Origin of the sequence: Pseudomonas sp. CFBP 13711, from assembly GCF_014842265.1 — a bacterium.
Lineage (GTDB): Bacteria > Pseudomonadota > Gammaproteobacteria > Pseudomonadales > Pseudomonadaceae > Aquipseudomonas.
On sequence record NZ_JACYVI010000014.1, the window covers coordinates 57672 to 170787 of the forward strand.

Sequence of the window (113116 nt, forward strand, 5' to 3'; positions counted from 1 at the left end):
ATGCCGGACCGGTACCGCGACGATTTCCGTCAGGGCCTGCAATACGTTATTTCGGTTCAGGGCTATGAATGGGGGCTGGCGGTGCATCAGGTCAGCCGCTCGTTGCGCCTGGACCCCAATGAAATCAAATGGCGCACCCATCGTGGTCAGCGACCCTGGCTTGCCGGGACGGTGATCGAGCACATGTGTGCGCTGCTGGACGTTTCCGAGCTGGCCGAGCTGATTGCCAGTGGCGCGGTCAAGCAGATGAAGACGCATCAATAAACATCATCAGATCAACACAGGCCGGCGTACGAAACGTCGACCGCACGGCACAACACGCAAGGGGTTAGGGGTATGAAGAAGTCGTCAGCACAGGGTTCCGAAGATCCGATTCTGCAATGGGTCACCTTCCGCCTGGACAACGAGTCGTATGGCATCAACGTGATGCAGGTTCAGGAAGTGCTGCGCTACACCGAGATCGCTCCGGTGCCGGGCGCGCCAAGCTACGTGCTGGGGATCATCAACCTGCGCGGTAACGTCGTCACTGTCATCGACACCCGTCAGCGCTTTGGTCTGCCGCCGGTTGAAGTCAGCGACAACACGCGTATCGTGATCATCGAGGCCGACAAGCAAGTGGTCGGGATCCTGGTCGATAGCGTGGCTGAAGTGGTTTACCTGCGTCAGTCGGAAGTCGAAACCGCGCCGAACGTGGGCAACGACGAATCCGCCAAGTTCATCCAGGGCGTCTGCAACAAGAACGGCGAACTGCTGATCCTTGTGGAACTGGACAAAATGATGTCCGAGGAAGAGTGGTCCGAGCTGGAGAACATCTGATTGATTCTCGATGTGGCGGTTATTTTTCTGGCGGTGTTGTGGGTCGTGAGCGTCGTGATGTTCATGGCCCACACCAAGCGCCTGCGCACCCTGGCCACGCAGCAGCTGGAGGCGGATTCGCTGCGTGACCAGCGCATCCGCGAGCTGGCCCGGCGCCTGGAAAATTACCAGAGCGGAACGGTGAGAATGGGCGAGGAACTGCACGAGTTGCGTTCCATCATCGCGCTGTTGCCGGACAAGATCACTGCCCTCGAGCAGCGCGATCCCTCGACCCTGTCCTTCGCCCAGGCCGCCCGCCTGGTCGGCATGGGCGCCAGCATCGACGAACTCACCCAGTCCTGCGGCCTGACCCAGGCCGAAGCGCAGTTGATGACCAAGGTGCATGGTCATAATCGGTAGGTGAGGGGGCTGTCGTCGCTGCTTCGCGTGCACGCTCAGTCCCACCCACCATGACGACACCGCGGAATTATCTGCCGATACATGAACTGTAGGAGTGAGCTTGCTCGCGAACAGGGTCTTTCAACCGCTGCATTTTTAGCGGATGTACCGGCCTCTTCGTGAGCAAGGTGGAGCGCCACCCCGGTCACTCCAACAGGTCCTGCAACAACCGGAAATCCCGAGCCGAATCACCCTCCGGTGGGAGTCGAGCTTGCTCGCGAAGGCTTACTTTCAGCCCCCTAGAAAGTGGCTGAATGTCCCGGCCTCTTCGAGAGCAAGGTGGAGCGCCACCCCGGTCACTCCCACAGGTCCTGCAACAACCGGAAATCCCGAGCCGAATCACCCTCCCGTGGGAGTCGAGCTTGCTCGCGAAGGCTTACTTTCAGCCCCCGAGGCAGTGGCTGAATGCCCCGGCCTCTTCGTGAGCAAGGTGGAGCGCCACCCCGGTCACTCCCACAGGCCCTGCAACAACCGGAAATCCCGAGCTGAATCACCCTCCCGTGGGAGTCGAGCTTGCTCGCGAAGACTTACTTTCAGTCCCCGAGAAAGTGGCTGAATGTCCCGGCCTCTTCGTGAGCAAGCTCACTCCCACAGGTCCTGCAACAACCGGAAATCCCGAGCTGAATCACCCTCCCGTGGGAGTCGAGCTTGCTCGCGAAGACTTACTTTCAGCCCCAGCGAAAGTGGCTGAATGTACCGGCCTCTTCGTTAGCAAGCTCACTCCCACAGGTCCTGCAACAACCGGAAATCCCGAGCTGAATCACCCTCCCGTGGGAGTCGAGCTTGCTCGCGAAGGCGTACTTTCAGTCCCCGAGAAAGCGGCTGAATGTACCGGCCTCTTCGTGAGCAAGCTCACTCCCACCGGTCCTGCAACAAGCGGAAATCCCGAGCCGAATCACCCTCCCGTGGGAGTCGAGCTTGCTCGCGAAGACTTACTTTCAGCCCCAGAGAAAGTGGCTGAATGTACCGGCCTCTTCGTGAGCAAGCTCACTCCCACAGGTCCTCCTACAACCGAAGATTTCGAGCCGAGCCACCCTCCCGTGGGAGTCGAGCTTACTCGCGAAGGCTTACTTTCAGCCCCCGAGGCAGTGGCTGAATGCCCCGGCCTCTTCGTGAGCAAGCTCACTCCCACAGGTCTTGCAACAACCGGCGATTTTGAGTCAGCCCACCGTCATGTGGGAGCGAGCTTGCTCGCGAATTGGACTTTTCAACCGCTGCATTTTTAGCGGATGTCCCGGCCTCTTCGTGAGCAAGCTCACTCCCACAGGGGCAGTGTTAGCCGAGCGACCGCGTGGCGTCGGCCGCGGGCGGGCCTCCACTCAACGCGGTGTGATATCCCGCTCCACCGGCCCGGCATTCGGGTCGAAGCCCACCGGAAACTTGCCTTTCAGGTGCCAGGCAAACGCGATGATTTCGGCGATGGTCAGGTACAGCTCCTGGGGGATGCTGTCGCCCAATTCCAGGCGGGCGAACATTTTTACCAGTTCGGCGTTTTCGTAGATCGGCACCTTGTACTCCCGGGCGATCGCCAGAATGGCTTCCGCCAGGCTGTCATCGCCCTTGGCCGTCAGCGTCGGGGCCTGGTGGCCGTCGTAGCTCAGGGCAATGGCCTGACGCGGGGTCTGTTCGGGTTTGCTCATCAGGCGTTCTCGTCGATCCAGCGTTGTTCGAGCACGGTCCGTGGCCCTTGGGGCGGCACGCCACGGTTGCACTCCAGTTCCTTGACGTTCAGACCGCACGCCACCAACCGCGCACGCAGATTATCCAGCTCGCTGGAAATCAACTCGGCGCTGCCTTCGCGTTCCGCCCACAACTGGCTGGCGATGCTGCCGGCAATCAGTTGCGCCTGCACTTGCAACGGGCCGAGGGGCTCCAGATCAAACGCCAGCTCCAACCGCCAGAGCTTTTCTCGCTCCTTGGCTTCCTGCACTGGCGTGTCGGAATGCTCGTCGCGCTCAGGCGTTTCCTCGCGCTGAACCTTGACTTGCAACGGCACGATGTCGTGGGCGTTGCGCATAGGAATCTCCAGCTGCCACGTGGTCACCTGGGTGCCGTCGGCATTGGTGCGGGTCTGCTCCAGGCCGCCCAGTTGATGGCTCTGCAGGCGCGAAATCGCCCCTGCCGCCAGCTTCAACAGCATCTCCAGGTCGTCCTTGCTCTCCGGATGGCCGAGGGTGCGCGGTGGTAATGGAAAGTTGATCGTATCGCTCGGCGGCGCCACCAGCCCCAGGGTGCCGAAAGCGCTGCGCAACACGCTGGGCATGGCCCGCGCCAGGGTATTGCCGGCGGCAGCAGCGTCATAACTGACGTTGCCCGGCAGCCCCGGCAGGAGTTGTGTGACCAGCCGCAGCAGATTGGCTTTCATGTCCGGCACCAGCGTCGGGTTCTGCCCGGCGAGCAAGCGTGACTCCATGAACAGCCCGCTGGCATTCAGCGCCTGGGCGACGCCCTTGGCGGTGGTCATCTGCGGAATGTCCGGCAGATCGGCCAGCAGTTGCTCGATGCTGGCCCGCAGCGACGGCGAAAGATCGTCGCCATCGGCAGCCGGCGGCGGCATGTTTTGCAACGCCGTGATCAGGCCCTGCAGCGAGCCCTGACGGCTTTGCTGCGTCGACAGCTGCTGCGCCAGGGCCAGTTCGTCCAGACGATTGGGCAGGGCGACGAAATTCAGCGCCTGACTGTTCTGCACCTGGGCGCTGAGCAGACTGCCGACCCGCAACGGCTGCGGGCTGTCGACGGTCAGGCTGGTGCCGGCCAGGGCTGTGTTAAGGAGTATGACGATGGAACGGTAATTGGCTGGCTGCGCGCTGGCTGAGGATTGCCCGAGGGATTGCCCCGCCAACTGCGCGACATTCTGCGCCGCGACTTGCGTGGTCAGCACTTTGCCTTGCAGCAGCGTGCCAGCGGGCAGTTGCCGCGTGTCGATGCTGGTGAGGCTGTTGGTGACGGCTTTCTGCAGGTCCAGCACGCTGATGGTCAGCGTGTCGGCGGAACCCTGGGCGACGTTGACGCTGGTGCCGGGCGTCAGCGGCAGCGAACTGCTGACGGGGAGGGTGGTTTGCCGGCCGTTGTCCATGGTCAGTTTGAGCAACAGCTGAAAGTCCTGCCCCAGTTGCTTGAGACTCACCACTTCAGCGCTGGCCACCTGACCCGAGGTCAACAGCCCTTCGCGCGGCTCCATCAGCTTGAGCACTTCGCCCGCCGGTACGCCTGCGCGCAGCAAGGCCGTGGCCGCTGCTACTGGAGAAAGATTGGGTATATCGCCTGTCATCAGATCCCGACTCGGTAAATTTGCGCTCTGAGTGGCGGGGCCGGGTATGTATAATCCGGCACCGACTGCGTCGGCGGTCCACCGTTAAGCTGCATCAGTATAACGGCCGTCATGATCCCGACTTGAACCGCCGTGCCGCTGCCACCGAAAAGAAGGTCCCCATGCCGATCCCCGTTCTTGAAGCCGTGGCGCTGACTTGCGAGCGTGACTGGCGCCTGCTGTTCGAGCATCTCGAATTGCGGTTGAGCGCGGGTGATATGGTGCAGATCAGCGGCCCCAACGGCAGCGGCAAGACCAGCCTGCTGCGCCTGTTGTGCGGGCTGATGCAGCCCACCGCCGGCAGCGTGCTGCTGGACGGCAAACCCCTCGCCAGTCAACGCGCTGAACTGACTCGCCACCTGCTGTGGATCGGCCACGCTGCCGGCATCAAAGATTTACTCACCCCCCTGGAAAACCTCGCCTGGCTCTGCGCGCTGCACACGCCCGTGGACGCCGCCGACATCTGGCGCGCCCTCGAAGCGGTCGGCCTGCGCGGCTTTGAAGACGTGCCGTGTCACACCCTGTCGGCCGGCCAGCGCCGCCGCGTCGCACTGGCCCGCCTGTATTTGCCCGGCCCCGGCCTGTGGATGCTCGACGAACCCTTCACCGCGCTGGACAAACAGGGCGTCGCGCAACTCGAAGCGCACCTAACGGCTCACTGTGAAAACGGCGGCGCCGTGGTGCTGACCACGCACCACACGCTGAGCCGCACACCCGCAGGTTATCGCGATCTGGACCTGGGGCAGTGGGCGGCATGAGTCAGGTGTTTACCCTGCTGATCGCCCGGGAAGCGCGCCTGCTGTTTCGGCGCCCGGCCGAGCTGCTTAACCCGCTGGTGTTCTTCGCCATCGTCATCGCGCTGTTTCCCCTGGCCGTCGGCCCTGACACGCAACTGCTGCAGCGCCTGTCGCCAGGGTTGGTGTGGGTGGCCGCGCTGTTGTCCGTGCTGCTGTCGCTGGACGGCCTGTTCCGCAGCGATTTCGAAGACGGCTCCCTCGAACAGTGGGTGCTGTCGTCGCAGCCGCTGGAGCTGCTGGTGCTGGCCAAAGTGCTGGCGCACTGGGCGTTTTCCGGGCTGGCGCTGGTGTTGCTGTCGCCGCTGCTGGCGCTGATGCTGGGCCTGCCCACTGCGTGTTTGCCGGTGTTGCTGCTGTCGCTGCTGCTGGGCACGCCGGTGCTGAGCCTGCTCGGCGCGGTGGGTGCGGCCTTGACCGTAGGGCTCAAGCGCGGCGGTTTGCTGCTGGCGTTGTTGATTCTGCCGCTGTACATCCCGGTGCTGATTCTCGGTAGCGGCGCCCTCCAGGCTGCACTTGAGGGCATGCCCGCGACCGGTTATCTGCTTTGGCTTGGCAGCCTGACGGCACTGGCGGTAACCCTGACGCCCTTTGCAATTGCCGCTGGTTTGAAGATCAGCGTTGGCGAATAATCGCACCCTGACCGAGCGGACAGTTTTTCCGTCGGCAGGTCCCGGACGCTTCAGCCATAAGAAGCGCCTTGCCCTGACAGCGCCTCTGGCTGAGACGCACTGTGATAACAAGCACCGTGATGAAAGCACCGTGATGAAAAGGCAGCGAGATGAACACAAGCGCCAAGGCTAAAGGCGGCATGAGTTGGGCCTGGTTCCACAAACTCGGTTCGCCCAAATGGTTTTACGGCATCAGCGGCCGTCTGCTGCCGTGGCTGAGCATCGCTGCGGCGCTGTTGATCGCCATCGGCGTGGTCTGGGGCCTGGCGTTCGCGCCCCCTGACTACCAGCAAGGCAACAGCTTTCGCATCATTTATATCCACGTGCCAGCGGCGATGCTGGCTCAGTCCTGCTACGTGATGATGGCCGTGTGCGGCGTGGTGGGGCTGGTCTGGAAGATGAAGATGGCCGATGTCGCCCTGCAATGCGCAGCGCCCATCGGTGCGTGGATGACCGCCCTGGCGCTGGTCACCGGCGCGATCTGGGGCAAGCCGACGTGGGGCTCGTGGTGGGTCTGGGATGCGCGGCTGACGTCGATGCTTATTTTGCTGTTTCTGTATTTCGGCCTGATCGCGCTGGGCAACGCCATCACCAACCGCGACAGCGCCGCCAAGGCCTGCGCCGTGCTGGCCATTGTTGGCGTGATCAACATCCCGATTATCAAGTATTCGGTGGAATGGTGGAGCACCCTGCACCAGGGCGCGACCTTCAGCCTGACGGAAAAGCCGGCCATGCCCGCTGAAATGTGGCTGCCGCTGCTGTTCACCGTGCTCGGGTTTTACTGCTTCTTCGGCGCGGTGCTGCTCATGCGTATGCGCCTGGAAGTGCTCAAGCGCGAGGCCAGGGCCGGTTGGGTCAAGGAGGTATTGATGAAGCACCTTGGCCACCCAGCGCCTCCGAGCAACGGAGCCGAACGATGAGCTTCGAGTCTTTCAGCGATTTTCTCGCCATGGGCAAGCACGGGCTTTACGTCTGGTCGGCCTATGGCATCTGTTTCACCGTGCTGGCGATCAACGTCCTGGCACCGGTTGTCGCGCGTCGGCGTTACCTGCAACAAGAGGCGCGTCGTCTGCGCCGGGAGAGCATCACGTGAATCCGCTGCGAAAAAAGCGCCTGTTGATCATCGTGGCGATCCTCGCCGGGGTCGGCATCGCGGTCAGCCTTGCACTCAGCGCGCTGAAGGAAAACATCAACCTGTTCTACACCCCGACCCAGATCGCCGACGGCGAAGCGCCCCGTGACACACGGATTCGCGCCGGTGGCATGGTCGTCCAGGGTTCGCTGCAGCGCTCGTCGGATTCGCTGGATGTCACCTTTGCCGTCACCGATTTCAACAAGTCGGTGCCCATCACCTATCGCGGCATCCTGCCGGACCTGTTCCGTGAAGGGCAGGGCATCGTCGCCCTCGGCAAACTCAATGCTGACGGTGTGGTCGTTGCCGATGAAGTGCTGGCCAAACACGACGAAAAATACATGCCGCCCGAAGTCGCGAAAGCGCTGAAAGACAGCGGCCAGCCCGCGCCCGCCGCCACGCCCGCCGCTCTCCCGGACAAACAGGGGTAAACGATGATTCCCGAACTCGGCCATCTGGCCATGATTTTGGCCCTGTGCTTCGCCCTCGTGCAGGCCATCGTGCCGCTGCTGGGCGCCTGGCGCGGCGACCGTCTGTGGATGAGCCTCGCCCAGCCCGCCGCGTGGGGGCAGTTTGCCTTTCTGGTGTTTGCCTTCGGCTGCCTGACCCATTCGTTCATGGTCGACGACTTTTCCGTGGCCTATGTCGCCGAAAACTCCAACAGCGCGTTGCCCTGGTACTACAAATTCAGCGCCGTCTGGGGCGCACACGAAGGGTCGTTGCTGCTCTGGGCGCTGATCCTCGGCGGCTGGACCTTCGCTGTGTCGATCTTTTCCCGACAGTTGCCCCAGGTCATGCTCGCCCGCGTGTTGGCGGTGATGGGGATGATCAGCGTCGGCTTTCTGTTGTTTCTGATCCTCACCTCCAACCCGTTCAGCCGCATCCTGCCGCAGATTCCCCAGGACGGGCGCGACCTCAACCCGCTGCTGCAGGACATCGGCCTGATCGTCCACCCGCCGATGCTCTACATGGGTTACGTCGGTTTTTCCGTGGCATTCGCCTTTGCCATCGCCGCCTTGCTCGGCGGTCGCCTTGATGCGGCGTGGGCGCGCTGGTCGCGGCCGTGGACCATCGTCGCCTGGGCCTTCCTCGGCATCGGCATCACCCTCGGCTCGTGGTGGGCCTATTACGAGCTCGGCTGGGGCGGCTGGTGGTTCTGGGACCCGGTGGAAAACGCCTCGTTCATGCCGTGGCTGGTGGGCACTGCGCTGATTCACTCGCTGGCGGTCACCGAAAAGCGCGGCGTGTTCAAGAGCTGGACCGTGCTGCTGGCCATCGCGGCGTTTTCACTGAGCCTGCTCGGCACCTTCCTCGTGCGCTCGGGCGTGCTGACGTCCGTGCACGCTTTTGCCTCCGACCCGGCCCGTGGCGTCTTCATCCTGATCTTCCTGTTGATGGTGGTCGGCGGCTCACTGACCCTGTTCGCCATCCGCGCGCCGGTGGTGAAAAGCCACGTCGGCTTCGGCCTGTGGTCGCGGGAAACCTTGCTGCTGGGCAATAACCTGGTGCTGGTGGTGGCGGCGTCGATGATTCTGCTCGGCACGCTGTACCCGCTGGTGCTGGATGCGTTGAGCGGGGCGAAGATGTCGGTCGGCCCTCCGTATTTCAATGCGTTGTTCGTGCCGCTGATGGGCTTGCTCATGGCAGTCATGGCCGTGGGCGTGCTGGTGCGCTGGAAGGACACGCCGGTCAAGTGGCTGTTGAGCATGCTCGCGCCGGTATTGGTCGGCAGCGCGGTGCTGGCAGTGATCGCCGGTTTTGCCATGGCCGACTTCCACTGGGCGGTGCTTGCCACCTGCCTGCTCGCGGCCTGGGTGTTGCTGGCCGGGGTGCGCGACCTGTTCGACAAGACGCGGCACAAAGGCCTGCTCAAAGGCATGCGCTCACTGACCCGCAGTTACTGGGGCATGCAAGTGGCGCACCTCGGCATCGCGGTGCTGGCCCTGGGCGTGGTGTTGTCCAGCCAGAACAGTGCCGAACGTGACCTGCGCATGGCACCCGGCGAGTCGGTGGAGCTGGGTGGCTATATGTTCGTGTTCGAGGGCGCCCAGCATTACCAGGGCCCGAATTTCACCTCCGACCGCGGAACCCTTCGCGTGCTGAAAGACGGCCAGGAAATCACTGTGCTGCACCCGGAAAAGCGCCTGTACACCGTGCAGCGTTCGATGATGACCGAGGCCGGCATCGACGCCGGTTTCACTCGCGATCTGTACGTGGCGCTGGGCGAACCGCTGGAAAACGGCGCGTGGGCGGTGCGTGTCCACGTCAAGCCGTTCGTGCGCTGGATCTGGTTTGGCGGGCTGATTACCGCACTGGGCGGGTTGCTGGCGGCGCTGGACAAACGTTATCGCGTCAAAGTCCGCGCGAGAGTGCGTGACGCACTGGGCATGACGGGAGCGGCGGTATGAAGCGCTGGATGTTGCTGCTGCCGCTGGTGTTGTTTCTCGGCATGGCGGGGTTGCTGTACCGCGGCTTGTACCTGGATCCGTCGGAATTGCCGTCGGCGCTGATCGGCAAGCCATTCCCTGAATTCAGCTTGCCTGCGGTGCAGGACGGCAAGCCGCTGAGCCGCGCCGACCTGCTGGGCAAACCGGCGCTGGTCAATGTCTGGGGCACCTGGTGCGTGGCCTGCCGCGACGAGCATCCGGTGCTGACCAAACTCGCGCAGCAGGGCGTGGTGATTTATGGGGTCAATTACAAGGATGTGAATGCCGATGCGCAGAAGTGGCTCAAGGATTTTCACGATCCGTATCAGCTGAACATCAATGATGAAGCCGGCAGCCTGGGTTTGAACCTGGGTGTGTATGGCGCGCCGGAGACTTTTTTGATCGATGCCAAGGGCGTCATTCGCTACAAGCATGTGGGCGTGATTGACGAGACCGTGTGGCGTGAAAAGCTGGCGGGCCAGTATCAGGCGCTGGTGGATGAGGGCAAGCAATGACCTTGCTTGATGACAAGGCTGTTATGCCAGACTCCATTTCCCCCGACGATGACGTCCATGTGGGAGCCGAGCTTGCTCGCGAATGCGTAGGTTCAGGCGCAGGAGATGTAGCGGCTTTAAGGGCCTCTTCGCGAGCAAGCTCGCTCCCACAGGGTTTGCGCGGTGTGCCTGCTGACGGCGATGGAGCTTTTGTGGGAGCGACCGGGGTGGCGATCCACCTTGCTCGCGAAGGCGTAAGTTCAGCCCATGGAGATGTGTCGAATGTTAGGACCTCTTCGCGAGCAAGCTCGCTCCCACAGGGGATTGGGGGTGTGTCTGCTGGCTTGCTGCTGAAGGGAGTGCGGCGGCTGGCGGCTGCTGCGGTATTGGCATTGGGCTTTGCAGGTGTGGCCCAGGCAGCGATTGATGCCTACACCTTCAAGGACGACGCCGAGCGTGCGCGCTATTCCGAGCTGACCCGCGAGCTGCGCTGCCCGAAATGCCAGAATCAGGACATCGCCGATTCCAATGCGCCCATCGCCGCCGACCTGCGCAAAGAGATCTACCGCATGCTCGGCGAAGGCCAGAGCAATCAGCAGATCATCGATTTCATGGTCGATCGCTACGGCGAGTTCGTGCGTTACAAGCCCGAGCTCAATGCCCACACCTGGCTGCTCTGGTTCGGTCCGGCCGGGCTGCTGTTGGGTGGCGCGGTGTTGATTGGCGTGATCGTCGTGCGCCGTCGTCGCTCAATCCGCGAAGACGCCGATGTGCTTTCCGACGAGGAGCGTCAGCGCCTCGCCCACTTGCTGGATAAAAACCGCGAATGATCGATTTCTGGATGGCCGCCGGCCTGTTGTTGCTGGTGGCCCTGAGTTTCCTGCTGATCCCCGTGGTGCGCGGCCGTCGCGCACAGACGGAGGAGGATCGCACCGCCCTCAACGTCGCCTTGTACCAGGAACGCATCGCCGAGCTGCAAGCGCAGCAGGAGGAGGGCGTGCTCTCGGCGGCGCAACTGGACGGTGGTCGTGCCGAGGCTGCGCGTGAATTGCTCGCTGACACCGAAGGCGTGGGTGCCGAACGCGTGTCGCGCCTGGGCAAGCCGCTGCCGCTGCTGGCGGCGATTCTGGTCCCGGTCTTGGCGTTGGGGCTGTATCTGCATTTCGGCGCGTCGGACAAGGTCGAGCTGACCCGGGAGTTCTCACAGCCACCGGGTTCGCTGGCGCAGATGACCGAGCGTCTGGAGCGTGCGGTCAAGGCACAACCGGATTCCGCCGAGAGCGCGTACTTTCTGGCGCGCACCTACATGGCCCAGGATCGCCCGGCCGATGCCGCCCGGATGTTCGAGCGCGCGGCCAAGCTGGCGGGGCGTCAGCCGCAGCTGCTGGGTCAGTGGGCCCAGGCGCTGTATTTCGCTGGCAACAAAACCTGGACGCCGCAGATTCAAGGGATCGCCGAAGAAGCGTTGAAGCTCGACCCCAGGGAAGTCACCAGCCTGGGCCTGATGGGCATCAACGCCTTCGAGAGCCAGCAGTTCGATCAGGCGGTGAGTTACTGGACGCGCTTGCTGGCGGTTTTGCCGCCGGACGATCCGTCCCGTGGGGCGCTGGAAGGCGGGATCAAACGGGCCAGCGACAAGGTCGTGCAAAGCGGGGGCACGCTGGAAAACACCCAGCCGGTGGCGGTTCAGGGCGCACGTCTGAAGGTGCGCGTCACGCTGTCGGAAGCGTTGAAAGCCAAGGTTCAGCCGGGCGACACGGTGTTTGTGTTTGCCCGTGCGGTGTCAGGCCCGCCGGCGCCGCTGGCGGTCAAGCGCGTGACCGTGGCCGACTTGCCGGTGGAGGTCGAGCTGACGGACGCCGACGCGATGATGCCGCAGCTGAAACTGTCGAACTTCGCCGAAGTCCAACTGGTGGCCCGGGTGTCCCGCGCCGGTCAGCCCACGGCGGGGGAATGGATCGGTCGCAGCCAGCCGTTGCCGAGCAACGTGACGGCGCTGCAGGCCCTGACCATCGACAGCCCCGATCAGTAACCCCGTTCACGCAGCGAGTAGAGAGCCCTTATGTATCGCGTCGCCCGTTTTGCCTTGTTGAGTCTGGTGGTGGGATTGACCGCAGCCTGTGCGGTGCAGCATCCGGGGCCACAGAGTTCCGAGCCGATTCCGACCATCCCCGGCCCGTCGCCGACGCCGCAGCCCGGCACCCCGCGCACGGCGCCAGAGACGCCGCCGTCTACGCCGATCCCGGCGCCGGGCCCGAAAACTTCTTCGCACTTCGCCCCGCCGCCCGGTGGCAACAGTCACTGGGATGCGCGCCTGGGTGTGCATGTGCTGGATAACGTGCCGAATACGTTCTATCGCCAGCGCACCTATTACCGCTGGAACAACGGCTGGACCTGGTCGACTTCGCCCAACGGGCCTTGGCAGGAGACCGATGCCAGCGGCGTGCCGCCGGGGTTGAGCAAGCAGTTCGGGAATTAAGGCCTGGTTCGGCGAGATCAAGATCAAGAGCGTCTGCCTAAGGGCAGACATTTCGCCTTCGGCGAGTTACTTGGAAAAGCACCCCAAGTAACCAAGGGTGCTTGCTCCTGGTTTGGCCCTTCGTTCCTCAGGGTTCCTTCACTCCGGTCCCGCTCCGTGGGCCCGCGCCGAACGGGCATCCATGCCCTGACGGCGCTCTCGCCGCATCCATGCGGCTCGGCCCACTGCGCGCGACCTCCGTTCAGCCTGCACCCAAGTCGCGATTTGTGGTGTTTGGGCTTTTTGCGTATGAAGATCAAAAGCAGATCAAGAGCTTCCTGGCTGAAGCCGGTCCTACAGTCGCGGTCGCCGCCACTTTTTCTGATTGTTCCCACGCTCCGCGTGGTAACGCCGCCTCGGACGCTCTGCGTCCCGCAGACGACGCGCCTTGAGTCCGGGGGAGTGACGCGGAGCGTCACGGGATGCATTCCCACGCGGAGCGGGGGAACGATCAACAGTCGTAGTGACCGCGCACACTTGTAGGACCGGCTTCAGCCGGGAAGCTGTTGATCTTGATCTTCAAACACATAACGCCCAGACGACACCCATCGCGACTTGGGTGCAGGCTGAACGCAGGTTTTGCGCAGTGGGCCGAGCCGCATGGATGCGGCGAGAGCGCCGTCAGGACATGGATGTCCGTTCGGCGCGGGCCCACGGAGCAAGACCGGAGTGAAGGAACCCTGACGAAGGAAGGGCCCAACCGAGAGCAGGCACCCTTGGTTACTTGGGGTGCTTTTCCAAGTAACTCGCCGAAGGCGAAACCCGAGGCCGTTAGGCCGACGCCCTTGATCTTTCTAAGCCACGCCGTAGGTCTAAAACCGCGTTTTATTTGGCCGGGTAGATCTGATCAAACACCCCACCGTCATTGAAGTGGGTCTTTTGCACGGTGCGCCAGTCGCCGAAGGTTTTTTCCACTGACAGGAAGTCCACTTTCGGGAAGCGGTCGGTGTATTTGGCCAGCACTGCGGGGTCCCGTGGACGCAGGTAGTTGGCGGCCGCGATTTCCTGGCCTTCCGGCGACCACAGGTATTTCAGGTATTCCTCGGCCACGGCGCGGGTGCCTTTCTTGTCGACCACTTTGTCCACGACGCTGACGGGCGGTTCGGCTTCGGCGGAGACGCTCGGGTAGACCACTTCGAACTGATCACGACCAAACTCGCGGGCGATCATTTCCGCCTCGTTTTCGAAAGTCACCAGCACGTCGCCGATGTGGTTGGTCATGAACGTGGTGGTCGCGCCACGGCCGCCGGTGTCGAGCACCGGCACGTGGCTGAACAGCTCGCCGACGAACTTCTTCGCCGCTGCTTCATCGCCGCCGTTTTTCAGCGTGTAGCCCCAGGCCGAGAGGTAGGTGTAGCGGCCATTGCCCGAGGTTTTCGGGTTGGGCACCACGACTTCAACGCCATCCTTGACCAGGTCCGGCCAGTCCTTCAGCGCCTTCGGGTTGCCCTTGCGCACGATGAACACCGTGGCCGAGGTGAACGGCGCGCTGTTGTTCGGCAGGCGGGTGACCCAGTCCTTCGGCACCAGCTCGCCGTTGTCGGCCAGCGCATTGATGTCAGTGGCCATGTTCATGGTGATGACATCGGCAGGCAAGCCATCGATCACCGACCGCGCCTGCTTGCTCGACCCGCCGAAGGACATCTGAATCGCCGCCGTTTCCTTGTGCTCGGCTTCCCAGTGCTTCCGGAACGCGGCGTTGTAGTCCTTGTAGAAGTCGCGCATCACGTCATACGACACGTTCAGCAGCGACGGCGCGGCGGCCTGTGCAGCGCTGCCCAGAGCCAGTCCTGCGGCGAGCAGGGAAGCGGCGAGGATCTTTTTCACTGTGGATTCCTTGTGGCGTTGAGCAGGGGGGCGTTTAGTGATTCGCTCTTGGAAGAGCCGTTGTTATAACCAGGCAAGATGGCCAATGGCTGGCGACTATAACCAAAGTCCCCAGCGGCTCAATAGATCAAAAACTCATGTGCTTATGTCCCGTTGCGCATCCGCGGGTGCGGCCATCGCGCCGAGCTTGGGAAACAGCGCATTGCCGCAGCGCGAACAGAACGCCGCGTTGGGTTCATGGGCGTTCTTGGCGCACACCGGGCAGTCGTGCTGCAGCTGATCGCCGCGCATGGCGTTGGCCAGTTCGGCGGTGAATATCCCGGTGGGCACGGCGATGATCGAGTAACCGGTGATCATCACCAGCGACGACAGGATTTGCCCGATCGGCGTCTTCGGCACAATGTCGCCAAAGCCCACCGTGGTCAGGGTGACGATTGCCCAATAGATGCCCTTGGGAATGCTGGTGAAGCCGTGCTCCGGCCCTTCGACGACGTACATCAGCGTGCCGAACACCGTCACCAGCGTCGACACGGTGGCGAGAAACACAATGATCTTCTGCTTGCTGCCACGCAGGGCGGCGAGCAGGTAGTTGGCCTGTTTCAGATAAGGGCTGAGCTTGAGCACGCGGAAGATCCGCAGCATGCGCACCACGCGCACGATCAGCAGGTACTGCGCGTCGCTGTAATAGATCGCCAGGATGCCCGGCACGATCGCCAGCAAATCGATCAGGCCGTAGAAGCTGAAGGCGTACTTGAGGGGCTTGGGCGAGCAGTACAGGCGCAGCAGGTACTCGACCGCGAAGATGAAGGTGAAGGTCCACTCGATCCAGGCCAGGGGGGCGGCGTAGTTGCGGTGAACGGCCTCGATGCTGTCGATGATCGCCACGAGCAGGCTGCAGAGAATGAGCACCAGCAGGATCTTGTCGAAGCGTCGGCCGGGTTTGGTGTCACTTTGAAAAATGATGATGCGTAGCTGTTCGCGCCAGCTGATGTTGCTGTCCATGGAGTCGTTCCGCGTGCAAGGTCGGCAGAGCGTGGGACAAAGCGCTCAGGAGCGCAACCTGTCATCACCGATAGCCTGACGCAGCAGCCGGGCGCTGGCCTGCACCAGCCAGCAGGCCAGAATGAACGGGGCGGTGAGCGTCGCCAGCCCCATGGCTGCAAACCCCGGCTGCAACAGAATCGACAGCGCAATGGCGCTCGCCGGTAACCAGGGTTTGTGCCGCGCCTGACTGAAGGCCAGCCCGGCCAGCGCCGGGTTGTAGCCGCACAGAGCGGGCAGTGGCAAGTCAGGCTGCGACTGCCACAGCACGAAGGTGACGCCGCTGAGGCAACCGACAAAGGCCCAGAGCGCGGCGCGCCGATTGGCGATCAGCAGCCCGACACCGATCATCACCCCGGCCAGCGGATGATCGAGCAGAAAGACCTGCCCGAAACCCAGGGGCAGCGCGTGGATCGGGTTCAGGTCTGCGATAGCCGCTTGCATCGGTTCGACAAACATCAACAACAGCCAGCCAAACAGCACGAAGGGCGCGGTGTAGGCGTTCAGGCAGGACGCCCGCGGCGTTCGCTCCAGCCAGGCGTGCATGAGCATCGCGCTCAGCCCGCCGCAGGCAATGGTCAGCAGCGGCACCAGTGGCGACCATTCGACCTGAGAGCCGATCAACAGCCCGAGCAAAATGCCGTTGTAGCTATAAAGCCCGTCCTGGCGCCTGCTTTTCGGGTAGCCGCGCCGTTGCGCCGTGAGCAAACCCGCGACGGCCCCCAGCAGCGCGTCGCCCAGGGAGGAGGGCGCGCTGATCAGAATCGCCAACAGACAGAAAACCCCGCACAGAGGGCTGCGTTGCAGCAGCACCTGACTGAAACCGTTGAGCAGGGCTTCGGCCCAGTCAGGGCAATGGTGGGGAGATGGGCGAGGAGGGCCGGCATGTCTGTATTCAATAATTGTATTTATTGTATACATAATGGCTTGAGGTACATAGTTCAGCAAGGCTGTAAGCGAGCTACATTCTCTCATCGCCACTCCAGCTGACACACCGTATATTTCTGTAGGACCGGCTTCAGCCGGGAAAGCCTCAGGCGTCACACCGCAAAATTGAGGGTGCCCAGGCCGGCCCCTTCCCGGCTAAAGCCAGTCCTACGGAAACACCGCGTACCCCTGTGGGACCGGCTTTAGCCGGGAAAGCGCCAGGCGTCACACCGCAAAATTGATGGCGTCAAAACGGGCCTCTTCCCGGCTAAAGCCAGTCCTACGGAAACACCGCGTACCCCTGTGGGACCGGCTTCAGCCGGGAAAGCCTCAGGCGTCACACCGCAAAATTGAGGGTGCCCAGGCTGGCCTCTTCCCGGCTGAAGCCGGTCCCACTAACACACCGCGTACCCCTGTGGGACCGGCTTTAGCCGGGAAAGCGTCAGGCGTCACACCGCAAAATTGAGGGTGCCCAGGCGGGCCCCTTCCCGGCTAAAGCCAGTCCTACGGAAACACCGCGTACCTCTGTGGGACCGGCTTTAGCCGGGAAAGCGTCAGTCGTTACACCGCAAATCTTATGGGGCTCAATCTGGTTGTTACACCCGAAACTGCCGCAACAACCCATTCAGCTGTTCACTCAACCCCTTGAGCTGATTGCTCGCCGCGCTGGACTGTTCGGCCGCCACCGCCGTGCTCTGGGACAACTGCGCCGCCTGGGTGACGTTCTGGTTGATGTCTTCCACCACGTGGGATTGCTCAAGGGTCGCACTGGCGATGGAGGCGTTCAGGCCGTTGAGGTTGCGCAGCGCCTGGCTGATCGACGTCAGGCTCTGGCCGGCCAGGTTGGCCTGCTCGATAGTCAGCTGCGAAGAACGACTGCTGTCGGCGATCACTTTCACCGCCGCATCCGAATGGGCTTGCAGGCGCTCGATCATCGCCTGGATTTCCGCCGTGGATTTCTGCGTGCGCTGGGCCAGCAGGCGGACTTCGTCTGCGACGACGGCGAAGCCACGGCCCTGATCACCGGCGCGGGCGGCTTCGATGGCGGCGTTGAGCGCAAGCAGGTTGGTCTGCTCGGCAATCGAACTGATCACCTCCAGCACGCCGCCGATCTGCGTGCTTTCGCTGGCCAGCGTGCGAATCACTTCCACGGCCTGATCGATGGTGCCGGACAGGTGCCCGATCTGCTTCAGGCTGCTGTCGATGTTGGCCTGACCCTGCTGCGCCTGGGATTCGGCGTTGCGCATCTCGCTGGCGGCGTGCTCGGCGTTTTTTGCCACGTCCTGCACGCCATAAGTGACCTCATTGACCGCCGTGGCCACCTGCTCCATCTGCAGCGACTGCTGCTGGCTGCGTTCCTGAGCCTGAATGGCGTTGCTGCCCAGCTCACTCGACGCCTGACCCAGGCCGACCGCAGACGACTGCAGCTCACTGACCACCCGCCGCAGCTTGGCGGTGAACGCATTGAAGTGCCGGGCCAGTTGCGTGACTTCGTCGTTGCCCTGGGTTTCCAGAGTGCGGGTCAGGTCGCTTTCGCCGCTGGCGATATTGGCCATCGCCTCGACAGTGGCCTTGAGCGGGCCGGCGATGCTGCGCGCGATGAGAATCAACAGCAGCGCCATGACCAGAATGATGCCGGCACTGATCGACAGCGCCTTGACCACCTGCTTGTAGAACTCGGCCTGCACGTCATCGATGTAAACGCCCGAGCCGATGATCCAGCCCCACGGCGCGAACAGCGAGATGTACGAGGTCTTGCCGACCGCATCAGTGGCGCCGGGCTTGGGCCACCGGTAGTTGACCATACCCCCGCCTTTGGCCTTGGCCAGGGTGACCATCTCGTTGAAGACCTGAAAGCCGTCCGGGTCTTTGATGCCGGACAGGTCCTGGCCTACCAGCTTGGGATTGGCCGGGTGCATGATCATCACCGGGCGCAGGTCGTTGATCCAGAAATAGTCGGTCTGGTTGTAGCGCAGCCCGCGAATGGCATCCATCGCCTGCTGCTGGGCCTGTTCGCGGCTCAGGGTGCCGGCGGTTTCCAGGCCATGGTAGTAATCGAGCAGGCCGCTGGCGGTCTGCACCACGTGCATGGTCTTGACGGTTTTGGCTTCGTACAGATCGTCGTGGATCTGTTTGAGCATCGCCGCCGCCAGCGTGAACAGCATCACCACGGCGACGATGAGAATCAGCCACAAGCGCCGGCTGATCGAAAGATTGCGCATATTCATGATCGTCACTCCGCTTCTTTATTCTTCTTGTTCGGCCAGGCCGCTCTATAACCGCTTGCACGACAGCCCATTGACCCGCATCCCTCAACGGAGGGAAGCCATGGTGTCATTAAGCATCTCGGCCTCACCGGTATAAACCTGAGTGTGGGCGCAGGTTACTGACACAGGTATAGCCAAAGGCTTACACGACCTGAGGAACTTGGCTCTAGGTTGAAACACATCGTCGCGGTACATTGGATCCATCAACTGCAGCAACGGACCGCTGCAGGATCAAGGACGATCGACCGTTGCCAGGCATTGGCGGCCAACAGGAAGTTGGACGGTGTTGCACAAACCCGCTTCGGCGGGTTTTTTATTGCCTGCGATTCCGTAAAGTCCCGTTTGTACGGTTTCATTTCCAGAATCTGCACATCGTTTCGACCAAATGTTGATTCCCAATGGAATTTCCGGCGCTCGCGCCGCTCACAGTACGGACTACACCCGAGTCCAGGACAGGGCCGGCCGGGCAGGCATGGGAAATAATTATTGTGGATGTGGCGCAAATGGCAGCAGACGTACCAAACATGGGACTCATTCTGGTGGTTGAGGACGAGGAGATCATTCGCGAGTTCGTTTGCGAAATCCTCGAGGATGAAGGCTTTACCACCCATGCGCTGGAGACTGCAGACGAGGCGGCGAAGTACCTCGAAAGCAACTCGGGCGACGTGGCGCTCCTCCTGACCGATATCCTCATGCCGGGCACCTTGAACGGTGCGGACCTTGCGAACCTGTCGAGCAACAAGTATCCGCAGATCCCGATCCTGATCATGTCAGGTCACGAGACACCCGAGAGCTCGGGTGTCGTACATCCAGTCGTGTTCATCCGCAAGCCCTGGAGCTTCGGCCAGCTCTTGCAAGGTGTGAACAGGGCCTTGGGCTACGACAAGGAAGAAAGCCAGTGACCTTCAGCGGTCCGGCTCACACCCTTTGAGCACTAGGCGGATGATGGTCTGGGCGGCCGCTTCGTAATCAGCGTCGTCCAGGGTCGCTTTACCCGTCACCGTGGAAATCTGCCAGTCGAAATCGGCGTAGGTCTGGGTCGCGGCCCAGATGCTGAACATCAGATGATGGGGGTCGATCGGGGCGATCAGGCCGTCATCGATCCAGCCCTGAATACATTCGATGTTATGCCGGGCCTGTCCATTCAGTTGCTCAACCTGCTCGGGCGTCAAATGCGGCGCGCCGTGCATGATCTCGCTGGCGAACACCTTTGAAGCGAAGGGCAGCTCGCGGGAGATGCGGATCTTCGAGCGGATGTAGCTCGTCAGCACTTCAGCCGGCACACCCTCGCGATTGAACGGCGTCGACGCCTGCATGATCGGCTCGATGATGCTTTCGAGCACCTCGCGATACAGGTTGTCCTTGGACTTGAAGTAGTAATAGACGTTGGGCTTGGGCACACCCGCCTTGGCGGCGATGTCGCTGGTCTTGCTGGCGGCGAATCCCTTGTCGGCAAATTCTTCGCTGGCTGCGCGCAGGATCAGTTCTTTGTTGCGCTCGCGGATGCTGCTCATAAACCGGTATGTCCTTGCCTGCTCGGCGGTGGCGAATGTTAGCACCGGCCTCGCAGCAGGCTCAACATTGCCTCGGCTGCGCAACAACATCCCCTTTGTCCACCGGCTTTGTCACTGGCGCGACCGCGCGCCAATGCTATTGTGTGGCGGGTTGTACCGGGAGCAGTAGCGGAATGGCAGCAACTAAACTGGCGCCTTATCAAGGCTGAACGCGTATTCGGTGGCGAGGTGTCGGCAGCATGAACAGCCCATTGTTTTCCAGCGTCGTTGCGTATGCCCAGCATTGCGAGCGTCAGCTGGTGGAAATCCTGCACCGCCGGCCGACGCTCGACCGGCAGCAGGTCATGACCTGGGTCGACGAGCAGAGTCATGCGATGAAAGACCGTGATCCCCTCGACCTGCTGCGCTCGCTGAACGCGAGGGTGCGAGCGGGCAAGCCGCTGCCGTGGGAAGGGCATTCCTGAGGGGGGGACCCTGGCCGCGTTTGCCTGAGCCCGTTGAACCTCAGCCTGTGTAGCGAGGGTTGAAGTGCTTCGGTCCCAGGCAAGCGCGCCTTACTTCGGTGGAGCGTGTCCTTACTTGTCGCTGATTACCGCATAGGCCGGCGCGGGCTTGCGGTTGTAATACATGGCGGCGCCCACCAGCAGCACCAGAATGCCCAGCAGTACCATCGACGAACCCACCGTCCCGAAGTCCAGGCCGCCTTTTTCATGGGGTTTGGTCAGCACGTCGCCCAACGTCGCCCCGAACGGACGAGTCAGCACGAAGGCGATCCAGAACAACGCCACCGAAGACAACCGGGTGGTGTAGTGAAGCACCACGACCACGGCAATCGCCGAGCCGATCAGCAACGCCCCGCCCATGAAACCCAATCCCGAGTCATCCGCCAGGAAGTCGCCCAGCGCCGTGCCCAGGGTGTTCGAGAACAGGATCGCGAACCAGTAGAACAGCTCGGCTTTCAGCGTGGTGACGCGGCTGACTGACAACGACCGTTCGCTCCAGTACCAGGCCGAGAATATAGCCAGCAGGATAGCCACCAGAATGGCCGAACCCGCCGCATACCCGAGGCCCAGCGTACGGTCCATGAAGTCGGACATGGTGGTGCCCGCGGTGCTGGTGGAAAGAATCACCAACCAGTACAGCGCCGGGTTATAGCGTTTGGAGGCCAGTTGCGTGATGAGCGTGACGACAAACACGCTGATCAAGATAAGGGAGCTGATCAGATAGCCAACGTCGAGGGTCATCGACAGCAAGTCGCCTGCTGTTTCGCCTAACGTGGTGGCACAGATTTTCATGACCCAGAACGCGAGCGTAATCTGCGGAAGTTTGTTCATTGTGATTACCGGGTGGTTCAGACAGGGAGGTTCGAGTGTCTGCCCGACAGTGGCCGACGGTGCCTATCTTCCCGGAGCGGAAGTTAAAAATCGGTCACATGAAAATGAAAAACGCATTAATTGCCCGGAGCGCAAGGCCCCAGGCATTCTGCAGTGGACGCCTGATGGCAACGGCCTGCGAAGGCGCTTGCCAGCACCGTCCCGAAGCGATCAGAAGAACACTTTCACCAGCAAACTCGCGGTGTTCTGGTCCGTGTCGAAAGAGCGCGTGTCGTTGATCCCGTACTTGTTGCTCCAGTAGTCGTACTCGACGCCTACGTACAACTGCCGGTCCGGAAGATTGAGCGCCTTGCCCAGGTCGTATTTGATCTGCGGGTTGAAGTGCAGGTTGGAGTGGTAATCGCCTTTGCTGTTGGACTGTTTGTTGTCCACGACCCAGTCCATGAAACCGTCGATAAGAATGTCGGACTTGCCCACCGGGATGGTGTAGGACCAGACCGGCGTGATCTGCCAGGCGCCGTAACCGGCGCGGTGGCCGTCGTTGTAACGCTTGTAGAAGTTCAGCTGGAAGTAATCGAAGCCGGGGATCTTCAAATCAAAACCCGGGCCGATGAGATACGACTCGACATCGCCTTCGCCAAACTCGTAAGTGGTTGCCAGCAACACGTCGGTGACAGGGCCGAACTCGAATTTCTGATCGAAGATCTTGCCCATCGACAGGCGCGGGGAAATCTCCCCGTACGTCGAGGCGTTACCCAGGCTGCCGTCTTTCTTGCCGTTGTAGTTGATGTAATCGAGGAAGACGAAGTTATCGCCGTATTTCCAGCCATCGGCATGTTCGTAGGTGAACGTCTGCTGGTTTTCAGGGTTCACGGCGAAGTTCTTGCCGTAGAGGTAAGTCAGGCTGTTGCTCTGCCACTGCAGCAGATCACCCGACATGGCCGGCGCGGCGGCAAGCAGGCTACTTGCGGCCATCAGGCTGGAAAGCGTGCGGTTCATGTAAATACTCCCTTGGATTGACGTCGTGGTTTTTTGCGAACTGACGCTCTGTTATGGCGCCTTGGTTTTAATCGATTAAGTTGTCTGTTTGGTCAGCTTCGAGTTGATAGCAAGAGCTGAGCCAACACCTTGAAAAAAGACGAAAAAGCCCCGCCGGCTGTTCAAAGAACAGTCGATTGGTCGATTTATCGATGCCGTTTGGAAGATGCACGGGCTGATCGGAGAGTTGTCCGGTCAGTCAGGTTAGTTGCAGTGTTGTTATTGGACTGAATTCGAGCGGCGGCGGAGGATACTGACTCGCGCGGTCGTGCTCAAGTGCTCTGTGACAGAGCACTCCCGTCGAAAACAGGGCAACCCCTCAGTGTGAATGCAGCGGTCCGGCCATCGCCGCGCGCTCGGCACCGCCGATGACATTGAACAGCAGGTTCAGCAACACCGCGCTCAATGTCGCCATGGCGATGCCGCTGTGGGTGATCGGCCCCATCCATTGCGGCAGCTGGCTGAAGAACTCCGGTCGCACCACGGGTATCAGGCCCATGCCGATGCTCACCGCGACCAGCAGCTGGTTGCGCCGGTCGGAGATGTCCGCTTCCTGGAGGATCTTGATCCCGGTGGCGGCGACCATGCCGAACATCGCGATGGCCGCGCCGCCCAGTACGGCAGGCGGGATCGAGGCCACCAGATACGCCGCTTTCGGCAATAGGCTGAGGACGATGAGGAACCCGCCCGCGACGATGGTCACCGAGCGGCAGCGCACGCCGGTCATCTGCACCAGGCCGATGTTCTGCGCAAACGAGGAATGGGTGAAGGTGTTGAGAAAGCCCGCGAGAAACGAGGCTGCCGCGTCGCACAGCAACCCCCGGCGCAACATACCCGGCGTGACTTCGCGGTCGGTGATCTTGCCCAGCGCGAGAAACATCCCCGTCGATTCGACAAAAATGATCACCACCACCAGGCACATCGACAGGATCGGCGCGAGGCTGAATTGCGGCAGGCCGAAGTGCAGGGGCGTGACCACCTTCAGCCATTCGGCCTGACCCAGACCACTGAGGTCGACCATGCCGATGAAGCCGGAGAGGATGTAACCCAGGCCCATGCCGATCAGCACCGAGATGTTGACCCAGAACCCGCGCATGAAGCGGTTGATCAGCAGGATGGTCAGCAACACCAGCGCGGCGACACCGAGGTAGACCGGGTCGCCGAAGCTCACCGCCTTGCTGCCGCCGCCGGCCCAGTTGACCGCCACCGGGAACAGCGACAGGCCGATGGAAGTGATCACGGTGCCGGTCACCAGCGGCGGGAAGAAGCGCACGATTTTCGACATGAACGGCGCGATCAGAATGCCGAAGAAGCCCGCTGCGATGGTCGCGCCGAAGATGCCCGGCAGGCCGACGCCACTCATCCCGGCCATCGCCACCATGCTGCCGACGGCGGCGAAGCTGGCGCCCATCATGATCGGCATGCGAATCCCCAGCGGACCGATGCCCAGGGATTGCACCACCGTGGCGATACCGGCGACCAGCAGGTCGGCGTTGATCAGAAAGGCGATTTCTTCCCGGGAAAGCCCGGCGGCCTGGCCGATGATCAGCGGCACCGCAACGGCACCGCCGTACATCAACAGGACGTGTTGCAGGCCCACCAGAATCAGTTGCAGCAATGGCAGGGGCTGTCGTGGCGGCGCGTCAGGAATGCGCGCGTGAGTTGACTCGGACATGCAACACCTCATTGTTTTTATTTTTTGGTTGGAGCGGATGGAGCGGATGGAGCGGTTAGCGACAAGCTTCAAGCGGCAAGCCTCAAGCCAAAGCCGATCGCGTACTGCTTCTGACTTGTGGCTTGCCGCTTGAAGCTTGCAGCTGACTTCAGTTCGTCTGCGCCCCCTTATCAATCCATTGCCCCAGCAGGTCACGTTCCTGTTGGGTCATCTGGGTGATGTTGCCCAGCGGCATGATCTGCGCGGTCACCGCCTGGGCCTGAATGCGCGGGGCCAGTTGCTGGATCTGTTGCGGCGTATCGAACATGATCCCGGCCGGCGCACTGCTGAACAGCGGGCTGGTGGGTTTGGCAGAGTGGCAGACGGTGCAGCGTTCCTGAATCACGCTGTGGACCTTCTCGAAATCCACGCCGCCGCTGCTGGCTTGCGCCGGTTGGGCTGCTGCCTCTGCGCCAGGTGCCGGGGCGGCTGCAGGGGCTGGCGCTGGTGCGACGTCAGGCTTCGCCTCGTCGGCGCGATGGCCACCGATGGCCGTGCCCGGCAGTGGCTGATACTGGATTTTCTCCGCCACGTCCGGGCCGCGAGACATTTGCGCGGGGCCGGTGACGTAGGCCAGGCACATCATTCCCAGTGCCCCGACCGGCAAGGCCCAGGCGTATTTGTGGCTGTTGTGACGGGTGTTGAAGAAGTGACGGACGAGCACCGCACACACCGCGATCCCCGCCAGAATCAGCCAGTTGTACTGACTGCCGTAGGTGCTCGGGAAGTGGTTGCTGATCATGATGAACAGCACCGGCAGGGTGAAGTAGTTGTTGTGCCGTGAACGCAGCAGGCCTTTGGCCGGCAGCGACGGGTCCGGCGTGCGGTTTTCGGTGATGGCGGCGACCAGCGCGCGCTGGGCCGGCATGATGATGCGCAGCACGTTGCCGACCATGATCGTGCCGATGATTGCACCCGTGTGCAGGTAAGCCGCCCGTCCGCTGAACACCTGGCTGAAGCCGAAGCAGGCCGCGATGATCAGCACGAACAGCACCAGGCCCAGCAGGGCAGGGCGCTTGCCCAGGGGCGAATCGCAGAGGATGTCGTAGATCGTCCAGCTGGCGATCAATGAGCCCACGGCGATGGCGATGCCTGCGCCGCCGCTCAGCGTGCTGCCGGGTGCCAGCAGGTAAAGGGTGGGGTTGGAATAGAACACGATGCACAGCAGCGCGATGCCGGACATCCAGGTCCAGTAGGCTTCCCATTTGAACCAGTGCAGGTCGTCCGGCATGGTCGGCGGGGCCAGTTTGTACTTTTCCAGGTGGTAGATACCGCCGCCGTGAATCGCCCATAGGTCGCCCGACAGACCGTCACGGGGGTTGGCGCGGTTGAGGTTGTTCTCCAGCCAGACAAAATAAAAGGACGCGCCGATCCAGGCGATCCCGACGATCATGTGAATCCAGCGCACGCCCAGATTCAGCCATTCCATCAGATGTGCAGCCACAGTCTTTACCCTTTGCCTTCCACCGCTTAACGGGTGGTCAGACCCTTCTTATAGTTGGGGATCGAGAACCATCTTCTGACTCTCTTCGAAGAAATGCTCATCGCAGTTATTGCCACTGCCACTGCGATCAACCACCAGGAAGTCATCCCGCTTTTCGATCGTCAGCACCGGGTGGTGCCAGACGCCGCGATGGTAATTAACACCCTGCCTGCCATTGGTGATGAAGGCGCGGGTCAACTCGGGTTCAGGTGCATCGCCAAGTGGCGCGACCACGACCAGAAAAGGATGGCCGAGCAGCGGAATGAAGGCCTGGCTGCCCAGCGGATGGCGCTCCAGCATGCTGATGGTCAACGGCATCTCCAGCGCCTCTGCGCGGAAGATGCTGATGATCGCCTTGTCGTCCGGCGTGGCCGTTTCAACCTCGGCCAGACGGTGAAAGCGCATGGTCGAGCCGTTATTGATCATGAAATGATCGCTGCCGTCGGTTTCGATGACCTCGCCGAAAGGGGCGAAGGCTGCCTTGGTCAACGGCTCGATGATCAGTGTGCGCATGCGGGGGTCTTCTGTTCATGTTTGGTGGATTGGTGATCGTTCCCACGCTCCGCGTGGGAATGCATCCCCTGACGCTCTGCGTCACCCTGGACGCGGAGCGTCCGCAAAGGGGTTACCACGCGGAGCGTGGGAACCATCAGTCATCAGAGGCCAAGCGTTTATTTCGCAACCTTGCCCAGCACCCGCAACCGGCTCACGCCGCCATCCGGGAACACGTTCAGGCGGATATGGGTGATCGGCCCCAGTGCCTTGATCTGCTCGAAGAAAGTGTGTTCGGCGTGCATTTCAAGCTTCTGGCTCGGCAGCAGTTCGCGCCAGAACAGGCTCTGGGTTTCGATCTGGCTGTCGGTGCCGCCTTTGACGAAGGCTGCCTGAATCGAGCAGCTGTCCGGGTAGTTGCCCTTGAAGTGCAGGGTGTCGACGACGATCTGCTCGACCTCGCCCGCATGCCCCAACGCCACGATTACCCAGTCATTGCCAGGCGTACGGCGACGTGCAGTTTCCCAGCCGTCGCCCATGTTCACGCCACGGCCCGGGTTGAGGATGTTGCTCATGCGCCCGAAATGCTCGTCGGAGCAGGCCAGCGCACGACCGCCATTCAGCGCGGCGGCGAGATCGATCTGCTCGTTGTCACCCACTGCCGACCAGTCCCGATGGGGCACGCCGTACACCCGCAGACGCGCCACGCCGCCGTCCGGGTAGATGTTGAAACGCAAATGGCTGTAAGCCTTGGCGTCACCGATCTCGTGGTAATGGTGGCTGTCGCCCTTGAGCTCCACGGCCGGCAACACTTCCGTCCACACGGTGTTTTCGTCCGGCTCGCCCGACGCCAGGAAGCACGCTTCCAGCGAGGCCGATGGCGGGTAGTTGCCGGTGAAGAACGAGGTGTCGATGTCCACGCCCTTGATCGAACCGGCAACGCCAAGGCGAATCACTGCACTGTCGTAGCCTTCAAAGCGCTTGCGGCGCGACTCCCAGCCGTCCATCCACTTGCCGTTGTCGTCGAACACGCCTTCTTTCCAGACCGCCGGGGTCGGCTGGAACAGGCGGTTGGCATCGGCGAACCAGTCATCGGTGACGGAAAGGATCTTCGTCCCCAGACGCGCATCGGCCAGGTTGACGAACTTCTCGAAGGGTGCGGCGTAAGCTTTCATTCTTTTTGTCTGCCTTTGATAGTGGGCGTGGGAAAGGTCGGTCAGAGGGCTTGCAGGCGGAACATCGCGATCTTGTTGATCTCGGCAAGGGCGCAGGCGAACTCGGCGTCGGCCGGGTTGTGAATGCGCGTCTCGAAGGCCGCGAGGATCTGATGCCGGTTGCTGCCTTTCACCGCCATGATGAAGGGGAACGCGAACTTCGCCTTGTAGGCGTCGTTCAGCTCGGTGAAGCGCTGGAACTCTTCGGCCGTGCATTGGTGGATACCGGCGCCAGCCTGTTCAGAGGTACTGGCTTCGGTCAGTTGGCCTTGCACGGCGGCTTTGCCGGCAAGGTCCGGGTGAGCGTTGATCAGCGCTAGTTGCGCGGCGTGATCGGCACTCAACAGGATGTCGCTCATGCGTGCATGCAGCGTCTCGATATCATCGAGCTCATGCCGCTGGTCCAGGTCATAAGCCTGTTCGGCGACCCAGGGCGAGTGTTCGTAGATGTCGGCGAACGCCTGGACGAATTCGTCGCGGCTGAGGGAAGAGGGCGTCAGGGTCTGAAAGCGGCTCATTCGGCGGCTCCATTGAAGGGGTGTACCTGATGCCAGTGCCGCGCGATCTCCACCCGGCGCGCAAACCAGACCTGCTCGTGGCCTTTGACGTACTCAAGGAAACGCTGCAGCGCGGCCAGTCGGGCAGGGCGACCGATCAAGCGGCAGTGCAGGCCGATGGAGAGCATCTTCGGCGCCTCGGCCCCTTCGGCGTAGAGCACGTCGAAGGCGTCTTTCAGGTAATCGAAAAAGTCCTCGCCCTTGTTGAAACCCTGCACCTGGGTGAAGCGCATGTCGTTGGTATCCAGGGTGTAGGGGATCACCAGATGCGGCTTGCCGGTGGAGTTGTTGGGCTCCCAGTACGGCAGGTCGTCGTCGTAGGTGTCGCAGTCGTAGAGAAAACCGCCTTCTTCCATCACCAGCCGCCGGGTGTTGGGGCCGGTGCGCCCGGTGTACCAGCCCAGCGGACGTTCGCCGGTGAGTTCGGTGAGGATGCGGATCGCTTCGAGCATGTGCTCGCGTTCCTGGGCCTCGTCCATGTTCTGGTAGTCGATCCAGCGATAGCCGTGGCTGCAGATCTCATGGCCCGCGTCGACCATGGCGCGGATCACGTCCGGGTGACGCTGGGCGGCCATGGCCACCGCGAAGATCGTCAGCGGAATGTCGAATTGCTTGAACAGCTTGAGCACGCGCCACACGCCGGCCCGGCTGCCGTATTCGTAGAGCGATTCCATGCTCATGTTGCGCTGGCCCTGCAGCGGTTGCGCGGCGACCATTTCGGAAAGGAACGCTTCGGACTCCTTGTCGCCATGCAGAATATTGCGCTCGCCGCCTTCCTCGTAATTGAGCACGAATGACAGCGCGATACGGGCATTGCCTGGCCAGCGGGGGTGGGGCGGGTTACTGCCGTAACCGATCAGGTCGCGTGGGTAGTCGGCGCTCACTGCAATCTTCCTTATCTAGCCTGTGTTCTGTGGCGGTGGTCGTCAGGGCGATGCATCAAGGTGCCGTGACGGTCGCTGTGATGGTAAGATTGTATACAACTTTATTTACAACGTGTAACCCTGTTTTTTCACTTCCCGCCACTCTCGGCCTCATGGGATCACTGTGCAAGAAACCTGCCTGAGTGGTCAGATATGGCGCTTGTCATCGCGTATTCATCTGCCTTGCGCCGCTATCCGGGGCATGGGGCCGCGGCGGGTGATCAGTGAAAATTTAGGTGATTTTAATTGTGTACAATCTTCGCATAAACTGTCTTAATCCTGCTCATGTCTTACCGCTGATGCCCTTTTCGGGTGCAGGCCATCTCTTAATCTCTCACTGAATGAGGCAACGACACGCCATGGGACGACTCACCACTCACGTGCTGGACGCTGCACATGGCTGCCCCGGCAGCTCCATCCGCGTTGCGCTTTATCGGGTCGATGGCGACCGGCTGGAGAAAGTCGCCGAGGCAGTGACCAACAGCGACGGCCGCTGCGACGCCCCGTTGTTGCAGGGCGATGACTACCAGTCTGGCGTCTATCAATTGCAGTTTCAGGCCGGCGATTACTTTCGCGGCAAAGGCGTGCAATCCGGCGAGCACGGGTTTCTCGATGAGGTGGTGCTGCGCTTCGGCATCGACGCCGGGCAAGACCACTACCACGTGCCACTGCTGATTTCGCCCTACAGCTACTCGACGTATCGCGGCAGCTAGATCGCTGCCGCTTGTTGCTCCCCGCGTTCCTCTTGCCCGCCCACACTGCGGGCTTTTTTTTGCCCTCGGTTTTTGTTGCTGAACTCAGCGGCTGATCAGGGCGACGGTGCCGGCGGTGCCGAACAGACCGGCGCTGATGCGGTTGAACCAGGTCTGGCCCTTACCGGTGCGCAGGTAGCGGGCCGCGCCCTGGGCGCTGAGGCCGTAGAACAATTTGCAGCTCAGGTCGAGGACGGTCCAGGTGATGATCATGGTGATCAACTGGCCGAAAAACGGCTCATCGGTCTTGAGAAACTGCGGCAGAAAGGCGGCGAAAAACAGGATGTCTTTCGGGTTGCTGCCGCCCAGCACAAAGGCGCGCCAGAACAGTGAGCCGAAGGCGGGTTTGCTGGCGGCCTCGGGCACCTCGGCGGCAACGGCGGGCCGGCGCGACTGTTTCCAGCTTTGCCAGGCCAGGTAAAACAGGTACAGACCGCCGACGATTTTCAAGGCGCTGAACAACTGCTCGGACGCCAACAATAAGGCGCCCAGTCCCAGGGCCGAAGCGCTGAGCAGGCAGATCGATGCGCAGACGCCGCCGAGGAAGGCGGGGTAGGAGCGCAGCAGGCCGTAATTCAGGCTGTTGCCGATCATCAGCAGCGACAGCGGCCCCGGAATCAGAATGACCACCAATGCCGCGCCGCTGAACAGCAGCCAGGTTTCCAGTGTCATGGGGTGTTCTCCTTGTTTATCTGAAAGCAGAAACGCCGCGGGCTGCGCGGCGCTTCAGGTCATGTACGGTGACGACTGCCATCCATCAGCAGTGCGGCGGCCGGAAAGCGTTACAAAAACACGAACTTGGCGATGAAGATTGCGCACAGCACCCACAGGCTGATGGAGACTTCCCGATGGCGGCCGGTGCCGGCTTTCAACACCACGTAGGTGATGAACCCCAGCGCGATTCCGTCTGCGACCGAGAATGTCAGCGGCATCATGATCGCCGTGACGATCGCCGGAATGCTGTCGGTGGCTTCGTCCCAGTCGATGTGCGCCATGCCGCCCATCATCAGCATCGCCACGTAAATCAATGCACCTGCGGTCGCGTAAGCGGGAATCATGCCAGCGAGCGGGGCGAAGAACATCGCCGCCACGAACAGCACGCCCACGGTCACGGCGGTCAGACCAGTCCGACCCCCGGCCGCCACGCCCGAAGCGCTTTCCACGTAGCTGGTGACCGGCGGCACACCGACCATCGCACCGAACACGCTGGATGCGCTGTCTGCCTTCAAGGCCCGCGAGAGGTTCTCGATGCGGCCGTCTTCACGCACCAAACCGGCGCGCTGTGCCACACCCATGAGCGTGCCGGCCGTGTCGAACATGTGCACGAACAGAAACGCCAGCACCACGCTGATCATGCTGACGTTGAACACGCCGGCCAGGTCCATGGCCATCCAGGTCGGCGCCAGGCTCGGCGGCGTGGAGAAAATGCCGTTGTAATGCACCAGCCCCAGGCCCCAGCCGGCCAGCGTTACCGTGATGATGCTGATGAGGATCGCGCCGAACACCCGGTGATAACTGAGCACGGCAATCATCAGAAAGCAGATGGCGGCGAGCAGCGGACCGGGTTCACGCAGCGAGCCGAGCTTGATCAGCGTCGCCGGGCTGTCGACCACGATACCGGCGGTCTTCAGGCCGATCAGCCCGAGAAACAGCCCCACCCCCGCGCCCATGGCATAGCGCAGGCTGACCGGGATGCTGTTGAGCAGCCATTCGCGGATCCGCGACAGGGTCAGGAACATGAAGATCACGCCCGAGACGAACACCGCGCCCAGCGCCGTTTTCCAGCTGTAGCCCATGGTGCCGACCACGGTGTAGGTAAAGAATGCGTTCAGGCCCATCCCCGGCGCCAGGCCCACCGGCCAGTTGGCGTACAGCCCCATCAGCAGACAGCCCAGCGCGGCGGCGATGCAGGTCGCGACAAACGCCGCGCCGTGATCGATGCCGGCGTCGGCCATGATGTTGGGGTTGACGAAGATGATGTAGGCCATGGTGATGAAGGTCGTGAGCCCTGCCAGCAGCTCGGTTCGGACGGTCGTACCGTGCAGGCTCAGCTTGAACAGGCGTTCAAGCAGGCCTTTGCGCGGCAGCGTGAGATCCAGCAGCGTGGCTTCGGTTTTGCGACTTTCCACAGTGAAATCCTCGGGACGTTTTTGTTGTTATGACAAAGCCGGTTGCGGGCTCCGGGAGGCGTATGGACCAGTCAGGCTGATTTGTTGACTGAAAGGTCAGAAACGTGCACGAAGGGATTATGCTTTTGTATACAAATAATGCAAATAATGTTTTCGATCCTGTGCGGAATATTTTGCGGATTGTGTGCATAACGCCCCGTCATTTCGGGGCCTGTGCAGACTTTGCCGGCTGTGTACAATGCGCCATTACTTTTACTGTGACTTTGCCGGGATATCTGCTATTGGTTGCTCCAACAGTGGTCGTACCCGCCCTGATCACGGCAAGGCCCCGCGCCGGATTCTGTTACCACGAGTGCCCATGAACGATCAGTTGCAACCCCTCAAGAAACATTCACGCACGGCCAAGTCCGGCCGCAGCGGCACCCAGGACGACATCGTCTACGCCCACATTTTCGAGGCGATCCTCGAACAGCGTCTGGCGCCCGGCACCAAGCTGAGCGAAGAAGCCCTCGGTGAAATCTTCGGCGTCAGCCGCACCATCATTCGTCGCGCACTCTCGCGACTGGCCCACGAAGGCGTGGTGTTGCTGCGTCCGAATCGCGGCGCGGTGGTGGCCAGCCCGAGCGTCGAAGAGGCACGACAGGTGTTCTTCGCCCGGCGTCTGGTGGAGAAGGCGATCACGGAACTGGCGGTCGAGCACGCCACGGCGGAACAGCTCAGTGAGCTGCGCCAGATGGTCAGCGACGAGCGCGACAGCTTTTCGAAAGGGGATCGAGGGGCGGGGATTCGTCTGTCGGGGGAATTCCATCTGAAACTGGCGGAAGCGGCGAAGAACGCCCCGCTGATCAGCTTTCAGCGCAGTCTGGTCTCGCAGACCTCGCTGATCATCGCCCAGTACGAAAGCGGCAACCGCTCGCACTGCTCGTACGATGAACACACCCAACTGATCGACGCCATCGAAGCCCGCGACGCGACCCTGGCGGTGAACCTGATGATGCATCACATGGATCACATCGACAGCAAGCTCAACCTCGACGAAGACAGCGCCTCCGACGACCTCCATGCGGTGTTCTCGCACCTGATGCTGCCGAAGAAAAAAGCAGGGCGCAGCACAGCGGTCTGATCCCTGCCCGTTCGCGGCGCAACCTGCGGGGAATATACCTTCGGAGGGAGCACAGCATTCTGGGCTAACACACCACTTGTGGGAGTGAGCTTGCTCACGAATGCTGCGGCGCAGCTGACAGATTAGTGTTGGATGTACCTCAGTCTTCGCGAGCAAGCTCGCTCCCACAAATTCTGTGCTGACTCCGGTAACTCTGGTCAGACCGAGGACCTGTGGGAGTGACCGGGGTGGCGCTCCACCTTGCTCACGAATGCGTTGTGTCAGCCACATCTGCCTGACTGGCAAAGCGCATTCCCGACCACGCTACGAACGCTTATGCACCAACACCCCCGCCGAATACGTTTCGCTGACGGTGCGGTCATCCCCCAGGGTCATCAACACAAACAGCTGCTCTTCAATGCTCGTCGCCTGACTCATGCGGTAGGACAGCAGAGGGGTGGCGTTGAAGTCCAGCACCACGAAGTCCGCTTCGCTGCCCGGCTGCAGATTGCCGATCTTGTCCTCCAGGCGCAGCGCCCGCGCGCCGCCCAGCGTCGCCAGATACAGCGACTTGAACGGGCTCAATTTAGCGCCTTGCAGCTGCATGACCTTGTACGCCTCGTTCAACGTGTGCAGCAGCGAGAAACTGGTGCCAGCGCCGACGTCTGTTCCGAGTCCTACATTGACCTTGTGCTTTTCGGCCATCGGCAAGTTGAACAGCCCACTGCCGAGGAAGAAGTTGGAGGTCGGGCAAAAGGCGATGGCGGACCCGGTTTCCGCCAGGCGCTCACACTCCTGGTCGCACAGGTGCACGCCGTGGGCAAACACGGAGCGCTCGCCGAGCAGGTTGAAATGGTCGTACACGTCCAGGTAATTCTTGCGCTCCGGGAACAGCGCCTTGACCCACTCAACCTCCTTCAGGTTTTCACTGATGTGGGTCTGCATGTACAGGTCGGGGTATTCAGTCAGCAACTGGCCGGCGAGGGTCAATTGTTCGGGCGTGCTGGTCGGCGCGAAACGTGGGGTGACGGCGTAATGCAGGCGGCCCTTGCCGTGCCAGCGCTCGATCAGCGCCTTGCTGTCGACGTAGCTGGATTCGGCGGTGTCCACCAGATAATCCGGGGCGTTGCGGTCCATCATCACCTTGCCGGCGATCAGGCGCAGATTGAGCTTCTCGGCGGCACTGAACAGCGCCTCCACCGACTCCTTGTGACGACTGCCGAACACCAGCGCGGTGGTGGTGCCGTTGCGCAGCAATTCCTTGAGAAAGATGTCAGCCACCTGCGCCGAATGCTCGGGGTCTTCGAACTGCTTCTCGCAGGGAAACACGTAGGTATTCAGCCAGTCGAGCAACTGCTCGCCGTAGGACCCGACCATGCCGGTCTGTGGCAAATGAATGTGGGTGTCGATGAAACCGGCGGTGATCAGCGCGTCCTGATAGCTGACGATTTCGACGTCGTCAGTGAGCGTGCCGAGCAGGTCTTCGGCAGTGCCGAGGGCGAGGATCTTGCCGTTTTCGACCAGCATCAGGCCGTCTTCGAAATACTCATACGACGCTTCCACCGCTACTTCGGCAGGGTCGGCGATGCTGTGAATGATGGCGGCGCGGTAGGCTTTTTTGGCAGTGCTGATATCTGTGGTCATGTCAGTTGATCGTTCTTCCGGGATTCATTGGGTCTGGCTGCGGCGGGACACCGGCAGCAGCTTGGCGACAGGTTCGGCGGTGGTGCTCTGCTCGCCGAAATGAGCGTTGTAGGTGGCGATCACTTCGCCGGCAATGGACACGGCGATCTCCATGGGCAATTTGCCTTTGATCTCGGTCAGGCCCATGGGGCAACGCATGCGCTGCACCACGGCGGCGTCGAAGCCACGATCTCGCAAGCGATGCTCGAATTTCACGCGCTTGGTTTTCGAGCCGATCAGGCCGAAATAGCTGAAGTCGCCGCGCTTGAGAATGGCGGCGGCGAGTTCCAGGTCCAGCTGATGATTGTGGGTCATGACGATGCAATAGCTGCCAGCGGGGAGGTTGTCGACTTCTTCGATGACGTCCTCGCTGAGGATCTGCGTCACGCCTTCCGGCAACTGCGCGGGAAATTCGGCCTCGCGGGAATCGATCCAGCGCACGCGGCAGGGCAGGCTGGCGAGCAGCGGCACCAGCGCCCGACCGACGTGGCCGGCGCCGAACACGGCGATGTGCGCCTGGGGCTGGCCCATGGGTTCGAACAGCAACACGTTCACGCCGCCGCAGCACTGACCCAGGCTGGCGCCGAGGCTGAAGCGCTCCAGGCGGGTTTGCTGGCTGCCGCTGGCGAGCATCTCCCGGGCGATTTCCATGGCCTTGTATTCCAGATGCCCGCCGCCGATGGTGTCGAAGATCCTCGCGGCGCTGACGACCATTTTCGAGCCGGCGTTGCGCGGCGTCGAGCCACGCTCCTCGATGATGGTCACCAGTACGCATGCCTCGCCCTGATGCTGCAAGTCGGCGAGGGCGCTGATCCAGTTATTCATGTGATTTCTCCTGATCGGCGGGTTGGCAGATCAAACATCGTCGTTGCCCGTGCCGGCCTCATCGCGAGCAAGCTCACTCCTACAGGGATCGCACTTGGACTGTAAGAGGGAGCTTGCTTGCGAAAGCGGCAGCACAGGTCGCCACTGTTTAATCGACGCGGAGAGTTTCGGGCTGCATTCCCACGCGGAGCCCCGGAGCAGGTTCTGAAACGATCTCGGCAGCGTTCTCTGTATTTCGGCGCAACGCCCGCATCTGCTCACACCCCCACAACACCCGTTCCGGTGTCGCCGGCGCGTCGATCTTCGGCTGGTGCCGGTAATCGCCCAGGCTCGCCACCGCATCCTTGATCGCACACCACGCGGCAATGCCCAGCATGAACGGCGGTTCACCCACGGCTTTGGAATGAAACACCGTGTCTTCGGGGTTCTTGCGGTTCTCCACCAGCTTCACCCGCAGGTCCGCCGGCATGTCGGCCACGGCCGGGATCTTGTAGCCGGCCGGGCCGTTGGTCATCAGCTTGCCCTTGTCGTTCCAGAACAGTTCCTCGGTGGTCAGCCAACCCATCCCTTGAATATAGCCGCCCTCAACCTGACCGATGTCGATGGCTGGATTCAGCGAGGCGCCGACGTCGTGAAGGATGTCCGTGCGCAGCATTTTGTATTCGCCGGTCAGGGTGTCGACCAGCACTTCGGTACAGGCCGCGCCGAAGGCAAAGTAATAGAACGGCCGACCCCGCGCCTGGCTGCGGTCGTAGAAAATCTTCGGCGTCTTGTAACAGCCGGTGCTCGACAGCGACACCTGGCCCATCCACGCCTGCTGCGCCAAGGTGTCGAAGCTGATGACCTGTTCGCCGACGCGGACGTGGCCGTTGCGAAACTCTACCCGCGATTCATCGCACTGGTAATGCTTGGCTGCGAATTCCACCAGCCGCTGCTTGAGGATTTCCGCTGCATTCTGCGCAGCCTTGCCGTTCAGGTCGGCGCCGCTGGACGCTGCGGTCGGCGACGTGTTCGGCACCTTGTCGGTATTCGTCGCGGTGATCTGCACGCGGTCGATGTCGACCTGAAACACCTCGGCCACCACCTGCGCCACTTTGACATTCAGGCCCTGGCCCATCTCGGTGCCGCCGTGATTGAGATGGATGCTGCCGTCGGTGTAGATGTGAATCAGCGCGCCGGCCTGGTTGAGGAAGCTGGCGGTGAAGGAAATGCCGAATTTCACCGGGGTCAGCGCCAGGCCTTTCTTCAGAATCGGGCTGTTGGCGTTGTAGGCCTTGATCGCTTTGCGCCGCTCGGCGTAGTCACTGCTTTCCTCCAGCTCGGCGGTCATTTCTTCGAGCATGTTGTGCTCGACCGTCTGGTAGTAGTGGGTGACGTTGCGCTCGGTCTTGCCGTAATAGTTGGCCTTGCGCACCGCCAGCGGGTCCTTGCCCAAGTGCCGGGCGATGGCGTCCATCACCTCTTCGATGGCGACCATCCCTTGGGGGCCGCCGAAACCCCGGTAGGCCGTGTTCGACGCGGTGTTGGTCTTGCAGCGATGGCCGTTGATCGTGGCGTCGCCCAGGTAATACGAATTGTCGGCGTGAAACATCGCCCGGTCGACGATGGACGCCGACAGGTCCGGCGAATAACCGCAGTTGCCCGCCAGCTCCAACTGAATGCCGTGCAGGCGCCCGTCGTTGTCAAAGCCCACGTCGTACTCGACGTAAAACGGGTGCCGTTTGCCGGTCATGATCATGTCTTCCATGCGCGGCAGGCGCATCTTGGTCGGCTGGCCGGTCAGGCGCGCAACCACCGCGCACAGGCACGCGGGGCTCGCGGCCTGGGTTTCCTTGCCGCCAAAGCCGCCGCCCATGCGACGCATGTCGACGACGATCTTGTTCATCGACACGTCCAGCACTTCGGCGACGAGCTTCTGCACTTCGGTCGGGTTCTGCGTCGAGCAATAGACGATCATGCCGCCGTCTTCCGTGGGCATGACCGACGAAATCTGCGTCTCCAGGTAGAAGTGTTCCTGACCGCCGATGTGCAGCGTGCCCTGAATCCGGTGGGGAGCAGAGGCCAAAGCCGCCGCCGAATCACCGCGCTGGTGGGTGTGGCTGTCGAGCACGAAGTGCTTGTTGCGGTAGGCCTGAACCACATCGAGCACGGGTTCCAGGTCTTCGTATTCGATGATCGCGGCCATCGCCGCCTTGCGTGCGGTTTCCAGATCCCGGGCGGCCACGGCAATCACCGGCTGACCGACGAACTCGACCGTGTCGATGGCCAGCAACGGATCGCCGGGCAGCAGCGGGCCGATGTCCTTGAGGCCCGGAATGTCTTCGTGGGTGATGGCGATGCGCACGCCGTCGAAGGCGTAGCAGGGCGACACGTCGACGCGGACGATGCGCGCGTGGGCACGGTCGGACAGCCGCGCATACACGTGCAGTTGGTTGGGGAATTCGAGGCGGTCGTCGATGTAGATCGCTTCGCCGGAAACGTGCTTGTCAGCACTGTCGTGTTTCACGCTGCGGCCCACGCCGGTGGTCAGGTCCTGTTGAAACAGGGCGACCATTTCTTCCTGGGACCTGGCTGAATGATGATTAGACATAAGCTGTCACCCGCGTCTGGATGTGAGGCGTTTGCACTTCAATGAAGTATTTGCGCAGCAGGTTCTGCGCGCTGAGCAGGCGGTATTCCTTGCTCGCGCGGAAGTCCGTCAGCGGGGTGAAATCCTCGGCCATTGCGGCGCAGGCGCGCTCAATGGTGGCCGATGTCCACGGCTGGCCGATCAGCGCCTGCTCGCAATGGGCCGCGCGTTTGGGGATCGCCGCCATGCCGCCGAACGCCGCGCGGGCGTCAACGATGGCGCCGTTTTCGATGTGCACGCGGAACGCGGCGCAGACCGCCGAGATGTCGTCGTCCAGCCGTTTGGACACTTTGTACGCGCGAAACGTCTGCCGGGGGTTGGCGCGGGGCACGATGATGCGCTCGATGAATTCGCTTTCCTGACGCACGGTCACGCGGTAATCGATGAAGTAATCCTCCAACGCCAAGGTGCGGGTTTGTTCGCCCTTGCGCAGCACGATCTTCGCGCCCAGCGCGATCAGCAGAGGCGGGGAGTCACCAATCGGGGAAGCGTTGCCGATGTTGCCGCCGAGGGTGCCCTGATTGCGGATCTGCAGCGATGCAAAACGGTGCAGCAGTTCACCGAAATCCGGGTATTCGCGGCTCAGTGCTTCGTAGCAATCGGTGAGGGCCGTCGCCGCGCCGATCTCAATGCGGTCTTCGAAGTGCTCGATCTTCTTCATCGCCGCGACGTTGCCGACGTAGATCATCACCGGCAGCGGGCGATGGAACTGCGTCACTTCAAGCGCCAGGTCGGTGCCGCCGGCCAGCAGCCGGGCTTGGGGATAGGCGTCGTAGAGATCCGCCAGATCGGCGACGGTCAGCGGCACCAGGCAGCGCTTGTCGCCGCTGTTCAGCTCGCCGGTTTGCGTCGGCGCGATGGCCTTCAGGCGGGCGATGGTCTGAGCCTTAAGGGCATCGAACTGGTCCGCTGGCGGTTGACTGCAGCTTTGCTCGGCCGCCGCGAGAATCGGTCGATAACCGGTACAGCGGCACAGGTTGCCGGCCAGGGCTTCGTGGGCCTGGGCGTGCCGGGTGTCGGAGGAGGCGGATTCGGCGCTGTTCTTTTGCAGCGCGAACAGCGACATCACAAAACCCGGCGTGCAGAAACCGCACTGGGAACCGTGGCAGTCGACCATCGCCTGCTGAACGCTGTGCAAGCGGCCCTGATGCTTGAGGTCTTCGACGCTGATCAGTTGCTTGCCGTGCAGCGAGGCCACGAAGGTCAGGCACGAATTGAGGCTGCGATAGCTCAGCTGCTCCCGGCCCGCCGCGTCAGTGGTCAACTCGCCGACGACCACGGTACACGCGCCGCAATCGCCGCTGGCGCAGCCTTCTTTGGTGCCGGACTTATGCAGGTGCTCGCGCAGGTAGTTGAGCACCGTCACATTGGGGTCCAGAGCCTGTTCGGTTTTCAGCTCTTGGTTCAGGAGAAACTGGATCACGGGTCGCGCCTCGTTCTTGTCATTAATAAGCACTGGTCACAGCTGCCGGCGGATGGGTCATCGAACATGTCGATGAATCTATCAGCTCTGACTATCGGGTCAATTAATTTCTGACTCAAAGGTCAAGAAATTCATTATTTCGAGAAATGGCCGATAACCCACCTGACGATAACGTCTAACGACTGAGTGCCTGTGATCAGAAACATGTCCGTGTTTCTGCTTAATTCGTGCCAGTTTCCACAGTATGGCCCTGCGCCACAGACCTGCAGTGCGATACACTCCGCCGCTTGTTTGCGACCAAAGAAGTTGAAGGTAAGAAATGACGTTCAAGGCACCTGACAGCCTCGCCGAGCAGATCGCTCACCACCTTGCCGAGCGCATCATCCGCGGCGAGCTCAAGCCAGGGGAGCGGATTCAGGAGCAGAAGGTCACGGCCGCGCTGAACGTGAGCCGTGGCTCGGTGCGCGAGGCGTTGCTGATTCTCGAGCGCCGCCATCTGATCGTGATCCTGCCCCGTCGCGGCGCGCAGGTCTCGGTCCTGACCCCACACAACATCACCAGCCTTTGCGCCCTGATGAGCGAGATGTACATCCTCCTCGGTCTGGCCGTGGCGCGAAGCTGGAAAGAGCCGGTCGACCTCGCGGCGTTCCAGCAGATTCAGCAGCGGCTCATCGCCAGTTGCGAGCGCCAGGACGTGAAGGGCTTCGTTGAAGAGAGCTTCAATGTCATGCGCGCGGCCTATCCGTTCGCCAACAACCCGTACCTGGAAGAGACCGTCGAGAACCTGCAGCCGTCCATGAGCCGCTTCTATTTCCTCGCCCTGGATCAACGCCAGGCGGAAATGAGCGAGTACCTGACCCTCTTCGGCCAGTTGCTCGAAGCGGTGGTGGCGCGGGATCTGGCGCGGATCCGCGACGTGCTGACCTGCTACGCCGAGCGCAGCTGCCAATCGGTGTTGTCTGCCCTGGCGGCCAGCTGATTCATGCGCCTCAAATGCATCAGGCTGGCCGGGTTCAAATCGTTCGTCGACCCGACGACGGTGAACTTCCCCAGCAACATGGCGGCCGTGGTCGGCCCCAATGGATGCGGCAAATCCAACATCATCGACGCGGTGCGCTGGGTCATGGGCGAAAGCTCGGCCAAGAACCTGCGCGGCGAGTCGATGACCGACGTCATCTTCAACGGCTCCACCAGCCGCAAACCGGTGAGCCAGGCGAGCATCGAGCTGGTCTTCGATAACTCCGACGGCACCCTGGTCGGCGAATACGCCAGCTACGCGGAAATTTCCATCCGCCGCAAAGTGACCCGCGACAGCCAGAACAGCTATTACCTCAACGGCACCAAATGCCGTCGCCGCGACATCACCGACATCTTTCTCGGCACCGGCCTGGGCCCACGCAGCTACTCGATCATCGAGCAAGGCATGATCTCCAAGCTGATCGAAGCCAAGCCCGAGGACCTGCGCAATTTCATCGAAGAAGCCGCGGGCATCTCCAAGTACAAGGAGCGCCGCCGCGACACCGAAAACCGCATCCGCCGCACCCACGAGAACCTGGCGCGCCTGACCGATTTGCGCGAAGAACTGGGTCGGCAGCTGGAGCGTCTGCAGCGTCAGGCCCAGGCCGCCGAGAAGTATCAGGAATACAAGGCCGAAGAGCGTCAGCTCAAGGCGCAGCTGTCGGCGTTGCGCTGGCAGGCGCTGAGCGAGCAGGTCGCGCAGCGCGAATCGGTGATCGGCAATCAGGAGGTCGGCTTCGAGTCGTTGGTCGCCGACCAGCGCAGCGCCGACGCCGCCATCGAACGCCTGCGCGACGGTCATCACGACCTGTCCGAGCGATTCAACCTGGTGCAGGGACGTTTCTACTCCGTGGGCGGCGACATCGCCCGGGTCGAGCAGAGTATCCAGCACGGTCAGCAACGCCTGCGGCAGTTGCAGGACGACCTGCGCGAAGCCGAGCGTGCGCGGCTGGAAACCGAATCCCATCTGGGTCACGACCGCACGCTGCTGGCGACCCTCGGCGAAGAGCTGGAAATGCTCGAGCCTGAGCAGGAAATCACCCTCGCCGCTGCCGAAGAATCCGCCGCCGCGCTGGAAGACGCCGAAACCGCCATGCATGGCTGGCAGGAACAGTGGGACGCCTTCAACCTCACGTCCGCCGAACCCCGGCGGCAGGCGGAAGTGCAGCAGTCGCGCATCCAGCAGCTGGAAACCAGCCTGGAACGACTGGCCGAGCGTCAGCGGCGCTTGGGCGAAGAGCGTCAATTACTCGCGGCCGACCCGGAAGACGCGGCGATTCTCGAACTCAGCGAAGACCTCGCCGCGCGGGAAATGGCCTTTGAAGAGCTGACCGCCGAAGAAGAACACCTGATCGAGCGCCTGGAGCAACTGCGCGTCGATCTGCAACAGGCCACCCAATCGCAACAACAGGCCCAAGGCGATCTGCAGCGGTTGAACGGCCGGCTTGCGTCGCTGGAAGCCCTGCAACAGGCGGCACTCGATCCCGGCACCGGCACCGCCGAGTGGCTGCGCGACCATCAACTGAGCGAGCGTCCGCGTCTGGCCGAAGGGCTGCGGGTCGAGGCCGGCTGGGAAATGGCCGTGGAAACCGTGCTGGGCGCCGACCTTAATGCGGTGCTGGTGGACGATTTCGCCGGGCTCGATCTGGCCGGATTCAGTCAGGGCGACTTGCGTCTGGTAAAGGCTGGCGCGGACGTCACGCGCATCCCCGGCAGCCTGCTGGACAAGGTCGACACGCAGGTCGATCTGACCCACTGGCTGGGCCAGGTCAAACCCGTTGAAACCCTCGACGATGCGCTGGCGCTGCGGGGGCAACTGGACGCCGGTGAGAGCCTGATCAGCCGCGACGGCTACTGGGTCGGTCGGGATTTTCTCCGTGTGCGCCGCGCCAGCGAGGCCGAAAGCGGCGTGCTGGCGCGGGGGCAGGAATTGCAGCGTCTGGAAGCCGAGCGTGAAGAACGCGAAGCGACGTTGGCCGCGCTGGACGAGCAGCTGTCGACCCAGCGCGAGCAGCAACGCACCCAGGAAGACAACCGCGAGCAATTGCGCCGTCGCCTGCAGGACGAAGCCCGTCAGCAGAGCGAACTCAAGGCGCAGTTGTCCGCCGCCAAAGCCAAGGTCGAGCAGTTGACCCTGCGCCGCACACGGCTCGACGAAGAATTGACCGAGCTCGCCGAACAGCGGGCCATGGAGCAGGAAACCCTCGGCGAATCCCGCCTGCAATTGCAGGACGCCCTCGACAGCATGGCGCTGGACACTGAACAGCGCGAGTTGCTGCTGGCCCAGCGCGACAGCCTGCGCGAGCGCCTGGACCGGGTGCGTCAGGAAGCACGCCAGCATAAAGACCACGCCAACCAGTTGGCCGTGCGCCTGGGTTCGCTGCGCGCGCAGCATGATTCCACGCGCCAGGCCCTGGAGCGGCTGGAGATGCAATCCGAGCGCCTGACCGAGAAGCGCGAGCAGCTGAGCCTGAACCTGGAGGAGGGCGCCGCGCCGCTTGAAGAACTGCGCATGAAGCTCGAAGAGCTGCTGGAAAAGCGCATGGTCGTCGACGAAGAGATGCGTACCGCCAAGAACGCCCTGGAAGACGCCGACCGCGAACTGCGTGAGGCCGAGAAACGTCGCAACCAGGCCGAGCAGCAATCGGCGCTGTTGCGTGGGCAACTGGAGCAGCAGCGCCTGGAATGGCAGACCCTGACCGTAAGACGCAAGGCGCTTCAGGAGCAATTGCACGAAGACGGCTACGACCTCGATGGCGTGCTGGCGACCCTGACCGCCGAAGCCAACGAGAAAGACGCCGAAGAAGAACTGGAACGCATCGCCGCGCGGATTCAGCGTCTGGGTGCCATCAACCTCGCGGCGATCGACGAGTATCAGCAGCAGTCAGAACGCAAACGCTATCTGGACGCCCAGGACGCCGATCTGGTCGAAGCGCTGGACACGCTGGAGAGCGTGATCCGCAAAATCGACAAGGAAACCCGTAACCGCTTCAAAGAGACCTTTGATCAGATAAACAGCGGAATTCAGGCACTTTTTCCAAAAGTTTTCGGTGGCGGCAGCGCTTATTTGGAACTGACGGGCGAAGATTTACTCGATACAGGGGTGACGATCATGGCGCGTCCTCCCGGCAAGAAAAACAGCACGATCCATTTGCTGTCCGGGGGTGAGAAAGCCCTGACCGCGCTGGCGCTGGTTTTTGCCATCTTCAAACTCAACCCGGCGCCGTTCTGCATGCTCGATGAAGTCGATGCGCCGCTGGACGACGCCAACGTGGGGCGCTACGCCCGGTTGGTCAAAGAGATGTCGCAGACCGTACAGTTCATCTACATCACCCACAACAAGATCGCCATGGAAATGGCTGACCAGTTGATGGGCGTCACCATGCACGAACCGGGTTGTTCGAGGCTGGTGGCAGTGGACGTAGAGGAGGCGATGGCGCTGGTGGAGTCATAGCGGGATGCGCAGTTGATCGCGTGGCGATCATGCAGATTTGCAGGGAAAAGTGGCGCACGGGCGTCCAGTACAGGAACCACCGCCGCAGCGTGACAGATGCTTGTGACCTGCCAGATGTAACAGACGGTGTAAAGTTGCCTTTGGTCGTGCTAGCTTAATGTCCACTTTTCCATTTCGCGTGGGTAAAAGGCCATTCAGAACATAGAGTTGGCTCCACGTTTTAAAGGGGTTTGACGCCCTTAATTTTCAGAATTTTATTAGAGGCACGGGACTACATGGAAATCGGTCTGCGAGAGTGGCTGATCGTCATCGGCATTATTGTCATTGCCGGTATTCTGTTTGACGGCTGGCGCCGTATGCGCGGCGGCAAGGGCAAATTGAAATTCAGACTGGACCGCAGCTTATCCAACCTGCCGGACGACGACGAACCGACGTCCGCCGAAGTGTTGGGCCCTGCGCGCGTTCTGGACACCCATAAAGAACCGAAACTCGACGAGCACGACTTGCCGACGATGAGTGCAGCGCCCCGCGAGCGCGCCGATCGTGAACCGCGACGCGGCAAGCGCAAGGACGAGCCGCATCAGGGCGACCTGAACCTGAGCGCCGGCCCTGACCTGTTCAGTGCCCGCGACGATGATTTCCCGGACGACAAGCCGAACCAGCGCATCACCGAAGACAAGGACCTGCCGCCGGTTGAAGAAGTGCTGGTGATCAGTGTGATCTCCCGGGACGAAAGCGGCTTCAAAGGTCCAGCACTGTTGCAGAACATTCTGGAAAGCGGTCTGCGCTTTGGCGAAATGGACATTTTCCACCGTCACGAAAGCATGGCCGGCAACGGCGAAGTGCTGTTCTCGATGGCCAATGCGGTCAAGCCGGGCGTGTTCGATCTGGACGATATCGACCACTTCAGCACCCGCGCCGTGAGCTTCTTCCTGGGTCTGCCAGGGCCGCGTCATCCGAAGCAGGCGTTTGATGTGATGGTCGCCGCCGCTCGCAAACTGGCCCATGAGCTGAACGGGGAATTGAAAGATGATCAGCGCAGCGTCATGACCGCGCAGACCATCGAGCATTACCGTCAGCGCATCGTCGAATTCGAACGCCGCGCCCTGACCCAGCGTCGCTGATTGGCGCTCCCACAGATTCAAGCATCACCAAATGAGCAGCTTCGGCTGCTCTTTTGCATTTCGAGAACACACCTATGAAAGCCGCCGAAACCCGCATCCTTGAACTGCGCGCTGAGCTTGATCAGCACAACTACCGCTATCACGTCCTCGACGAGCCGAGCATCCCGGACGTCGAGTACGACCGGCTGTTCCACGAGCTCAAAGCGTTGGAGGCGGAGAACCCGCATCTGGTGACCCCGGACTCGCCGACCCAGCGTGTCGGCAGCGCGGCCCTGTCGGCGTTCACCCAGGTGCGCCACGAAATCCCCATGCTGAGCCTGGGCAACGCCTTCGAAGAAACCGACATGCTCGAGTTCGATCGTCGGGTCAACGAGGGCCTGGACCTGCCCGCTGCCTCCAAGAAGGTGGAATACAGCTGCGAGCCGAAACTCGACGGCCTGGCGGTGAGCCTGCTTTACCAGAATGGCGCGCTGGTTCGCGGCGCCACCCGCGGCGATGGCACCACCGGCGAAGACATCAGCGTCAACGTGCGCACCGTGCGCAATATCCCGCTCAAGCTGCACGGCAAGGGCTGGCCGGACACCCTCGAAGTGCGCGGCGAAGTGTTCATGTCCAAAGCCGGCTTCGAGCGTCTGAACGCCAGCCAGCTGGAAATCGGCGGCAAGACTTTCGCCAACCCGCGCAATGCGGCCGCCGGCAGCCTGCGCCAACTGGATTCGAAAATCACCGCCAACCGCCCGCTGGAATTCTGCTGCTATGGCATCGGCCAGGTGTCCCATGACATCGCCGACACCCACACCGGCAACCTGGAGCAGCTCAAAGCGTGGGGCATGCCCATCAGCCGCGAGATGAAAATCGCCCACGGCATCGAAGACTGCCTGAAGTACTACCACGACATCGGCGAGAAACGTCTGTCTTTGCCGTACGAAATCGACGGCGTGGTGTTCAAGGTGAACAGCATTGCCGCCCAGCGTGAGCTGGGTTTCCGCGCCCGCGAACCGCGCTGGGCCATTGCCCACAAATTCCCGGCCATGGAAGAACTTACCGAGCTGCTGGACGTGGAATTCCAGGTCGGCCGCACCGGCGCCGTCACGCCGGTCGCCCGTTTGAAACCGGTAAAAGTTGCCGGCGTGACCGTCGCCAACGCGACGCTGCACAACATGGACGAAGTGGCGCGTCTGGGCTTGATGATCGGCGACACGGTGATCATCCGCCGCGCGGGCGACGTGATCCCGCAAGTGGTGCAGGTCGTCCAGGAGCGCCGCCCGAAAGACGCGCGCGCCGTCGAGATCCCGCAGACCTGCCCAGTGTGCGGCTCACAGGTCGAGCGCACGCAACTGATCAAGCGCAGCAAGGGCAAGGAAACCATCAGCGAAGGCGCCGTGTATCGCTGCGTCGGCCGTCTGGCCTGTGGGGCGCAGCTCAAGCAGGCGATCATCCATTACGTCTCGCGCCGGGCGATGGACATCGAGGGGCTTGGCGACAAGACCATCGAGCAACTGGTGGACGAGAAGCTCATCGGCTCGCCCGCCGATCTGTACAAGCTGACGTACGAGCAGATCATCGATCTGGAGGGTTTTGCCGAGATATCCAGCAAGAAGCTGCTCAAAGCCATTGATGACAGCAAGAAACCGACGCTGGCGCGTTTCATCTACGCGCTGGGCATTCCGGACGTGGGCGAGGAGACGGCCAAGGTGCTGGCGCGTTCATTGGGTTCGCTGGATCGAGTGATTGTGGCGCTGCCGGAGGTGCTGACGTATCTGCCGGACGTGGGGCTGGAAGTTGCCCATGAGATTCACAGTTTCTTCGAGGACGAGCACAACCAGAACGTGATCGGCGCGTTGCTCGGCGAATGCCAGATGCAGCTGCAGGACACGGGCGATCTGGGCGCGGAGTTCGCGGCGAGCGCGACCTTGGGCGGCATGCTGGACAAGTTGAATATTCCGTCGGTGGGGCCGGGTGCGGCGCAGAAGCTGGCGGACAAGTTCGGCACCCTTGAGGCGGTCGTCAAGGCGGACTGGCTGGATATGCGGCAGACGCTGCCGGAGAAGCAGGCGCAGGCGGTGAGGGCGTTTTTTGATGTCCAAGAGCAGGCGCAGCGCGCGTTGGCGATCGAGCAGCAGCTGAAGGATTTCGGCATGCACTGGCAGAGCGAGAAGAAGGTGGTGGAGGGCTTGCCGCTGGCCGGGCAGACGTGGGTCCTGACCGGTTCGCTGGAGTTGATGAGCCGGGACGTGGCGAAGGAGAAGCTGGAGGGGCTGGGGGCGAAGGTGTCCGGCTCGGTCTCGGCGAAGACCCACACGGTGGTGGCCGGGCCGGGGGCGGGCTCGAAGTTGACCAAGGCCAATGAGCTGGGACTTAAGGTGCTCGACGAAGAGGCGTTTGTGGGGTTCCTGAAGCAACATGGCGTTGAGGTCAGCTAGGTCAAGATCAAGTGCGTCTGCCTGGGGGCAGACTGTTTCGCCTTCGGCGAGTTACTTGATAAAGCCCCAAGTAACTAAGGGCTTGTGCTCCTGGTTGGGCCCTTCCTTCGTCAGGGTTCCTTCACTTCGGTCTCACTCCGTGGGCCCGCCGCCATCCGCCATCCATGGCGGGGGGCGGCTCTCGCGGCATCCATGCCGCTCGGCCCACTCCGCGAGACCTGCGTTCAGCCTGCACCCAAGTCGCGATTTGCGGTGTTTGAGCCATTTGCGTATGAATATCAAAAGCGCTTCAAAGCAGATCAACAGCTTCCCGGCTGAAGCCGGTCCTACAGTCAGAGCCAATCCCACTGGACGCATGCAATGTCTCAGTAGGACCGGCTTCAGCCGGGAAGAGGCCGGTTCAGGCGCCAACAATTTTGCTGATCGCACCTCCTCCTTGTGGGAGCGAGCTTGCTCGCGAATGCTGTATTTCAAACACTAGAAATCCGGTGGATGTACCAATCTCTTCGTGAGCAAGCTCACTCCCACAAGTCCTTCGCGTTTGATCTTCCCTCAATCCACCCTTGATCCGCTCTAGATCTGCTTTTGATCTTCATGCACAAAAATCCCAGACACCGCCAAACGCGACTTTGGTGCAGGCCGAACGCAGACGACGCGGAGTGGGCCGAGCGGCATGGATGCCGCGAGAGCGCCGCTAGGACATGGATGTCCGTTCGGCGCGGGCCCACGGAGCGTCGTCGGAGTGAGGGAACCCGACGAAGTCGGGCCAAACCGAGAGCAAGCACCCTTGGTTACTTGGGGTGCTTTTCCAAGTAACTCGCCGAAGGCGAAATGCCCGCCGTTAGGCGGGTCCCCGGATCTGGACCTGAGTGAAGTAGTCCCGCCGATAAGCGGGACCCAAGAGTAAGAAAATCCCACGGAACCCCCGTCATCCTTGACGATCTAGTGCTTGCAGCCCCATCAGGATATCGCCATGTTCCAGTTCTTCGAGCAACTCAGCACACGGATCGCGGCGCCATTCGCCGGCGAAAGCAAGCGCAACAGCAAGGTCTGGCAGTGCCATTGCGGGCAGTCGGTGTTTTTCCGCAACAGCCAGTGCCTGGCGTGTTCGGCGGCCCTGGGTTATCTGCCCGAGCAGAGCAAGATCGCCGCGCTGGAACCGGGCCCCGAAGCGCAAACCTGGCGTCTCAGCGACGAGCCCCAGGCCGGGCTCTACCGTCGTTGTGCCAATCTGGACACTGCGGCGGCCTGCAACTGGATATTTCCGGCGCTGAACGCCGGCGACTTCTGCATCGCCTGTAGCCTCAACAAGACCATCCCCGACCTGTCCGTGCCGGAAAACCCCGAGCGCTGGGGCAAGATCGAGACCGCCAAGCGTCGGCTGGTGGCGCAGTTGATCACCCTCGGCCTTCAGGTCATCCCGAAAAGCGTGGATGAAGAGCGCGGGCTGGCCTTCGAATTCCTCGGCGTCGACCTGGAAGGCAACCTGCCAACCACCGGCCACGCCAGTGGCTTGATCACCCTCAACGTGGAAGAAGCGGACGACGCCATTCGTGAGAAGGTTCGCGTGCAGATGCACGAACCTTACCGCACGCTGCTTGGACACTTTCGTCATGAAGTGGGGCATTACTACTGGGATCGCCTGATCGCCGATACTTACTGGCAGGACGGATTCCGTAACCTGTTCGGCGATGACCGTGCCAGCTACGCCGACGCCCTTGATCATCACTACCAGAACGGCGCGCCGGCTGACTGGCAGCAGAGTTTCGTCAGCGCCTACGCGACCATGCACCCGTGGGAAGACTGGGCCGAAACCTGGGCGCATTACCTGCACATGATGGACGCCGTCGACACCGCACTCAGCCTGGGCATGAGCGCTCGGGACATGGACCTCGACTACCAGCCGTTCCCCCTGGAAACCTTGTACGACCCTCAGCATCCGGGCGGGCCGGCGTTCCTGGCGTTCGTCAATGCGTGGATCGAACTGGCCGGCATGCTCAACGAGTTGTCCCGCGCCATGGGGCAGGCGGATTTCTATCCGTTCGTGTTGCCGCCAGCCGTCATCACCAAGCTGCATTTCATCCATTTGGTCATACAGGGCGCGGGCGGCAAGGCCGATGAGGTCCTGCAAGTGCAGTAACCACTCATGTGAGTGCGTGAAAAAAAGCGATCCGTACGAAGCGGTGAAAGGGATTCACCGCTTGTCCGCGACCCCTGCACACCGCAAAAAGCGGTGCTATTTTCCCTATACATATCGTTTTGATACTACTGGCGAAGCGGTTGGCGAAGCGGTCTAGAAGGGATTTCAGTTATGGCCACCAGTGCTCCACTGCCCAAAAACGAGCGTTCCCGGCTTTCACGCATTACCCACATGGGGCTCATCGATGCGACGGCTGACGATGTGCTCGACCACATCGTCTCGATGGTGACCCATTATTTCCAGGTCCCCATCGCTCTCGTTTCCATCGTCAGTGAGCACCGCCAGTGGTTTCGGGCACGGGCAGGCCTTGAGGAGCGCGAGACGCCGCGCGATATCGCTTTCTGTGCCTACACCATCCTCAGCCATGAGGCGTTTCAGGTTCCTGACGCGATGCTTGACGCGCGCTTCAGCGATAACCCGCTAGTGACCGGGGAGCCCCACATCCGCTTTTATGCCGGCGTGCCCTTGGTGACCGCCGATGGTCTTGCCCTCGGCACGCTGTGCATCATTGACAGCACGCCCCGGCCGCAACTTGATCCGCGCGACCAGGCCATGCTGGAAATGTACGGCCAGTTGGTGATGAAGCGCCTTAATAACCTGCGCAGTGCCAGCTTCGTCGATCAGCCCACGGGTTTGTTCAATCGCCTGCGTCTTGAGGAGGATCTGGAGGCGTTGCACGATCGCCGCAAATACGCGCTGGTCGCGCTGGACATGGTCGCACCGGCGTTCCTCGACAGCATCGTCAAGGCGCTGGGCTACAGCTTTGCCCAGGAACTGGTGCGCTGCATGATCGATAACTGCCGCAGCCAGTTGCCTGCCGACACCGCGCTGTACAAAGTCAGCCCCACGCGCATCGCGCTGATCACCCGTCATGCCCGCCCCGAGCAGGCCGAGAGGGTGTTTCGCCAGTTGCTCGAGCATTTTCGTCAGCCGCTGATCTGCCGCAATATTCCCATTCAGATGGACGTCGGCATCGGTGTGCTGCCATTGGGCCTGGACCGCTGCGATGAGCGCGACTGGATTCGGCTGGTGGTCAGCGCGGCGGACGAAGCCCGGGGCAAATCGACGGGCTGGCGTTGGTATGAGCCCCATCTGGACTTCGCCCAGCAACGAGCCTTTCTACTATTGGCCGCGCTGGCCGAGGCGGTGCGCAGTCCGGATCAACTGTCGCTGGTCTATCAGCCGAGGCTGGAAGTGGCGACCGGCCGCATTGTGACCGTCGAAGCGCTGCTGCGTTGGCAACATCCCATGCTGGGCCCGATCAGCCCAATGGAATTCATTCCCCTGGCGGAAAAGACCGCGCTGATTCGCTCCCTCAGCCTGTGGGTGCTGAAAAAGGCCGTTGCGCAAGCGGCGATCTGGCAGGCCCAGGGCTATGCCTTCAAAGTGGCGATGAACGTATCGGCGATCGACCTCGCGAACTCATCGTTCAGCGACGCGCTGTTCGAGCACTTGTCAGTCAGCGGTCTTGACCCGAGCGGCTTCGAGCTTGAATTCACCGAAAGCGCCTTGTGCGACAACCCTGAAGTGACCCGCCTGCAGCTGGAGCGCCTGCGTGGATTGAACATCGACATCGCCATCGATGACTTCGGCACCGGTTACAGCAACTGGACCTACCTGCGACAACTGCCGGCCACCACGGTCAAGCTCGACAAGTCGCTGGTGGAAAACATCGACAGCAACGACAAGGACCGCGGCCTGGTGGAAGCCATTGTCGATCTGGCAAAGCGCCTCGGCTATCGCGTCGTCGCGGAAGGCGCGGAAACCGAAGGCGTCTACGAAATCCTCTGCGAACTGGGCTGCCACGAAGTGCAAGGCTTCCTCGTCGCGCGGCCCATGACCGGCACCGCCCTCGAACACTGGATGAACGTCGAGCGCCGCCGCAAGGTTCGGCAGCTGCGATCACTGGCCCATTGAGCGTTACAGCGTGAGCAGCATCAACCGCTCAAAGCTGGCGTAAGCCGCATCGCTTTCGGGCAAATCCTGCCAACCCAGCGCCAGGTAAAGCTGGCGCGCCGGGTGATTGCCGGCCTCCACGGCCAGCATCAATTGCTCCGTGTCTGGCCATAACGCTCGCGCCAACCCCGGCAGCGCGCGCAGGCAACGCTTGCCCAGTCCCAACCCCTGAAGCCCTCTATCAATCATCAGCGCGTGCAATGTGGTGGTGATGCGCGGGCGGTCACGTGCCCAGTCCGGCAGCAGCGACCTGCGCTTGAGGACGAAAAAGCCCCGGGGGATGTCGTCGATGAGCAGCACGAAGCCTTGCCGGTCGACGACGGGACGTGCAGTAAGCGTGTGCAGGCCGCCATGAATGTCGCCGACGTGGCGGATCTGCTCGGGGAGCAGTTCGATCTCCAGCAACTGGCGCTGTTGCGTGGGGGAGAGGGATTCGTATGGGGTGAGCGCGAAATGCATCGGTGGTTCCTGTGTCTTGTGCCCCGGCGGGGCCGGGCAGGGGGCGAGCCACTTGCTGGAGGGAGGTGAAAATGCAGCCGCCATTGTGCCGCATTCGGCCCCTCAGCCGCTGCATCGCGCAGGCGGCGAGGGGCTGACGACGCTCAAAATCTTAATCTGAAACAAGAGGTTGTAACTTCGCGCGAGACCGGTACAATGGCGCGGCTCGCCACTGGCGAGCGTCGTTATGGTGACCCCATCGGTCCCCCCGCAACGATTACCCGTGAACCTGGTCAGAGCCGGAAGGCAGCAGCCACAGCGGGAACATTGTGTGCCGGGGTGTGGCTGGTGGGGTTGCCTCCATAACGCACCTTCTCTCCAAGTCCCTCGTCTCTGCAGGGATTTTCGCAGCAAAAAAATCTTGAAATCTGGCACGTTCCAGTTATTTCATATCAATGATGCGCGGTTGTTCCGAATGTATGTCTTTGTTTTTTATAGCCTTAGTCCCTAATTATTTATTTTCGGGACCACATAGCAATGGACTCGCTGGACCGTTTGATGGCGTTCATCAGTATTGATGCTGGTCAGCCTCAGTCTGCTCAGACATAATCAAAAATTGTCGCCCTGACCCATATGGAGATGGGGTGTGACTCTTGGATGTCGAGGTTGCAGTGGTAGCTATTTCTGTAAGTTTAATAAATATGAAAGGCGGCGTTGGCAAAACTACTCTCGCTGCGCAATTGGCGCATGCTGCTGATAGAAAAAACCTGAGAACCCTTGCAATTGATTTGGATCCTCAATCAAATCTAAGTCAGGCGATCATGGGGGCTAGGGGGTACGTAGATCACCTCAATAAGAAGAAGCCGACAGTAGTTAATTTATTTGAGCAGTATCTTCCGCCTACCATTAGTTCGCCAAGTCCGAGAAAAGCTAGTATTCATGACGTAATTATAAAGGAAGCTGGCTATTGGAATGGCACAACACTTGACCTAATTCCAAGTCGTTTAGAGTTGTCTAATACGCTGAAAAATCCAACAGGTAAGGAAAGAAAGCTTGCCAAGGCTCTTGCTTTAGTCAGTGATAACTATGACCTGATACTTATTGATTGCGCACCAACCGAATCGATACTCACTGATGCCGCGTATTACGCCAGTCGTTATGCGCTTGTTCCCGTTAAGCCAGAATTCTTGGCAACCATCGGTTTGCCGTTGCTCGCTAATTCGGTTCTTCAGTTCAAAGAGGAAAATAGCGATCACGCATTAGATATATGCGGGATAGTTTTCAATCATTCTTCATCTTATTCTGATGGCCCCGAAACCAATGCGTCAGTTGCAGAGGTAATGGAGGAAGCTGTCAAAAACTCATGGCATGTTTACGGAACGCATGTCAGATACTCACGGTCCTATGCTAAAGCTGCTCGTGAAGGCACTCCTATTGGCTCTACTAGCTATGTGAGGGGAAATGTTCAACAGCAGTTTGCCTCTTTTTCTGAAGAGTTTTTCAAGTCTATAGGTTTTAAGTAAATGACTGCTAAAGAACTTGTTGAAATTGATGTTGGTTTGATTTTATTAAGGCATGGCAAAGCAGCTGTGTTAACTGCAATCGCTAATCGGGTCGGGGTTTCCGAAGACGAGTTGTATAGGGAGATTGAGAGGCTGCGTGTTGCCAAGGAGGCCGCGATATCTAGGAAGAAGAAAATCGGAGGCAAATTCAATATAGAGTCATTTTTGATTGGCAGAGATAATAAAGCTGCTAGCCTCAAGAAGCTCTCTGAGCGATTTGATAATAGAACCTTTCTTCCTGAGCTTAAGGATTTAAAGCGGTTTTTCGAGCGTCACGGAGCCTCTGCTTCAAATTTAAAGTCACGTGTAAGCGCCCAAACCAAGCTTTTCAAGATGTTGGCAGATTTTGGCGAAGATGAACTTGAGAGGATACTCGCTGAGACGCCTGAGCGGTCTAGAGTGTCCTCTCTCGGCTTGATCTCGGATGAGATCCTTGGACGTAGCAGAAGGAGCGATTCTCAAAAGAAAGATGTTCCAAATAGTTGACGCTTCTCATGCGACTTACCCTAGCTTGGCGAAAGTAGCTGCTCGAATTTTTCATGATGGGCAGATCGATAATCGACCTGCCCTCTGGACGTCGCTCCCGCGTCGGACGTCGGCATCCAAAATTCGCAACTCACGTTCGTTCTAGGCACTGCACAAACCTACATTCTCAAGCAGCCCGGCGTTATCAGGGTGACCTTGTCGTGTTTCTACGCTGCAGATCAGTCTTATAACGTGATTTGTCCAGAAGCCGCTCAGAGTGACCTCTGTCACAATCAACGCTCAGTCATAAGAGTTAAGATTGTGTGCAGTTCCCCAATTATTCACGGCCCCAGAATGGAACCACTCGCAGAGACGCCCATGACGCCGATCCCGCGCGCTGGCTGTGCATCCTCCGCACGCCACCCCTCCGCTCAGGAATAACAACAATGACAACCGACACCCCATCACCCCTCCATCCAACACCCCCCATCAAACTCGTACTCTTCGATCTACTGACCGCCTTGCTGGACTCATGGGCCCTGTAGAGCTCCGTCGCCGGATCCGAAGCGCTCGGTCGCACCTGGCGCATGGCCTATCTGAAGGCGACCTACGGCTGCGGCCGCTATCGCCCGTATGAAACGCTGGTCGAAGAGGCCGCTTTGCAAGTCGGCCTGAGTAAGCACGCAGCAGCGGAGCTGGACGCGCGTTTAGGAAAGTTGCAGCCCTGGCCGGAAGCGAAAGCGGTGCTCGAATTCCTCAAGTCTCATTACAAACTCGGCATCGTCACCAACTGTTCGGAGCGGCTGGGCCACATCGCGGCGGATGTGCTGGGGATCCCGTTTGACGTGGTCATAACCTCGGAGAAAGCCGGGTTTTATAAGCCAGACCCGGCGCCATATCGCCTGGCGCTGGACACCCTGGGCGTCGATGCGAGTCATGCGGTATTTGTGGCGGGTTCGGCCTAAGACCTATTTGGCACAGCGAAAGTGGGGCTGCCGACTATCTGGCATAACCGCATTGGCCTGTCTGCACCCGAAGGCGCGCCGGCGCTTTTGATCGTGCGGCCTACGCTGGAAACCCTCGCTGCGGATCTGGCAAGCATGACGGTAACGAACTAAGCCAGCCACCCCGACAGACCCAAATAAATCTGCCCTCCATTTGGATCAATACGATAGTCTTCGCACCATTGTCGATACGGACACCTGACTGGAACGCGATTGATGGCCCCTGATGACTATCTGGTAATGAGCAGCGCGGAGTGGGCGGGGCTGCGCGCCAGTACGCCATTGACGTTGTCCGAAGAAGACCTCGCCGCGCTGCGAGGCGTGAACGAGGACATCTCGCTGGAGGATGTCGCCAACATCTACCTGCCGTTGTCGCGCCTGATCAATCTGCACGTCAGCGCTGCACGCAACCTCGACAGCATCAAGGACACCTTTCTCGGACGCCCTGCCAAACGCCAGACCTATGTGGTGGCGGTGGCGGGCAGCGTCGCGGTGGGCAAGAGCACCTTCGCCCGTGTTCTGCAGGCGCTGATGGCGCGTTGGCCGGATCATCCCCGGGTGGATCTGATCACCACCGACGGATTTCTGCACCCCAACGCCCGGCTCGTCGCCGACGGCATCATGCACCGCAAGGGTTTTCCGGAAAGCTACGATCGCAAGCGCATGGTCAAGTTTCTCTCGGACCTGAAGGCCGGCACGCCGGAAATCACCGCCCCGGTCTATTCCCACATCAGCTACGACATCGTCCCGGACCAGTTCTTCAAGGTCAGCCAGCCCGACATTCTGATTTTCGAAGGGCTGAATGTGTTGCAGACCGAGGGCAATGACGGGCAGAAGCCGGGCAGCATCGTCTCGGACTTCTTCGATTTCTCGATCTATCTGGACGCCGAAGAAGGTGACATCGAGCGCTGGTACGTTGAGCGCTTTCTGATGCTGCAACGCACCGCGTTTCGCGCGCGAGGCGCCTACTTCCGCGAGCTGGCCGACCTGCCGCCGGAGAAATCCCCGGACGCGGCGCGCAAGATCTGGCACGACATCAACCGTCCCAATCTGCTGGAAAACATCCTGCCGACCCGCGAGCGCGCCAGCCTTGTGGTGCGTAAGGCGTCGGATCATTCGGTGAAGGAACTGTGGCTACGCTGATGAGGAAGTCCATCGCGGCCGCGTCGGCGTTATTCGCGCTGTGCGTCAGCGCTGGCGCTCTGGCGGACGGCAACAAGTTGCTGCTTGAATGCCAGGACGGGATCAACAGCATGAGCGGCGCCGTGGCGCAGAACGGCGTGGGTGTCGGCCATTGCGTCGGGGTGCTGCAAGCGACGATGGACACCCTGGACCTGTTCCACGAAGCGGGCGGATTGCCCCGACTGGTGTGCGTGCCCGAGGGCGGTATTCCGATGATTCAGTCGATGCGCATCATTGTGCAGTCCTTGCAGGCGCATCCCGAGAGTCTGCATCTGAATGAGTCCGTGCTGGTTGTCGCGGCGTTGAAAAACGCGTTTCCCTGCCAGTAACCCTCACGTTTTGCGCTAGCCTTTGCTTGATCCAGACGAGATGCTCCGGGTCGACCTGTGCCGCCGCGTCTGCGACGGCCTTCAGCAAGGATGCCGACGATGCGGATCAACGCACTGATTGTGTTACTGCTTACCGGTCTCGTGGCCGCCACATACGGTTTCGGGATCTACCTCTTTGCCCAACTGGTGCCGGACATGCGCGCCAGCCTGGGCTTCGATATCGCCTACGTGGGCACCATCACCGCAGCGGGGCAGGCCGGGTTTCTCGCCAGTGCGTTGCTGGCGGCATGGCTGACGCCTCGTGTTGGCGGCGGTTGGGTGATTTTCGGATCGGGCGCCGTGTGTGCGCTGGCCTTGCTCCTTATGCCCCTGGCACAGAACGCGGTGCTGATCGGTCTGCTGCTGACGATTCTGGCCGGCACGGCGGCAACGGTATTCGTGCCGATGGTCGACGTGATCGCGCGCGCCGTGCCCTACAAATACCGCGGCATGGCCATGGGGCTGGTGTCGAGCGGCACCAGTTACGGCGTGTTCATCAACAGCCTGCTGGTGCCGTTTTATGCGCCCCAGGGCGAGTGGCGCACGGTGTGGTGGATCGTTGGGCTGATCACGGTCGTCCTGGCCGTCGGCGTGTTTCTGGTCTTCAAACGTGCGCTGCTCTTTATGCGCAACGACGAAAGTGCCAGTGATGGCGCGCCACGTGGAGGCGTTCTGCGTGAGGCGCTGCAGGGCTGGGTGTATGCAGTCTGGTCGATGAATTTTCTGATCGGCTTCTCCACCTTTCCGTTTCAGAACTACCTGTCTTCCTACCTGCGCACGGAGCTCAACTTCGGCGTCGAGTACACCGCGCAGATCTGGGCCAGCATCGGTTTCGTCGGCATGTTCAGCGGCCTGGCGCTCGGCGCGTTGTCGGACCGCATCGGCCTGCGCGCGGCAATGTTGCTGGTGTACGTCTGCGTGGCGACGGCGGCGTTGATTCTGGTCATCGCGCCGACCGGCTACTGGCCGCTCGTGGCAGGCGTCGTGTTCGCCGTGGCCTTCTACCCGATCTTCGGGCTGATCCCGGCGTACGTGTCAAAGATGGCAAGCGGTGCGGCGCTGGCCGTGACCATCTTCGGCATCGCCAACATCATGCAGGGCGTCGGCGGCATGCTCGGCAATTACTGCGCCGGGCTATTGGCCAGCGTCAGCGGTTCGTTCGTTGCGGTGTATGGGGTGATTGCGGGGGTCGCGGTGGTGCTGGCGGTGCTTACGGTTTGCTTGCCGAACGAGCCCGGCGGTCGGCAGGCGGCTTGATTACACATAAGATCAGCCCACCTGCCAGCGATGGTTGCGCGCGCGGCTACACTGGAACGAGCTACACCGGAAACTGCAGCGCGTTGCTCAGATCACCCATCGGCGTCTGCCCCCGTGCCGCCATGGCGTTGTCGCGCTCGGTCAATCCTTCCAGTTTCTCCAGACCATGCACCCGCGTAATCAGACGCAGGATCGAGGCGGTGTCGTACACCGTGTGGTCGACCGTGCCCTTGCGCGCGAACGGCGAGATGACAATCGCCGGCACCCGCGTGCCCGGTCCCCAGCGATCGCCCTTCGGCGGCGCGACGTGGTCCCACCAGCCGCCGTTTTCATCGACGGTGATGACGATCACCATGTTCTTCCACTGCGGGCTGTTGCGCAGCACTTTGATGGCGCGATCGATATGTCGATCACCCGCAGCCACGTCGGCGTAACCGGCGTGCATGTTGAGGTTGCCCTGGGGTTTGTAGAAGGTCACCGCGGGCAGCTTGCCGGCCTCGGCGTCGGCGAGGAATTTATTGGTGCTGGATTCATCCCCCAGGCCACCGTCGCGCAGGCGCTTCTTGCGCTCTGCCGGATTGTCCGGGCCTTGCTGCTTGAAGTAGTTGAACGGCTGGTGGTGGTACTGGAAATTCGGAATCTTCGGAATGCCGGTCGAGTCCTTGTACTCGTCCAGCGTCACTTGCCAGGCGCCGGCGTACCAGGCCCAGTCGACGTTCTTCTTCGACAGCTTGTCGCCGATGTGGTCATGGGTTTGCGGCACCAGCACGTTGGCCAGCCCCGGCTGCGAATAATCCGGTTTCTCCTTGTCCCGCAGCCAGGTCGGCCAGTAGGGCGGGGCCATGGTGTTGACGCCGTAACCGTCCGGCGTCAACGCGCTCGGGCCGAATTGCGGCGGGCCGGTCATGGCGCTGGCGGGTGACTTCTCCAGCGGTTTGAGCCGGTAGTCCAGAGGATCGCTGCTTTCCAGCACGGCGATCTGTGACTTGGCGGGGGAGTTCGCCGCGTCCGGGTAGAAGGGCGCCCGGGCCGAGATCAGGTACTGGTGGTTGAGAAACGAACCGCCGAAAGCGCCCTGGAAGAAGTTGTCGCAGAGCACGAACTCGTTGGCAACGTCCCACAAGCGCAGGGAATATTGGGTCTGGGCGTAGTAGCCCATGGTCAGGCCGCCGGAGTCGGCCCAGGCAACGAAAGCGTCGTTCTTGCCGCCGTTGATCTGCATCTGGTTCTGGTAGAACACGTGCCACAGGTCGCGGGTAACGACGCTCAATGGCAGGTCTTCGCCGCTCGGGCCTTTTAGGGGGAAGGGCGCGTTGGGCAGGTTTTCCTGATACTGCACGCCCGTCGCGTAGGTGACGCCGTCGACGCTTTGCGGGCCGATCTGGCAGACGCCACCCCAGCACTGCGGCAGGCTGTCGAGGACCTTGCCGTCACGGTCGCGCTGGCGGTATTGCTCGGCTTTCACGGCTGAAAGCGGGTGCTCAACGCCCGGGAAATTGGCGAACAGGTTATTAAAGCTGCGGTTCTCGCCGTAGATCACCACGATGGTTTTGATGTTGTCCTGCAGCGCTTTGTCCAGCGCCGGGCCGGTCAACAGGGTGTCCGTCGCAGGCTTGCCTTCAGGGGCTGCTTCGGCCGCCCCCACCACACCGCTGAGGGTCGCGCCGGCGCCCAGTACCGCGACGCCGCCGAGGAAGCGTCGACGGCTGCCATCCACCGGTGTCTGGGGGGCCGAAGCCTGTGCGGGATCTTCCGGTTTCTTGGTCATGGCGGGCGCTCGCAGGTCGAGTTGTTACAACATGTGTCGCCGGAGCCTAGCGAGGGAATATGACGGGATTGCTACAGCGATAGGCGACATCAAATTTGTGGTGTGCCACCTAATGCCTTCCCGGCTAAAGCCGGTCCCACTGAGTGCGCGCGATATTTTAGTGGGACCGGCTTTAGCCGGGAAGAGGCCAGTGTGTACGCCATCAGTCTTGCGGTGTGTCACATGACGCTTTCCCGGCTAAAGCCGGTCCTACAATCGGCGCCAGCCCCACAATCGAAGGTCGCAGCCAGTCTCACAACAGGAAAACGGCGCAGCCTCAATACGGGTCGTCGGGGTTGCCCGAATGCACCTGATACCGCTCGACAATCCGCTCGATCTCCCCGGACATCTTCATCCTCAGCAGCGTGCGCATGATGCGTTGCGCGGGTACGCTAGGGTCGTTGCGGGCGACGCAGCCCACGGGCTGTTCATCGATGATCCACACGGCCCTGAGTTTCTCGTCGGCTTTCTGGTCGCGGTTGTACCAGTCCAGCGACCACTGGGTGTCCACGGCGTATCGGTAGCGATGGGCCGCGAGCTTTTGCAGGACCTGTTCCTGGAGCCTGGCGTCTTCGCGGATCAAATCGCGCGTGGCGAACAGCGGGTCCAGCACCGGGTAGGCATAGCCCAGCACGGTGCCGATGTGATCGCCGAGAATCGCGCTCAACTGAAAGGGTGCGGTGTCGTAGGCACTGCCCACCAGCACGTTGCGCTGGGTCAGCAGTGGCAGGCTCCAGGTGTAGTCGCCCGACATGTCCGGCAACCAGGATTGCGCGGCGTAACAGCGCACATCGACATCACCGCGCTCGGTCGCCGCCTGCACCCTAAGCCGTGGATACACGCGATATTCAGCAGTCTGGCCGATCTGCCGGGCCAGGCTTTCCATGATGTCGAAAAGAATGCCGGTCTCAGGTCCGTCGGGACCCACTTGCATCAGCGGCATCGACCAACTGTCGGCCACGGCGAAACGCAGGGGCGGGCCTTGCGCCGCAGCAGGTGCGCTCAGTAACTCCACGGCGCCCAAAAGTCCCAAGCCACTCACCCACACTCGCATCCGGATCCCTCGAAGTAACAGTGCGACGCTTCAAGCCTGCTGTGTCTTCGGAATCCAGGTGCGGAACCTTATGGGGGAACCATCTCGCGGAGCCGTCTTGCGGAGCCAGGCCAGCCATAATAAAGCGATAAGCGTCGGACACCAGATGCAATTTTGCCCCTGCTCCGCTAGCATTGGCGGTCTTCCGCAACCCAGTCGCGACGGTTTTCAATGAGTTATCAGGTTCTTGCACGTAAATGGCGTCCGCGCTCGTTCCGCGAAATGGTCGGCCAGACCCATGTGCTCAAGGCCCTGATCAACGCGCTGGACAGCCAGCGCCTGCACCACGCCTATTTATTCACCGGCACGCGGGGCGTCGGCAAGACCACCATCGCGCGGATCATCGCCAAGTGCCTGAACTGTGAAACCGGTATCACCTCAACGCCCTGCGGCGAGTGCTCGGTGTGCCGCGAGATCGATGAAGGCCGCTTTGTCGACCTTATCGAGATCGACGCCGCCAGCCGCACCAAGGTCGAGGACACCCGCGAGCTGCTCGACAACGTGCAATACGCACCCAGTCGCGGCCGCTTCAAGGTCTACCTGATCGACGAAGTGCACATGCTCTCCAGCCACTCGTTCAACGCCTTGCTCAAAACGCTGGAAGAGCCGCCGCCCTACGTCAAGTTCATCCTTGCCACCACCGATCCGCAGAAGCTGCCAGCGACCATTCTGTCGCGCTGCCTGCAGTTCTCCCTGAAAAACATGACGCCCGAGCGTGTGGTCGAGCATTTGACCCACGTCCTTGGCGTGGAAAACGTTCCGTTCGAAGACGACGCGCTGTGGCTGTTGGGTCGCGCCGCCGATGGGTCGATGCGTGACGCCATGAGCCTCACCGATCAGGCGATTGCCTTTGGCGAAGGCAAAGTGCTGGCGGCCGATGTGCGCGCCATGCTCGGTACGCTGGATCACGGCCAGGTGTTCGACGTGCTGGCTGCGTTGATCGAGGGCGATGCCCGCTCGCTGCTTGAAGCCGTGCGCCATCTGGCCGAACAGGGCCCTGACTGGAGCGGCGTGCTGTCGGAGATTCTCAACGTGTTGCACCGGGTCGCCATCGCCCAGGCGCTGCCTGAAGGGGTGGACAATGGCCATGGCGATCGTGATCGCGTACTGGCTCTGGCCCAGTCATTGCCCGCCGAAGACGTGCAGTTCTATTACCAGATGGGCCTGATCGGTCGCCGTGATCTGCCGCTGGCGCCTGACCCCCGTGGCGGTTTCGAAATGGTGCTGCTGCGCATGCTGGCGTTCCGGCCCGCAGACGCCGACAACGCGCCGACGCAGCCGTTAAAGTCAGTGGGGATCAACCCGGCCACGGTTGATTCCCGGACAGCGGTGGCGAGTTCAGCATCCGCAGCACCCAACCCCATCACCGCCCGGTCGCCAGCGCCTGTTATCGACAAGCCTGCTCCGGTGGCCGTGCCCGACGCTCAACCTGCGAAGGCAAAGGCTGAGGAAGAGATCGACCTGCCCTGGAACGAGCCGAAGGTCGCGCCGCCAGCCCCTGCTGCCGAGCCCGAGGCAGAGCCTGAACCAGAGCCGTCTGCGCAGCCCGCTTCCGAATCCGTCGCCGAGATTCCCGAGCCCGTCCTCGACATTGTCGCCGAGCAGCCTGACTTGACGCCAATGCCGGTGCCGGTCCCCGCGAGCCCTGTGCCGGAAGCGCCCGAAGTCGAGTCGTCAGAACAACGGCAAGCCGCCGCCGATGCCGTGACATTGCAGATGATCGAGCACGTGCCCGACGCGACGCCTTACGTGCCGGCGCCCATGGACCGCGACGACGAGCCGCCGCCCGATGACGACTACAACGAGCCGGACATCGACATCGACCCGGCGTCGTTCGCTTATCTTGACGACCTGGCCCACGAAGCGGTCGAAGCGGTGGAGAAGGAGCCCGAGCTGTTGCCGGCCGCCAAGCCCGCCACCGGGTTGGCAGCCGACTGGCTTGAGCTGTTCCCGAAACTGCCGATTTCCGGCATGACCGGCAGCATCGCCGCCAACTGCACGCTGATTTCGGTGGAGGGCGACAACTGGCTGCTGCACCTGGATCCGGCCCACAGCGCGCTGTTCAACTCGACGCAGCAGCGCCGTCTGAACGACGCGCTGAACCAATACCATGAACGCACCCTCAACCTGAGTATCGAACTGATCAAGCCCGAGCAGGAAACCCCGGCTCAGGCAGCGGCGCGTCGGCGTGCCGATCGGCAGAAGCAGGCCGAGGCGGCGATTCACGGCGATCCGTTCATTCAGCAGATGATGCAGCAGTTCGGTGCGTCCATTCGCGAGGACACGATTGTGCCGGTGGATGCGCCGGCGCAGGCGCCGGTCTAGATGCTGCTTCAGGACCAATGATTTCCGGGGGCGCTAAGCTGATGGGGCGCCCCGATTGTTCAACGACTTTCTATCCAATGACTTCCGAGGAGTAACTCCCATGATGAAAGGTGGCATGGCAGGCCTGATGAAGCAGGCTCAGCAGATGCAGGAAAAAATGGCCAAGATGCAGGAAGAGCTGGCCAACGCTGAAGTGACGGGCCAATCCGGCGCCGGTCTGGTCAGCGTGGTCATGACCGGGCGTCACGACGTCAAGCGCGTCAGCCTGGACGACAGCCTGATGCAAGAGGAGAAGGAAATTCTCGAAGACCTGATCGCCGCAGCCGTCAACGACGCCGTGCGCAAGATCGAAGCGGCCAGCCAGGAGAAGACCGCCAGCATGACCGCCGGCATGCAGCTGCCCCCGGGCATGAAACTGCCGTTCTGATCGGACGGCCGTTGTGACACCCGAATGCCAGGCCCTCGTGCCTGGCATTTTTGTTTGGGGACGGCGTCAGGGCCGCGCCGGATTACGCGCGTCATATGGGACGCCACTTCCGACCGAACCCGATCGGCTGCCCACGGTCTGCTGTCTATACCCTCGCAACCCTTCATCATGGAGCCCATTCCGATGACGCAAGAATTGATCCTCAACCAGCGTGTGGTCCTGGCATCCCGTCCACAGGGCGCACCGACCCCTGAAAACTTCCGGCTCGAGCGCGAGGCGCTGCCTGACCTGCAAGACGGCCAGGTGCAATTGCGCACACTCTATCTGTCCCTCGATCCCTACATGCGCGGTCGCATGAGCGACGCCCCGTCCTACGCGGCACCGGTGGAAATCGATGCGGTGATGGAAGGCGGCGCGGTCAGCGTGGTCGAGCAGTCGCGCAACCCGAAATTCAAGGAAGGCGATCTGGTGGTGGGTCAGACCGGCTGGCAGACCCACAGCATTTCCGACGGCAGCAACCTGTTGATGGCGCCGAAAGACCTGCCCAGCCCCTCGATGGCGGTGGGCGTGCTCGGCATGCCGGGCATCACCGGTTACATGGGTTTGATGGACATCGGCAAACCGAAAGCGGGCGAGACCCTGGTCGTCGCTGCGGCTTCCGGGGCGGTCGGTTCGGTGGTGGGTCAGGTGGCCAAGCTCAATGGCCTGCGCGTGGTGGGTGTTGCCGGTGGTGAAGACAAATGCCGTTATGTGGTCGACGAGCTGGGCTTCGATGCCTGCATCGATCACCGCAGTGATGATTTCGCGGAGCAGCTGAAAGCAGCCGTCCCGAACGGCATCGACATCTATTTCGAACTGGTCGGCGGCAAGGTGCTGGAAGCGGTCATCCCGCTGCTCAATGAGCGTGCGCGGGTGCCGTTGTGCGGACTGATCGCCCATTACAACGCCCAAAGCCAGCCGGAAGGGCCGAATCAACTGCCGTTGTTAATGCGCACGCTGCTGACCAAGCGCGCTAAGATTCAGGGCTTCATCGTCTACGAAGAGTATTACCACCGTCTGGAAGAATTCATGCAGGCCATGATTCCGCTGGTAAAGGACGGCAAGGTGAAATTCCGCGAAGACGTGGTGGAAGGTCTGGAGCACGCGCCGGACGCGTTCATTGGCCTGCTCGACGGCAAGAACTTCGGCAAGCTGGTGGTCAAGGTCTCATGACCCTGATTTGACGGTAATCGGAGGCGCGGGTATAAACCGCGTCTCGTGTTTTTGTCGGACGTTTCTCCAATGAGCTTCAGCCCCCTGATTCGCCAGTTGATCGACTCCCTGCGCATTCTGCCTGGCGTCGGTCAGAAAACCGCCCAGCGCATGGCGTTGCAGCTGCTGGAGCGTGATCGCAGCGGTGGCTCGCGTCTGTCCCAGGCATTGAGTCAGGCGATGGAAGGCGTCGGTCACTGCAAACAATGCCGCACCCTCACCGAAGAAGAACTTTGCCCGCAATGCTCGGACGTCCGTCGCGACGACACGCTGCTGTGCGTGGTCGAGGGCCCGATGGATGTGTATGCGGTGGAGCAGACCGGTTACCGCGGGCGCTATTTCGTGCTCAAGGGGCATTTGTCGCCGTTGGACGGTCTAGGGCCTGAAGCCATTGGCATCCCGCAATTGGTGGCGCGGATCGAAGAGCAGGGCTCGTTCACCGAAGTCATCCTCGCCACCAACCCGACGGTGGAAGGCGAAGCGACGGCGCACTACATCGCCCAACTGCTGACCAACAAAGGCCTGGTTACCTCGCGCATTGCCCACGGCGTGCCGCTGGGTGGCGAGCTGGAACTGGTCGACGGCGGCACGCTCGCCCACTCGTTCGCAGGGCGCAAGCCGATTCAGTTGTAGGCAAAATCCCGGACTTCAAGACCGTGCTGTCTTGCAGCAAACACCGTACCTGTGGGAGCGAGCTTGCTCGCGAAGGTGGCCTTCCTACCGCTAGATATCTGGCGGCGGTACCGGCCTCTTCGTGAGCAAGCTCACTCCCACAATATCGTGTTCGCTCAGGAGCAGCAGTGTCAGCTGGCCTGACGTCTGGTGCTGTGATCAGACGTCTTCCATTGGTGGCTTCCTACTTATCCGTCAACGCAAACTCGGTCAAACAGAACGTCGGGATTTCCATGTCACGCAGGCGCTTTGAACCGCCCAGTTCAGGCAGATCGATAATCGCAGCGGCTTCGTGAACCTTCGCGCCCATGCGGCGGATCAGGTTAGCGGCGGCGACCAGCGTGCCGCCGGTGGCGATCAGGTCATCGAACATCACAACCGAATCCCCGTCGCACAAGCTGTCGGCGTGGACTTCCAGCAGCGCTTCGCCGTATTCGGTCTGGTAGGCCTCGGCCAACACGTCCGCCGGCAATTTCCCCTGCTTGCGAAACAGCACCAGCGGTTTGTTCAGCTCATACGCAACGATCGAGCCGATGAGAAACCCGCGCGCGTCCATGGCGCCGACGTGGGTGAACTCGGCATCGATATAACGCTGGATGAAGCTGTCGATGACCAGGCGCAGGGCCTTGGGTGACTGGAACAGCGGGGTGATGTCACGAAAAATCACGCCGGGCTTGGGGAAATCCACCACAGGGCGGATGAGGGATTTGATGCTGAATTCGTCGAAAATCATATGGATCTCGGGCAGGACATGACTCAAAAGACGCCAGTCTAAGCCCGCCCGGACCATGATGCATCAGCTTTCCAGCGATCCCCCGGCCAGCGCGCAGAGCTGAATCGGATCGAGGATGCGGATTTCCTTGCCCTCGGCGGCAATCAACTCGTTCTGCTGAAAGCGGGTGAACACCCGGGACACGGTTTCCACTGCCAGGCCCAGGTAGTTGCCGATCTCGTTGCGCGACATGCTCAGGCGGAACTGGTTGGCGGAGAAGCCCCGGGCGCGGAAGCGGGCGGAGAGGTTGACCAGAAACGTGGCGATGCGCTCGTCGGCGGTTTTCTTCGAGAGCAGCAGCATCATCTGTTGGTCATCGCGAATTTCCCGGCTCATCACCCGCATCAACTGGCGACGCAATTGCGGCAGTTGCACCGACAGTTCGTCCAGCCGTTCGAAGGGGATTTCGCACACCGATGTGGTCTCAAGGGCCTGCGCCGTGACGGGATACGCCTCGGCGTCCATCCCGGACAGCCCAACCAGTTCGCTGGGCAGGTGAAAGCCGGTGAGTTGTTCTTCGCCGCTGTCGCTGAGGCTGAAGGTTTTCAGCGCGCCGGAACGGACGGCGTAGACGGAAGCGAAGGTGTCGCCCTGACGAAACAGAAAATCGCCTTTCTTCAACGGCCGGCCGCGTTTGACGATCTCGTCCAGTGCATCCATGTCTTCCAGGTTCAATGAAAGCGGAAGGCACAACGGGGCCAGGCTGCAGTCCTTGCAGTGAGCCTGGGTGGGAGCGCGCAGTTTGACTGGCTCAGACATCGGGTAATTCCTTTTGCAGAAACACGCATAAGTCGTAAGGGTAACTCAGCGGTTAACCCTGCGACTACCACGCGCCTCCATGGCCAGAAATGATTCCTCCGCTCCAGGCGGAAAATGCCTGGATCACGCGGGCCTATATCACCCGGGAATAGCGCTGACGGTTTTGCGCGCCCAGATACCCGTCGAACACCATGCAGATCGAGCGCACCAGCAGACGTCCCGCCGGGGTGACGGTGATGCCTTTCGAATCCAGGTGAATCAGCCCATCCGTGGCCATGGTCAGCAATTGCGGCCACTGCTCGCAGAAATATTCCCTAAAGTGGATGGAAAATTCGTCCTCGACGGGGGCGAAATCGAGGCGGAAATGGCAGATCAGTTGGCTGATGATGGTGCGCCGTAGCTGATCGTCCTCGTTGCAACGCAAGCCGCGCTTGGTCGCCAGTTGGTCGCTGGCCAGCAGGGTCTGGTATTCGGTGAGATCGTTGGTGTTCTGCGCATAAAGCCCACCGATCCGGCTGATGGCCGAGACGCCGAGGCCGATCAGGTCGCAGTGACCGTGGGTGGTGTAGCCCTGAAAATTGCGCTGCAGCGTGCCTTCTTCCTGAGCGATGGCCAGGTCGTCATCGGGCAGGGCGAAGTGGTCCATGCCGATGTAGCGATAGCCGGCGCCGGTCAGTTGCTCGATGGTGCGCTGGAGCATCTCCAGCTTGTGCTCAGGGCTGGGCAACTGCGCCGTGTCAATGCGCCGCTGGGGCATGAATCGCTCGGGCAGGTGGGCGTAGTTGAACACCGAAAGACGGTCGGGCTGCAGGGCGATGACGTGCTCGACGGTACGGGCAAAACCCTCCGGGGTTTGCAGCGGCAGGCCGTAAATGAGGTCAATGTTCACCGAACGAAACTGCAAGGTGCGCGCGGCTTCAACGATGGCGCGGGTTTCTTCCAGGCTCTGCAAACGGTTGATCGCCCGCTGCACCAGCGGATCGAGGTCCTGCACGCCGAGGCTGACACGGTTAAAACCCAGTTCGCGCAACAGGCCCATGGTCGACCAGTCGGCCTCGCGGGGGTCAATCTCGATGCCGTAGTCGCCGGAGTGGTCATCCAGCAGGGTGAAGTGCTGGCGCAAATGGGCCATGAGCTGACGCAGTTCGACGTGACTGAGGAAGGTCGGCGTGCCACCGCCGAAGTGCAACTGCTCGACCACCTGACGATCATCGACATGGGCGGCGATCAGGCTGATCTCGCGTTCGAGGCGCTGCAGATAGAGCTGGGCGCGACCGCGGTCCTTGGTGATGACTTTGTTGCAGGCGCAGTAGTAGCAAATGTTGGCGCAGAACGGGATGTGCACGTAAAGCGACAATGGCCGCGACGCCATGCGGCTGTCGCGCAGTGCATGCAGCAGTTCGAAAGCGCCAACCTGCGAATGAAATTGCACGGCGGTGGGGTAGGACGTGTAACGCGGCCCTGCCAGATCGTATCGGCGGATGAGTTCAGAATCCCAACGAAGGTCGTCGAGCATGGGGGCGTTCCCGTGAAGGCTGGCGGTGCGGGAAGTGTAAGGCGCGCCCAGATCAAGGCGTTGATCTGGGTCAATGGACGGGGCAGCGATTACTCGTGGGCCATGTCTGCATGGTTCATGTGAGGAGTCATCGTGTGATCCATCCCGTGACTCATCGTGTGAGGCGTGTGCCCCATCAGCCACTGTTGATGGGGGCCGGGGAGTGTCCACAGGCCAAACAGAATCACCAGCAGCCCGCCGGCCACCCGTACGCTGCGGCGACGGAGCAGGGCGGTGATGCGCTCGGCGGCCAGCCCCGTGGCGAGCAGCACCGGCCAGGTGCCGACGCCGAACGCGAGCATTAATAATCCGCTGTGCAGCGCATTGCCCTGGCTCGCCGACCACAGCAGCGTGCTGTAAACCAGTCCGCACGGCAGCCAGCCCCACACCGCGCCCAGCAGTAAAGCCCGAGGCATCGTCGACACCGGCATCAGGCGGCTGGCCAGCGGTTGCAGGTAACGCCAGATCCAGCGGCCCAATCCTTCGATGCGGGTCAGGCCGCTCCACCATCCGGCCAGGTACAGGCCCATGGTTATCATCAGCAGCCCGGCGATCACCCGCAACAGCATCGCCCCCGGACTGTTGGCGACCGCCCAGCCGACCATGCCCGTCAGCAATCCGGCGCAGGCGTAGCTGAAAACACGTCCGACGTTGTAGGCCACCAGCAGGCGCAAGCGTCGGCCCCGTTGCTCCTTGGGAATGGCGAAGGTGAGCGCGCCCATCAGCCCGCCACACATGCCCAGGCAATGGCCGCCGCCGAGCAGGCCCAGCACGAGGGCGGAGAAAAGTTGGGGGATGAGGTCATGCATGGGCATTATACGAAAGCGTTCCGGTGAGTGTTATTACGCCATCGGGACAGATATCCCGCGGTCGATAGTCAGCCATCGTGAGCAAGCTCACTCTCATCAAATATGACAACACCGCAGATCTACCTGCGGACATAAAAATTGTGGGAGCGAGCTTGCTCGCGAAGGGGTCGAGATAGCCGCTGCATCTCTAGCGGCTGGAACGCCGTCTTCGTGAGCAAGCTCACTCCCACAGGGGTTGTGTTTGCTGCGAGACAGCGCGTCGTCTGGACGACGGGAGATCTCCCATAGGGACCGGGTTCACTTGGCAGAGTCCTTGTTATCGCCCGATTTCTCTTTCCCCGACATCTCATCCACTCCGGCCTTGTGCCCCGGATCCTGATCGTCGAACAAAATGCTGTGAGCCGGGCCGTCCAGGTCGTCGTACTGGCCGCTGTCCACTGCCCAGAAAAAAACGTAAATCGCCACCGCCACAATCAGCAGCGCCACCGGAATCATGATGTAGAGCGCAGGCATCGGGCCTCCGAATTCGGTCGTGTGGTCATGCGGGCACCGGTCGGCTTAGCCCGGGTGGTAGCGGATCGACGGGCCGATGCTTCATCCGCGTCAGACGCAACGCATTCAACACCACCACCAGCGAACTCACCGACATCCCGGCCGCCGCCCACAACGGCGTGACCCAGCCCAGCGCCGCGAAGGGCAGCACCAGCCCGTTGTACAGCCCGGCCCACGCCAGATTTTCCACAATGATCCGCCGTGTGCGCCGAGCGAGGCCAAAAGCCTCCACCAACACGTGCAGACGGTTCGACAACAACACCGCGTCCGCGCTGGTCTTGGCCAGGTCGGTGGCCGAACCCATGGCGATGCTGATGTCGGCCGCCGCCAGCATCGGCACATCATTAACCCCGTCGCCGATCACCAGAAGGGTCCGGCCCTCTGCCCGCAGCCGTTGCAGAATGGCGAGCTTGTCATCCGGCCGCAGGCTGCCCCGGGCGTCATCGATCTGCAACTGAGTCGCGACGCTGGAGACCATGGGTGAGCTGTCGCCGGACAATAACAACGTCTTCCAGCCGCGCTGTTTGCACGCCTCGACCAGCGCCGCCGCGTCGTCCCGCAGCCGATCATCCAGTACCAGCCAGGCGAGTGCCTGCGTGTCATCCCCCAGCAACAACCACTGACCGGGCTCGTCGGGCATCAATGGCACGGCGACGCCACTCAAGGCGCAGACAAACCCGGGCTGACCGATGCGTAACGGGCGCCCATCAACGACGCCTTCGAGCCCCAGCCCCGGCGTGGCGACGACCCCTTCAGCGGTCAGCGGCGTCTTGCCGAACGCCCGGGCAATCGGGTGTTCAGACCGACTTTCCAGTGCCGCCGCCAGGCTCAAGCAGTCGTCACTGCTCAGCGCGCCGAGGCTGCGAATGGCCCTTAACGTCAGGCGTCCTTCGGTCAGCGTGCCGGTCTTGTCGAAGATCACCGTGTCGATCCGGTTCAGCCCCTCCAGGACATGGCCGCGGGTGAGCAGCAGCCCGAGTTTATGCAGCGTGCCGGTGGCGGCCGTCAGGGCGGTGGGCGTCGCCAGCGACAAGGCGCACGGGCAGGTGGCGACCAGCATCGCCAGCACAATCCAGAACGCGCGGCTTGCGTCGAGCTGCCACCAGACCACGCCGACATACGCCGCCAGCACCAGCGAAATCAGCAAAAACCACTGCGCTGCGCGGTCCGCCATTTGCGCGAGGGGCGGCTTCTCCGATTGGGCGCGCTCCAGCAATCGGACGACGGCAGAGAGTCGCGTGTCAGCGCCGAGGGCGAGTACTTCCACCGTCAGCACGCTTTCCACATTGACGGTGCCGGCGGTGACGGCGTCTCCCACCTGACGGGGCTGAGGCAGGTACTCGCCGGTGAGCAGCGATTCGTCGATGCTCGAGCGGCCCGCGATGATTCGGCCGTCCGCCGGCAACAGCGCGCCGGGGTGGACCACCACGCGATCGTGCAAACGCAACTGATAGGTCAAGACGCGCTCGGTCTGGCCGTCCGCGTTCAACCGCAGGCAGGAAGCCGGCAGCAGATTGACCAGTTGCGCGGTCGCCGCGCTGGTGCGTTCCCGGGCGCGGCGTTCCAGGTAGCGACCGGTGAGCAGGAACAGCGCGAACATGCCGACCGCGTCGAAATACAATTCGCCCACGCCGGTGACCGCTGTCCAGAGGCCCGCGACGTACGCCGCACCAATCGCCAGCGACACCGAAACATCCATGGTCAGATGGCGCGCGCGCAGGTCGCGCAGCGCCCCTTTGAAGAATGGCGCACAGCTGTAAAACACGATGGGCGTCGTCAGAAACATCGCCACCCAGCGCAGGATCGTGTGCATCTCGGGACTGAGGTCGATGTTGAATTCGGGCCAGGTCGCCATGGTCGCCATCATCGCCTGAAACCACAGCAGCCCGGCGACGCCCAGTTGACGCAGGCTGCGGCGGTTTTCCCGGGCCAAGTGCTCGGTCGCTTTGTCCGCCTGATAAGGGTGGCCGGCGTAACCGATGCTGCGCAGCTCGGCCAGCACCTCGCTCAAGGGCAACCCCACGTCATGCCATCGCAGGTGGAGGCGATGGTTGGACAGGTTCAGCCGCGCCTCGACCACGGCGGGCAACGTGCGCAGATGTCGCTCGATCAGCCAGCCGCACGCCGCGCAGGTGATGCCCTCGATCATCAGCGTCGTTTCAGCCACATCGCCAGCGGGGGACTCATGGCGGACAAAGGGCGCCTGCACGTCGGGACGATCAAGGAGGGCTTGTTCGTCGGCCAGAGGCGTCGGTAATACCTGAGGATTGATCGACGCTTCGCTGCGGTGCAGGTAATAGCTTTCCAGGCCGCCGGCGACGATGGCGTGGGCCACGGCCTGACAACCGGGGCAGCAGAACTCCCGCGCCTCGCCCAGCACCGACGTGATGAAGCGCCCGCCCGGCGGGACCGGCAACGTGCAGTGGTAGCAAGACCGCAGGTGTTTGATCTCGGTGGTCGGCATTTGAGTGGCGTTCACATCAATGCCTGCCCGCGCCCTGAATCGGCTCGTCGCCCAGGGTCAGTGGCTGGCCGGGGACGATCCGTTCTTCTTCGAACAGGCGCCAGGTCCGACCGTTTTCCACCCCCAGCAATTCGACGAAACGTCGGCCTTCGACCCTGTCGCTCAACTGCCCGACATAACGCCCCGGTTGCGAAGGATTACGCGCCAGCACGATTTTGCGGTCCTTGTCCGGCTGAGTCGGAGAAATCAGGTTCAGCACCAGGGTTTCCGGCTGACTGGCGCCGCTCAGCTGCACATCCACTTCGCCGGTCAGCTCATCCAGGCCCACCATGGCTTGCAGATTGAGGGACTGAGCCAGCAACTCGCGATCCAGGGAGCGGTTGATGCCTTTCCCGGCCTCGTAATAATTGTCGGTGACGAGGTTGTCCGGGTGGGTGACGGCGATGGTGACCATGGCCAGGGTCAATGCCACCGAGCAGGTCAGGATGCCGATGATGATCCACGGCCATAAATGCCGGTGCCAAGGTGTTGCTGCGGTGACTGGGGTCATTTCCGACCTCTCTCAGCGAATGGACGGGCCGATGAAACGGCTCTTGGCGAGGACTTCGGTGTCGCTTTGCTCAATGTCCCTGAGAACGAAACTGACCTCGTTGGTGCCCGACGGCAGTTGCTCAGGCGCGACCGACAGCTCCACCGGCAGGCTGACGATCTCGCCCGCCGGCACCTTGATCTCGCGGCGCCCTTGCAGCTTCAGGTCCGGCAGCCCGGTGGCGTCGAGCACATACGTGTGGTCGATCTGGTCCTTGTTTATGATCTTGAGGCTGTAGACGTTTTCGATCCGTCCCTCGGCGTTTTCCCGGTACAGCATGCGGTCCTTGCTGACGTCGAAACCCACCAGCGAGCGCATGTAAAACGCACTGGTCAGCACGCCGATCATTACCAGCAGCACCAGGCCATAGCCGATCAAACGGGGCCGCAGTGTTTGGGTCACTTGCCCGGAAAGGTTGTGCTCGGTGGTGTAGCTGATCAAGCCGCGCGGGTAGTCCATCTTGTCCATGATCCCGTCGCAGGCGTCGATGCACGCCGCGCAGCCGATGCATTCAATCTGCAGGCCATCGCGGATGTCGATGCCGGTGGGGCAGACCTGCACGCACATCGTGCAATCGATGCAGTCGCCCAGGCCTTCAGCCTGGTAATCGGTTTCCTTTTTACGCGCACCCCGTGGCTCGCCGCGCCGTGGGTCGTAGGAAACGATGAGGGTGTCCTTGTCGAACATCACGCTCTGAAAGCGCGCGTAGGGGCACATATAAATGCACACCTGCTCCCGCAGCCAGCCGGCGTTGACGTAGGTGGCGAGGGTGAAGAAACCGACCCAGAAATACGCCCAGCCATCGGCCTCGCCGGTGAAGAACGCCTGCAGCAGTTGGCGGATGGGCGAGAAGTAGCCGACGAAGGTCAGGCCGGTGACGAGGCCGATCAGCAGCCAGAGGCTGTGCTTGGCACACTTGCGCGCGAACTTGTTGCCGTTCATGGGCGCCTTGTCGAGTTTGATGCGCTGATGTCGGTCGCCTTCGGTGACCTTTTCGCACCACATGAACACCCACGTCCACACGCTTTGCGGGCAGGTGTAGCCGCACCAGACCCGCCCGGCGAACACGGTGATGAAGAACAGCCCGAACGCGCTGACGATGAGGATGCCCGACAGCAGAATGAAATCCTGGGGCCAGAACGTCGCGCCGAAGATGTAGAACTTGCGCTCCGGCAGGTTCCACCACACCGCCTGATGGGCGCCCCAGTTAAGCCAGACCGTGCCGAAATACAGCAGGAACAGCACAACGCCGCCCCCCATGCGCACATTGCGGAACACCCCGGTGAACGCGCGGGTGTAGATCTTCTCCCGCGAGGCATACAGGTCAACGGTGTCGCCGTCCTTTTCAGTCGGCGGGGTGACGTTGTGCAGCGGAATCTGGTTGCTCATGGCAGCGTCCTGCGCCCTTCGGGCCGAATCATCAGGGTGTGCGACGGCGATATCCTTCACTCGGGCTTTGCCGCCGGTTCGTCCCCATGGGACAGGCTATATACGTAAGCCGCCAGCAGGTGCACCCGGTCATTTCCCTGCAGCAAAGCCTGTGCCGGCATCTGGCCCTGGCGGCCGTACTGGATGGTCTGCTGCAACTGGGCAAAGCTGGCGCCGTAAATGAACGCGCCGGGGTGGGTCAGGTCTGGCGCGCCCAATGCGGCAACGCCTTTGCCCTGCGGACCGTGGCAGGCGACGCAGGTGGTGGCGTAGATTTTCTGGCCCGCCGCCGGGTCGGCGTTCGCGTCGGCGGGCAGCGTACGGCCACCCAGCTGTGTCAGCACATAGGCTGACACGTCGCGCACGCCTTGATCGCCGATCACCGCACCCCACGCCGGCATCACGGCGTGACGGCCGTTCATGATGGTGGTTTTGAGGGACTGCGGATCGCCGCCCCAGCGCCAGTCAGCGTCGGTGAGGTTGGGGAAGCCATAGGCGCCTTTGGCGTCGGAGCCGTGGCAAACCGAGCAGTTCGACGCGAACAGCCGACCGCCCATCTTCAGCGCTTGTGGGTCTTTGGCCACTTCCTCGATGGGCATCGCCGCGAATTTTGCGAATATCGGCCCGAAGCGCGCCTCGGATTGCGCCATCTCCTTCTCCCATTCGTGCACGCCGGTCCAGCCGGTTGTGCCGTCGGAAAACGGGATTTTCTTATCGTTGTCGGCGTAGTCGTAACCCGGCAGCAGCCCCGTCCAGTTGCCCAGCCCAGGGTAGAACGCGAGGTAGCCCAGGGCGAAAATAAGGGTGCCGATGAACAACCAGAACCACCACTTGGGCAGCGGGTTGTCGTACTCCTCGATGCCATCGAACGCATGGCCGACGGTTTCATCGGTGGTGTCGGCGCGCTGGCCCTTGCGCGTGGCGATCAGCAGCCAGCCCATCGCGAAGATCGTGCCCAGCGTCAGCACCGTGACGTAAATGCTCCAGAAGGCGCTCATGGTTTCTGGCTCCTTTCGGGTGTTGACGGGGCGTGGGCTTTGCTCTGGTCTTGCGCCTGCCTGACCTGCGCAATCGCCTCCGGATCATCGGCAAACGGCAGCAGCGTCGCATCGTCGAATTCCGCCTTGCGCCGCGGGCTGTACACCCACAGCGCCAGACCAATGAAAGCCACCATCACGACGACGGTGCCCAGGCCTCGTATTGTTCCCATGTCCATGGCGATCACCGTTTGCTCTTGATGAGGGTGCCCAGGCCCTGAAGGTAGGCCACCAGCGCATCCATTTCGGTCTTGCCCTTCACCGCGTCGGCTGCGCCGGCGATGTCGGCATCGGTGTAGGGCACGCCCAGGCTGCGCAGCACTTCCATCTTCTTGCCGGTCAGCGTGCCGTCGATCCTGGTGTCCGCCAGGAAGCGGTAGGCCGGCATGATCGACTCCGGCACCAGGTCGCGCGGGTTGTTCAAATGCGCACGGTGCCAGTCATCCGAGTAGCGCCCGCCGACCCGGGCCAGGTCCGGCCCGGTGCGTTTGGAACCCCACAGAAACGGGTGATCCCAGACGCTTTCACCTGCCACCGAATAGTGCCCGTAGCGCTCGGTTTCGGCGCGGAACGGCCGGATCATCTGCGAATGGCAGCCCACGCAGCCGTTGGCGATGTAGACGTCGCGGCCTTCGAGTTCCAGCGCCGGGCGCGGCTTCATGCCTTCGACGGGCAGGGTGGTGACGTCCTGAAAGAACAGCGGAACGATCTGGGTCAGCCCGCCGACCGCCACCGCGATGACCATGAAGATCGACAGCAGGCCGATGTTCTTTTCCAGTGCTTCGTGCTTGATCATCAGTGAGCCCCCACGACGGCAATCTGTGCGGCGGCTTCCGCTTCTTCCGTGTTCGCTGCACGAATGGTGCGGAACACGTTGTAGGCCATGAACAGCATGCCGCTGGCGAAAATCCCTCCGCCCAACGCGCGGACGATGTACCCCGGATGACTGGCCTGCAGGGCTTCGACAAACGAGTAGGTGAGGGTGCCGTCGTCGTTGATGGCGCGCCACATCAGGCCCTGGGTGATGCCGTTGACCCACATCGCGGCGATATAGAGGACGGTGCCGACCGTGGCGAGCCAGAAGTGCGTGTTGATCAGCGCGACGCTGTGCATCTTCGACCGGCCGTAGAGTTTCGGGATCATGTGGTAGACGGCGCCGATGGAGATCATCGCCACCCAACCCAGCGCGCCGGCGTGAACGTGGCCGATGGTCCAGTCGGTGTAGTGGGAGAGCGAGTTGACGGTCTTGATCGCCATCATTGGCCCCTCGAACGTCGACATCCCGTAGAACGCCAGCGACAGCACGAGGAACCGCAGAATCGGATCGGTGCGCAATTTATGCCACGCGCCCGAGAGGGTCATCATGCCGTTGATCATGCCGCCCCAGCTTGGCACGAGCAGGATGATCGACATCACCATGCCCAGTGATTGCGCCCAGTCGGGCAGGGCGGTGTAGTGCAGATGGTGCGGGCCGGCCCAGATGTACAGGGTGATCAGCGCCCAGAAATGCACGATGGACAGACGATAGGAATAGATCGGGCGTTCGGCCTGTTTCGGCACGAAGTAATACATCATCCCGAGAAAGCCGGTGGTGAGGAAAAAGCCCACGGCGTTGTGCCCGTACCACCACTGGATCATGGCGTCGGTGGCGCCGGCATAGGCCGAGTACGACTTGAACAGGCTCACCGGTAGCGAGATGTGGTTGACGATGTGCAGCATTGCCGTCACCACGATGAACGCGCCGTAGAACCAGTTGGCGACATAAATATGTCGGGTCTTGCGCTTGACGATGGTGCCGAAGAACACCGCGCCGTAGGCGATCCAGACAATCGCCAGCAGGATCGCGATCGGCCATTCGAGCTCGGCGTATTCCTTGGTGGTGGTGTAGCCCATCGGCAGGGTAACGATGGCGCCGATGATGACCGCCTGCCAGCCCCAGAAATGAAAGGCCGCCAGGCCGTCGGAAATCAACCGCGCCTGACAGGTGCGCTGGACGACGTAATAGGACGTGCCGAACAAGGCACAGCCGCCGAACGCGAAAATCACCAAGTTGGTATGAAGGGGGCGCAGTCGACCGAATGTGGTCCACGGCAAACCGAAATTCAGGTCAGGCCACACGAGTTGGGCGGCGATGAAGACGCCCAGGCCCATGCCGATGATGCCCCAGACCACCGTCATGATGGCGAACTGGCGGACGACCTTGTAGTTATAAGCAGTCGGGCTGGGTGCTGTGCTCATGTCAGGTTCCACGGTGTGTATTTTATTAGTGTGGTCACAGCCGCACCTTCGATCGCGCGTAACCCATCACGCAGTGGCGTGGTTCGGGATCGACGGAAGCGAGGGACGCGGTGCACGCAGAGGCCCGTTTGCCGAAGCGCAATAGGGTTCTGGCTGAGTGGCCTGAGGGAAGGAAGACAGGTCGAGCTGGATCGCGCGCGTGAGTGGGAGGGATTGGATACAACCCTGCGGGTGAAAACAGCGCTGAGGCTGCTTGTCTGCAAGAGGGCTGCGTTGCCGGGCACAATCTTGTTGCTGGGCCTGTGGCTAGCTGTCGCCGGTCCACTGTGCGGACACAGCTTAGACGCGAATGATCGCGGAGGGAAGGCTTTGGAACAGCGCCTGCGACACTTGGCCGCGCTCGACGGAAAGTTGCCGCGTCCTTGGCGGGACGCGGCGATCAACCATTTCCGGAGATAGCTGAAACGCTTCTCTGCCTGCTGTTCCTGTGCATCGAGAGAGCATTTCGACTGCAAAGTTGTATACAAAAAGCCGCTGACATTGGCACTTTTATCTGCCCAAAAATATTTGGCCCGAGCTGGCAGAAAGGCCGGCGATCGTCACGGGTGATCGTCCGGAGCGGACAAAAAGCATATTCCGTCGATGAAACCGCCCGGTTGTGTGCAGGTTGGGGCGCTCAGGATTCGGTGCTCGTTGCCGAAGTGCCGGGCCAGACTAACGCCCAGGAGCTGAACCCTTGCTGTCGGAGCAGGGCAAACAGAGGGCAGGCTCATGGCACGCCGACGTTGCTGCATAATGCCGGCCGTGGTGCTCGCCTCAGTCGGCGGGTGGTCGATGTTTTGGTAAAAGAGACCTGCATGAGCAAACAACACGCGGCGAAGCGAACGGCGGATCACTGCGCGCAGCTGGCGCAAGAACACGGCTGGATCTGGGATGCGCCGACCGGCCAGGCAGCGGAGGCGCCATCGACGCTGATTCTCGCCCACGGCGCGGGCGCCCCGATGGACAGCGACTTCATGAACGACATCGCCACGCGCCTGGCGGCCTTGGGTGTTGGCGTGCTGCGCTTTGAATTCCCCTACATGGCCCAGCGCCGAATCGACGGGCGCAGACGACCGCCCAATCCCCAACCGAAGTTGCTGGAGTGCTGGCATGGGGTTTACGCCGCCGTGCGTGGGGGTGTGAGCGGGCGAGTGGCGATCGGGGGCAAATCCATGGGCGGACGCATGGCCAGCGTCATCGCTGACGAAGTCGAAGCCGATGGGTTGTTCTGTCTGGGCTATCCGTTCTACGCGGCGGGAAAACCCGAGAAGCCGCGGGTCGCGCACCTGGCGGGACTGCGGACGCCGACGCTGATCGTGCAGGGCGAACGCGATGCGCTGGGCAATCGAGAGGCGGTTGAAGGGTACGAGCTGTCGAAAGCTATCAATGTGCATTGGGTGCCGGCGGCCAACCATGACCTCAAACCGCTGAAATCATCGGGCCTCAGTGTCGAGGCGTGCATGCAGGAAATCGCCGGGCTTATGGCGCGCCCGCTGATCGGATAGCGGGATGTTCCTCGGCGTTAAGGTGACAGACCAGTTCGAACAGGCCGTCGGTCACGTGAAAGTCCTTGGTCGGGACCGCAAACTCGAAGTTGCCGTGCAGCTGTCCTGAAGTGGCATCGCAGCCCAACAGCGTCAGGTTGCCTTGCTGCAGATCGCGGGAGTGATAAATCTTCGCCATCCGCGTGGGGGTGAGGTGATAGATAACGGTTATCTGTTCGTTGCGCAGCAAGTTGTAGCTGCCGGGTTGCACTGTCTGGTCGATGAACAGGCCGATCATGGTGCGGTGCCGGCGAACCGTGCCGGTGGCGAGGATCTTCCAGATGCGGCAGGTGAGCGGATCCGACCGACCCGGACGCAGGCACGCCATGGCGCTCAGGCGGTGGGTGATGAAGGGGTGTCCGTTGACTATTGCGCTGAACGTGCCGCGCGCCGCCGGTGCCTGCGGGCGTTGAAGAGGAGGTTTTGCGGGCATTTTTCTGAGGTTTCCTTGAGTGGATTTTAAGGGCGGGGTGGGCGCTGCGCGTGTAAGACGCCGTCGGGTGGCGACGACGTCTTTGAAAGGGGTGCTGCTTAGGTGTCTAAGCGTGCTGGCGCGCGTGAGTGGCTGATTCGCGAATCAGCGGATTAGCTGATTAGCGAATAGCAACGCCCAGGCTGGAATTGATGTGGAGCAGTTTGTAGTCCTTGCCGGTGTTGAGGTTCTTCACGTAGTACCACTTCGCGCCGAACACGTTCTTGGCGACGGTGGAGGACCAATAGTTGGCGTTGCCCATCGGCCAGCGGTTGCCGTAGGCGTTATAGATCTCGATCAACTCGTGGATGCTCGGGATGCGCGCGCCAATGCGGTTGGCGGCGTTGGAGATCTGGGTGTAGTTGCCGGAGCCCACGCCGTGGCATTCGATGACGCCGGTGACGGAGACGGTAAAGCTTTTGCTCTCGCCCGCAGCGTCGGTCGCCGTGATGATTGAGCCGCCCCTGCTGCGTACCGAAACCAGGCCTGTGGAGTCAACATGTGCCACGTTCGGCATGCTCGAAGAGTAGGTATAAGGTGGCTTGCCGCCGGCTGCTACCCGCTTGATCGTGGTTCCGGTCGGGAAAACCGGAAGCAGGTCGGGATGTGCCGGAAGCAGATAGATCTTTCCGCCCAAGGTGGCTGGAGATGTGTCGAATTCCAGACCTTTGAGAACAGCGAGCGACAGTTCTTCAGAGCGGCGAGGTACGCCGTTTCGAATGACCTCATAGCTCAGTGTTGCCGTACTGCCTTCAGCTGCAGAGATCTGTGCTTTAGGCACATTGAAGACGAGAGCGTTTTGGTCTCCAACCGTTTGCGTGGCGGTATCAAACGCCGAGACGCTAGACCAGCGAGCGGTGACACGATCCTCAGGCGCCATGTTGCGGTAACTAACGCGAACAGTTGCGCCAGATTCCGGAACTAGTGAGGGGCGCAAAATTCCGTCAGCGCCGACTGAGTCCATGGCAGGCGCCGGTAGCTCGAGCACCGAACTCATAATTTGCAGGCTCACAACCTCGGACTGTTGCACGCCACCAGCGCGTTGCACGGTGTATGAGACATTGACCGTTTGACCATCGTTTGCGCTCACCAATTGGCTAGCAAACACGACCGATAGCTCTCGAAATGCGTCCTCGACCGTGATGACGTTGTTCTTTGTCCCGCTGCCTTTTGGACCGCTCCAGCGAGTTTCAACGATATCGCCAGCCTCCAGATTCGCATCGGAAGCAATCAAGACTGTTGCGCCGTTAGGTGCATCAGCAGGATCGAGCGTGTCCCCCTTCGCTTCCTTGACAGTGGGATTGGGCAACGGCGCGTAGACCATGCTACCGACACGAAATCGCAGTTGTGCGGAGACGAACTTCTGAGTGCCCCGGTCGACTTCGTACCAAGCGGTCACTTCGCTGTTTGTATTGGCCTCTACGACCCGCTTGTTGACCCTGAAAATCACTTCTCTGCTGACGGTACCGCTATTAATTACGGTGAAGTCACTGTAGCTGCCGCTGGATCCTTGGCCGTCCCAATGCAGTGTGACCTGATCATCCACGGCCATGCCGGGGTACCGTGCGATGCGTACCGTGGCTTCAAGGGCAATATTCGCGGGGTCCAGCACGCCACTGCTGTCCAGTTCGTCAATCGAGGGCGCTGGAAAAGAAACCCCAGTGTCATCGCCGACCAGAACATTCAGAACCGGCGACTTGAAGAACTCCCGCTCGAATGAAGTAACGGTGTAGTACACCTCCAGTGAACCGCCCGCCAGTGCGCTGACCTTCATGTCGGGAATCGCGTACTGCAACGTGTTGCCTATGTCGCCATGGCTGAGGTTTTTACGTTCCTCATGCATGACGTTCGCGCCGCCGGCCGTTTTGCCCATCCACACAAGATTGACGTCGTGGCCAGGAAGCATGAAGTAGTAAGGGGGGACCTCGACCAACACATTATGAGCAGTCGGATCCAGTACCCCTTCGTTTTGCTCGGCCAAAGGAATTCGTGGCGGATCCAGTTCCATCATCTTCCCGATGATCTTCAACGGTAGATTTTTTGATAGCAAAGCCTGGCCAGTGGTCTTCATTACCCGATACTTGATGCGGGCGCGGCCTTGGCTGATCGGTTGGAACAGGTCGTTTGGAAGCGAAAAGTCCAGAAATCCATACGGGTTTTGGACCACTTTAGTTGTCCGATAGGTCGGCAGAGGCATGCCCGAGCCCGTCTCACGTTCTACAGACAACATGACCTCATCGTTTTTAGCGATCTGCGGGTTGGACAGCACCAGAATCTGGACGGGCGAGCCATCCAGCTTTTCGAGATCAAGCTCCATGTCAGGTGCCTGCGGCGCGACAGGTGCCGGCAATGTATCCCTTCCAATTTCAACCTGCGCGTAGGTCGGCAGTGACCAGCGCGACCAGTTATTTACGACGTCTCGAATTTCATAGCGGACTTCGATCATGTCCGAACTGCCCGCGAATTCGATGGCGCCTTTGGGGACCTGAATGATGATTGGCTTACCGATCTCAGACTCACTCATGATGACCATCCGAATGAATTGTCCATGCCATGACAGCTTGACGTCGTCGCCGACGGTCATGTTCACGTATGGAGCGATTTCTACGGAGACGCCTTCTGGAGAGGTGATGATGCCGGGTGGGGAGACAACTGGTTTTGCAAGCGCCTCGTTCTCCCATGGAGTTGCTGGATTAATATCAGCACCACCAGGAACAGTAATTTTCACCGGAACAGTGATTGGGGGTGACTGGTTTTTAACACCGCCGATTGGCTCAGTCACTTCATAGTAAAGTGTGATTTCTTTTGGATGGATAAACTTTTGGTCGAGTGGAAGAACGACGAAAGTAGGAGTTTCAGGTGTAAGGTCTTCATCGCGAACTGTGTAATTCAGTGCGAGTTGGTTATCGCAGTAGAGATCAATGATGTCCGCTGCCGCGATTGTGACGTATGGCCCTACGCGGACCGACAATGGGACCTGTGGGTCAAGGGTATCAGCATAACCAATGCCGCTCGGGTCGTGCAGATTCTGCATCGCCGGTACGGGTAACAGCTCTGTGAAGGGAGTATTCATTTTACTTTCCATATAGGTAGTGGTAGGCGAGCCGTGAGGGCTCGCCAAATTGTTTAGCAACCCGATCCGGGGGTCGCCATGCGGATCAGTACGGGGGTACTTATTGAGTTAACTGGACCGCTTGGACCCTCAACCCGGTAATAAGCTTCTGCGCGTCCGGTACAGATAAGTCGAAGTTGGTGATCGGTGACGCGAAAGCTATAACCGTCCACTATTTCAAACTCATCAAGAACATGCGTCATTTCAAAGCTGGCGCCTGGTACTGGTGTATCGCCATTTGCCGCGTTATATCCGCGGAATACCACAGTGACTCGTGGATACTTTGCGATATTTTCGTATGGCGCAATATAAATGGGTGTACCATCTGGACTCAAAATAGGGCTGATTGCATTGTTGTGGTTTGCGTTCGTAAAAACTGGGCCTTGTAGGCCTGTCTCTCCACCCGGCAGGTCACCTTGAGAATGGACTGAGACGCTTTGCGCTGGCGATCGTGAAATATTTGGGCTGCTCGTTTGAGATATCGAGTAGAACACCTTGATATCTTCGCCCGTGCCTTCCCCAGTCAGGATTCTATTCGGAATGGTGAGCAACAGGTCTCTGTTAACGACGCTGGAACGCAACGTGTAGATCACCTGTTCATCGTGCGAGCCCCAAGTAAGCGTAAATACATCGCCGATGGCGAAATCGTCTCTCCAGCCAATTAGTGCGTAGGCGTCAAGTAGGAAATCGTCTTCGTCAATAACATTGTCTTCGTTGTTAGCATTGCTGCTGCCGCGGATAACAGGAAACGCTAGAGCTTCGTTCTCGGGTGTGCCCGGCTCCGGATCTTGCGGGCCCGGTAGCGTAATATTGACATCGACCACCAGCATTAAAGATGTGCCGATCAGCACATTATTACGGCGTACTTCATAATGTAACTGCGCAGGCCCGTCGCCTGCTAGTGCGACGATCCCATATCGTACGTTGATGGTGAACACAGGGTTGAACGTTTCGTCCCCAGGATTTAACTGGACCTCCGGCAGGGGGTAGCCGCCCCAGTAAAGGGTTACATTATCGCCGGGTAACGCATCGGGATACTGAGGAATATCTACCGCTACGCCTGCTCGGGCGTCGGCATCGTCCACAATCCCATCGCTTGCTTGAGAACAAACCGGGGCAGGGTAGTTATCTGGAATATCTACAAGGATCAAACGGAATGTAGTTTCATTGGACTTGATCGAATGATTTCCTGCCCGATCCGTGACAACGAAAGTAACCGGCTCTGCGACATCGCCTAAACTTTCTAGAAACTCACGAGGAAAGCTCAACATCACACGATCCATTGTCACCTCCGACGAGGTCACAGTGTGCTCAGGTCCGGCGGTCGACCCCCACATAGTTCGAATCTGGTCGCCCCATGCCATCCCTGAGTAACCCGGAACTTCAGCAACAAGAGTACCGCCAAGTTCAGTTAGCTCGTCTGCGGTCAGAATTCCGTCCTGCGTTTGGGAGGGAAAAATCATGGGGGCGATTAGGTCACCGCCGGGTGCGACTGTATCTACGATGAGCGGAATCTGCGGAGACTTTACAGATACCGCACCGCCCTCATTGGTTGCGGCGTAGCCGACATTATATTCTCCATCTCTGAGAAGTTCTGGCGGGACTACTAGGGATATGAGCGTGCCTGGTGTCTCGTCAGTGATAAAAAATTGGTCTGTCAGGGTTTCTTTACCCCAAGTAATTTGGCAAGAGTCCCCAGGCAGCGCCTCGTTCCAGCATGGAAATACGATCTGAACGGGCTGAAGGAGAGCTTCAAGGGTAAGCAAGCCGTCAATTGGATCAGCTGTTGGGATACTTGGCGTAGCGAGTGCCTTGGAAGGTCCGCGTGATTGACGGGTCACAGTCGAGCGATTTGTTGAATTGCACATTGTGTTTCTCCTGGAAAAAAGGCAGCCGATAGCATTGGCCAGAATGAGGCTGCCTGAATTTTTATATCGCCATCACGGAGTGTGATGGCTAATTGGCCGATGCTTGCGAGTTAAATCTTTTAGATAGTTACGCCACGTAATAGAGAAGTTTTCCTGCTGTCAATATTTATTGTGCGGTGACGTAGTTTTCAAAAAAGCTCGGTGGTCTCTGTGTTGCTTCAGGTACGTAATGTACATAATCTCACCTCGATCCAGCTGTCAATGCTGTGGCGGCATTTTTACATATAAGAATGCGATTCGCTGATCGATCGCTTTGATCAAGTGCTCCATATTCGATATGTCGTTGAGTGTTTCAAATATGCATATTTATATTTTTGCCGGGCAGCGTTGGCTGCAGGTTCGATAAATGTCCTATCTGTAAGAATGGGACTACAAAAAGTTCAGAAATTTCGGGGCAAAAAAAATAGTTTCGCTTGTACTTGGTTCGTATGGGTACTGCATTGTGAGCGCTCTTTTTTGTGATTGAGATGTCTATCGTGATTCAACGTACTTGTAAGCGGTCTATCGCTGCGTCTTATGGGCAAGCCGCCACCGTCATATTGAGTATGTCGCTGGCAAGTCAGGTGTCTGCAGAAGACCAAACTTCCAAATCCACTTTTTCGGTTATCGTCCCTGCCGGTCAAGTTGAGAATGTGGATCACAACACTGGTCTGGATTATGTGCTGGCCGGGCCCGGAGCAACCCTGAACTTGTCTCCCGGTGCTCAAATAAATAAGGTCTCCGGCCCAGGTTTGGGAGGGGTGCTTAATATAAATGGAGGTGCGGTACGGCATACCCTGAATGATGCCTTCACGGAAGCGGCGGTCATGCTTTCCGGGGGGCGGATTAATGCTGCTGGTGCGGTAATCAGCAGCTCGCCCCGACCAGCTATTCGGCTGCAGCGGCTTGGCGGCGCTGAGTCCCAAGCGAAGTTTCTCAGTAGTCAGATAGCTGGGCTGGGGAGAGGCATTGAGGTAGGTGCCGGCACCGTCACTCTTGAGGGTACGAGAGTGAATGCCGCAATGCGCGCAGATGGCGAGGGAACGGGAATCTACGCCGCCAGTTCCAAGGTCACGATCCAAGATAATAGCCTCGTAGAGGGCGATGGCGTCGGGTTGATCGCGACCTCCGCAGGAAAGGTCCCCGGTAGCGGCGACCCTGAACTGGGTGCGAACTCGATCATCATTGATCACTCTCAGGTAGTTGGCCTTTCGGACTCTGCGATTCGAGTCAGAGGCAATCACATGTTCCGTGGCATTGCTGAAATAACGGTTAGAAATGGCGCTGAGCTGATCGCCGGGAACGGTAACCTGATCGACGTCCAAGACAGTGGCGAAGTGCAACTGATTGTTGACAACAGCAGTCTTACGGGGAATTTCCTCGCGGGCGAAGGCAGTCAACTCGACATAACGTTGCAGAACAGCGCTCGCTTCAAGGGCAACCTGCTCAACGCCGAAAGTCTCACAGTTAATTCTGAAGCAGCGTGGATGCTGGTAGGCGATACCGTTCTTCCCAAGCTTACCTTGGGCAGCGGAACAGTGCGTTTTGAAGGGGCGACGTTCAACCAGCTTACGTTGGGTGAGCTTTCGGGGAGGGGTACATTTGATGTGCGCGTGAATCTGGACGATGGGACAAGCGATTTGCTGAATGTGGCAGGTGTCGCCAAGGGTATCCATCTCCTCAGCGTGCATAACACCGGCACCGAAGCCGTCCCTGCCGAGTTCGACCCGCTGCGGGTGGTTCACACCGAAGGCGGGGATGCCGAGTTCGGGCTGGTGGGCGGTCGGGCGGATCTTGGGGTGTATTCCTACGAGCTTGAGCGCCAGGGGACGGACTGGTTCATCGTCGGGTCCGGCAAGGAGATCAGTCCTTCCACGAAAAGTGCGCTGGCGTTGTTCAACACGGCGCCGACGGTGTGGAACAGTGAGCTGACGACGTTGCGCAGTCGCATGGGTGAAGTGCGCGGCCAGGAGCAGGGCGGCGGCTGGATGCGGACGTATGGCAGTCGCTTCAATGCGGCGCTGGATTCCGGCGTTGATTACCGCCAGAAGCAACAGGGTCTGTCTTTCGGTGCGGATGCGCCGGTTCCGGTGGGCAACGGTCAGCTGTTGTTCGGTTTGATGGGGGGTTACAGCAAGTCGGATCTGGACATCGGCCGAGGCACTTCGGGCCAGGTCGACAGCTACTACATGGGCGCGTATGGCACGTGGTTGTCGGAGGGCGGTTATTACCTGGACGGCGTGCTGAAACTCAACCAGTTCCATAACGAGTCGAAGGTGGCGATGAGCGATGGCACCAAGGCCAAGGGCGATTACAGCAGCAAGGCGTTGGGCGGATCGCTGGAAGTCGGCAAGCACATAAAGCTGGGCGATGAGTATTTTGTCGAGCCGTTTGCGCAGGTGTCCAGTGTCTGGATCGATGGCAGCAGTTACACGCTGGACAACGGCATGCAGGCCAGAACCACCCAGACGCAGTCGGTGCTGGGTAAAGTCGGCAGTACCGTGGGACGCAGCTTCGCCCTGAAGGACGGCGGCGTTGTCAAACCGTACGCACGGGTGGCGTGGGCCCACGAGTTCTCCCGCAGTAATGACGTCAGCGTGAACGGTCAGCGTTTCGACAACGATCTGTTTGGCTCCCGGGCGGAACTGGGCGCCGGCGTTTCGGTGTCGCTGTCCGAGCGACTTCAGGTGCACGCTGATTTCGATTACATGAAGGGTGAGCATGTCGAGCAGCCTTGGGGTGCGAACGTGGGCGTGCGTCTGGCGTTCTGACGCGCGCGTCAGCTAGTTGAAACGCGGTTTTGAAGCCCCGGCTGCAGCGATGCAGTCGGGGCTTTTTTACGTGGGCTTAGGGTTTTGGCTGCATCCGGCGCCGTCGCGGTGGACGGCCCGGAGGCGAGCCTTTGCCGCGTCGCTTCCTCAGGCGCGGCAAGTTGACGGTCAGCGTTTCCGAAATGCCGACGAGCTTGGCGCGCCGTACCACTTCATAGCGCACCTCGACGCATCCGCTTTCGTAGTCCGCCAAGGTTTCATTGTTGAGGTACTGAACCAGGCGAGGGCCTTTGCGGCCTTCTACCTTGCCGATGGTGGTGTAGAAGGTGTTGTGGCCCCAGCGCAGCTTCAGGTGATCCCCGAACCACAGCTTCGGTGAGCGCGGGATATTGATGTAGATGCCCACGTGCAGCTGTGCGTCGGTCGGGCCTTCGGGGTCGGCACCGGTGATGAAAGGCGCTTCGAATACCGGCGCCGGAGGCGGGTGCTTCATCTCGTGATGCCAGGGAAATCCCGGGGCATTCTGAAGCTGGCCGGCGTAGACCAACGCCTGTTCAGCCGCACTCTTGCCCGCGGGCGGTATTGCCTGCAGATCTTCGTAGAGCGGGATGGAACTCTTGTCGGGTGATTTGCCTTTCTTCCTGCGGGTCGTTCTCGGGTTAGGCAGTGTTACCTTGTTATCGTTATCGGACTCATTCGGCTGCGAGTGGGGTGGCGGCTGGATATCCGTTTCATCGTCCATTGGAACTCCTTGATCAGATCGCTAGTGCGAGGATTACAGGATTGGGTGTTGGCGCTTGCTTGTAGGACTGCGGCGCTGCACATGCCTATGATCGATTCGAAAAATAGGACTGTCAAACAAGCGAAGTGCATGGGATTGCATGGCTTCTCCGAAAAAAATTCGTGGTTGAATATATTTTTGATATGTGAATTCGGCGCTTTTCACGGTGTTTTTGAGCGATTTAAATAATTATGTATCGCGCGTAGTCTATAAAATTTTGATAGTCCATCAGACGCTTCCTACGGAGATGTAGGTTCTGTGGAATCGAGATGACAAAAAATAATTTAAATTATTTTTCTCTGGCGATTTTGTTGACAAAACCTCCACGCATTAGCGTGGAGGTAGTTACTTTTAGTATTCAGTTGAATAGCGGGAAAGCTGGTTACAATTTAAGTGAAACCAGGGTCGGCAGGCTAGTGATGGATGCATTGCCCGCCCGGTCGGTGACGACGTACTCGATGGACACGGTTTCAGCTGCATGGGTTTGCAGGTCTTCGCGGCTGAAAACGATTTCGACGGGTCGGAGGTTGAGCTCTTCCGCCTGGACCTGATGGGCGGGGCCTTCGACGCCGTTGAGTAATGTCTGGATGACATCGCCCGGTTCCATGCCGGCGTAGCCAGGGAGCAGGCCGACGAGTTGATCGCCGAAGGTGGCGGTGGCGAAGATGAGGGGAGCGAGGAGGGTGGCGCCGGGTTTGGTGCGGTCGACGTGAATCAACGCAGGTTTGGAATCCGCGGTGTTTCCGCCAGGGTAAGTAATGTATCGGTAGGCAATTTCGTACATGCCATCACCGACAAATTCGTTCCTTGGAATGTGAGCAGTCACCTTGGCGCTAGTTTCCGGATCAAGTATCGGAAAGGGTTGGCTGGGGCCAACTTCTATATTGTTAAGCAACAGCTGGTACGAGTCGCCGGTTTTCACGAAGTCCGGCACGTCAAAAGTGATCATTAGATCATTTTCGAGTTCGCTGGTAGGTACTAAGCCGTCCTGCTCAGCTGCGAGGACGAACGGGGAGCCAAGGTCTTCAGTTTTCATAAGTTTCTCCATCAAGCACACCCCTCTACTTTCCATCCGCAGAAAGAGTGCGCATTAAATTGATTATCCAGATCAACAAATACTCCACCCGTGGTGGTAACTATTTATCGTCTTTCAATAATCAACTAATAGAGGTCTACAAACCCTGTCAACAGCCAAACCCCCGCTTCAAACCAAAAACTGCTTCCCCAAATGATTTTCAGAAATGTCCTACTTAAAACCCCAATACAAACAAAAAGGCCCCGGCAGACAATCTGCCGGGGCCTTCGCATAACCCACCAATCACTCAGCGGTTAAAGCGTTCCACCAAGGAGTATTGCGTGTGAGCAGTTTGGGTCAGTTCGGCACTGAGCGTGGCAGAGCGACGGGCTTCGTCGGAGGTCTGGTCGGCCAGGTGCGCGATGGTGCTGATGTTGCGGCTGACTTCTTCTGCCACCGAGCTTTGCTCTTCGGTGGCGGCGGCGATCTGCGTGGTCATGTCGGTGATGTTGGCCACTGCGTCGCTGATGCCTACCAACGCCCTGTCGGCTTCCATGACCTGCTCGACGCCTTCTTCGGCCTGGCGCCGGCCTGTGTTCATGGTCTGAACCGCGTTGGTAGCCGTCTGTTGCAGCTTGGCGATGAGGGCGTGGATCTGGCCGGTCGACTCGGTGGTGCGTTGCGCCAGTTGGCGGACTTCATCGGCGACGACAGCAAAGCCGCGACCCATTTCGCCCGCGCGGGCGGCTTCGATGGCGGCGTTGAGGGCCAACAGGTTGGTCTGGTCGGCGATGCCTTTGATGACGTCGACGACGCCACCGATTTCGTCGCTGTCTTTCGCCAGCTGAGTGACGGTCAGGCCGGTTTCGCCCACCGAAGCCGAGAGACGCTGGATGGCTTCGCGGGTGTCGCTGGCGATCTCGCGGCCGCGACGGGTCAGTTCGTTGGCCTGTTGCGTGGCGTCAGCGGTGCGCTGCACGTGATTGGCCACTTCCTGGGTGGTCGCGGCCATCTGGTTGACGGCGGTGGCGACCTGTTCGGTTTCGACGCGCTGACGTTCCAGGCCGGTGGAGCTGGCCTGCGCGAGGGTGTCGGACTGACGCGCCTGGTCGTTGAGGTGTTCGGCGGTGTCCTGCAGGCGGGTAAGGCAGGTCTTGAGACGCGCTTCCTGGCTGAGGATCGACATCTCCAGCCGCGCCTGTGCGCCGCGACTGTCGGTGTACATCTGCGCGATCAACGGGTCGGAGGTGGTTTGCTCGGCCAGGCGCAGCAGGCGCTTGAGGCCACGCTGTTGCCAGCTCAACCCCAGCAGGCCAAGCGGTACGGACACTGCGGCGGCGAGCAGGAAACCCCAATGGGAATTCAGCCACACGCCAATCAAAAAACTCACCTGGCTCACCAGGATGAACGGCAGCCAGTCCTGCAACAGCGGCAGCCACTTGTCACGGCTTGGCACCGCGCTTTTGCCGCTGTTCAGACGTTTGTAGAGCGATTCGGCGCGACGCACCTGTTCAGCGGTCGGCTTGATACGCACGGACTCGAAGCCCACGACCTGTTTGTTCTCGAAGACTGGCGTGACGTAAGCGTTGACCCAATAGTGGTCGCCGTTCTTGCAGCGGTTCTTGACGATCCCCATCCACGGCTGGCCCTGCTTGAGGGTGGCCCACATGTGTTCGAATACCGCTGTCGGCACGTCCGGATGGCGCACGGTGTTGTGCGGTGATTTGATCAATTCATCTTGGGAAAAACCGCTGATTTCAATGAAGGCGTCGTTGCAATAGGTGATGACGCCGCGCGCATCGGTGGTGGAGATCAACCGTTGCTGCGCCGGGAAGGTCCGTTCGCGTTGAGTGATGGGCTGGTTATTTCGCATGAGCTATTCGATCCAGGAAGGCTGTGAAGAGTTATCGGCCCGAAGCGAAAAAAATTAAGCTTTTGTGAACTGCGTCATAGGTTGGGTGTCGCGGGCGGTTCTTCAGCGATCGAACATCGGATAGGTGAACAGGCTGAAATGCAGCAGGTTCAGGCCGAAGTGGGTGAGCACGGCAGCGGGCAGGCCGCCCAGTCGATAGGCAACGCCATAACCCACACCTGCGATGCCCGCCAGAAGCGCCCATTCCCAGCCAGCACCGATGTGCGCAAGACCGAACAGCAGCGAGGCTGTCCCGATGGCCAGGGCGTCGTGGCAGGGCAAGTGTTGCAGCCATCTTTTCAGGCTGCCTTGCAGGTAACCGCGAAAGAGCAGTTCCTCGGTCAGCGCGACCAATAGCAGGTTGTTCAGCGCCCAGATGCCCGTTTGCTCGGGCCACTTGGGCGACCAGCCGACGAGGCCCATCAGCAGCGCCGTTGATAGACACGCTGCGGCGGTGACGGGCAAGGCGATGCTGGTGACGCCCAGCCAGCGTCGGGGACTGAATGCGATAAACACCCAGGGGCAGGTGATGGCGATCCAGAAGCCGATAAGGGGCTTGTCGAGATTCAGGTACATCGAATACGGCGCGGCCTCGGGGCTGAGGCGCACGCCGGCAATCGCCCTTGCGCTGAGGAAACCGGGCAGCCAGTGACTGGCCAGCCCCGCTGCCATTGCAATAAACAGGGCGTGGCCGAAGAGGCGCACGGCGCGGTGCTGGAAATGGCTGACGCAGATGCCGGCCATGATCAGCAGTCCGAACGTGATGACCACGGGAACGCTGAGCTGGCCGTAAAGCAGCGCCAGGCAGTAGCCGAGAGAGAGCAGAAGGAGGGAAGTCCAGCGTTGCACCGACATGAAGTCGTCCTTGAGCGTCGGAATAGGCTGGCGATTTTAACGTTGATTAAACGCGTGTGTATGTCGGATCAACGGGGAGCTGGTCCGATTGTTTCGTGGATGCAGGGCGAAGGTCGTGTAGGGCGTTTCTGATAACAAGGGATTTGGGTTAGACGCTGGCAATTTGCGGTGAGGCAGACGACGCCTTCCCGGCTAAAGCCGGTCCCACTAACAGCACGCGATGTGCCCGTAGGACCGGCTTCAGCCGGGAAGAGGCCGGTTTGAGCACCATTGATATTGCGTTGTGGCATCTGACGCCTTCCCGGCTAAAGCCAGTCCCACTGACAGCGAGACCGGCTTCAGCAGGGGTGAGGCTCAGGACGCAATCAGCTGCCGCAAGACGTAATGCAGAATCCCTCCCGCCTTGAAGTACTCCACTTCATTCAGGGTATCGATCCGGCACAGCACGTTGATGTTTTCCTGCTGCCCGTCCTCCCGGGTGATCTGCACCGCCAAGCTCATGCCCGGTTGCAGCGTGGCGCCGGTGAGCCCGGTGATGTTCAGCACTTCCTTGCCGGTCAGGCCCAGGGTTTTGCGGCTTTCGCCTGCCTTGAACTGCAGCGGCAGGACACCCATGCCGACCAGATTGGACCGGTGAATGCGCTCGAAACTCTCGGCGATGACTGCCTTGACGCCCAGCAGATTTGTGCCTTTCGCCGCCCAGTCGCGACTGGAGCCCGTGCCGTATTCCTGACCGGCAATGACCACCAGCGGCGTGCCTTCGTCCTGATAACGCATGGCCGCGTCATAGATCGGCAGCTTCTCGTCGGTGGGCACGTGCAGCGTGTAGCCGCCTTCTTCACCGCCGAGCATTTCGTTGCGAATGCGGATGTTGGCGAAGGTGCCGCGCATCATCACCTCATGGTTGCCGCGCCGCGAGCCGTAGGAGTTGAAGTCCTTGTATTCCACGCCCTTGCTGCGCAGATAACGCCCGGCCGGGCTGTCGAGTTTGATGTTGCCCGCAGGTGAGATGTGGTCGGTGGTCACCGAGTCGCCCAGCACCGCCAGCACGCGAGCCTGCTGCACGTCGGCGATGACCGGCAATGGCCCGGCGACGTCCTCGAAAAACGGCGGGTGCTGAATGTAGGTCGAGTCCGGCTGCCAGACGTAGGTCGCCGCCTCGGGCACCTCAATGGCCTGCCACTGCTCGTCACCGGCAAACACCTCGGCGTATTCCTTGTGAAACATGCTGGTGCTGACGTTCAAGACCGCCTCGGCGATTTCCTGCTGGGTTGGCCAGATATCGCGCAGGTACACCGGCTGGCCGTCGCTGCCTTCGCCCAGGGGTTCGCTGCTCAGGTCGGTGCGCACGGTGCCGGCCAAGGCGTAAGCGACCACCAGCGGCGGCGAGGCCAGCCAGTTGGTTTTCACCAGCGGGTGCACGCGGCCTTCGAAATTGCGGTTGCCCGACAGCACCGACGCAACGGTCAGGTCCGACTGCTGAATGGCCTTTTCGATCGGGTCAGGAAGCGGCCCCGAGTTGCCGATGCAGGTGGTGCAGCCATAACCCACCAGGTCGAAGCCCAACTGATCGAGATACTGGGTGAGACCAGCCGCGTTGTAGTAGTCGGTCACCACCTTCGAGCCGGGCGCCAGCGAGCTCTTCACCCAGGGTTTGCGCGTCAAGCCTTTCTCCACGGCTTTTTTCGCCAGCAGGCCGGCCGCCATCATCACGCTGGGGTTGGAGGTGTTGGTGCAGGACGTGATCGCCGCAATGACCACCGCGCCGTTCTTCAGGCGATAGGTCTGGCCGTTATATTCATACTCAGCCTCGCCCACCTGCGCCGCATTGCCCACCGCGACACCGCCGCCACCTTCGCTCTCCAGTCGGCCTTCTTCGTGTTTGCTCGGGCTGACCGCCAGGCCCAGGAAGTCGCTGAAGGCCTTGGACACATCGGGAAGGGGAACGCGGTCTTGCGGACGTTTTGGCCCTGCGAGGCTGGCCACGACAGAACCCATGTCCAGCTCCAGCGCATCGGTGAACGCCGGTTCCTGACCGGGCAGGCGCCACAGGCCCTGGGCCTTGCAATAGGCCTCAACCAATTGCACCGTTTCGTCCGGACGGCCCGACAGGCGCAGGTAATCCAGCGTGACGTCGTCGACTGGGAAGAACCCGCACGTCGCGCCGTATTCCGGGGCCATGTTGGCAATGGTGGCCCGATCCGCCAGCGGCAAGTCCGCCAGGCCATCGCCATAGAATTCGACGAACTTACCGACCACGCCTTTCTTGCGCAGCATTTGCGTCACGGTCAGCACCAGGTCGGTGGCGGTGATGCCTTCGCGCAGTTTGCCGGTGAGCTTGAAGCCGATGACTTCCGGAATCAGCATCGACACCGGCTGGCCGAGCATGGCCGCTTCCGCCTCGATACCACCGACGCCCCAGCCCAGTACGCCGAGGCCGTTGATCATGGTGGTGTGGGAATCGGTACCGACCAGCGTGTCCGGGAAGGCGTAGGTGCGGCCGTCTTCTTCCTTGGTCCACACGGTGCGGCCGAGGTATTCCAGGTTGACCTGGTGGCAGATCCCGGTGCCCGGCGGCACCACGCTGAAGTTATCGAAGGCGTTCTGGCCCCAGCGCAGGAACGCGTAACGCTCACCGTTGCGCTGCATCTCGATGTCGACGTTCTCGCCGAAGGCCTTGTCGTCGCCGAAGCGGTCAACCATGACCGAGTGATCGATGACCAGATCCACCGGCGACAGCGGGTTGATGCGCTGCGGATCGCCACCGGCCTTGGCCACGGCCGCGCGCATGGCGGCGAGGTCAACCACGGCCGGCACGCCGGTGAAATCCTGCATCAGCACGCGCGCGGGGCGGTACTGGATTTCCCGATGGGATTTGCGCTCGGTCAGCCAGTCGGCTAGGGCCTTGAGGTCGTCGCCGGTCACCGTGTGGTTGTCTTCCCAGCGCAGCAGGTTTTCCAGCAGCACCTTGAGCGACATCGGCAATTTGTCGAGATTGCCCAGCGTGCGCGCGGCATCCGGGAGGCTGAAGTAGTGGTAGGTCTTGTTGCTGACTTCGAGGGTTTTGAGGCTTTTCAGGCTATCGAGGGAGGGCATGACTGACTCCTTGACGGTCCGTGCAGTACGCGCGGACGGGCGATCGACGGTAAGACGGGTCTTGCTTCGGCGCTCTGGGCGGCGCCTTTAAATGCTCATTGAGTAGTACTGGACCCGCCGGCTGAGCCAGTGGTTCCTGATTCGGCTATCATGCGCCGCTTTCGAGTCATTGAGGTTAATCCTCATGTACAGCTTGCGCCGCGACCTGATTCGTGGCGCGCGAGGAGACCGTCCCGTGAACACCCTTTTCATGCATTGCCGCCCCGGCTTCGAAAGCGAGGTCTGCTCGGAACTCAGCGAGCACGCCGCTCGCCTTGAGGTGTCCGGCTACGCCAAGGCCAAGACTGACGCCGCCTGTGCCGAATTCATCTGCACCGAGGCCGATGGCGCGGAACGGCTGATGAATAGCCTGAAGTTCCGCGAGCTGATTTTCCCCCGGCAGTGGGCCCGTGGCGGGTTTGTCCAGCTTCCCGAAACCGACCGCATCAGCGTAATCCTCGAGCACGTGGCCGGCTTTGCGCCGTGCGGCAGCCTGTGGCTGGAAGTGGTCGACACCAACGACGGCAAGGAGCTCTCGACCTTCTGCCGCAAGTTCGAAGCACCGTTGCGCAAGGCGCTGGAGAAGGCCGGCAAACTGGTCGACAACCCGAGCCTGCCGCGTTTGCTGCTGACGTTCAAAAGCGGGCGCGAAGTGTTCCTCGGGCTGGCCGACGCAGATAATTCAGCGATGTGGCCCATGGGCATTCCACGCCTGAAATTTCCCCGGGAAGCGCCGAGCCGCTCCACCCTCAAGCTGGAAGAGGCCTGGCACCACTTCATCCCCCGGGATCAGTGGGACGAGCGTCTGTCGGGCGACATGACCGGCGTCGACCTCGGTGCAGCCCCCGGTGGCTGGACCTATCAACTGGTGCGGCGCGGCATGCTGGTCACCGCCATCGATAACGGACCGATGGCCGAAAGCCTCATGGACACCGGGCTGGTGCAGCACTTGATGGCGGACGGTTTTACCTTCAAGCCGCGTCAGCCGGTGGACTGGATGGTCTGCGACATCGTCGAGAAGCCCGCACGCAACGCCGCGCTGCTGGAAACCTGGCTGGGCGAAGGTCTGTGCCGCGAGGCCGTGGTCAATCTGAAGTTGCCGATGAAACAGCGCTACGCCGAAGTGCGACGCCTGCTGGAGCGCATCGAAGACGGCTTCAAGGCGCGCGGCGTCAAGGTCGCTATCGGTTGCAAGCAGCTTTACCACGACCGCGAAGAAGTGACCTGCCATCTGCGGCGGCTGGACATGAAACGCAAGGGCTGACGTCGGCTTGAATCCGCTGCCACGCTGTTCATAATCAGCGGTGTGCGCCCGCGGGGCGAAGAGAAGGGGAGACGCAATGAGCGCTGCACACAAGGGACCTGACGCCGACATCCTCATCGTCGGCGGTGGCCTCAGCGGCACGATGCTGGCGGTGCAGCTGCTGCGCCTGCCGGTCCAGCGGCGGATCATGATCGTCGAATCACGCAGCGAGTTGGGCCGGGGCGAGGCCTACAGCGCCACCGAGCTGGGCCACACGCTGAACGGCAACGCCGCGCGCATGAGCGTTGACCCGGACGATATAGACGATCTGACCCGCTGGCTGACCGACTACATCGCCGCCGGCGGCTGGCCGGAGTCTGATCAGCAGCACGTGCCGGTGGCCGAGCTGTTTCCGCCCCGCGGGATCTTCGGTCTGTACGTTCAGCAGCGCCTGGCCGAGGCGCGGGTGGTCGGCGAGCGTTACGGTTCGACCGTTGAACACGTGCGCGGTGAAGTCACCGACCTGCAGACTCACGCAGCCGGCCTGCGCCTGACCCTCGCGAGCGGCGAGCACTTGACCGGCCGCTTCGGCGTACTGGCGACGGGCATGTTCGCCGCCGCGCGCACGCCCCAGCGCGATTCAAACGCCCTTAATGCCGCCGCTGTTGATCCGTGGGACGTAAGCGCCATGGGCCAGCTCGACCCCCAGGGCCGCGTGCTGATCATCGGCTCGGGCCTGACCATGGTCGACGCCGTGGTGTCCCTGGAGCAAGCCGGTCACCTTGGGCCCATCGACGTGTTTTCACGCCACGGCCTGCTGCCCCACGTGCGCCGTCAGCCGCCAACGTGGCCGGACTTCCTCGCCGCCGACCCGAACATTCGCAGTACCCGGCAACTGGTCAGGGCCTTGCGCGAGCAGTGCGCTCAAGCGGCGGAGCAGGGCATCGACTGGCAGGCGCCGCTCGACACTGTGCGCGTGCATATTCCACGGCTGTGGAGTCAGGCGTCTGACCTGCAGCGCCGCCAATTCGTACGCCATATCCGTCCGTGGTGGGAAAGCCATCACCACCGCTCGCCGCCGCCCAGCGCGCACTTGCTGGACAGGCTGATCGACGAAGGGCGCCTGCACATCCACGCCGCCTCGTTGCTCAGCGTTGAGGGCGCCGAGGCCCGACAGGTCTCCATCAGCGTTCGCTATCGCGGCCAGGACACGGCCAGCAAAGAGAGCGGCGCAGCGCTGATCAACTCGACCGGCATTCAATACGACTGGCGCCGGGTCGACCGTGCGCTGCCGCGCAATCTGCTGGCGCGCGGCCTGATTCAGCCGGGGCCGCTGGCGCTGGGCATTGCCGCCGATGCGGGGGGCGCGGTCATGGACGCCGAGGGGCGTGCCTCAACGCGGCTTTATGCCATGGGCCCGCCCTTGCGTGGTCTGTGGTGGGAAAGCACCGCCGTAACCGACGTGGCGTTGCAGGCCAAAGCGCTGGCGGCGCGGTTGGCGGCGTTGAGCACCGTACCGTCGTGAAGCCGCAGGAAATTGTGTCGACCACGACACACTTTCCGCAACCCCTCCTAAAGCACGCTCCGAACGAGCCGAAAGCCCAATATCGACCCGGTAAGACCGCCCGCTTTTCATCAAGAGGCGACAGGGACGTCAGCGAGTGCACAGGGCTATGGAGGCCATCGTTCATGTTGAGCTTGAGTTTCAGAAATCCTGCGGAGGCAGCACTGCTGCTGCTGCCGCCCTCCGTCGTGTCCACTTCTACAGCCGCCGACGACGCAAGTCAGACCGCCAGCGCCGCCGAGCAGGTGCGCCAGGGTATCGAAGTGCTGCTCTCGCCGGACGCGCAGAGGGTGCCGAAGAAGGGTGACAAGAACGCCGACATCGACGCCACCCACTTGCCTGACCGGATCAAGGAGCAGCTCAAGCTGATCCGCTCGATTCAGGAGCGCATTGCCAAACGCATGCAGGACATGCACGCGTTCATGAGCGACCGGTCGCTCTCGCCCCGCGCCCGGGAGGGCAAAATGCGCCAGTTGCAGATGGAAATCATGGCCATGACCAACTCGCTCATTCAGGCCACCAACCAGCTCAATCAAGCGATGCAGCAGATGCATCTGTCACTGGCGGACCAGACGTTGGCCGGCACCTTGGTCAGTCCGCAGAACCTTCAATCCTGATCCAGCAGGCGCGGCCCGGCGCCTTGCTCGCTCAGGCTGTCGCCGAAGTTGCGCAGCGGGCAGGCCTCCATCGACAGGCAGCCGCAGCCGATGCAGCCATTGAGTTGGTCGCGCAGGGCGGTGAGGCGGTTGATGCGTTCATCCAGATCGGTTTTCCAGCGCTCGGATAACCGGGTCCAGTCGTCAAGGCTGGGCGGTCGGTCCTGGGGCAGGGTCTGCAGCGCGGTCTGGATGGTCGCCAGCGGAATGCCCAGGCGCTGGGCGGTTTTGATCAAGGCCACCCGACGCAGCACGTCCCTGGGGTAGCGACGCTGATTGCCGGCGTTGCGCTGGCTGCTGATCAGGCCTTTGGCCTCGTAAAAGCGCAGCGCGGTGATGGCCACGCCGCTGCGGGCGGACAGCTGGCCGACGGTGAGTTCGCGGGCGATGGGCGGGATGTCCTGGGTAAGCATGCAATCTTCCTGTGTGCCGAACGACGCTTGACCTCCAGTTAACTGGAGGTTTTATCCTGCGCAGCATCCCTTGGCCGGACCGCCTTGGCAAGTGGGCCACCGGCGCAAGAAACGTAGGGGGCCATACCGGTTCGCGCAGCACCCTGTTCAGCAACAACCGTCATCTGTGGAGAACGTTCATGACACCAGCAGCCGCCCATCTTCCGTACAGTCAGTTCGTTGAGTTCGCTGTCGACCCGCAGCATCAGGCCGGGCTGGTCGGTGCGCTCAACGAGCGTTTCGAGCAGTTTACGCGGACCTACCCAGGCTTCGTCCGCGCCAGCGTGCAGGTCAGCGAAGACCGTCAGCGGGTGCTGAGCCATGTGCAATGGCTGTCGAAGACCGACTGCGAGCGTGCGTTCGAAAACGCCGAGCAGGGCGAAGGGGACATGTGGGAGTTGATTCGTCGACACCGTGCCACGTCGATGATCTTCAACGCGTACGAAGTGGCGGGGGAAATCGTAGGACCGCGTCAGGGGTGAGCGCAGTCCTACAGGTTGCATCGCTGTGGGATCACACCGACAAATGCAGCATCTGCTCACCCTGGGTCTGTTCACCGGGACGGCGCTTGTTGACGGCCAGTTCGCCGATCTTGATCAGCCGCGCGCGCACGACGTTGCGACTCAACCCCAGCAGTTGCGCGGTGTGCACCTGGTTGTAGTGGCTGAAGCGATAGGCCGCGCGCAACAGGGCGTCTTCGACCTTCTCGTGCAGCGCGCCGGCCTGCTCCTCGAACAGACGCTGGAACGCCCGGGCCAGCAGGGCGTCGGTGGAATCGTCGACGGCGGGGGCTGAGTCTTCCTGGCGTTCAAGGCGCAGGTTCGACAGGCGCAGGTCGCTCGACTGAATCACGCCGTTGCGGCAGATCAGCAGGGTGTGGTGAATGACGTTTTCCAGCTCGCGGATATTCCCCGGCCAGCCGTAGGTGCGCAGCTTGTGCTCGGCATCCGCGCTGATCTGAATCGGTCCGCAACCCAGACGCTGGCTGTAGACGTCGATGAAGTGCCGGCTCAGCGGCATGATGTCGCCCGGCCGTTCGCGCAGGGTGCTCAGCTCCAGATTGACGACATTCAGGCGGTAGAACAGGTCTTCGCGAAAATGCCCGGCGTTGATCGCGCGTTCCAGTTGCACGTTGGTCGCCGCCAGAACCCGCACGTTGATCGGCGTGCTTTTGCGCGAACCCAGCCGCACCACTTCGCGCTCCTGCAGGACGCGCAGCAGCTTGACCTGAATCGCCAGGGGCAGATCGCCGATTTCGTCGAGAAACAGCGTGCCGCCGTTGGCTTCTTCGAACCAGCCGGCCTTGGCGGTGAGGGCGCCGGTGAACGCGCCTTTTTCCTGGCCGAACAGCTCGGCTTCCACCAGCGATTCTGAAAACGCACCGCAGTTGACGGCTACGAACGGCTGGTGGCGACGGCTGCTCAGGTTGTGAATGTGCCGCGCCACCAGCTCTTTGCCGGTGCCGGTTTCGCCGATGATCAGCACGCTGGCATCACTGGGCGCGACTTGTTCAATGTGGGCCAGCAGCGCCTGGGACCTCGGGTCCTCGAACACCTGCGCGGTGGCGCGGATCGAAGTGGCCAGGGCCGGCGAGGGCGGTAGGGTCAATAGCTGCATGGGGATCACTTGTGGTTGGAACGGTAAGCTGGCTGTCATGAAGGACTCCTTGTCGCGATGGCCGTTGTCGCGCTGGCAGATCAACCGCTTCCCACATGCTGCGCGGGCGCGCAGCAGGCGGTTGTTTTCCAGGGGGGGCGGTGAAACTTACTTCTGCGGCGGCAAGTCGTTGGCAATCATCTCGCCGAACGGGCCGGTGAGGTTGGTGATGCCGCGGCCTGCGAGGCTCCGATACGGCTCGGGCAACAGCGGGAACACCAGCTCGGCGAAGCGATAGGCTTCTTCCAGGTGCGGGTAGCCGGAGAAGATGAAGCTTTCGATGCCCAGGTCTGCGTATTCCTTGATCCGCGCGGCGACTTCCTGGGGATTGCCCACCAGCGCTGTGCCCGCACCGCCCCGTACCAGGCCGACGCCGGCCCACAGGTTCGGGGCGATTTCCAGGTTGTCGCGACGACCGTCGTGCAGCGCGGCCATGCGGCGCTGGCCTTCGGAGTCGAACCGCGAGAAGGATTTCTGCGCGGCGGCGATGGTTTCGTCGCTGATGTGCTCGATCAGGGTGTCCGCGGCTTTCCAGGCTTCTTCGCTGGTCTCGCGGACGATGACGTGCAGCCGGATGCCGAACTTGACAGTGCGACCGTTGCGTGCGGCGCGCTCACGCACGTCCGCCAGCTTCTCGGCCACGGCGGCAGGGGGCTCGCCCCAAGTGAGATACACATCGACCTGCTCGGCGGCCAGTTCGTGGGCCGCCTCGGAGGAACCACCAAAATACAGCGGCGGATAGGGCTTCTGGATCGGCGGGTACAGGGCTTTGGCGTTCTGCACTTTCAGGTGCTTGCCTTCGAAGTCCACGGCTTCGCCCTGCAACACACGGCGCCAGATCTTCAGGAATTCGTCGGTGACTTCGTAGCGCTCGCTGTGATCGAGGAAGCTGCCGTCGCCACGGTTTTCATCCGGGTCGCCACCGGTCACGACGTTGATCAGCAGGCGTCCACCGGACAAACGATCCAGCGTCGCGGCCATGCGCGCGGAGACGGTCGGAGAAATGATCCCCGGACGAATCGCTACCAGATAACGCAAACGCTCGGTCAGCGGCACGAGGGCCGATGCGATCACCCAGGAGTCTTCGCAGGAGCGGCCGGTCGGAATCAGCACGCCGTGGTAACCCAGATCATCGGCGGCCTGGGCGACCTGCTTCAGGTAATTGAGCGTGACCGGGCGCGCGCCCTTGGTCGTGCCCAGGTAATGGCCGTCGCCGTGTGTCGGTAGAAACCAGAAAACATCCATGAGAAATCCTTCGAGCGGAATCGGTGGGCTTGTGACAAGTGCACCCGTTATAAAGGCTCCGATTTATTCCGTAAAAGAACTGAATCCCATATTTTTATAACCGTTAGAGATATGCCCGGATTTGTATCCTTTGAAGATGCAGCTGACGGGTAAGATCTTGTGGGAGTGAGCTTGCTCACGAAGGAGCCGGAACAACCGCTGCATTCTCGGCGCCTGAAACGCCGTCTTCGTGAGCAAGCTCACTCCCACAAGTCGTGCATTCCACGCGAATCTGCAGTGGGCCTGTCAAACCCGCCTACCTGATTTAGGGCGAGTTACAGACCTGCGCCGGGTCAGAACACCGCGCAAAAAAACAGGCGCCGAAGCGCCTGAAGGAGAGTACGGGAGACGCTTCGACATCAGAAAATCTGGGTGAACAGCCAGTACAGGCTGCCCGACAACAGGATCGCGGCAGGCAGAGTCAGCACCCATGCCATCGCCAGATTGCGCAAGGTGCGCATCTGCAGGCCGGCCCCGTTGGCGACCATGCTGCCGGCCACGCCCGAGGACAGAACGTGGGTGGTCGAGACCGGCAATCCATACATGTCCGCCGCGCCAATGGTCAGCATCGCAACGACTTCAGCCGATGCGCCCTGGGCGTAGGTCAGGTGGGTTTTGCCGATCTTTTCCCCGACCGTGATCACGATGCGTTTCCAGCCCACCATGGTGCCCAGGCCCAGCGCGATCGCTACGGCCACCTTGACCCACAGCGGAATGAAGCGCGTCGCGGTATCAATTTGCTCCTTGAACGTGTCGACTTTGGCCTGGGTGTCGGCGTCGAAGTTACCGACCTTGTTCTTGTCCATCACACGGATGGCTTCCGACGTCAGGTACATGTCGTTTCGTACGTTGGCCGTGGCTTCGGCTGGCACCTTGGCCAGTGATCCGTAACTGGCGACCTGATCGCCGATCTTGCCGGCCATCACCGCCAGCGCAGGGATCAGGTCAGGCGTGGCCTGCTTGTCGCGGATGTAAGTCGACAGCGTCTGGCGGGAATCGGCCGGCGCGGGAAGCGGCGCCGCTTTGGTCAGGGCCTGTTGAGTGACCTGGGCGACTGCAGCGAATTGCACCGATTGATCGGCCGGCATGGCGCGGTTCAGCGCGTAAGCCATGGGCAGCGTACCCACCAGAATCAGCATGATCAGACCCATGCCTTTCTGGCCGTCGTTCGAGCCGTGGGCGAAGGAAACGCCGGTGCAAGTCAGGATCAACAGACCACGAATCCAGATCGGCGGCGGCTTGTTGCCTTCCGGCGCTTTGTACAGCGCGCGGTTCTTCACGAACATGCGCAGCGCCATCAGCAACAGTGCGGCGCAGGTGAAGCCCACCAGCGGCGAGAGCAGCAGCGAATAACCGACCTTGGTCGCCTGGGACCAGTCCACGCCGCTGGTGCCGTCGCGGCCATGCATCAACGCGTTGGCAATGCCGACGCCGATGATCGAACCGATCAGCGTGTGGGAAGACGAGGCCGGCAGACCCAGCCACCAAGTGCCGAGGTTCCACAGGATCGCGGCGATGAGCAGGGCGAAGATCATCGCGTAACCCGCCGATGAACCGACCTGCAGGATCAGTTCGACCGGCAGCAGGGCAATGATGCCGAACGCCACCGCGCCGCTGGAAAACAGCACGCCCAGAAAGTTGAAGGTTCCTGACCAGACCACGGCGAAGTTCGGCGGCAGAGAGTGGGTGTAGATGACGGTCGCGACGGCGTTGGCGGTGTCGTGGAAACCGTTGACGAACTCAAAGCCCAGCGCGATGACCAATGCCACGCCAAGCAGAATGAACGGCGTCCAGGTCAGCACGACGGTACCCAGATCGTCCATGTCCTGCTTGAGGCTGTAGCCGGTATAGAACAGGCCCAATGCCAGCACAACGAAGAAAATCACCATCGTCGTCATGCCAGGCTTGCGCCCGAATTGAGCACTCAGTCCGGGTCCCTGTTGCAGAGAGCCTTGAGCCAGTGTGGGGGTCGCCATGGGGCACAATCCTGTTGATGAGGGATAATGACCATGATCATTACAAAATGTGACAGAGATGCGACACGGGTCACGTTTTGCGCGGATTTGCTGGGGTCAGAGACCAATGGACGCGCTAATGACGCTGCCGCTAATAGTCACGACTCTTGCGAAACGCCCACCTTCCCGCAATAAACGTAAACGTCGCCACCAGCGCGACCAGCACCCAGAACCCATGGGGATCGGACGCCAGTGGTATACCGCCGACGTTCATGCCGAAGAAACCCGCGACGATGTTGATCGGCAGCGCCAGCACGGTGACGACGGTGAGGGTGAACAGCGTGCGGCTGCTCTGTTCGTTGAGGTTGGCGGCGATTTCTTCCTGCAGCAGTTTGATCCGTTCGCCGAGGGCGGTGAGGTCGCTGATCACCAGCGCCGACTCTTCGGTGGATTGCCGCAGCTCCTGCAAATCCTCCTCCAGCAGCCACTGCGGCGGTCGGTGCAGCAGGCGCATCAGCGAGCCGGGTTCCAGGGCCAGCAGCCGTTGCAGGCGCACCAGCACCCGACGCATGGCGCCCAGTTCCGAGCGGTTGTTGCTCAGGCGTTGGGACAGAAGCTGGTCTTCGATTTTGTCGACGCTGATGCTGGTCTTGCGCATGAACTGGCTCAGCACGTCGCTCTGGTCGCGCAGCAGGTGGGCGAGCAGTTCCAGCGGGGAGCGGAAGGTTTCGCCCTGTTTCACCGACGAGCGCAGCCGGTCCACTGAACGCAACGGCTGATGGCGCGCGGAGATCATCAGGTTGCTGCGCACGCAGACCCACATCGTGGCGATGTCGGTGGAGACGCGGTTGAAGTCGAAGACCACGTCGTTGACCACGGCGAGCAGGGCAGAGTCGACGTGTTCGATGCGCGTGGAGCGCGACCCTTCGTGCAGGGCTTCGAGGAACTCGTCGGGCAGGTCGAGGTTGGTTTTCAGCCAGCGTTCACAGCTGGCGTGGGTCAGGTTCAGGTGCAGCCAGACAAACTCGTCCGGCGCGGTGGGCTGGCGCAGGCATTCAAGCGCCGCCGTCGAATCCAGTTCGCGGCCGGGTTCCTCGGGACGGAAGCGGAACCCGTACAGCAAGCCAAACAGATCGGAGTCCTGATGGTGGGCGATGCGTTGATTCATGAAGGCTCGCAGACGGGAAGTGCCCCGCAGGGCACGAGATCGAAAGCGGCATCATCGCAAGGGGTTTTGACAGTTTTGTGACGGTTTGTGTCGGCCAGTAGTCTTGTTCAGACCATTGACAGGCGCGTCTTGCGCAGGGGCGCCGGCCATGAGGAATCAATCAACAATTCATCCTCGATGGACAGCTCGATCTCAACCGCAGCGGCGTTCAATTCCAGGTGATGGGGCGTGACGGCCTTGGGAATGGCGATCACGCCGTCCTGACGCAGCACCCACGCCAGGCTGATTTGCGCCGGGGTGGCGTCGTGGCGTTCGGCGACTTCAAGGATGGCAGGGTTCATCAGCAAGTTGCCGGCCTGACCGATCGGGCAGTACGCCATCAGCGGCATCCGGGCGGTTTGCATCCAGGGCAGCAGGTCATATTCGATTCCGCGTTCTTCCGGGTTGTACAGCACCTGATTGGTGGCACATCCGCCGCCGAGGCCGAGCTCGTCCAGCTCAAGCAGGTCGGACACGTCGAAGTTGGACACGCCCCAGCGGCCGATCTTGCCCGCTTCGCGCAGACGCTCGAAGGCCTCGACGGTTTCTTCCAGCGGGTACTGACCGGCCCAGTGAAGCAAATACAGATCGATGTAGTCGGTCTTCATGCGCTTGAGGCTGCGCTCGCACGCCGCCGGAATGCCCGCGCGGCTGGCGTTGTGCGGGTAGACCTTGCTCACCAGCATGACCTCGTCGCGGCGCCCGGCAATGGCCTGGCCGACCACTTCCTCGGCGCCGCCTTCGCCGTACATCTCGGCGGTGTCGATCAGCGTCAGGCCCAGATCGATGCCCAGTTGCAGCGCCGAGACCTCCGCCTCGAACTGATGGCGGTCCTCACCCATGTGCCAGGTGCCCTGACCGATAACGGGGACGGTTTTGTCTGCCAGTTCAAGCGTGCGCATCGGGGGTGCCTCCGGGCGGATAGGACTGAATGATTAAAAACTCAGGCAGTGCTGGCCGGCAGGGGTTCAATCGCAAGCGAATGCGCGGTGCGTGAGTGGGACTGCGTATCTACTGTAGGACCGGCTTCAGCCGGGAAGAGGCCGGTATGAACGACATCAATTTTGCGGTGTGACCACCGACGCATTCCCGGCTAAAGCCGGTCCCACAATGGTGTTCCAGCCAGTGCCACTGGATGCACGCGGTCAATTAGTGGGACCGGCTTCAGCCGGGAAGAGGCCAGTCAGAACACCATGCATCTCACTTATGCCCGTTCTCCCAACCCCCACCCAGCGCCAGGAACAGGTCGATCTGTCCCATCGCCACCTGGGTGTTCGCCGCCGCCAGTTGCGCGGTGACGTCGGTGTAGGTGCGGGTGGCTTGCAGGTCGGCGAGGAAGGATTCGCGGCCGGCGAGGAAGAACCGATGGGTCTGGTCCGCCGCCTGTCGCGCCGACTCCTCGGTTTCCACCAGCGCATCGCGGCGTTGCAGCAGCGCGGTGTACTGGGATAAACCGGTCTGCGCCTCGCGGATGGCGTTGAGCACCACGCCATCAAAATGCGCCAGCGCCGCTTGGTTCGACGCTTCGGCGATGTGAATCCGCGCCCGCGCACCATTGGACGGGATGGTCCAATTGATCACCCCGCCGAAGCCCCAACGATTGGTCGACGGATCGCCCAGTTCATCGAGAATCCCCACAGTGCCCACCGTCGCGCCGATGCTGATGTCGGGATACAGCTCGCCCGTCGCCACACCAATGGCCGCCGTCGACATCGCCAGACGGCGTTCAGCCTGGCGCACATCGGGGCGACGCTTGAGCAGCGCGGCGCCATCGCCCACTGGCATGACCTGGGCAATGTGCGGCAGCTCGGCGCATTCCGCCACCCCTTGGGGCAGCTGATTCAGCGGACGGGCGAGGAGCATCGACAGGCGATACAGCGCCGACTTCTGCGCCGCTTCGTAACGCGGCAAGTCAGCACGCAGGGACCTGAACTGGGTTTGCGAGCGCGTCACCTGGGTTTCATCGCCACGGCCGGCGTCCCGCAGGCGTTGGGTCAGGCTCAGGCTCTGCTTCTGCAGGTCAAGGGAGTGCAGGGCGATGTTGCGCTCTTCGTTGGCGGCACACACTTGGGTGTAGGCGCGAACCACATCGGCCACCAGCGTGATGCGTGCCGTGTCGGCCGCCGCCTGGGTCGCGTCGGCGTTGGCCTGGGCGGCTTCGATGCCGCGCTGCAACACGCCGAACAGATCGAACTGGTACGAGGTGGTCAGGCCGACATCGCCGACGTTCGCGACCGGTACTTTTTCCGGCAGCAGATAGGCCTGACCGGCTTCCTGCAAGCGCTGCGCCCCGGCTTTGGCCGTGCCGCTCCAGCCACCGGCCGCATCCGCCTCGCTCATCTGAAAGCGCGCCCGTTGCAGGTTTGCCGCCGCGACGCGCAGGTCAGTGCTCGATATCAGCGCCTGACCCACCAGCTCATCGAGTTTCGGGTCGTGATACAGCCGCCACCAGTCAGCCGGTACCGGCGCCGACACCACGTTGGACGACGAACCGGCCAGTTCGCCCTGCAAGTCGGGGCGATTCACGGCGGCTTTATCGGGCAGCGTGTAATCCGGGCCGACCACCGTGCAAGCCGACAGCAGCAAACCCATGCACATGCTCATGCCCACCGTCAGCAGGCGTGCGCGGTGTTTCATTTCGGCGCTCCTGGCTGGACGGGTTGGTCATTTCCCTGAGCACCTGCGCGGGCGTCATCGATGATCGACACCGTCGCCGTGCGCCCGGCAATCATACGGAAGTCCGCCGGTACTTCATCAAAGGCGATGCGCACCGGAATCCGCTGGGCCAGACGCACCCAGCTGAACGCCGGATTGACGTTGGGCAGCAGGTTCGAGCCGCTGCTGCGGTCGCGGTCTTCGATCGCCGCGACAATGCTCACCACATGACCACGCAGGCGGGCGTTGTCGCCGATCACGCGGATGTCCACGCCGGAGCCGATGTGAATCCCGTCCAGTTTGGTTTCTTCAAAGTAGCCGTCGATGTGGAACGAGTTGCTGTCCACCACCGACAGCACCGGGTGCCCGGCGCTGACGAATTCGCGGTCGCGGGGCGCGCGGTCGTTGAGGTAGCCGTCCACCGGGCTGCGGATCACCGAGCGGTCCAGATTCAGTTGCGCCGAGTCGACCGCCACTTGCGCTTCATTCAGGGCTGACAAAGCACGGGCTTCCTTGGACTGGCTTTCTTCCAGCTGCTCGCGGGCGACCAGATTGCCGAGGCTGCGATTGCGACGGTTCTCGCGCTGGGCCTGTTCCCAGGTCTCCTTGCGCTCGGCGACCGTGGCCTGGGCCTGGCGCAGGGCAAGGCGGAAGCGGTCCTGATCGATGGTGAACAGCAACTGGCCTTTCTTGACCAATTGGTTGTCGCTCACCAAGACCTTCTCGATCAGCCCCGAGACGTCGGGGGCGATCTGGATGACGTCGGCGCGGATGTGCCCGTCGCGGGTCCAGGGCGCGTACATGTAATACATCACCATGCGCCAGACGACGATCGCGGCGAGGGTGACAACCAGCAGAGTCAGGACCACGCGGCCCAGCGTCAGAAGAGGTCTTTTCATTTCATCAGGTATCGACTTAGGGTATCCACGACGCCGAGCAGCAGAGCGTATAGACCGACGTTGAACAAAGCCCGGTGCCAGACCAGGCGGTAGAAGCGGGCGCGCGTCAACACGGCGTGCACCACCAGAAAAATCAGGTAAGCGATGCCCATCAGCACCAGAAAGGTCGGGAGGAAAATCCCGCTGATGTCCACATCACCGATCATAACGGCGCTCCATCGATGCCATAGGGCGGTTGTTCTTCCTGCTCGGCGAGCACATCGACGATCTCCACCCCCGGCAGCAGCGCCAGGCGCAAGCCACTGAGGGCGTGCAGCAGATTCATCCGCGCCGCGTCATCCCCCTCGCCATTGAAGGTCAGCGCGCGGCGGGCGCGGTCCATGGTCATCAACAGACCTTTGGGCGCCGGCAAACGCTCCCGGGCTTTCAGGCAGGCGCGGAAATGCGCACCGACTTCGGTCGCCACTTGGCGCAGCAACTGGCGCGGCACTGGGTCAACCCGCGGCATATACGCCAGCAAATCCAGCATGTTCAGGGCGACGCGGGCTTCACGCAGCGCGCTGGTGGAATCCTGCGCAGTGATCGCCAGACGCGGAAGATGCTGCATCAGCCGGTCGAGCATGCGCACGCCCATTTGCCGGTGCTCGGCCAAGGTGGCCTCTTCGCTGAGGGAGACGATGTCGCGCCAACTGAAGCGGGTCATGCGCTTGGCCGCCACTTCGGTGCCGAACGGCCTGACGATCAGGGTCCAGACGAAGGCGAACGCCAGACCCGCCGGCCCGGCCAGGTTGGAATTGACGAAATTAACGAAGTCGGCGTCGTAGGCGCTCTGGATGCTGATGAAGGATGAGGTATTGACGATGGTCAGCAGCGTGCCGAGGTAGAACTTCGGTTGCACGGTCAGGGTGCCAACGCAAATAAACGGCACCGAAAACGCCAGGACCAGCATCGGGAAGTCGTGCAGGTTGGGCAGCACCACGAACAGATAGAGGCTGGCGAAGATCACCGACATCATGGTCCAGAAGAAGAAGCGGTAGATCTGCGGCGCCGGGTCGTCCATCGCCGCGAAGAAGCTGCACGACACCGCCGCCAGCGCCACCGCGCTCGCGCCGTCTTGCCAGCCCAGCATGATCCACAGCACTGACGCGACGATGATGGCGCTGACCGAGGTCGCCACCGAATACAGCATCATCCCGCGGTCGAGGAACGGCGACAGTCGCCCCAGCCGCCAATGGCGGTACACCGCCCGCCAAGCCGAGTGATCGTCGGTCTCGATGGCGTGTTGCAGGCTGCGGCAGTCCTGCCACAAGTCGATCCATTCGCGCAGCCGATACAGCGCGTTCGACAGCAGCAGTTGCCGGCGATCGTCGATCTGCGCGGGTGTCGGTTGCAGGCGGTCGAGTTCGGCGTGCAGCGCTTTCCAATACTTGATCGGCGCGCCTTCGGCGGTCTGCTCGACCCAGTCGCGGCACTCGATCAACAGCGGCGCAAGGTCAGCGACGTGCTCGGGCGAACGCCGCTCCAGCGCCCAAAGGGCATCGTCCAGGGCATCAATCACCGGCAGCAGGTGAATCATCCGGCCGCGCAGCTCTTTGGCGTTGCGCACGGTCTGGCGATGGGCGCCTTCGTGGGGCAACTGGCCGATCATCAGCTCCAGGCTGTTGAAGGTGCCGACCATGGCCGTGCGCAGGCCGCCGACCGCTTCCGGCGTGGCGGTGCGGGAGAGAAATAGATCGCTGTAAGCCGAGGCGTCCTTGAACCACTTGCTCATCGCATCGACCAGCACCGGCGCCAGCCGACGTGGCCAGAACATCGCGCCGACCACGGCGGCGCAGACGATGCCGAGGAAGATCTCCTCGGTGCGCGAGACGGCGATGTCGAACACCGCCTGGGGGTTGTCGACCACGGGAAAGGAAATCAGCGGCATCGTGTAGCCGGCCAGCATCAGCGCGTAGCTGTTGGCGGTGCGCAAATGCAGGGACAGAAACAGCAGGGTGCCGGTCCACAGCGCGATGACCACCGCCAGCAAAAACGGCGTCTGCACGAACATCGGCACCAGCATCACCGAAGCGGCCGCGCCCAACAAAGTGCCGGCTGCGCGGTACAGCGCCTTGGAGCTGGTCGGCGCCACGAACGGGCTGGAAACGATGTACACCGTTGCCATCGCCCAGTAAGGGCGGGGCAGTTCCATCATCAGCGCGATGTACAGCGCCAGCATCGAGGCCGCGAACGTGCGCACGCCGTAGAACCAGTCGCGGCCCGGTGGTACACCGTCGAAAAAGCCTTTGAACAGGCCGCTCAAGATGACGACTCCGGCGCCATCGGTGTGGCCTGGGCAATGGCGTTGAACACGCGCAACGTCGCCTCAAGATCCGCCGGGTCGACGTGACTGAAGATGTCGCGGCGCAGGCGGATCAGCTCTTCCTCGATGGAATTGGCCAAAGCGCGGCCGGCGTCGGTCAGGCTCAAGGCCTTGGCGCGGCGGTCCGTGGGGTCTTCGGTGCGCTGCACCAGCCCGGCTTTGCACAGCTGATCGAGCAGGCGCACAAGTGACGGGCTTTCCAGCCCGCAGGCCTGGGCCACCGTCACTTGGCGCACGCCCTCACCCAGGCGCGCGATCATCAGCAACGGGCCCGCGCAGGCTTCGCTCACGCCGACGTTCATCAACGTGGTCTGGCAGACGCGGCGCCACTGCCGGGAGGCCGCGACGACGCCGCCGGTGATGCGCATTTGCAGGGTGTCAGGGTTCATGAAAAGGCCATTGGGGCGGTGTGGGTTTGGTTAGGAGCTGAATGATTAGGCGCTGCATTATTAGGCTGCTAACTAATAATATCTTGTTACACCCTGGTCTCGTCAAATGGAATGTTGGCAGAGACCTGCCCGGCGGATTGTCGCAGGCGGGCGTGTCCAGATTTTCAGTTGAACGGGAGGGGCCTGCCAGGCGCTCAGGACCGCGGAGCACGATGGAAGAGTGCAGTCGTGAAGGAACTTCCCGTACCGTCTGTCGGGTGGGTGCTCGCCGGCTGAACTATTTTTTTGAGGGCCGTCTAAGCGCTCTCCAAAAAAATGGCGCCAAATAATTAGCCTTCATCGCCCGGTTTACGCTGGCTGGGCAAATCTGGAAGGCAATGGGCCACTTTTACCCAGTAATGGCATTGTGATGGCCTTAACCGCCTCTTCAGGTGGCTCGGCGGTTTCTTGACTCCGGGGACGACTAAAGATCAAACGGTTCAGCCGATAGCAAAGATGACGGGAACGGCAGTGACAGGCCTGTTCCAGACACCTCCTTTGCTGTGCGCACCGCGCACCATGAGTGCACCATGATTGATCTCGCCATCTGGAATCTTTCTGTACCGGTCGGTATCCCAGCCGCCACTATCGACACGCCAAAACTGGTGGCCGGCTACAAGGATGGTTACTTCCGTTCAGGGGACACTTTGTTCTTCTGGGCACCGGTGACCGGGTCAAGGACTGACAACGCGATCTATCCCCGTACCGAATTGCGTGAGACCTACGCCAACGGTGCGGTGCACAACTGGGTTTACTCCCAGGCGGACAATTTCCTGCGCGCGGCGCTGACCGTGGACCAGGTGCCCTCGACGGGCAAGATCGTCATCGGCCAGATCCACTGCTATGGCAGCACCGAGCCGCTGATCAAGCTTGAGTACCAGTACAAGGAAAAACTCAAGAGCGGCAACATCGTCGTCAAGTTTCGCCTGACGCCGACCTCCGAGCCCGAGGTGATTCAGGTCGCGACCGGCGTGCTGCTCAAGGAGCGCTTCACCTACACCATCCACCTGACCGCCGCCGGCAACCTCACGGTCAACGCCCACGAGATGCAATGGGGCACCAAGCTCGACCCGTCGTGGAGCGGCAAGCCGCTGTACTTCAAGGCCGGCGTGTACACCCAGGACAACACCGGCTACGCCACCGAAGGCGGGGCAGCGACGTTCTACAAATTGCAGGCGACCCACGACAAGAAAGCGTGAGGCTTGGGGCAGACTGCTGTCTCGCCTTAAACACCGCCCTTGTGGGAGCTTGCTCACGAAGACGGTATTTCAACCACTGGATATGTAGTGGATGTACCGGCCTCTTCGTGAGCAAGCTCACTCCCACAGGTTCTGCGACATGCCGGATATCCCAGGCAGAATCACGGTCTTGTGGGAGCGAGCTTGCTCGCGAAGGCTGACCGTCATTCCCCAGAGAAAGTGACTGGCTGTCCCGGCCTCTTCGTGAGCAAGCTCACTCCCACAGGTTCTGGGACATGCCGGATATCCCAGGCAGAATCACGGTCTTGT

Annotated in this window: 96 protein-coding genes and 1 other RNA gene (1 of these 97 running past the window's edge); 41 read left to right on the forward strand and 56 right to left on the reverse strand. The window is 61.3% G+C overall.

Features of this window, described 5'->3' with window-relative positions:
* From IFT47_RS22440 to IFT47_RS22450, 3 genes are all read left to right on the forward strand, one after another.
* Positions 1-264 carry the 3' end of a CheW domain-containing protein gene (locus IFT47_RS22440; protein ID WP_192174162.1) on the forward strand. Its footprint begins 693 nt before the window's first position, so only the last 264 of its 957 coding nucleotides appear in the window; its start codon lies beyond the left edge, outside the window; its stop codon occupies positions 262-264.
* A 72-nt stretch (positions 265-336) separates the two neighbouring features.
* On the forward strand, positions 337-816 hold the full coding sequence (locus IFT47_RS22445) for a chemotaxis protein CheW (RefSeq protein ID WP_065987319.1): 480 nt from the start codon (positions 337-339) through the stop codon (positions 814-816).
* Complete coding sequence (locus IFT47_RS22450; protein ID WP_192174163.1) at positions 817-1215, forward strand: DUF2802 domain-containing protein; 399 nt, start codon at positions 817-819, stop codon at positions 1213-1215.
* 1358 nt (positions 1216-2573) lie between these two features.
* Here IFT47_RS22450 and IFT47_RS22455 read toward each other — a convergent pair.
* Positions 2574-2894 carry an EscU/YscU/HrcU family type III secretion system export apparatus switch protein gene (locus tag IFT47_RS22455; protein WP_192174165.1) on the reverse strand — a complete coding sequence of 107 codons (321 nt, stop codon included), beginning with the start codon at positions 2892-2894 and terminating at the stop codon, positions 2574-2576.
* Positions 2894-4525, reverse strand: coding sequence for a flagellar hook-length control protein FliK (gene fliK, locus IFT47_RS22460; RefSeq protein WP_192174166.1), 1632 nt, complete (start codon positions 4523-4525; stop codon positions 2894-2896). Before fliK ends, IFT47_RS22455 begins: the two co-directional genes overlap by 1 nt.
* A 161-nt stretch (positions 4526-4686) precedes the next feature.
* Between fliK and ccmA the strand changes: the two genes are divergently transcribed.
* The 10 genes from ccmA to IFT47_RS22510 all read left to right on the forward strand — a co-directional run bounded on the left by ccmA (position 4687) and on the right by IFT47_RS22510 (position 12560).
* Positions 4687-5322 carry a cytochrome c biogenesis heme-transporting ATPase CcmA gene (ccmA, locus tag IFT47_RS22465; RefSeq protein WP_192174167.1) on the forward strand — a complete coding sequence of 212 codons (636 nt, stop codon included), beginning with the start codon at positions 4687-4689 and terminating at the stop codon, positions 5320-5322.
* Positions 5319-5990, forward strand: coding sequence for a heme exporter protein CcmB (ccmB, locus tag IFT47_RS22470; RefSeq protein ID WP_192174168.1), 672 nt, complete (start codon positions 5319-5321; stop codon positions 5988-5990). Before ccmA ends, ccmB begins: the two co-directional genes overlap by 4 nt.
* 179 nt (positions 5991-6169) lie before the next feature.
* Positions 6170-6949 carry a heme ABC transporter permease gene (locus IFT47_RS22475; RefSeq protein WP_192174245.1) on the forward strand — a complete coding sequence of 260 codons (780 nt, stop codon included), beginning with the start codon at positions 6170-6172 and terminating at the stop codon, positions 6947-6949.
* Positions 6946-7122: a heme exporter protein CcmD gene (gene ccmD, locus IFT47_RS22480; RefSeq protein WP_122536811.1), complete on the forward strand. Its 177-nt coding sequence runs from the start codon at positions 6946-6948 to the stop codon at positions 7120-7122. The genes IFT47_RS22475 and ccmD overlap by 4 nt, the downstream gene beginning before the upstream one ends.
* A complete protein-coding gene (gene ccmE, locus IFT47_RS22485; RefSeq protein WP_192174169.1) occupies positions 7119-7592 on the forward strand; it encodes a cytochrome c maturation protein CcmE in 474 nt (157 codons plus the stop codon). The genes ccmD and ccmE overlap by 4 nt, the downstream gene beginning before the upstream one ends.
* Positions 7593-7595: 3 nt before the next feature.
* Positions 7596-9569 (forward strand): heme lyase CcmF/NrfE family subunit, encoded by a 1974-nt coding sequence (locus tag IFT47_RS22490; RefSeq protein WP_192174170.1) that lies wholly within the window; start codon positions 7596-7598, stop codon positions 9567-9569.
* Positions 9566-10102: a DsbE family thiol:disulfide interchange protein gene (locus IFT47_RS22495; protein ID WP_192174171.1), complete on the forward strand. Its 537-nt coding sequence runs from the start codon at positions 9566-9568 to the stop codon at positions 10100-10102. The genes IFT47_RS22490 and IFT47_RS22495 overlap by 4 nt, the downstream gene beginning before the upstream one ends.
* A gap of 338 nt (positions 10103-10440) precedes the next feature.
* On the forward strand, positions 10441-10911 hold the full coding sequence (locus IFT47_RS22500; RefSeq protein ID WP_192174246.1) for a cytochrome c-type biogenesis protein CcmH: 471 nt from the start codon (positions 10441-10443) through the stop codon (positions 10909-10911).
* Positions 10908-12113: a c-type cytochrome biogenesis protein CcmI gene (ccmI, locus tag IFT47_RS22505; protein WP_192174172.1), complete on the forward strand. Its 1206-nt coding sequence runs from the start codon at positions 10908-10910 to the stop codon at positions 12111-12113. The genes IFT47_RS22500 and ccmI overlap by 4 nt, the downstream gene beginning before the upstream one ends.
* Before the next feature lie 30 nt (positions 12114-12143).
* Positions 12144-12560 (forward strand): hypothetical protein, encoded by a 417-nt coding sequence (locus tag IFT47_RS22510; protein WP_192174173.1) that lies wholly within the window; start codon positions 12144-12146, stop codon positions 12558-12560.
* Positions 12561-13424: 864 nt separating this feature from the next.
* Here the strand turns inward: IFT47_RS22510 and IFT47_RS22515 are convergent.
* The 4 genes from IFT47_RS22515 to IFT47_RS22530 form a co-directional block, all read right to left on the reverse strand.
* Positions 13425-14426, reverse strand: coding sequence for a sulfate ABC transporter substrate-binding protein (locus IFT47_RS22515; protein WP_192174174.1), 1002 nt, complete (start codon positions 14424-14426; stop codon positions 13425-13427).
* Positions 14427-14561: 135 nt separating this feature from the next.
* Positions 14562-15428, reverse strand: coding sequence for an ion transporter (locus IFT47_RS22520; RefSeq protein ID WP_192174175.1), 867 nt, complete (start codon positions 15426-15428; stop codon positions 14562-14564).
* 45 nt (positions 15429-15473) lie between these two features.
* Complete coding sequence (locus IFT47_RS22525) at positions 15474-16388, reverse strand: urea transporter (RefSeq protein WP_192174176.1); 915 nt, start codon at positions 16386-16388, stop codon at positions 15474-15476.
* Between the two features lie 602 nt (positions 16389-16990).
* Positions 16991-18622, reverse strand: coding sequence for a methyl-accepting chemotaxis protein (locus tag IFT47_RS22530; protein WP_192174177.1), 1632 nt, complete (start codon positions 18620-18622; stop codon positions 16991-16993).
* A 563-nt stretch (positions 18623-19185) separates the two neighbouring features.
* On the opposite strand from IFT47_RS22530, the gene IFT47_RS22535 reads away from it, so the two are divergent.
* A complete protein-coding gene (locus IFT47_RS22535) occupies positions 19186-19563 on the forward strand; it encodes a response regulator (protein ID WP_244656027.1) in 378 nt (125 codons plus the stop codon).
* Positions 19564-19566: 3 nt separating this feature from the next.
* On the opposite strand, the gene IFT47_RS22540 is transcribed toward IFT47_RS22535, so the two are convergent.
* Positions 19567-20175, reverse strand: a complete 609-nt coding sequence (locus IFT47_RS22540) for a TetR/AcrR family transcriptional regulator (protein ID WP_192174179.1) — start codon at positions 20173-20175, stop codon at positions 19567-19569.
* Between the two features lie 239 nt (positions 20176-20414).
* Between IFT47_RS22540 and IFT47_RS22545 the strand changes: the two genes are divergently transcribed.
* Entirely contained in the window at positions 20415-20639 is a 225-nt protein-coding gene (locus IFT47_RS22545; protein WP_065988731.1) for a hypothetical protein, read from the forward strand.
* 111 nt (positions 20640-20750) lie between these two features.
* Here IFT47_RS22545 and IFT47_RS22550 read toward each other — a convergent pair whose 3' ends face one another.
* From IFT47_RS22550 to puuE, 8 genes are all read right to left on the reverse strand, one after another.
* Positions 20751-21509 carry a COG4705 family protein gene (locus IFT47_RS22550; protein WP_192174180.1) on the reverse strand — a complete coding sequence of 253 codons (759 nt, stop codon included), beginning with the start codon at positions 21507-21509 and terminating at the stop codon, positions 20751-20753.
* A 210-nt stretch (positions 21510-21719) separates the two neighbouring features.
* Positions 21720-22508, reverse strand: a complete 789-nt coding sequence (locus IFT47_RS22555) for an outer membrane protein OmpK (RefSeq protein ID WP_192174181.1) — start codon at positions 22506-22508, stop codon at positions 21720-21722.
* 358 nt (positions 22509-22866) lie between these two features.
* Positions 22867-24222 carry a nucleobase:cation symporter-2 family protein gene (locus IFT47_RS22560; RefSeq protein WP_192174182.1) on the reverse strand — a complete coding sequence of 452 codons (1356 nt, stop codon included), beginning with the start codon at positions 24220-24222 and terminating at the stop codon, positions 22867-22869.
* 148 nt (positions 24223-24370) lie between these two features.
* On the reverse strand, positions 24371-25705 hold the full coding sequence (locus IFT47_RS22565; RefSeq protein WP_192174183.1) for a urate hydroxylase PuuD: 1335 nt from the start codon (positions 25703-25705) through the stop codon (positions 24371-24373).
* A gap of 48 nt (positions 25706-25753) precedes the next feature.
* The gene (locus IFT47_RS22570; protein ID WP_192174184.1) at positions 25754-26257 is read right to left on the reverse strand and encodes an ureidoglycolate lyase; all 504 of its coding nucleotides are present in this window, start codon (positions 26255-26257) and stop codon (positions 25754-25756) included.
* 158 nt (positions 26258-26415) lie between these two features.
* Positions 26416-27411, reverse strand: coding sequence for an allantoicase (alc, locus tag IFT47_RS22575; protein ID WP_192174185.1), 996 nt, complete (start codon positions 27409-27411; stop codon positions 26416-26418).
* Positions 27412-27452: 41 nt separating this feature from the next.
* Positions 27453-27968, reverse strand: coding sequence for a 2-oxo-4-hydroxy-4-carboxy-5-ureidoimidazoline decarboxylase (gene uraD / locus IFT47_RS22580; RefSeq protein WP_192174186.1), 516 nt, complete (start codon positions 27966-27968; stop codon positions 27453-27455).
* Complete coding sequence (puuE, locus tag IFT47_RS22585) at positions 27965-28891, reverse strand: allantoinase PuuE (protein ID WP_192174187.1); 927 nt, start codon at positions 28889-28891, stop codon at positions 27965-27967. The genes uraD and puuE overlap by 4 nt, the downstream gene beginning before the upstream one ends.
* Positions 28892-29289: 398 nt before the next feature.
* Between puuE and uraH the strand changes: the two genes are divergently transcribed.
* Positions 29290-29643, forward strand: a complete 354-nt coding sequence (gene uraH, locus IFT47_RS22590; RefSeq protein ID WP_192174188.1) for a hydroxyisourate hydrolase — start codon at positions 29290-29292, stop codon at positions 29641-29643.
* An 84-nt stretch (positions 29644-29727) separates the two neighbouring features.
* Here the strand turns inward: uraH and IFT47_RS22595 are convergent, their stop codons facing one another.
* Both IFT47_RS22595 and IFT47_RS22600 read right to left on the reverse strand, forming a co-directional pair.
* Complete coding sequence (locus IFT47_RS22595) at positions 29728-30354, reverse strand: LysE family translocator (RefSeq protein WP_192174189.1); 627 nt, start codon at positions 30352-30354, stop codon at positions 29728-29730.
* A gap of 110 nt (positions 30355-30464) precedes the next feature.
* The gene (locus IFT47_RS22600; RefSeq protein WP_192174190.1) at positions 30465-31811 is read right to left on the reverse strand and encodes an NCS2 family permease; all 1347 of its coding nucleotides are present in this window, start codon (positions 31809-31811) and stop codon (positions 30465-30467) included.
* A gap of 358 nt (positions 31812-32169) precedes the next feature.
* On the opposite strand from IFT47_RS22600, the gene IFT47_RS22605 reads away from it, so the two are divergent.
* A complete protein-coding gene (locus IFT47_RS22605) occupies positions 32170-32934 on the forward strand; it encodes a GntR family transcriptional regulator (protein WP_192174191.1) in 765 nt (254 codons plus the stop codon).
* A gap of 303 nt (positions 32935-33237) precedes the next feature.
* Here the strand turns inward: IFT47_RS22605 and guaD are convergent, their stop codons facing one another.
* The 4 genes from guaD to xdhA all read right to left on the reverse strand — a co-directional run bounded on the left by guaD (position 33238) and on the right by xdhA (position 39473).
* Positions 33238-34557 carry a guanine deaminase gene (gene guaD, locus IFT47_RS22610; RefSeq protein WP_197984076.1) on the reverse strand — a complete coding sequence of 440 codons (1320 nt, stop codon included), beginning with the start codon at positions 34555-34557 and terminating at the stop codon, positions 33238-33240.
* Positions 34558-34581: 24 nt separating this feature from the next.
* The gene (xdhC, locus tag IFT47_RS22615) at positions 34582-35421 is read right to left on the reverse strand and encodes a xanthine dehydrogenase accessory protein XdhC (RefSeq protein ID WP_192174192.1); all 840 of its coding nucleotides are present in this window, start codon (positions 35419-35421) and stop codon (positions 34582-34584) included.
* A gap of 148 nt (positions 35422-35569) precedes the next feature.
* Entirely contained in the window at positions 35570-38011 is a 2442-nt protein-coding gene (xdhB, locus tag IFT47_RS22620; RefSeq protein ID WP_244656028.1) for a xanthine dehydrogenase molybdopterin binding subunit, read from the reverse strand.
* Positions 38004-39473, reverse strand: coding sequence for a xanthine dehydrogenase small subunit (xdhA, locus tag IFT47_RS22625; protein WP_192174193.1), 1470 nt, complete (start codon positions 39471-39473; stop codon positions 38004-38006). Before xdhA ends, xdhB begins: the two co-directional genes overlap by 8 nt.
* 319 nt (positions 39474-39792) lie before the next feature.
* Between xdhA and IFT47_RS22630 the strand changes: the two genes are divergently transcribed.
* The 6 genes from IFT47_RS22630 to IFT47_RS22655 all read left to right on the forward strand — a co-directional run bounded on the left by IFT47_RS22630 (position 39793) and on the right by IFT47_RS22655 (position 51608).
* Positions 39793-40452 (forward strand): GntR family transcriptional regulator, encoded by a 660-nt coding sequence (locus IFT47_RS22630; protein ID WP_192174194.1) that lies wholly within the window; start codon positions 39793-39795, stop codon positions 40450-40452.
* Positions 40453-40455: 3 nt separating this feature from the next.
* The gene (smc, locus tag IFT47_RS22635; protein ID WP_192174195.1) at positions 40456-43944 is read left to right on the forward strand and encodes a chromosome segregation protein SMC; all 3489 of its coding nucleotides are present in this window, start codon (positions 40456-40458) and stop codon (positions 43942-43944) included.
* Between the two features lie 275 nt (positions 43945-44219).
* A complete protein-coding gene (zipA, locus tag IFT47_RS22640; RefSeq protein ID WP_192174196.1) occupies positions 44220-45068 on the forward strand; it encodes a cell division protein ZipA in 849 nt (282 codons plus the stop codon).
* A gap of 74 nt (positions 45069-45142) precedes the next feature.
* A complete protein-coding gene (gene ligA / locus IFT47_RS22645) occupies positions 45143-47491 on the forward strand; it encodes an NAD-dependent DNA ligase LigA (RefSeq protein ID WP_192174197.1) in 2349 nt (782 codons plus the stop codon).
* A 973-nt stretch (positions 47492-48464) separates the two neighbouring features.
* On the forward strand, positions 48465-49631 hold the full coding sequence (locus IFT47_RS22650) for a zinc-binding metallopeptidase family protein (protein WP_192174198.1): 1167 nt from the start codon (positions 48465-48467) through the stop codon (positions 49629-49631).
* Between the two features lie 171 nt (positions 49632-49802).
* A complete protein-coding gene (locus IFT47_RS22655; RefSeq protein WP_192174199.1) occupies positions 49803-51608 on the forward strand; it encodes a putative bifunctional diguanylate cyclase/phosphodiesterase in 1806 nt (601 codons plus the stop codon).
* A 3-nt stretch (positions 51609-51611) separates the two neighbouring features.
* Here IFT47_RS22655 and IFT47_RS22660 read toward each other — a convergent pair whose 3' ends face one another.
* Positions 51612-52106 (reverse strand): GNAT family N-acetyltransferase, encoded by a 495-nt coding sequence (locus tag IFT47_RS22660; RefSeq protein WP_192174200.1) that lies wholly within the window; start codon positions 52104-52106, stop codon positions 51612-51614.
* A 236-nt stretch (positions 52107-52342) separates the two neighbouring features.
* On the opposite strand from IFT47_RS22660, the gene ffs reads away from it, so the two are divergent.
* From ffs to IFT47_RS22695, 7 genes are all read left to right on the forward strand, one after another.
* An RNA gene (gene ffs, locus IFT47_RS22665) (signal recognition particle sRNA small type) lies at positions 52343-52439 on the forward strand.
* A gap of 299 nt (positions 52440-52738) precedes the next feature.
* Positions 52739-53608 (forward strand): ParA family protein, encoded by an 870-nt coding sequence (locus IFT47_RS22670; protein ID WP_197984078.1) that lies wholly within the window; start codon positions 52739-52741, stop codon positions 53606-53608.
* Entirely contained in the window at positions 53609-54133 is a 525-nt protein-coding gene (locus tag IFT47_RS22675; protein ID WP_192174201.1) for a hypothetical protein, read from the forward strand. It begins immediately after the preceding gene.
* A 566-nt stretch (positions 54134-54699) separates the two neighbouring features.
* The gene (locus IFT47_RS27400; protein WP_197984079.1) at positions 54700-55077 is read left to right on the forward strand and encodes an HAD family hydrolase; all 378 of its coding nucleotides are present in this window, start codon (positions 54700-54702) and stop codon (positions 55075-55077) included.
* A gap of 255 nt (positions 55078-55332) precedes the next feature.
* Entirely contained in the window at positions 55333-56259 is a 927-nt protein-coding gene (gene coaA, locus IFT47_RS22685; RefSeq protein ID WP_074889248.1) for a type I pantothenate kinase, read from the forward strand.
* On the forward strand, positions 56259-56627 hold the full coding sequence (locus tag IFT47_RS22690; protein WP_192174202.1) for a Rap1a/Tai family immunity protein: 369 nt from the start codon (positions 56259-56261) through the stop codon (positions 56625-56627). Before coaA ends, IFT47_RS22690 begins: the two co-directional genes overlap by 1 nt.
* Positions 56628-56726: 99 nt before the next feature.
* Complete coding sequence (locus tag IFT47_RS22695) at positions 56727-57923, forward strand: MFS transporter (protein WP_192174203.1); 1197 nt, start codon at positions 56727-56729, stop codon at positions 57921-57923.
* 61 nt (positions 57924-57984) lie between these two features.
* On the opposite strand, the gene acpA is transcribed toward IFT47_RS22695, so the two are convergent.
* Complete coding sequence (acpA, locus tag IFT47_RS22700) at positions 57985-59691, reverse strand: acid phosphatase (RefSeq protein WP_192174204.1); 1707 nt, start codon at positions 59689-59691, stop codon at positions 57985-57987.
* Positions 59692-60007: 316 nt separating this feature from the next.
* Positions 60008-60784: a substrate-binding periplasmic protein gene (locus tag IFT47_RS22705; protein WP_192174205.1), complete on the reverse strand. Its 777-nt coding sequence runs from the start codon at positions 60782-60784 to the stop codon at positions 60008-60010.
* Between the two features lie 210 nt (positions 60785-60994).
* Here IFT47_RS22705 and dnaX point away from each other — a divergent pair, with 210 nt between their 5' ends.
* The 4 genes from dnaX to recR all read left to right on the forward strand — a co-directional run bounded on the left by dnaX (position 60995) and on the right by recR (position 65459).
* Positions 60995-63148 carry a DNA polymerase III subunit gamma/tau gene (gene dnaX / locus IFT47_RS22710; RefSeq protein ID WP_192174206.1) on the forward strand — a complete coding sequence of 718 codons (2154 nt, stop codon included), beginning with the start codon at positions 60995-60997 and terminating at the stop codon, positions 63146-63148.
* A gap of 100 nt (positions 63149-63248) precedes the next feature.
* Complete coding sequence (locus tag IFT47_RS22715; RefSeq protein ID WP_037011416.1) at positions 63249-63575, forward strand: YbaB/EbfC family nucleoid-associated protein; 327 nt, start codon at positions 63249-63251, stop codon at positions 63573-63575.
* 183 nt (positions 63576-63758) lie between these two features.
* Entirely contained in the window at positions 63759-64787 is a 1029-nt protein-coding gene (locus IFT47_RS22720) for an NADP-dependent oxidoreductase (protein ID WP_192174207.1), read from the forward strand.
* 69 nt (positions 64788-64856) lie between these two features.
* Positions 64857-65459, forward strand: coding sequence for a recombination mediator RecR (recR, locus tag IFT47_RS22725; RefSeq protein WP_065988697.1), 603 nt, complete (start codon positions 64857-64859; stop codon positions 65457-65459).
* A gap of 223 nt (positions 65460-65682) precedes the next feature.
* Here the strand turns inward: recR and IFT47_RS22730 are convergent, their stop codons facing one another.
* The 12 genes from IFT47_RS22730 to ccoN form a co-directional block, all read right to left on the reverse strand.
* Entirely contained in the window at positions 65683-66231 is a 549-nt protein-coding gene (locus IFT47_RS22730; protein ID WP_192174208.1) for an adenine phosphoribosyltransferase, read from the reverse strand.
* A gap of 63 nt (positions 66232-66294) precedes the next feature.
* Positions 66295-67029: a fumarate/nitrate reduction transcriptional regulator Fnr gene (gene fnr / locus IFT47_RS22735; RefSeq protein WP_192174209.1), complete on the reverse strand. Its 735-nt coding sequence runs from the start codon at positions 67027-67029 to the stop codon at positions 66295-66297.
* Positions 67030-67162: 133 nt separating this feature from the next.
* On the reverse strand, positions 67163-68545 hold the full coding sequence (hemN, locus tag IFT47_RS22740) for an oxygen-independent coproporphyrinogen III oxidase (RefSeq protein WP_192174210.1): 1383 nt from the start codon (positions 68543-68545) through the stop codon (positions 67163-67165).
* A gap of 89 nt (positions 68546-68634) precedes the next feature.
* Positions 68635-69393, reverse strand: a complete 759-nt coding sequence (locus IFT47_RS22745) for a sulfite exporter TauE/SafE family protein (RefSeq protein WP_192174211.1) — start codon at positions 69391-69393, stop codon at positions 68635-68637.
* Positions 69394-69690: 297 nt separating this feature from the next.
* Complete coding sequence (ccoS, locus tag IFT47_RS22750) at positions 69691-69906, reverse strand: cbb3-type cytochrome oxidase assembly protein CcoS (protein WP_192174212.1); 216 nt, start codon at positions 69904-69906, stop codon at positions 69691-69693.
* 25 nt (positions 69907-69931) lie between these two features.
* Complete coding sequence (locus IFT47_RS22755; RefSeq protein ID WP_192174249.1) at positions 69932-72409, reverse strand: heavy metal translocating P-type ATPase; 2478 nt, start codon at positions 72407-72409, stop codon at positions 69932-69934.
* A gap of 16 nt (positions 72410-72425) precedes the next feature.
* Positions 72426-72959 (reverse strand): FixH family protein, encoded by a 534-nt coding sequence (locus IFT47_RS22760; protein ID WP_192174213.1) that lies wholly within the window; start codon positions 72957-72959, stop codon positions 72426-72428.
* A gap of 12 nt (positions 72960-72971) precedes the next feature.
* Positions 72972-74387: a cytochrome c oxidase accessory protein CcoG gene (gene ccoG / locus IFT47_RS22765; RefSeq protein ID WP_192174214.1), complete on the reverse strand. Its 1416-nt coding sequence runs from the start codon at positions 74385-74387 to the stop codon at positions 72972-72974.
* A gap of 56 nt (positions 74388-74443) precedes the next feature.
* Positions 74444-75424, reverse strand: a complete 981-nt coding sequence (gene ccoP / locus IFT47_RS22770) for a cytochrome-c oxidase, cbb3-type subunit III (RefSeq protein WP_192174215.1) — start codon at positions 75422-75424, stop codon at positions 74444-74446.
* A complete protein-coding gene (locus IFT47_RS22775; protein ID WP_192174250.1) occupies positions 75421-75642 on the reverse strand; it encodes a cbb3-type cytochrome oxidase subunit 3 in 222 nt (73 codons plus the stop codon). The genes ccoP and IFT47_RS22775 overlap by 4 nt, the downstream gene beginning before the upstream one ends.
* A gap of 5 nt (positions 75643-75647) precedes the next feature.
* Positions 75648-76259, reverse strand: coding sequence for a cytochrome-c oxidase, cbb3-type subunit II (ccoO, locus tag IFT47_RS22780; protein WP_192174216.1), 612 nt, complete (start codon positions 76257-76259; stop codon positions 75648-75650).
* The gene (ccoN, locus tag IFT47_RS22785; protein WP_192174217.1) at positions 76259-77701 is read right to left on the reverse strand and encodes a cytochrome-c oxidase, cbb3-type subunit I; all 1443 of its coding nucleotides are present in this window, start codon (positions 77699-77701) and stop codon (positions 76259-76261) included. Before ccoN ends, ccoO begins: the two co-directional genes overlap by 1 nt.
* An 857-nt stretch (positions 77702-78558) precedes the next feature.
* On the opposite strand from ccoN, the gene IFT47_RS22790 reads away from it, so the two are divergent.
* Positions 78559-79248 carry an alpha/beta family hydrolase gene (locus IFT47_RS22790; RefSeq protein WP_192174218.1) on the forward strand — a complete coding sequence of 230 codons (690 nt, stop codon included), beginning with the start codon at positions 78559-78561 and terminating at the stop codon, positions 79246-79248.
* Here the strand turns inward: IFT47_RS22790 and IFT47_RS22795 are convergent.
* The 4 genes from IFT47_RS22795 to IFT47_RS27720 all read right to left on the reverse strand — a co-directional run bounded on the left by IFT47_RS22795 (position 79223) and on the right by IFT47_RS27720 (position 86454).
* On the reverse strand, positions 79223-79720 hold the full coding sequence (locus IFT47_RS22795; protein WP_192174219.1) for a hypothetical protein: 498 nt from the start codon (positions 79718-79720) through the stop codon (positions 79223-79225). The two genes, IFT47_RS22790 and IFT47_RS22795, sit on opposite strands and share 26 nt — an antisense overlap.
* Positions 79721-79880: 160 nt before the next feature.
* The gene (locus IFT47_RS22800; RefSeq protein ID WP_197984081.1) at positions 79881-82832 is read right to left on the reverse strand and encodes a hypothetical protein; all 2952 of its coding nucleotides are present in this window, start codon (positions 82830-82832) and stop codon (positions 79881-79883) included.
* A 53-nt stretch (positions 82833-82885) separates the two neighbouring features.
* Positions 82886-84739, reverse strand: coding sequence for a hypothetical protein (locus IFT47_RS22805; RefSeq protein ID WP_192174220.1), 1854 nt, complete (start codon positions 84737-84739; stop codon positions 82886-82888).
* A 440-nt stretch (positions 84740-85179) separates the two neighbouring features.
* On the reverse strand, positions 85180-86454 hold the full coding sequence (locus tag IFT47_RS27720) for a hypothetical protein (RefSeq protein WP_244656033.1): 1275 nt from the start codon (positions 86452-86454) through the stop codon (positions 85180-85182).
* Between IFT47_RS27720 and IFT47_RS27725 the strand changes: the two genes are divergently transcribed.
* A complete protein-coding gene (locus tag IFT47_RS27725) occupies positions 86353-87549 on the forward strand; it encodes an autotransporter outer membrane beta-barrel domain-containing protein (RefSeq protein WP_244656031.1) in 1197 nt (398 codons plus the stop codon). The two genes, IFT47_RS27720 and IFT47_RS27725, sit on opposite strands and share 102 nt — an antisense overlap.
* A 76-nt stretch (positions 87550-87625) precedes the next feature.
* Here the strand turns inward: IFT47_RS27725 and IFT47_RS22815 are convergent, their stop codons facing one another.
* The 5 genes from IFT47_RS22815 to acnA all read right to left on the reverse strand — a co-directional run bounded on the left by IFT47_RS22815 (position 87626) and on the right by acnA (position 95208).
* Entirely contained in the window at positions 87626-88291 is a 666-nt protein-coding gene (locus IFT47_RS22815; protein ID WP_192174221.1) for a hypothetical protein, read from the reverse strand.
* 421 nt (positions 88292-88712) lie between these two features.
* The gene (locus IFT47_RS22820; protein WP_192174222.1) at positions 88713-89366 is read right to left on the reverse strand and encodes a hypothetical protein; all 654 of its coding nucleotides are present in this window, start codon (positions 89364-89366) and stop codon (positions 88713-88715) included.
* A 286-nt stretch (positions 89367-89652) separates the two neighbouring features.
* The gene (locus IFT47_RS22825) at positions 89653-91218 is read right to left on the reverse strand and encodes a methyl-accepting chemotaxis protein (protein WP_192174223.1); all 1566 of its coding nucleotides are present in this window, start codon (positions 91216-91218) and stop codon (positions 89653-89655) included.
* A gap of 102 nt (positions 91219-91320) precedes the next feature.
* Entirely contained in the window at positions 91321-92112 is a 792-nt protein-coding gene (locus tag IFT47_RS22830; protein ID WP_192174224.1) for a CPBP family intramembrane glutamic endopeptidase, read from the reverse strand.
* 354 nt (positions 92113-92466) lie between these two features.
* Positions 92467-95208: an aconitate hydratase AcnA gene (gene acnA, locus IFT47_RS22835; protein WP_192174225.1), complete on the reverse strand. Its 2742-nt coding sequence runs from the start codon at positions 95206-95208 to the stop codon at positions 92467-92469.
* 235 nt (positions 95209-95443) lie between these two features.
* Between acnA and rlmM the strand changes: the two genes are divergently transcribed.
* From rlmM to IFT47_RS22850, 3 genes are all read left to right on the forward strand, one after another.
* Positions 95444-96511, forward strand: a complete 1068-nt coding sequence (rlmM, locus tag IFT47_RS22840) for a 23S rRNA (cytidine(2498)-2'-O)-methyltransferase RlmM (protein WP_192174226.1) — start codon at positions 95444-95446, stop codon at positions 96509-96511.
* A 76-nt stretch (positions 96512-96587) separates the two neighbouring features.
* Positions 96588-98015 carry an FAD/NAD(P)-binding protein gene (locus IFT47_RS22845; RefSeq protein ID WP_192174227.1) on the forward strand — a complete coding sequence of 476 codons (1428 nt, stop codon included), beginning with the start codon at positions 96588-96590 and terminating at the stop codon, positions 98013-98015.
* Positions 98016-98179: 164 nt separating this feature from the next.
* Entirely contained in the window at positions 98180-98671 is a 492-nt protein-coding gene (locus tag IFT47_RS22850; RefSeq protein WP_192174228.1) for a hypothetical protein, read from the forward strand.
* Here IFT47_RS22850 and soxR read toward each other — a convergent pair.
* Positions 98662-99123 carry a redox-sensitive transcriptional activator SoxR gene (gene soxR, locus IFT47_RS22855; protein WP_192174229.1) on the reverse strand — a complete coding sequence of 154 codons (462 nt, stop codon included), beginning with the start codon at positions 99121-99123 and terminating at the stop codon, positions 98662-98664. The two genes, IFT47_RS22850 and soxR, sit on opposite strands and share 10 nt — an antisense overlap.
* Positions 99124-99302: 179 nt before the next feature.
* Here soxR and IFT47_RS22860 point away from each other — a divergent pair, with 179 nt between their 5' ends.
* Positions 99303-99644 carry an antibiotic biosynthesis monooxygenase gene (locus IFT47_RS22860; RefSeq protein WP_192174230.1) on the forward strand — a complete coding sequence of 114 codons (342 nt, stop codon included), beginning with the start codon at positions 99303-99305 and terminating at the stop codon, positions 99642-99644.
* Between the two features lie 31 nt (positions 99645-99675).
* Here IFT47_RS22860 and IFT47_RS22865 read toward each other — a convergent pair whose 3' ends face one another.
* From IFT47_RS22865 to IFT47_RS22910, 10 genes are all read right to left on the reverse strand, one after another.
* Positions 99676-100779, reverse strand: a complete 1104-nt coding sequence (locus IFT47_RS22865) for a sigma-54 interaction domain-containing protein (protein ID WP_192174253.1) — start codon at positions 100777-100779, stop codon at positions 99676-99678.
* Between the two features lie 147 nt (positions 100780-100926).
* The gene (gene ssuD, locus IFT47_RS22870; RefSeq protein ID WP_192174231.1) at positions 100927-102063 is read right to left on the reverse strand and encodes an FMNH2-dependent alkanesulfonate monooxygenase; all 1137 of its coding nucleotides are present in this window, start codon (positions 102061-102063) and stop codon (positions 100927-100929) included.
* A 398-nt stretch (positions 102064-102461) separates the two neighbouring features.
* A complete protein-coding gene (locus IFT47_RS22875; protein ID WP_192174232.1) occupies positions 102462-104078 on the reverse strand; it encodes an inorganic phosphate transporter in 1617 nt (538 codons plus the stop codon).
* Positions 104079-104208: 130 nt separating this feature from the next.
* Positions 104209-105225 (reverse strand): transporter, encoded by a 1017-nt coding sequence (locus tag IFT47_RS22880; RefSeq protein WP_192174233.1) that lies wholly within the window; start codon positions 105223-105225, stop codon positions 104209-104211.
* A 107-nt stretch (positions 105226-105332) separates the two neighbouring features.
* Positions 105333-106166: an aldo/keto reductase gene (locus tag IFT47_RS22885; RefSeq protein ID WP_192174234.1), complete on the reverse strand. Its 834-nt coding sequence runs from the start codon at positions 106164-106166 to the stop codon at positions 105333-105335.
* 298 nt (positions 106167-106464) lie between these two features.
* A complete protein-coding gene (locus IFT47_RS22890; protein ID WP_192174235.1) occupies positions 106465-107901 on the reverse strand; it encodes an efflux transporter outer membrane subunit in 1437 nt (478 codons plus the stop codon).
* Complete coding sequence (locus tag IFT47_RS22895) at positions 107898-108818, reverse strand: efflux RND transporter periplasmic adaptor subunit (protein WP_192174236.1); 921 nt, start codon at positions 108816-108818, stop codon at positions 107898-107900. The genes IFT47_RS22890 and IFT47_RS22895 overlap by 4 nt, the downstream gene beginning before the upstream one ends.
* The gene (locus IFT47_RS22900; RefSeq protein ID WP_065988670.1) at positions 108815-109024 is read right to left on the reverse strand and encodes a DUF1656 domain-containing protein; all 210 of its coding nucleotides are present in this window, start codon (positions 109022-109024) and stop codon (positions 108815-108817) included. Before IFT47_RS22900 ends, IFT47_RS22895 begins: the two co-directional genes overlap by 4 nt.
* Positions 109021-111111: an FUSC family protein gene (locus IFT47_RS22905; RefSeq protein ID WP_192174254.1), complete on the reverse strand. Its 2091-nt coding sequence runs from the start codon at positions 111109-111111 to the stop codon at positions 109021-109023. Before IFT47_RS22905 ends, IFT47_RS22900 begins: the two co-directional genes overlap by 4 nt.
* A 5-nt stretch (positions 111112-111116) precedes the next feature.
* A complete protein-coding gene (locus IFT47_RS22910; protein ID WP_192174237.1) occupies positions 111117-111569 on the reverse strand; it encodes a MarR family winged helix-turn-helix transcriptional regulator in 453 nt (150 codons plus the stop codon).
* Positions 111570-112138: 569 nt separating this feature from the next.
* On the opposite strand from IFT47_RS22910, the gene IFT47_RS22915 reads away from it, so the two are divergent.
* Positions 112139-112807: a polysaccharide lyase family 7 protein gene (locus tag IFT47_RS22915; protein ID WP_192174238.1), complete on the forward strand. Its 669-nt coding sequence runs from the start codon at positions 112139-112141 to the stop codon at positions 112805-112807.
* Positions 112808-113116: the final 309 nt, after the last annotated feature.

What these genes read in the sequence shown, in the direction of transcription:
- IFT47_RS22445 (WP_065987319.1), top strand. Translation starts at nt 337, where the DNA reads ATGAAGAAGTCGTCAGCACAGGGTTCCGAAGATCCGATTCTGCAATGG.
- IFT47_RS22455 (WP_192174165.1), bottom strand. Translation starts at nt 2,894, where the DNA reads ATGAGCAAACCCGAACAGACCCCGCGTCAGGCCATTGCCCTGAGCTAC.
- fliK (WP_192174166.1), bottom strand. Translation starts at nt 4,525, where the DNA reads ATGACAGGCGATATACCCAATCTTTCTCCAGTAGCAGCGGCCACGGCC.
- ccmA (WP_192174167.1), top strand. Translation starts at nt 4,687, where the DNA reads ATGCCGATCCCCGTTCTTGAAGCCGTGGCGCTGACTTGCGAGCGTGAC.
- ccmB (WP_192174168.1), top strand. Translation starts at nt 5,319, where the DNA reads ATGAGTCAGGTGTTTACCCTGCTGATCGCCCGGGAAGCGCGCCTGCTG.
- IFT47_RS22475 (WP_192174245.1), top strand. Translation starts at nt 6,170, where the DNA reads ATGAGTTGGGCCTGGTTCCACAAACTCGGTTCGCCCAAATGGTTTTAC.
- ccmD (WP_122536811.1), top strand. Translation starts at nt 6,946, where the DNA reads ATGAGCTTCGAGTCTTTCAGCGATTTTCTCGCCATGGGCAAGCACGGG.
- IFT47_RS22490 (WP_192174170.1), top strand. Translation starts at nt 7,596, where the DNA reads ATGATTCCCGAACTCGGCCATCTGGCCATGATTTTGGCCCTGTGCTTC.
- IFT47_RS22495 (WP_192174171.1), top strand. Translation starts at nt 9,566, where the DNA reads ATGAAGCGCTGGATGTTGCTGCTGCCGCTGGTGTTGTTTCTCGGCATG.
- ccmI (WP_192174172.1), top strand. Translation starts at nt 10,908, where the DNA reads ATGATCGATTTCTGGATGGCCGCCGGCCTGTTGTTGCTGGTGGCCCTG.
- IFT47_RS22510 (WP_192174173.1), top strand. Translation starts at nt 12,144, where the DNA reads ATGTATCGCGTCGCCCGTTTTGCCTTGTTGAGTCTGGTGGTGGGATTG.
- IFT47_RS22520 (WP_192174175.1), bottom strand. Translation starts at nt 15,428, where the DNA reads ATGGACAGCAACATCAGCTGGCGCGAACAGCTACGCATCATCATTTTT.
- IFT47_RS22525 (WP_192174176.1), bottom strand. Translation starts at nt 16,388, where the DNA reads ATGTATACAATAAATACAATTATTGAATACAGACATGCCGGCCCTCCT.
- IFT47_RS22530 (WP_192174177.1), bottom strand. Translation starts at nt 18,622, where the DNA reads ATGAATATGCGCAATCTTTCGATCAGCCGGCGCTTGTGGCTGATTCTC.
- IFT47_RS22535 (WP_244656027.1), top strand. Translation starts at nt 19,186, where the DNA reads ATGGGACTCATTCTGGTGGTTGAGGACGAGGAGATCATTCGCGAGTTC.
- IFT47_RS22540 (WP_192174179.1), bottom strand. Translation starts at nt 20,175, where the DNA reads ATGAGCAGCATCCGCGAGCGCAACAAAGAACTGATCCTGCGCGCAGCC.
- IFT47_RS22545 (WP_065988731.1), top strand. Translation starts at nt 20,415, where the DNA reads ATGAACAGCCCATTGTTTTCCAGCGTCGTTGCGTATGCCCAGCATTGC.
- IFT47_RS22550 (WP_192174180.1), bottom strand. Translation starts at nt 21,509, where the DNA reads ATGAACAAACTTCCGCAGATTACGCTCGCGTTCTGGGTCATGAAAATC.
- IFT47_RS22555 (WP_192174181.1), bottom strand. Translation starts at nt 22,508, where the DNA reads ATGAACCGCACGCTTTCCAGCCTGATGGCCGCAAGTAGCCTGCTTGCC.
- IFT47_RS22560 (WP_192174182.1), bottom strand. Translation starts at nt 24,222, where the DNA reads ATGTCCGAGTCAACTCACGCGCGCATTCCTGACGCGCCGCCACGACAG.
- IFT47_RS22570 (WP_192174184.1), bottom strand. Translation starts at nt 26,257, where the DNA reads ATGCGCACACTGATCATCGAGCCGTTGACCAAGGCAGCCTTCGCCCCT.
- alc (WP_192174185.1), bottom strand. Translation starts at nt 27,411, where the DNA reads ATGAAAGCTTACGCCGCACCCTTCGAGAAGTTCGTCAACCTGGCCGAT.
- uraD (WP_192174186.1), bottom strand. Translation starts at nt 27,968, where the DNA reads ATGAGCCGCTTTCAGACCCTGACGCCCTCTTCCCTCAGCCGCGACGAA.
- uraH (WP_192174188.1), top strand. Translation starts at nt 29,290, where the DNA reads ATGGGACGACTCACCACTCACGTGCTGGACGCTGCACATGGCTGCCCC.
- IFT47_RS22595 (WP_192174189.1), bottom strand. Translation starts at nt 30,354, where the DNA reads ATGACACTGGAAACCTGGCTGCTGTTCAGCGGCGCGGCATTGGTGGTC.
- IFT47_RS22605 (WP_192174191.1), top strand. Translation starts at nt 32,170, where the DNA reads ATGAACGATCAGTTGCAACCCCTCAAGAAACATTCACGCACGGCCAAG.
- guaD (WP_197984076.1), bottom strand. Translation starts at nt 34,557, where the DNA reads ATGACCACAGATATCAGCACTGCCAAAAAAGCCTACCGCGCCGCCATC.
- xdhC (WP_192174192.1), bottom strand. Translation starts at nt 35,421, where the DNA reads ATGAATAACTGGATCAGCGCCCTCGCCGACTTGCAGCATCAGGGCGAG.
- xdhB (WP_244656028.1), bottom strand. Translation starts at nt 38,011, where the DNA reads ATGTCTAATCATCATTCAGCCAGGTCCCAGGAAGAAATGGTCGCCCTG.
- IFT47_RS22630 (WP_192174194.1), top strand. Translation starts at nt 39,793, where the DNA reads ATGACGTTCAAGGCACCTGACAGCCTCGCCGAGCAGATCGCTCACCAC.
- smc (WP_192174195.1), top strand. Translation starts at nt 40,456, where the DNA reads ATGCGCCTCAAATGCATCAGGCTGGCCGGGTTCAAATCGTTCGTCGAC.
- zipA (WP_192174196.1), top strand. Translation starts at nt 44,220, where the DNA reads ATGGAAATCGGTCTGCGAGAGTGGCTGATCGTCATCGGCATTATTGTC.
- ligA (WP_192174197.1), top strand. Translation starts at nt 45,143, where the DNA reads ATGAAAGCCGCCGAAACCCGCATCCTTGAACTGCGCGCTGAGCTTGAT.
- IFT47_RS22650 (WP_192174198.1), top strand. Translation starts at nt 48,465, where the DNA reads ATGTTCCAGTTCTTCGAGCAACTCAGCACACGGATCGCGGCGCCATTC.
- IFT47_RS22655 (WP_192174199.1), top strand. Translation starts at nt 49,803, where the DNA reads ATGGCCACCAGTGCTCCACTGCCCAAAAACGAGCGTTCCCGGCTTTCA.
- IFT47_RS22660 (WP_192174200.1), bottom strand. Translation starts at nt 52,106, where the DNA reads ATGCATTTCGCGCTCACCCCATACGAATCCCTCTCCCCCACGCAACAG.
- IFT47_RS22675 (WP_192174201.1), top strand. Translation starts at nt 53,609, where the DNA reads ATGACTGCTAAAGAACTTGTTGAAATTGATGTTGGTTTGATTTTATTA.
- IFT47_RS27400 (WP_197984079.1), top strand. Translation starts at nt 54,700, where the DNA reads ATGGCCTATCTGAAGGCGACCTACGGCTGCGGCCGCTATCGCCCGTAT.
- coaA (WP_074889248.1), top strand. Translation starts at nt 55,333, where the DNA reads ATGGCCCCTGATGACTATCTGGTAATGAGCAGCGCGGAGTGGGCGGGG.
- IFT47_RS22690 (WP_192174202.1), top strand. Translation starts at nt 56,259, where the DNA reads ATGAGGAAGTCCATCGCGGCCGCGTCGGCGTTATTCGCGCTGTGCGTC.
- IFT47_RS22695 (WP_192174203.1), top strand. Translation starts at nt 56,727, where the DNA reads ATGCGGATCAACGCACTGATTGTGTTACTGCTTACCGGTCTCGTGGCC.
- acpA (WP_192174204.1), bottom strand. Translation starts at nt 59,691, where the DNA reads ATGACCAAGAAACCGGAAGATCCCGCACAGGCTTCGGCCCCCCAGACA.
- IFT47_RS22705 (WP_192174205.1), bottom strand. Translation starts at nt 60,784, where the DNA reads ATGCGAGTGTGGGTGAGTGGCTTGGGACTTTTGGGCGCCGTGGAGTTA.
- dnaX (WP_192174206.1), top strand. Translation starts at nt 60,995, where the DNA reads ATGAGTTATCAGGTTCTTGCACGTAAATGGCGTCCGCGCTCGTTCCGC.
- IFT47_RS22715 (WP_037011416.1), top strand. Translation starts at nt 63,249, where the DNA reads ATGATGAAAGGTGGCATGGCAGGCCTGATGAAGCAGGCTCAGCAGATG.
- IFT47_RS22720 (WP_192174207.1), top strand. Translation starts at nt 63,759, where the DNA reads ATGACGCAAGAATTGATCCTCAACCAGCGTGTGGTCCTGGCATCCCGT.
- recR (WP_065988697.1), top strand. Translation starts at nt 64,857, where the DNA reads ATGAGCTTCAGCCCCCTGATTCGCCAGTTGATCGACTCCCTGCGCATT.
- IFT47_RS22730 (WP_192174208.1), bottom strand. Translation starts at nt 66,231, where the DNA reads ATGATTTTCGACGAATTCAGCATCAAATCCCTCATCCGCCCTGTGGTG.
- fnr (WP_192174209.1), bottom strand. Translation starts at nt 67,029, where the DNA reads ATGTCTGAGCCAGTCAAACTGCGCGCTCCCACCCAGGCTCACTGCAAG.
- hemN (WP_192174210.1), bottom strand. Translation starts at nt 68,545, where the DNA reads ATGCTCGACGACCTTCGTTGGGATTCTGAACTCATCCGCCGATACGAT.
- IFT47_RS22745 (WP_192174211.1), bottom strand. Translation starts at nt 69,393, where the DNA reads ATGCATGACCTCATCCCCCAACTTTTCTCCGCCCTCGTGCTGGGCCTG.
- ccoS (WP_192174212.1), bottom strand. Translation starts at nt 69,906, where the DNA reads ATGCCTGCGCTCTACATCATGATTCCGGTGGCGCTGCTGATTGTGGCG.
- IFT47_RS22755 (WP_192174249.1), bottom strand. Translation starts at nt 72,409, where the DNA reads ATGCCGACCACCGAGATCAAACACCTGCGGTCTTGCTACCACTGCACG.
- IFT47_RS22760 (WP_192174213.1), bottom strand. Translation starts at nt 72,959, where the DNA reads ATGACCCCAGTCACCGCAGCAACACCTTGGCACCGGCATTTATGGCCG.
- ccoG (WP_192174214.1), bottom strand. Translation starts at nt 74,387, where the DNA reads ATGAGCAACCAGATTCCGCTGCACAACGTCACCCCGCCGACTGAAAAG.
- ccoP (WP_192174215.1), bottom strand. Translation starts at nt 75,424, where the DNA reads ATGAGCGCCTTCTGGAGCATTTACGTCACGGTGCTGACGCTGGGCACG.
- IFT47_RS22775 (WP_192174250.1), bottom strand. Translation starts at nt 75,642, where the DNA reads ATGGACATGGGAACAATACGAGGCCTGGGCACCGTCGTCGTGATGGTG.
- ccoO (WP_192174216.1), bottom strand. Translation starts at nt 76,259, where the DNA reads ATGATCAAGCACGAAGCACTGGAAAAGAACATCGGCCTGCTGTCGATC.
- ccoN (WP_192174217.1), bottom strand. Translation starts at nt 77,701, where the DNA reads ATGAGCACAGCACCCAGCCCGACTGCTTATAACTACAAGGTCGTCCGC.
- IFT47_RS22790 (WP_192174218.1), top strand. Translation starts at nt 78,559, where the DNA reads ATGAGCAAACAACACGCGGCGAAGCGAACGGCGGATCACTGCGCGCAG.
- IFT47_RS22795 (WP_192174219.1), bottom strand. Translation starts at nt 79,720, where the DNA reads ATGCCCGCAAAACCTCCTCTTCAACGCCCGCAGGCACCGGCGGCGCGC.
- IFT47_RS22800 (WP_197984081.1), bottom strand. Translation starts at nt 82,832, where the DNA reads ATGAATACTCCCTTCACAGAGCTGTTACCCGTACCGGCGATGCAGAAT.
- IFT47_RS22805 (WP_192174220.1), bottom strand. Translation starts at nt 84,739, where the DNA reads ATGTGCAATTCAACAAATCGCTCGACTGTGACCCGTCAATCACGCGGA.
- IFT47_RS27720 (WP_244656033.1), bottom strand. Translation starts at nt 86,454, where the DNA reads ATGGATACCCTTGGCGACACCTGCCACATTCAGCAAATCGCTTGTCCC.
- IFT47_RS22815 (WP_192174221.1), bottom strand. Translation starts at nt 88,291, where the DNA reads ATGGACGATGAAACGGATATCCAGCCGCCACCCCACTCGCAGCCGAAT.
- IFT47_RS22820 (WP_192174222.1), bottom strand. Translation starts at nt 89,366, where the DNA reads ATGAAAACTGAAGACCTTGGCTCCCCGTTCGTCCTCGCAGCTGAGCAG.
- IFT47_RS22825 (WP_192174223.1), bottom strand. Translation starts at nt 91,218, where the DNA reads ATGCGAAATAACCAGCCCATCACTCAACGCGAACGGACCTTCCCGGCG.
- IFT47_RS22830 (WP_192174224.1), bottom strand. Translation starts at nt 92,112, where the DNA reads ATGTCGGTGCAACGCTGGACTTCCCTCCTTCTGCTCTCTCTCGGCTAC.
- acnA (WP_192174225.1), bottom strand. Translation starts at nt 95,208, where the DNA reads ATGCCCTCCCTCGATAGCCTGAAAAGCCTCAAAACCCTCGAAGTCAGC.
- IFT47_RS22845 (WP_192174227.1), top strand. Translation starts at nt 96,588, where the DNA reads ATGAGCGCTGCACACAAGGGACCTGACGCCGACATCCTCATCGTCGGC.
- IFT47_RS22850 (WP_192174228.1), top strand. Translation starts at nt 98,180, where the DNA reads ATGTTGAGCTTGAGTTTCAGAAATCCTGCGGAGGCAGCACTGCTGCTG.
- soxR (WP_192174229.1), bottom strand. Translation starts at nt 99,123, where the DNA reads ATGCTTACCCAGGACATCCCGCCCATCGCCCGCGAACTCACCGTCGGC.
- IFT47_RS22860 (WP_192174230.1), top strand. Translation starts at nt 99,303, where the DNA reads ATGACACCAGCAGCCGCCCATCTTCCGTACAGTCAGTTCGTTGAGTTC.
- IFT47_RS22865 (WP_192174253.1), bottom strand. Translation starts at nt 100,779, where the DNA reads ATGCAGCTATTGACCCTACCGCCCTCGCCGGCCCTGGCCACTTCGATC.
- ssuD (WP_192174231.1), bottom strand. Translation starts at nt 102,063, where the DNA reads ATGGATGTTTTCTGGTTTCTACCGACACACGGCGACGGCCATTACCTG.
- IFT47_RS22875 (WP_192174232.1), bottom strand. Translation starts at nt 104,078, where the DNA reads ATGGCGACCCCCACACTGGCTCAAGGCTCTCTGCAACAGGGACCCGGA.
- IFT47_RS22880 (WP_192174233.1), bottom strand. Translation starts at nt 105,225, where the DNA reads ATGAATCAACGCATCGCCCACCATCAGGACTCCGATCTGTTTGGCTTG.
- IFT47_RS22885 (WP_192174234.1), bottom strand. Translation starts at nt 106,166, where the DNA reads ATGCGCACGCTTGAACTGGCAGACAAAACCGTCCCCGTTATCGGTCAG.
- IFT47_RS22890 (WP_192174235.1), bottom strand. Translation starts at nt 107,901, where the DNA reads ATGAAACACCGCGCACGCCTGCTGACGGTGGGCATGAGCATGTGCATG.
- IFT47_RS22895 (WP_192174236.1), bottom strand. Translation starts at nt 108,818, where the DNA reads ATGAAAAGACCTCTTCTGACGCTGGGCCGCGTGGTCCTGACTCTGCTG.
- IFT47_RS22900 (WP_065988670.1), bottom strand. Translation starts at nt 109,024, where the DNA reads ATGATCGGTGATGTGGACATCAGCGGGATTTTCCTCCCGACCTTTCTG.
- IFT47_RS22910 (WP_192174237.1), bottom strand. Translation starts at nt 111,569, where the DNA reads ATGAACCCTGACACCCTGCAAATGCGCATCACCGGCGGCGTCGTCGCG.
- IFT47_RS22915 (WP_192174238.1), top strand. Translation starts at nt 112,139, where the DNA reads ATGATTGATCTCGCCATCTGGAATCTTTCTGTACCGGTCGGTATCCCA.